The organism is Rhodoferax sp., assembly GCF_030646845.1.
Taxonomy (GTDB): Bacteria; Pseudomonadota; Gammaproteobacteria; order Burkholderiales; family Burkholderiaceae_C; genus Rhodoferax.
The window spans coordinates 56311-161261 of sequence record NZ_JAUSLE010000069.1; the positions used below are offsets into that span (position 1 = coordinate 56311).

Genomic DNA, 104951 nt, shown 5'->3' on the forward strand with positions numbered 1-104951 from the left:
AAGTGGCCTCGAAAAAAACGCCGGCGTTTTCTTTCTTGGTGGAGACATGGTCAGTCCTGGAACTGGCCCGACTCGGATCCGCCTGATACGGATCGGCGGCGTATGCCGCAGCCGACAACGCGCCCGGCAAACCACTCTCCATCGAATTTCGACCCGCCCGGGCCCCCAGGCGCAACCATGCGTTGCTCCATTGGCCCGTCGCCGCCAGGCTGTCGGAGCTGGATGCGAAATTCTGCCGGTGCCCGTCGCTGCGGCGATCATCGGCCGACACGTCCATCGAAAAGCCACCTGAGGCCAGCACCGCACTGGCGCGGAGGTCCTGCAGACCGTTGCTGCCGGCAGCACCATACAGCCGGGCGGAATTGACTCTTTGCGCGGCCGTTGCCGCTTTGGTCGTCACGACGATGACGCCCCCTGTCGCGCCTTCTCCGTACAACACAGCGCCGGTACCGCGCAAGACCTCAATCTTGTCCACCGACTCAATCGGAATGGAGGCCAGTCCGGCACTCGAAAGGTCTGCTTCGTTGAGACGCAAACCATCAACAATCACAAGCTGATTGCTGTTGGCCGTCACGCCAAAGCCGCGCAGATCCAGTGTGTAGTTATTGCCGCCCGAGGTATCCAGGCGTCCGGGAACACCCAGCAGCTTCATCACCGCCTCATTGACAGAGTTGACGCCCGAGGCCTGGATCTCGTCAGCGGAAATCACGCTGACGCCGAACGGCAGCGAGGCAGCCGGCTCCGCGAAACGGGTTGCCGTCACCACGACATCTTTGAGTTGGGTTTGGGCAAACGAAGGAAATGCAGCGGCCAAGGCCAGGGGAAGTACCGCGAGGCGTGCACAGCTAAGACTAGTTTTCATGGGTAAAAGTACTATCAACAAAAAGCCCTCACCGTCGTCCCCGACAGTGCATGAGCGTCACGGCTGCACGCAGGCGTGCAGCCACCTTGTTGGCCGGTATCCGGGCTGGTGGAACAACCTCCATCGCCTTCCCAAGCGCGTGTTCAAAACGCTCAGTGGCCGTGATGGAAGCGGAATCGCGGGGGATTCGTCCACTTACCGTTGCGGGGGCAGCGCAGGTTAGGTCAGCTGTTGCCAGCATCACCCTCCTGCTTCCCGTTGAACTGCGGCGTGTGAACCACACCGCGAGCACCAACCCGGCGATTTTACAGCCGTTCGCTTTCGCAAACCCTACAATGCGGGGCTATGTCGAACCAGTCCCAAATCGACCAAATTGCCGAGCGTGTCGAGCGTCTGCTCGTGCGCTATGAAGAGTTGCAGCGCACCAACGCATTGCTCAGCGCGCAGGTCGAATCCCTTTCCCAGGAACGCGATTCCCTCAAATCCCGGCTCGGTGCGGCGCGCGCACGGGTCGATGCGCTGCTGGAGCGCCTGCCTGACGCGACGGGCCGCAGCACGCATAAAGGCAATGTATGAAACAACTCGAAGTACAAATCATGGGGCAAAGCTATCTGCTGGGTTGCCCCGATGGCGGAGACTCCCGCCTGCTGGAAGCCGTCGAACGCGTGGACACCGCCATGTGCAAAATCCGGGATGGGGGCAAAGTCAGGGCACGTGACCGCATTGCCGTGCTGGCCGCGCTGAATCTGGCATTTGATCTGGCAGACCGTGGGACCACCGCACCGCAGGCACCCGCCCCAGCGCACTCCCGAAGCCTGCAGTCTGAGGCGGCAAATGACCAGCCGCCAGCAGACAACGACGTGCTGCTCACTTCCCTGCTGGAACGCCTGGATGTTGCCTTGGGCGAGGACGGCCGGCTGATCTAGCCAAGGCATTGGCCGGGCGCAAAACCAGGTAGTCAGCCCATGCGTTGATGCAAGTCAATGCACTACAGGGCCAGAGGCCCGAAGCTGTGATTTCACATCTTTGGGGGGATCGCCATGCCATGCAAAAAAACGACCTTTCTCCAGTGCACGGCATGGGCACTGGCTGTCGTTTTGACACACAGCGACGCCACCGCACAGACACTCCCTTATTCAAGACAGACTTTCTGGGAAGACACCCGGGCCGTCAAGTGGGAGACCGGCCTGCTGTTTGGTGGCGCCATCGTCTTTGGCTCAAAGAACTGGAATTGGGGCAGCAGCCACTCGTTCAGAACCACCTCCGAGGGATGGTTCGGACCCGACACCGAGTCGGGGGGCGCCGACAAACTGGGGCATGCCTTTTCCGCCTACCTGATCACCAATGGTCTTACCGAGCAGTTGCTGCGCCAGGGACGAAGTCCCGAACGCGGCGCGCTGACCGCCGTCGTCATCACCCAGGCGTTGATGCTTGGGGTGGAGATTCTTGACGGCTATTCGGTAGACCACGGCTGGTCCACGGAAGACGTCGTGATGAACATGCTGGGCTCGGGCACGGCGTACTGGCGTCAGGTGACGCCGGGCGTACGTGACAAACTGGATTTCCGGCTGGAATACACGCCAACAGGGTACAAGGGCGGCAACCCGATTTCGGACTACGCTGGTCACAAGTACGTGCTGGCGCTGAAACTCGCCGGCTTCAATGGGACGCGAGACACGCCGTTGCGTTACCTTGAGTTGCAGACAGGCTACTACACGCGCGGATTCAGCCGGGAGGAGCAGCTTGACGGCGTGGGCCGTAGCCGTCGCGGCTTCATAGGCATTGGGCTGAATCTGTCCGAGCTGCTGTTCGGTCAGCGCGCAAGCAACGAAAGTGGCGCGCTGCGCGGCGGGCGATTTTTTCTCGAGCACATTCAATTGCCCGCGACAGCGACTCGTTCAGAGTGGTGAAAAACTCACGTGGGAGTTTCCTCCCCGAGGCAAAGCGAGCCGCCAGCGCCTACAATCTCTTTTGTCTGCAGTGCTCGCCGGGCTTTATATTTCCTTGAACCAATGCTCTTAGAGCCCGGGCTTGGAACATTGCTGGTCAAGCGTGACCATCTCGCGTCAGATGGACCCAATGTCCAGTTGACCTCGCCCACCTGAACCCCGGTTCAGGATGCCGGTCCGGTGGCACTTGCAGACACCTAATTCCTTCTCCCCCGGCCGCTATGACCTTTGAACCCCTGCTGATCATTCAACTCGCCCTGCTGGGCCTGGGCACCGGCTTTCTGGCGGGTCTGCTGGGCATTGGCGGAGGCATGATCATGGTGCCCTTCATCACCATCATCTTGTCCGGCCGTGGCGTCGATCCGGACCTGGCGGTAAAGATGGCGATAGCCACCTCGATGGCCACCATCATCTTCACGTCAGTGTCCAGCGTGCGCGCCCACCACAAACGCGGCCTGGTGCGCTGGGATCTGGTCAAGGGCCTGGCGCCAGGCATCGTTCTTGGCGGCGCTCTGGCCAGCATGGGTGTTTTTGCCCTGCTCAAGGGCTCGTGGCTGGCCCTGTTTTTTGCGGCCTTCGTGAGTTTCTCTGCCACCCAGATGTTCCTGGACAAGAAGCCCGCCCCGACGCGGCAGGTGCCTGGTACGGGTGGCCTCATCGGCGCGGGTGGTGTGATCGGTTTTCTGTCCGGACTGGTGGGTGCCGGTGGCGGCTTTGTGAGCGTGCCTTTCATGACCTGGTGCAACGTTGCCATACACAACGCGGTGGCCACCTCTGCGGCGCTCGGCTTTCCCATTGCGCTGGCCAACGTGGTTGGCTACGTCATCAGTGGCCAGGGTTTGCAGCACTTGCCACCCTACTCCTTCGGCTACATCTGGCTGCCCGCACTGGCCGTGATAGCGACCTGCAGCGTGCTGACCGCACCGCTGGGCGCGCGGGCGGCGCACCTGCTTCCGGTCAAACAACTCAAGCGCGTGTTTGCCAGCATTCTGTACCTGTTGGCCGCCTACATGCTGTACAAAGGTATTGTCAGTGCGTGAAGCCGGGCACCTGCAACCTGAGCGGCCTGCCGGAGTCTCGCAAGGCGACTAGCCTCGAGGCAGCGTCTGCATCAGCAGTTCAAACTCGTCTGCAGGCAAGCCGGGTGAGCACAGATAACCCTGAAAAGATTCGCAATCCAACGCGGCCAGGTAGTCTTTTTGCGCGATGGTTTCCACACCCTCTGCGACTACTTTCAGTTTGAGGCCGCGTGCCATGCCAATGGTTGCACTCACAATCGCGCGATCGCTCTCGTCTTCAGGCAAGCCCATCACAAATGATCGATCGATCTTGAGTTTGGAGATGGGAAATTTCTTCAGGTACGCCAGGCTGGAATAGCCGGTTCCGAAGTCATCGATGGACATGACCACGCCGAGATCGGCCAACGCATGCAGACGCTCAAGTGCCTCGTTGGCGTCCCGGACCAGAATGGACTCGGTCAACTCCAATTCCAGAAGCTGCGCAGCCAGACCCGAGCCCCGGAGCACGGCTGCGACGATCTCGACAAAATCAGATTGCTGAAACTGCAGTGCTGACACGTTAATCGACACCGTCACGGGCGTCCCGCGGTTTTGCCAGACCACCGCTTGCCGCACAGCCTCCTGCAGCACCCAATTGCCAATCGTGATGATGAAACCCGACTCTTCAGCCAATGGAATGAACAGTGCTGGCGATACATTGCCGAGTTCAGAGTCAGACCAGCGAATCAAGGCTTCGGCACCGAGCAACTCTCCCGTGGCCAGCGAAATCTGGGGCTGGTAATGCAACCGGAACAAGCCCTGTTCCATGGCCTGGCGCATGGCGTGATCCATCTTCATGCGGGACAGCAAATCGACGTTCATCTGCGGTTGATAGAAGCGAAAACTTCCGCGCCCGCGCTCCTTGACCAGGTACATCGCGGCGTCAGCACATCTGATCAGCTCATCCAGAGACTTTCCATCTTCCGGATACAGCGCGATGCCGATGCTGCAGCCTACGGAAAAACTCATGTCGTCGATCTGGAATGGTCGCCCGATGACTTCAAGGACCCGGCGCGCCAGCACCTCGGCACAGTGAGCATCAATCTCCTGCAAAAAGATGACGAACTCGTCGCCGCCAAGACGGCACAAGGTATCGACTTCACGCAGACAACGCTTGATGCGCTCCGCCACTTCCACCAGAACCCGATCGCCGAACGTGCGGCCCATCGAATCGTTAATATTTTTGAAACGGTCCAGGTCAAGATAGAAAACACCAAACTCGCTGCCGTTTCTCTCCGCCAGACGCAAGGAATAAGCCACCCGCTGAGACAGCAGCAGCCGGTTCGGCAAACCGGTCAATACATCGCTGTAAGCCAGTTGTTCAATACGTTTCTGGGCCGCCAGTTCTTCCGTCAGGTCTTTGAAGAAACAGATGGTGTGCAAAACATCGCCCTGATCGTCGCGCAACAGGACCCAGGAAACCTGGACGGCACAGGCTGCGCGATTTTCTCTCTTGAGCCAGAGCTGGCCGCGCCAAAATCCGTCGTCAGTGAGCTTCTGCGCCAGACGGGAAATGAACTCGGGGTCCTGCGGATCCTGGAACAAATCGTTGGGTGAAGCCCCTGTCAATTGCGCCTGGGGGCTTTCCGTCAGGCGTTCACACACAGGATTGACAGCAAGGATGACAAAGCCAGGGTCCGTGATGAAAATGGCATCCAGACTCGATTCAAAAACCTTCGCCGCCAGACGAAGCCTGGACTCGGCATCCATGCTCTGCGTGATATCGCGAAAGGAAAACACCCGCCCAGTGGGTTGACCTCTGCTGTACAGCGGTCGTGTCACCCGCTCCAGCATGCGTCCGGTGATCAGGACCAAGACATCGGAGGTCTCGACCAGGGGACTCTGGGCAATCTCAAGAAGACGCTTTTCGTAAGGCCCTGAATCAACCACAAGGCTGGCGAGATGGGTGTACAACGCCCTGTCATTTCGTTTCAACAACAGGTCTTCAGGCACCTCCCAGAGCGCGGCGAAATGGCGGTTGTAGTTCCGGATGTCGCCGTTCAGGTCAGTGACCAGAATGCCATCGGCTGTTGACTCCAGGGTGGCCCGCAGTTCTGCCAGCAGCCTTTCAAGCTCGTCCTCGGCGTGGCGCTGCTGACGCAAATCCCGCAGGGCGACCACATACACCGCGCGATCAGGTTCAGGCCAAACCCGACTGACACGGCGTTCTACCGGCACGGCAATCCCATCGGCACCACGCAACAGGGTCTGCGAGTGAATGCCAGCGATCAGACCCGCGGCGATATCTTCCCAAAAGAACTGGTCTTCCGGCGTCGCGGTCAACTCGATGGCCGGCTTGCCGACCAGATCATCAGACGCAAGACCGAGCAAGTCACCCGCCGCGCGATTGACAGCAAGGATGCGAAGACTTACCGGATCAACCAGCCAGACGGCCTCCAGCAAGCCTTCGAGGAGAGGGCCCCACTCAGGGGACTTCACAGCGCTTCCTGTGCAACCGACGGATCAATCGCCCTCTCGAAAAAGTAACAGATCCGCTGTCGGGGCGACAGGTAGTCCATGGCCGCCCTGGGCAGACTGGCGGGTTTGACGCTGCGGCGAATACCAACCGCGGGCGCCTGTTCGAGATCGAGAATCAGAGCCTCATGTTTTGAAACACCCGGCTCATACACGACAAGCCGGGGCTTTAAGGGCCGCGAGGAGTTGACCGACACCACGATGGCAAATCTCTCATCCACCAGTTGCACGATCGAACCCGGCGGATACACCCCCATCATGCGAATAAAGGCGCTGAGCGCCACGCTGTCAAAACGCGTTTTCAATTGGGCAAAGATGAGCGACAAAGCTTCATGTGGCGTGATGGCGGCAGCTGGTCGGCCCGGATTGCACAGGTTCTCATACCGATTTACCAACGCCAATATTTTGGCGGACATTGACAGACTGTCGCCCCTGAGGCGCGCGGGGAAACCGCTACCGTCAATCAATTCATGATGCTGGCCGATGGCCTGCAACGCCCCGGCAGTCAACTCCATGCGCTGCCCCAGCCTGACACTCTGCCCAACATGTTCCTGGTATAGCTTGTACTCAGCCGACGAGAAGTTTTCTTCCAGCCAGCGAACCCGGTCGGGCAATTCAGTTTTACCAATGTCATGCAGGAACGCCGCCATCCCCAGATCGACCATGTCTGACTGCGCCAGACCCAGGGACTTCCCCAGTAGCAGGGAAATAATTGTCACATTCACCGGATGCATGGAGGCCTTGTCCCCCATGCCGTCAGACAGCAGCCGAATGGCCGATTCACCGTCTCCCAAGATCTCGGAGACAAACCTGTTGACCATTCCAACACACTGCTCCATGGCCAGGCGGGGTTTTGTGTTGACCTGCTCCACGGTCAGCTTGTACTGGCGAATGGCCTCACCAAACCGGCGCTCACAGATGGCCATGCCGCGCTCCTGCGCGCTCAACAAATCGCTTCTCTGCTTTCGACGGCGAAGCTCCTCGGCTGCCGCGTTGGCCCGCTCCAGGTCAGCCCCACCGTTCAGGTCACGGCCCGGCTCGGGTTCGCCCGCCCCGGCAGCGGACGATCCTGGCGCGAGGTCGCTCTTTGCCGGCACATAACGAACGCGATCAAGACCAAGTCCCCGAATAATCTCAATCTGTTTGTCGGATGAGATTTTGAAACTCCCCTTGGGAAAAGGGTGCGACATCCAGCCCAGTTCAAGCTCGATGAACATGCCGATTCGCAATTGGCTGAGATCAATAAGTTCGGAGAGAGATTCGTTCATACGTCTTTGAATGGAGAAGCCCAGCCTACCATGACCCCGATGGTATTTGCCGCAGGAACTCCCATGCAATTGCGTTCATATCAAGGTGACCCGGCCGTGCAATCGGGCAACAAGACGCCGTGACTCCAACCAAGCTGGGCGAACCGGAGTGTGTGCCTGGGCACAACCTTGCCTGTCGGCGAGGCGATGTCAACAGCGGGATTCACGATGGCGGTGCGGATGTCAGGCATTGGTCTTCAAGAATATCATCGCTATTTTCGCAGAGGTGCCCTATGGTGAACTTACATTACTGGCCCACGCCCAATGGCTGGAAAGTCTCCATCATGCTGGAGGAATGTGGCTTGCCGTACAGGCTGGTGCCGGTCAACATCGGCAAGGGAGAGCAGTTCACGCAAGAGTTCATGGCGATCAGTCCCAACAACCGGATGCCCGCCATCGTGGACGACGACCCTGCCGGCGGCGGCGAGCCGATTCCGGTATTTGAGAGCGGCGCCATTCTGATTTACCTCGCCGAGAAGACGGGCCTGTTCATGCCAGCCGATGTGCGCAATCGAAACCAGGTCCTGCAGTGGTTGATGTGGCAAATGGGAGGACTTGGTCCCATGGCCGGACAAAATGGTCACTTCCTGCTGTACGCCCCGGAGAAAATTCCCTACGCTATTGACCGATATGGCAGGGAAGTGAACCGGTTGTACGGGGTACTCAATGACCAGCTCGGGCGAACAGACGCGTTCGTGGCGGGACCCGAATACTCTATCGCCGATATGGCCATCTTTCCATGGATACGAACCCACAAAGCACAGAACGTGTCGCTCGACGACTTTCCTCACGTGCAACGTTGGTACAACGCACTGTTCCAGCGTCCCGCCCTCAAGCGCGGGCTGGATCTGGGCAAGGAACTGCGCGCTGGCACGATGACTGAAGAAGCCCGCAAGGCGCTTTTTGGCCAGACGGCACAAAGCGTGCGCGATGGTGATCACAGACTCACTTGAAAGCCATTGACCATGATTGAATTCTTCTTTGACTGCTCCAGTCCCTGGACCTATATCGCCTTTCACAACATCCAGCCAATCGCGGCCGGGTTGAATGAACCCATTCGCTGGCGACCCGTGCTGGTAGGCGGCATTTTCAATAGCGTGAACCCCAGCGTCTATGCGATGCGTGACAACCCGGTTCCCGCAAAAATGAGCTACATGCTCAAGGACCTGCAGGACTGGGCGAAAGACGCCGGCCTGAAGATCGTCATGCCACCCAAGGTGTTCCCGGTCAACAGCGTCAAGGCCATGCGTGGCTGCATCTGGCTGGAGTCACAAGACAAACTGCTGCCTTTTGCCACCGCTGTATTTGAGGCCTACTGGTCGCGCGAGGAAGACATTTCACAAGACGCGGTGCTGACAAGAATTTGCGAGCAGGTGGGCGTGGATGCAAGTGAATTTTTGACCGGCATTGCACAGCCCGGGATCAAGGACCAACTCAAGGCCAATACCGAAGAAGTCATCCGTCGTGGGGGGTTTGGTTCGCCGACGATATACCTTGGAGATGATATGTATTTTGGCAATGACCGGCTGCCTCTGGTGAAGGCCGCCATACTGCGAACGCGCGTTCCGCATTGATTGATTTTCCAATGGAAAAAAGCCTCAAGGAATCAATTTCCTTAAAGGCTTTTCTCTTTGGTTCTGGTCGGTGTGAAAGGATTCGAACCTTCGACCCCTTGCACCCCATGCAAGTGCGCTACCAGGCTGCGCCACACACCGATCTAGTCGATTATTATAACCCTTGGATACTCTGAATTCAGCGCCCTAGTGACAGGAGTTCACGAATTTCAAACAGTTCACGCCGCACCAACTCCAGGCGCTCTGAATCGCTGTCGGCCGTCGAGTCGAACTGGCTGTCTTTGAAGTCACTATCTCTAAAGTCAATCATCTCGGAATCGCTGAATTCAATGACCTCAACCCCATCGAGGAGCACCTCACCGTTGTGCTTTTTGTCGCGTTCGGCCTGCAGTATTTCCTGCATTTTGTTGCGGGCGCCGCTGATGGTGAATCCCTGGTCGTAGAGCAGGTCGCGGATTCGGCGGATCATCAGCACTTCATGATGCTGGTAGTAGCGGCGATTGCCGCGCCGCTTCATCGGGCGCAGTTGCGTGAATTCCTGCTCCCAATACCGTAGCACGTGAGGTTTGACGCCGCATAGATCGCCGACTTCACCGATGGTGAAATAGCGTTTTGCAGGTATGGCAGGGAGGGCTTTCTCCATTGAAATCAATGCTGTAGGAGAGAAAGCTTCAAGATTACTCTAAGTTGCCACCGTGTGTAAAGCCACGATTCACTCCTGAGCATCAAATAGCCCAAAGCCGGTACTAAAGCACCGAAACCGTGCGACCTTCGTCCTGAATTTGTTCCTTGAGTTTGTGGCTAGCATGAAAGGTCACTACCCGGCGAGCCTGAATAGGGATAGCTTCGCCGGTTCGAGGGTTACGCCCCGGTCGCGGTGCCTTGGTACGGATCTGGAAGTTGCCAAAGCCTGAGATCTTGACATCGTCCCCGTCGACCAGGCTGTCAGACACCAGGTCAAAGAACGCGTCAATCATGTCCTTGGATTCGCGTTTGTTGAGGCCAATTTGCTCAAACAGCAGTTCAGCCAGTTGGGCTTTGGTCAGCGCAGGGGTTTCCAGGCTTTCAACTGATATGTCCATTCAGTCCTCGTTTCTTGTTTGGGAGACCGTTACGCTTCAGGTACGCTGACGGGCACCCAGCGTGGCCACCAGCGCATTCACCACGGCTTGCACCGCCGTATCGATTTGCTCTTCGGTCAAGGTGGCGTCGTCGCTGTTGAGCGTCAGGCGCACCGCCATGCTCTTTTCATGGCTTGGCACGGCCACACCATCCGGGTCTTTCGCTGGTTTGGGACGATAGAGGTCAAACAGGTTGGCGTCGCGCAGCAGCCCGGCCGTGGGGGCAGCCCACACGGCAGACATCAAAGCCGCATGGGTGACCGACTCGCTCACCATCACGGCGATATCACGCTCAACGGCCTGATGCTTCGCGACGGTCTCGAATACGGGCACCTCGCGCCGCTGCACTGCGTCAAGCTCCAGCTCAAACATGACGGGCGCCTGCGCCAGGTCATAGGCCTGACGCCATCGGGGATGCAACTCCCCGACAAAACCAATCGACACGCCACCCAGCACGACGCTGGCACAGCGCCCTGGGTGCATGGCGGGATGCTCGGCGGGCGCAAAGACGGGCTTGCGTGGCGCCAGCAATGCCTCGACATCGCCTTTGATATCGAAGAAATCAGCGCCCTGCTCTTTGCGCCCCCACTGCAGCGCATCGGCACTACCGCATACCATGCCCGCAACGCGCATCGGCTGATGGAAGCCTTCAACGGTCGCGTCGGTATTTTTGACGGTGGCATCACGCAAGAACACGCGACCCAGTTCAAATACGCGCACGCGCTGGGCTTTGCGATCGAGGTTGAACTTCAACACCTGCAGCAGCGAGCCAAGCAAAGACGAGCGCATCACGCTCATCTGGCTTGCTATGGGGTTGAGCAGCTTGATAGGGTTGGGGTTGCCCGCAAGTTCGTGCTCCCAGCGCTCTTCAACAAAACTGAAGTTGATGGTCTCTTGATAACCTAGCGCAGCGATCACACGACGCACAGCGAAGGGACTGCGCTGCGCCTCGGGCCGGGTTTTGGCGGTGATGGGCGCCAGGGGCGGTGTCTGCGGCAGATTGTCATAACCCACCATGCGGGCCACCTCTTCGATGAGGTCTTCTTCAATCTGCAGGTCAAAGCGGTATGACGGCGGGGCCACGGTGAGGGTGCCATCGCCCTGTGTGACCGGCAACCCGAGCCGCGTCAGCGCGTCGACGCATCGCGCCTGCGTCAGAGACATGCCGATGACCTTGCTGGCACGCGCCACGCGCAGGGTGACTGCAGGGGCAGCAGGCATATTCACCTGCAGGTCGTTGATGGGGCCACATGCCGTGTTGGCCGTGCCACAAATGTCAATGATCAACTGTGTGATGCGTTCAATGTGCTCCACGGTCTGGCTCGGATCCACGCCACGCTCAAACCGGTGACCCGCATCGGTGGAGAAGTTGAAGCGCCGTGACCGGCCGGCGATGGCCTTGGGCCACCAGAAGGCAGCCTCCACATAGACGTGCAGCGTGTCATCCGAAACCGCCGTCGCGTCCCCGCCCATGATGCCCGCAAGGGACTCCACCTGGGCTTCGTCTGCAATCACACCAACCTTGTCGTCCACCGTGACGGTGTTGCCATTGAGCAGCTTGAGTTGTTCACCCGGCCTGCCCCAGCGCACCTCCAGGCCACCATGGATTTTGTCCAGATCAAAAATATGGGATGGGCGCCCAAGTTCGAACATCACGTAGTTGGAGATATCCACCAGCGCCGTGACACTGCGCTGGCCGCAGCGGGCCAGCCGGTCCACCATCCACTGCGGCGTGCTGGCCCGGGGGTTGACGTGGCGCACGATGCGGCCAGAGAAACGCCCGCACAGATCTGGCGCGCTGACCGTCACCGGCAATGCATCTGCGCTGCCGACGCTGACTGCGGGGAAGCTGGGAGCCTTCAAAGGTGCGCCGGTCAAGGCCGCCACTTCACGCGCCACGCCGAACACGCTCAGACAATGCGCCAGATTTGGCGTGAGCTTGAGGGTGAACAGCGTATCGTCCAGATTCAGGTGCTCGCGAATGCTTTGTCCCAGCGGCGCGTCAAGGCCAAGCTCCAGGAGGCCCCCATGGTCTTCCGACAGCTTCAGTTCGCGGGCCGAGCACAACATGCCTTGGCTCTCGACGCCACGCAGTTTTCCGACCTTGATCAAAAAAGGTTTTCCGTCATCGCCAGGCGGTAACTCGGCGCCGACCAAGGCAACCGGTACTTTGATGCCAACCCGGGCGTTGGGAGCGCCACACACGATATCGAGCAGAGCAGGGTCGCCCACATCCACCTTGCACACGCGCAGGCGATCCGCATTGGGGTGCTGCACCGCCTCCTTGATTTCACCGACAACGATTTTTGTGAAAGGCGGGGCCACGGGCTTGAGTTCTTCAACTTCAAGACCCGCCATCGTCAGCGTCTCAGCAAGTTGATCCGTAGACAGGGGTGGGTTACAGAATTCACGCAACCAGGATTCAGGGAATTGCATAGTCAGCTTTTCTAATCAGTTTGTTTTCATTGGAATTGCGACAGAAAGCGGATATCGCCGTCAAAAAACAAACGCAAGTCGTTCACCCCGTAGCGCAACATGGTGAGCCGGTCCGGCCCCATGCCAAAAGCAAAGCCGATGTATTTCTCGGGGTCCAGCCCCATGTTCCGAACCACGTTCGGATGCACCTGACCAGAGCCGGCCACTTCCAGCCAGCGGCCGGCCAGCGGGCCGCTCGGGAACTGGATGTCGATTTCGGCGCTCGGCTCGGTGAATGGGAAAAAGCTCGGACGGAACCGCAGCACAAGATCATCGTTCTCGAAGAACGTGCGACAGAAGTCAGTGAAGACGACCTTCAAGTCCTTGAAGCTCATGTTCTCGCCGATCCAGAGCCCCTCGCATTGGTGGAACATGGGCGAATGCGTGGCGTCGCTGTCGACCCGATAGGTGCGGCCAGGAACGATGACCCGGATCTCAGGCATGGCGCCACCGCTGTCAATCAATGCACGGTGCTTCTTGACGTGCTGCACCGCATGACGTACCTGCACCGGACTGGTGTGCGTGCGCAGCAGGTAGCCCCCTTCGACGTAGAAGGTGTCGTGCATCGAACGTGCAGGATGGTCCTCTGGCGTATTCAAGGCAGTGAAGTTGAACCAGTCGGCCTCGATCTCCGGGCCCTCGGCCACATCGAAACCCATTGAACCAAAAATGGCCTCGATACGCTCAAGCGTCAGTGAGACGGGGTGCAAACCGCCCTGCCCGCGCTGGCGGCCTGGCAGGGTGACGTCCAGGGCTTCTGCCTGAAGTTGCACCTGCAATTCGGCATCGGCGAGGGCTTGGCGACGACCATTCAAGGCCGCTTCAATGGCTTGCTTGGCGATATTGATGGCAGCACCGCGTGACTTCTTTTCATCAACGGGCAGGGCGGCCATGCCCTTCATCAACTCAGTGATGCGGCCAGATTTGCCGAGAAACATTGCTTTGGCGTTTTCCAGGGCGGCGGGTGTGCTGGCCTGCTCAAAGGCTGCCTTGGCGCTGTCAACGACGACGTTCAACTCGTTCATATATTCTCTTGTAGTTCCGACATAACCCGAGTACAGGTCAGTCCTCTCTGAAACTGCGTTTTCAATGAAAAAGGGCTAGCGCTTTTTCAAGCTCTAGCCCTTGTTTCTAGTGCATGGAACGCTATTCAAAGAATAGCGAGCTGCCGTGAACTCAAGCAGCCAGCTTGGCCTTCACCTGCTCCACGATGCCGGCAAATGCGGCCATGTCATGCACAGCGATGTCCGACAGCACTTTGCGGTCGATCTCGATGTTCGCTTTCTTCAGACCGTTGGCGAACTGGCTGTATGTCATGCCGCACTGGCGCGCAGCGGCATTGATACGGGCGATCCACAACTGACGGAAGACACGTTTTTTGGTACGACGGTCACGGTAGGCATATTGCCCAGCCTTCATTACCGCTTCTTTGGCGACGCGGTAAACATTACCGCGGCGACCGCGAAAACCTTTTGCAAGGGCTAAAACTTTTTTATGGCGGGCGCGAGCCGTTACACCACGTTTGACGCGAGGCATGTGATTACTCCTTGTTCGTCGTTAATTAAATACCACGGCCGGGCAACATCTGTGCCATGTGACCCATATTGGTCTCATGAACAGCTGCGGAACCGCGCAATTGGCGTTTATTTTTGGTGGTCTTCTTGGTCAGAATGTGACGTTTGAAGGCTTGACCGCGTTTGACGGTGCCACCTGGACGGACGCGGAAGCGTTTCTTCGCCGCGCTCTTGGTCTTCATTTTGGGCATATTCATGCTCCTTCTTCATTGTGCTCGTGAGGCGTCTGCAAACTATTTGCAGCCTTGTTGGCCCCGAGCCACTTTTAGTGGCGCTTGTTAGCTCGCCACTTGCGTGGTGAGTATTACCTCACCACTTCCCACCGTGCACCGGTTACGAAAACCAATGCACGACAAAAAATTTTTAAGATGCCACGGCAGGTGCCGCGTCTGCGGCCGGCTTCGCAGCAATCTTCTTCTTGCCAGGCGCGATCATCATGATCATCTGGCGCCCCTCGAGCTTGGGAAACTGCTCAATCACAATCAAATCACCCAACTCACTCCGAATGCGATTCAGCAAAGCCATCCCGATTTCCTGGTGCGTAATTTCTCGCCCCCGAAACCGCAGCGTGATCTTGCACTTGTCACCTTCAGCCAAGAAACGCTTGATGTTGCGCATCTTGATGTTGTAGTCGCCGTCATCAGTCCCTGGCCGGAACTTGATTTCCTTGATCTCGATAACCGTCTGCTTGGCCTTCGCTTCCGCCGCCTTCTTTTGCTCCTGGTACTTGAACTTGCCGTAATCCATCAAACGACAGACCGGCGGAACCGCCGTGGCAGAAATTTCAACCAGGTCAACATCCAACTCACCGGCCATACGCAGGGCCTCGGTGAGACTAACGACGCCAAGTGGCTCGTTCTCAACTCCAGAGAGTCGAACATCCGGAGCCATGATTTCCCGGTTCAGGCGGTGTTTGCGTTCTTCGCGGTGACGGCGGTCACGAAATTCAGTAGCGATGGCTTAATCCTTCACAAATTCTGCTACGAAAAACGTAGCTAAAACCACTGTGTACGCGCTAGCAAACTGCAATCCTGCTTGATATCAGCTTAGATAACAGACTTGTGAGTGATGTCGTCTGAAATTTTCTGCACGAATGCATCAAGGGACATCACACCAAGGTCTTGACCACCTCGGGCGCGCACTGCAACGGTACCTGCTGCCTTCTCTTTATCGCCCACGACAAGGATATAAGGCAGCTTCTGCATTGAATGCTCGCGTATTTTATACGTAATTTTCTCGTTGCGCAGATCGGTCACAACCCTAAGCTCTTGATTTGGCAATGATTTCTTCAATTTCTCGACGATTTCGCGACAATAATCCGCCTGTGCATCAGTGATATTCAGCACCGCAACTTGCACCGGGGCCAGCCAGGCGGGCAATGCGCCTGCGCTTTCTTCAATCAAAATCCCGATAAAACGCTCCAGACTGCCCACGATCGCACGATGCAGCATGACCGGGCGGTGGCGGGCGCCGTCTTCTCCTACATATTCGGCATCCAGCCGCTCGGGCATCGAGAAATCGACCTGGATCGTGCCACATTGCCAATGGCGGCCGATCGCATCTTTGAGTGTGTATTCGATCTTGGGGCCATAAAAAGCGCCCTCGCCCGGGGAAATTTCGTACTCGCATCCGGATGCGCGCAGGCTTTCAATCAATGCAGCTTCTGCCTTGTCCCATACTTCATCCGAGCCGATACGCTGCTCAGGACGGGTGGCGATCTTGTAGATGATGTTCTTGAAACCAAAGTCGGTATAGACCTTCTGCAACAGGGCGGTGTAATCGACGCACTCCTGAAGAATCTGATCTTCAGTACAAAAAATATGGCCATCATCCTGCGTGAAACCACGCACCCGCATGATGCCGTGCAGCCCGCCCGAAGGCTCATTGCGGTGGCACTGGCCAAACTCGCCGTAGCGTAGCGGCAGGTCACGGTAGCTCTTGATGCCCTGCTTGAAGATCAGGATGTGACCCGGACAATTCATCGGCTTGAGGGCGTATTCACGTTTTTCCGACTCGGTCGTGAACATGTTCTCGCGGTACTTGTCCCAATGGCCTGTCTTCTCCCACAGCGTCTTGTCGATGACTTGCGGGCCTTTGACCTCCTGGTAACCGTTATCGCGGTAGACCTGGCGCATGTACTGCTCAACCCCCTGCCAGAGCGTCCAGCCCTTGGGGTGCCAGAACACCAGTCCGGGCGCATGGTCGTCGATATGAAACAGGTCGAGTTCGCGCCCGAGTTTGCGGTGATCGCGCTTCTCGGCTTCTTCGAGCATCGTCAAGTGCTGCTGCAATTCGTCCTTCGTGGCCCAGGCCGTGCCGTAGATGCGCTGCAGCATTTCGTTGCGATGATCGCCGCGCCAATACGCTCCGGCAAGTTTCATCAGCTTGAAAAACTTGAGCTTGCCAGTGCTGGGCACATGCGGCCCGCGGCACAAGTCTTCGAACTTGCCTTCGCGGTAAAGCGAGACATCTTCGTTCGCAGGAATGCTGGCAATGATCTCGGCCTTGTAGTGCTCGCCCAAGCCTTTGAAATAAGCCACGGCCTCGTCGCGAGGCAGTACACGCCGTGTCACTGGCTCATCTTTGGCAGCCAATTCGACCATCTTCTTTTCGATGGCAATCAAGTCTTCAGGCGTAAAGGGACGCTTGTACGAAAAATCGTAGAAAAAGCCGTGCTCAATCACCGGGCCAATCGTCACCTGGGCGTCCGGGAACAATTCTTTGACGGCGTAAGCCAGCAAGTGGGCTGTCGAGTGCCGAATGACTTCCAGACCATCCGCATCCTTTGCCGTGATGATGGACAGAGGACTATCGGCCTCAATCAGGTAACTGGTGTCAACCACCTTGCCGTCAACCTTGCCTGCCAGCGCCGCCTTTGCCAGTCCCGTGCCAATGGAGGCCGCCACTTCGGCCACCGTCACTGGACCAGCGAAATCGCGTTTGGAGCCGTCAGGAAGTGTGATTTGAATCATGATGAAAAACCAGAAAATGGGGGGAGCAAAACAAAAAGCGCGGAATCTGCCGCGCTTTACTATTAATTCCATAGCTACCAGCGCACAAGGCGCGCGGGCTAGCGGTCTATAAGCTGCATAAACTTGGTCATTGTAGTTCGCGGTGTCATAACCAGAATGCCTTTCTCGCTCTTGTTATCTCAGTCGATCGCCGAGTTTAACAAAAAGGGCCTGTGCCACCCCTTACAGAATGGCACAGGCCCTCTTGTGATCAGCCTCGCGGCTTAGTGGAACTGCTCTTCTTCGGTGGAGCCGGTCAGCGCGGTCACGCTGGACTTGCCACCCTGAATCACGGTGGTCACTTCGTCGAAGTAACCGGTGCCCACTTCCTGCTGGTGCGACACGAAAGTGTAGCCACGGTCACGGGCTGCAAATTCAGGCTCTTGCACCTTCTCGACGTAGGCCGACATGCCGCGCTTGACGTAGTCTTGTGCCAAGTCGAACATGTTGTACCACATGGAGTGGATACCGGCCAAGGTGATGAACTGGTACTTGTAACCCATGGCACCGAGTTCGCGCTGGAACTTGGCGATGGTCGCGTCGTCCAGGTTTTTCTTCCAGTTGAAGGAAGGCGAGCAGTTGTAAGCCAACATCTTGCCAGGGTGTTTGGCGTGCACGGCGTCGGCAAACTTCTTGGCAAATTCGAGGTCAGGCGTACCGGTTTCGCACCACACTAGATCAGCATACTCAGCGTAAGCGACGGCGCGGGAGATGGCTTGGTCCATACCCTTCTTGGTCTTGTAGAAGCCTTCAGCGGTGCGCTCACCAGTCAGGAATGGCTTGTCGTTTTCGTCGTAGTCGCTGGTCAACAGATCAGCCGCTTCGGCATCGGTACGGGCGATCACCAACGTAGGCACGCCGCAAACGTCGGCAGCCATGCGGGCTGCAACCAGTTTCTGGATGGCTTCGGCAGTTGGCACCAACACTTTGCCGCCCATGTGGCCGCATTTCTTGACCGAAGCCAATTGGTCTTCCCAATGCACGCCAGCTGCGCCAGCCTTGATCATGGCCTTCATCAATTCAAACGCGTTCAACACGCCACCGAAACCGGCTTCTGCGTCGGCCACGATGGGCGCGAAGTTGTCGATGTAACCCTTGTCGCCAGCGTCAATGCCTTTGGAGTGCTGAATTTCATCGGCACGGCGGAAGGTGTTGTTGATGCGCTCCACCACGGTCGGCACCGAGTCCACTGGGTACAGGGACTGGTCGGGGTACATGGAAGCATAGGAATTATTGTCAGCAGCGACTTGCCAGCCGGACAGGTAGATGGCCTTGACGCCAGCTTTGACCTGCTGCATGGCTTGGCCACCGGTCAACGCGCCCAGGCAATTGACGTAGGGCTCGGTGTTCACCAGATTCCAGAGCTTTTCAGCGCCGCGGCGGGCCAGGGTGTGCTCAATGGGGAAGGAACCGCGCAGGCGCACGACGTCAGCAGCGCTGTAACCGCGTTTGATGCCTTTCCAGCGGGGGTTGGTGGCCCAGTCTTTTTCCAGGGCGGCGATTTGTTGCTCGCGGCTCAATTGTTCGGTGACAGTCTTCGGCATGAGATCACTCCTTAAGTTGATAAAACAGTCTGCACCGGTCGCTGTTCAAGATCGGTGTCGATGGGTTGATTCTAAGTCTTCTATAAGACTTATTTTAAATCTTATGTCTTATAGAAGACATAAATTAAATTAAATAAAATCAATGACTTACAGATTTCAGTTCGCAATGTGAAAACATATTTTTCACTTTGAGAAAAAATGCCGCGATGCAGCAATCAAATTTTTTACAAAATGAAATTTCGTTTCCGTCATGTGAAAAATGACCCCGTAGCTCTTCGGCAGAAGATCACATCTCAGACCGGACTGTCGATTCGTATCCAGGTGGTTTTGGTTTCGGTGTATTTGTCAAAAGCATGGAGCGACTTGTCGCGCCCGATGCCGCTCTGCCGGAAGCCACCAAATGGCACCGTGATGTCGTCTTCGTCATACTGATTGACATGTACCGTTCCGGCTCGCAAGGCGCGTGCAACACCGTGCGCCTTGTTGATGTCGCGCGTCCAAACGGCCGCCTGCAGCCCGTACACGCTTTGGTTGGACTGGCGGACCACATCGGAGGCGTCGGTAAACGAAAGCACAGAAAGAACCGGGCCAAAAATCTCTTCCCGTGCAATCGTCATGTCATTGCGTACGCCGTCAAAAATGGTGGGCTGAACGTAGTACCCCCCCGTCTCCTGCAGCGCTTGCTCACCGCCGGCCAGCAACCTGGCGCCTTCGCTCATGCCGCTCTCGATGTAGCGCAACACGGTGTTCATCTGCGTTTGATCGACGATCGCGCCCATGATGGTGGCCTTGTCCAGCGGATTGCCTGGCGCATAGGCGGGCACGAGCTTCAGCGCTTTCTCCAGGAATTGCTCCTTGATGCTCTCCTCCACAAAAAGCCGCGAGGGGGCGTTGCAGCTTTCTCCCTGGTTGAAGAAAATACTGCCCACGGCGGCCTCCACCGCTTTGTCCAGGTTCGGACAATCGGCAAAAACAATGTTGGGAGACTTGCCGCCGAGTTCGGTCCACGCTCGCTTGAGGTTGCTTTGTCCCGCCATCACGTGGATCTGCTTGCCCACCCGGGTGGAGCCGGTGAAAGCAATGCAGTCCACATCCATGTGCAGCGCCAAAGGCGAACCCGCCTCCGGGCCATAGCCTGTCACCACATTGAACACGCCGGGTGGAATACCCGCTTCCAGTGCCAGATCAGCCATGCGCAACGCAGTCAACGGTGATTTCTCGCTGGGCTTGAGCACCACCGAGTTGCCCGCGGCCAGGGCGGGCGCAATCTTCCACGATGCCATGATCATCGGGTAGTTCCACGGCACGATCACGCCCACCACACCGACAGGCCCGCGTGTGATGAGCGCCAGCGCCGTGCTGGCCGTCGGGGCGATTTCGTCATAAATCTTGTCCACCGCCTCTCCGTACCACCGGATGCAATTCGCCGCGCTGTTGACATCGACGGCGCGGGCGTACTTGACGGGCTTGCCCATGTCCAGCGTTTCGGTGAGCGCCAACTCGTCCCCATGGGCCAGCAACAAGTCAGCAAAACGGATCATGATGCGCTTGCGCTGCGCCGGAGCAAGGCCACACCAGCGTCGGTCTTCAAACGCGTCCCGTGCCGCAGCAACGGCAGCATTCACGTCGGCCTCGCCGCACCGCGCCACCGTCGTCAACAGGCGTCCATCCACGGGGGAAATGCAGTCAAAGGCCTCGCCGCTTACGGCGTGAACCCGCTTGCCATTGATGAGTGAGCGACCGTCAAACTGCAATTTTTGGGGGGCATCTTCGTTCTTCATTCATGGCTCCACTACAGACTCGAAAAACTTGACAAAATCAGGCGCCGGCGCTCCTGAACGCCGCCGACATCTCTTGCGCACGTCTGCGCTGCGCACGCGCGATCCAGACACTTGCAAAGACCACCACAATGCTGACAACAGCAACAGTCAGGGTCGCCACCGTGTTGACACTGGGACTCAGCCCCAGGCGGGCACGACTGAAAATAGTGATTGGCATGGTGGTGGAACCCGGCCCCGACAGGAAAGAAGAGAGCACCACATCGTCCAGCGACAAGGTGAATGTCAAAAGCCAGGCCGAACCGATGGCTTGCGAAATCACCGGCAGCGTCACCAGAAAGAACACTTGCCACGGGCGGCAGCCCAAGTCTTGTGCCGCCTCTTCCAGTTGGGGATTCATCTCCTGCAGCCGCGACTGCACCACCACAGTGGCATACGCCATGCCCAGCAAGGTATGGCCGAACCAGATCGTCATCAGGCCACGATCCGGGAAGCCAAAGGTGCGCTGGACCGACACCAGCATCAGCAGCAAGGACAAGCCGATGATCACCTCCGGCATGACGAGCGGCGAATTAACCATGCCGACGAAGAGCGTTCGGCCGGGAAAGCGCTTGAACCGGGTCAGGGCCAACGCGGCCAAGGTGCCGAGAACCACCGACGCACAGGCCGTCAGGAACGCAATCCCCAGCGACAGCTTGAAGCCGGCAATGATCTCGACGTCGTCGGCCAGAGCTTCATACCAGCGCAACGACCACCCTCCCCAACTCGTGACCATTGGACTGCTATTGAAGCTGAGCAGAATAAGCGTCAGGATAGGAAGATAGAGGAAAACAAAGACCGCACCCAGCCATATCCTCGACGTCACCCGACCGGCATTGACCTTCATGGGCGCCCTCCTGCTGAGTTTTCAGCCTGGTACTTGTTGAACAGGGCGAGCGGAACAATGATGAGCAAAACCATGACCACGGCCACCGTGGCGGCCATGGGCCAGTCGTTGTTGCTGAAAAACTCATCCCACAAGACACGGCCAATCATCAGGGTCTGCGGCCCCCCCAGCAATTCTGGAATCACGAACTCTCCCACACAGGGGATGAATACCAGCATCGAACCGGCCACAATCCCGCTCCTGGAAAGAGGGACCGTAATCCGCCAGAACGCCTGCCACGGCGTGGCACCGAGATCCTGCGCTGCCTCCAGCAATCGCAAGTCCATTTTGACGAGATTGGCATACAAAGGGAGAATCATGAATGGGAGATAGGTGTACACCATCCCCAGGACCAGAGAGAACGGTGTGTTCATCATCTTGACGGGCTCCGAAATCAGACCCAGCCAGATCGCCAAATTATTGAAAACGCCGTTGTCGGCCAACAGCATCTTCCATGCGTACACACGTAGCAGGAAAGATGTCCAGAACGGCAACATCACCAGCATGAGCAAGGCCGGGCGCCTGTCCGCCGGACTTCGTGCCATGAAGTAGGCGAAAGGATAAGCAATCAGAAGGCAAATCCCGGTGGTAATGCCCGCGAACTTCAGTGAGCTGAGGTAGGTTTCAAGGTAGAGGTCGTCCAGGGCAATATAAATGTAGTTACCGAGCTTGATGTTGATCTGGAGGACGCCATCGACCCAAACAAACAGGTCTTTGAACACCACGTTGTCCATTTCGGACACGCTGATCTTGAAGACAACCAGGAACGGCAACAAGAAGAAGACGAGAAGGAACACCAGCGGAATGCCAATTACGGCTTGTCGGCCCCACGCTCCCGTGAGCTTGTCGCGCAGAGAGGGCACTGGCGAAGCGGACGCGGTCATGGCGCTTTCACCTTGTCAAAACCACGACATCACTGCCGTACCACCACACATGCACATGATCGCCCCATGTGAGATGGGTGGCATCGTGCCTGGCATCATTGGTATGCGTCACATTGACGACGCTGGTGCCACCGTCAATCTGAACGTGATAGGTGGTGAGACTGCCCAGGTAGGCCAAGTCCTTGATGACCCCCTGCACCATGTTGAAGCCGACTTGTTCCGGTGACTCCTGCTCGTCACTGCGGGGAGGCCCCGGCTGAATGCTCATTTTTTCGGGGCGCACAGCGACATGTACCGACATGCCACTTGTCCCTGTGATGCCGTGGCTCACGTAATGCCGGCATTCGGGTGAGGTAATGATGACGTGATCAGGTTCATCCACATCAACCGTACCCTGGAACAAATTGACACTGCCGATAAAGTCAGCGACAAAGCGGCAGTTCGGTGTTTCATAGATCTCGGGCGGCTTCCCGATTTGCAGAATCTTGCCTTCACTCATCACGCCGATTCGCGTGGCCATCGTCATGGCCTCTTCCTGATCGTGCGTCACCATGACGCAGGTCACACCCACCTGCTCGATGATGTCCACCAATTCAAGCTGGGTTCTCTTGCGCAGCTTCGCGTCCAGCGCAGCGAGCGGTTCGTCAAGCAACAACAACTGAGGGCGCTTGGCCAGACTGCGCGCCAGTGCCACCCGCTGCTGCTGTCCACCCGAGAGCTGATGTGGCTTGCGTTTCGCATAGGGCTTCAGTTGTACCAGCGCCAGCATTTGTTCAACGCGCGCTTCAATTTCCGCCTTGGGCAGGTGATCCCGTCTCAAGCCGAACGCAATGTTGTCCCACACGCTGAGATGGGGGAACAGCGCATAGTTCTGGAACATCATGTTGACCGGGCGCTCGTACGGCGCGAGTCCGACAACATCCCGACCGGCCAACATGATCTGGCCACTCGTCGGCACCTCAAATCCCGCCAGCATGCGCAGCAGCGTGGACTTGCCACAGCCGGAGGAGCCCAGCAATGCAAAAATCTCACCCTGCTGGATGTCCAGGGAAACGTCGTCCACGGCAAACACATCATCGAATTTCTTGACGACGCGTTTGATCTGCAGAAACGGCGCTGCAACCTGCGGTCCATTGCCTTCTGTATGCATGTCCATCAACCTGTCTTCCAATGCAATGTCCAACTCATTACCCCGGCAAATGAATCAACCAAATTAAAAAAGCAGGAATGGTAACTCCCTGCGGCGGCCTCTACCCCTCCCCCGCTTGGCCGACAACTGCGCCGACGGGAGCCCGGTTGTCAGCAAGTCGCTGGTGCGCTGAGGCCTGGCCGCTGGGGATGGATGGCATCGGCCGCTCTTTTCAATAGTCCTTCCGGTCCGCGCACGACCCGGCAATCAGACATGGAGCAAAAGGTGCTCACGCTCCCAGGGTGAAATCACTTTCATGAACTCATCAAATTCAAGTTCCTTGATTTCGGAGTACACCGTGATGAACTCCTTGCCCAGCACCTCATGCAGGTCCGACTCGCGGCGCAGCCAGTCCAGCGCCTCGCCCAGACTGCGCGGAAGCGAATAGGGAGACAGATAGGCATCCCCCTTCATCTCAGCCTTCGGCTTGATCTTGTTCTTGAGGCCCAGATAGCCGCACGCCAGGGTCATGGCCAGTGCCACATAGGGATTGGCGTCGGCACCAATCACCCGGTTTTCCACACGCCGCGCCTCCGGCGATGAAATCGGCGAGCGGATACCGACAGTTCGGTTGTCATAGCCCCATTCAATGTTGATCGGGGCCGCCGTGTTGCGGGACAAACGACGGTAGCTGTTGACGTAGGGCGCCACCAGCACCATGGCCGCTGGAATGTACCGCTGCAAGCCGCCGATGTAGTGCATGAATGCATCAGACGGCGAACCATCGTCATTGCTGAAGATATTCTTGCCGGTCGCCATGTTCAGAATGCTCTGGTGCACGTGCATCGCGCTGCCGGGCTCCGACGCAATCGGCTTCGCCATGAACGTGGCGTACATGTCGTGACGCAGCGCAGCCTCACGCACCGTGCGCTTGAAAAAGAACACCTCGTCGGCCAGCCCCAGAGGTTCGGCATGGAAGAAGTTGATTTCCATCTGGCCCGCGCCGACCTCGTGAATCAGGGTGTCGACATTGAGCTCCATCTTGTCGCTGTAGTCGTAAATATCCTCAAACAGCGGATCAAACTCATTCACTGCGTCAATGCTGTAGGCCTGACGCGAGGTCTCCGCACGACCGCTGCGGCCGACGGGGGCACGCAACAAGGTGTTCGGGTCGGTGTTGCGCGCCGTCAGGTAGAACTCGAGTTCCGGCGCCACGATCGGCTGCAGGCCGTCGGCAGCAAACAGCTCACACACCCGGCGCAGCACAGACCGGGGCGCAAACGGAACGAGGTTGCCCTGATGGTCAAAACAGTCGTGAATCACCTGGGCCGTCGGATCGGTGGCCCAGGGCACGATGCGCACGGTGGACGGATCGGGGCGCAACTGCATGTCCTTGTCGGTGGGATCAATCACGTCGTAATAGGGCCCGCTCTCAGGAAACTCCCCCGTGACACCCATGGCCACCACGGCCTGCGGCAGGCGCATGCCGCGGTCTTCCGTGAACTTGCCCCGTGGCAAGATTTTCCCGCGTGCGACGCCGGTCAAATCGGGAACCAGGCACTCCACCTCAGTGACACGACGCTGATTGAGCCATTGTTCCAGATCGTTGAAGTTCATTGTCTTCTTGTCGTTCATCAAATGCTCCTGGCTGCGGTTGCCACAACATGATCACAATCTGGCCGCCACGTCGCGCTACGTGTCAGCCGACGCGCTGCGGGTTTCCCATCTGCCTCTCCATATCCTTTGCACCATTGTGCTCGTGCAATCAGTTTACTGTGAGCACCCGCGACGCCACGGTGGCCATCAGGCATGATGCGGGGCTTCGACAATTTCCCAAGGCATGCGACTGCCGTGGCTTCGCATCCCGACTTCATGCACAACCCACCCAACCGCCTTGCGGCCTATTTGCTTCTTGCGCTCAGCATGTCGCTGGTCGGAAGCTACGTTGCCCTGTCAAAGCCCCTGGTGGCGACCCTGCCGGTCTTTCTGCTGGCCTGGATGCGCTTTGGCATCGGTGGTCTCGCCATGCCGCACTGGCTGATCAAGCCCGCCGATGAACCACCGATGACCCCGGCGACCCGCCGACTGGTGTTTCTGGAGTCCCTGCTGGGAAATTTCCTGTTTTCCATCTGCATGCTGTACGGGGTGAGCATGACCAGCGCGATCTCGGCGGGTGTGATCATGGCGTCGATTCCGGCGGCGGTGGCCTTGATGAGCTGGTTCTTCCTGCGCGAGCGCATCGGCCTTCGGGTCTGGGCCGCGATCGCCTGCGCCGCGTTCGGCATCGGATTGTTTTCGCTATCAAAATCGGAGCTATCCGCGCAATACGGACAAGGGCTGGATGCCAATTTGACTTCGAAAAACGTGCTGATAGGCAGCCTGCTGGTTTTTGGCGCAGTACTGTGCGAAGCCGCGTATGCCGTGATCGGAAAGAAGCTGACGGGCGTGCTCACGCCCAAGCGGATCACTTCGCTGATCAATTTGTGGGGATTCATGTTGATGACGCCTCTGGGCCTCTACATGGCCGTCGACTTCGACTTCCGTGCGGTGACGGCCGGCACCTGGCTGCTGCTGGTCTTCTACGCGCTGGCGGCCAGCGTTTGGACCGTGTGGCTTTGGATGACGGGGCTGAAGACCGTGCCCGCAGCCAAGGCCGGGGTGTTCACCGTGATGCTGCCGATCTCCGCCGCGCTGGTCGGCGTGTTTGCCCTCGGCGAAACACTGCGTGGCGTGCAGCTGCTGGCTTTCGGCATCGCATTGCTGGGGGTCGTGCTGGCCACCCTGCCGGCCCGCACCCGCTCCACGCCAGCGAAGCTCAAATGAGACGGCTCGCGCCAATCACCATGCCGTCTTCATCCGCATAAAGCCAGTCGCCGGGACGAACCCAGACGCCCTGGACCTGGACCGCAAGTTCCTTCTGCCCTTCGTTGCGCTTCTCGGTTGGCAGCGGCATGCTCGCCAGGGCACGAATACCCACATCCAGCGCGGCGAGCTCGGCGACGTCGCGCACACAGCCGTCAATCACAACGCCGGCCCATCCGTTTTTGGCCGCAGCGGCGCCGAGATTGCCGCCCAGCAAGGCCCGGCGCAGCGACCCACCACCATCGATCACCAGCACTTTGCCCACTCGACCCGCAGGCGTGTCATCAAAGCCCGCCGAATCAACCGCCGCCTTGACCAGCGTGTTGTCCTCGAAGCACTTGACGGTCACGACAGGCCCACAGAATTTTCGCACCCCACCGAAGTCGCGAAACACGGGAGGCATGACCCGAAAGTCAGCCGAGGAGTCGTTTTTGTGCGCATCGCACAGGTCACATGTGGCAAATGAGGGAGGCATGGTCAGGTTCCTTGTGTAGACAAAATTGTAGAGCTTCAGATCGGACCCGCGCTACACCCGGATTGGTGAAATATCGTGTCGCGGCGCGGTGTTAATCGGGACATGTGCTTCACTGCATGAACACTTTGCTGCGCACACAGAAGGTCTCATTCAGTGTCCAGAGGGAGAAGGCGCTTAACTCGCCAATGAAAAAAACAACACGCCCCAATGAAATAAACGCATTTTCCCTATGAAACACACAAATTCTCCAGTAGCATCCGCTCTGCCAGTGAAGAAGCAGTTTTTCTCTGGTGATTAATCAACTTCTAGAAGGACAATAAATCATGGCAACTGCAAAGAAAGCTCCGGCAAAGAAAGCTGCACCCGCAAAAAAAGCAGCACCGGCTAAAAAGGCTGCGCCCGCAAAGGCAGCAGCACCCGCCAAGAAAGTAGCCGCCAAGGCACCGGCCAAAAAGGCAGCACCAGCTAAAAAAGCTGCGCCCGCCAAGAAAGCTGCTCCAGCGAAAAAAGTAGCTGCGAAAAAAGCGCCCGCCAAAAAGCGGACCGCCAATGCAGCGTTCATGAAAGCCTTGACGCCCAGCTCCGCGCTGGCGGCCATCGTCGGTGCGGGCCCACTGCCACGTACAGAGGTGGTGAAGCAACTGTGGACTTACATCAAAAAGAACAAGCTGCAAGACGCGGTCAACAAGCGCATGATCAATGCCGACGCCAAGCTGAAGGAAGTCTTCAACAAGGCACAGGTGTCCATGTTCGAGATGGCTGGCCTGATTGGCAAACACCTCAAGTAATCAGCGACTGCTGCATACTTGAAAGGCCGACGCAAGTCGGCCTTTTTTTTGTTTCATCACCAGCACCTGGGGGCCAGTACCACACGAGGGTTTATCCGAGGCAAATAGCTCGCCGTTCCGACCTCAAGCTCTACCGTGGCTTGCTAAAATTTGGTGCATTCCTGACTGTCAGGTCAGGATTTCCATGTCTTCAAAAGACACTTCGAGCTTCGTCCTTCACCTCAAACAATGCTGCGTTTTCTGTTGACCCGCTTCAGCCTGATCATTCCGACTTTTATCGGCATGACGCTGGTCGCATTCTTTTTGATTCGCATGGTGCCGGGTGACCCGATCGAAACCCTTGCGGGTGAACGCGGAATTGACGCTGCAAGACACGCCGCCTTGCTCAAGGAGTACGGACTAGACCAGCCCGTGCTGGTGCAATACGGCATTTACATCGGTCGCGTGCTGCAAGGTGACTTGGGGAAATCCATCATCACCCATGAGCCGGTGCTGACCGAGTTCATGGCGCTTTTTCCCGCGACCATTGAATTGGCACTCTGCGCGATTCTCTTTGCTCTTCTGCTTGGCATACCGGCCGGCATTCTTGCCGCGGTGAAACGAAATTCGGTGCTGGACCACGGCGTCATGGGGGTTTCGCTCACTGGCTATTCCATGCCCATCTTCTGGTGGGGACTGCTTCTGATTCTGTTTTTTTCCGTCCAGTTGGACTTGACGCCGGTCTCGGGGAGGATCGCCGTCAGGTATTTCATTGAACCTGTCACCGGTTTTTTGTTGATCGACACCCTGCTGGCAGGCGACAAAGGTGCCTTCTGGTCGGCCCTCACCCACCTTATCTTGCCTACCATTGTGCTGGGCACCAATCCGCTGGCCGTCATTGCACGCATGACGCGCTCGGCCATGCTCGAAGTGCTGGGCGAAGACTACATCCGTACCGCACGTGCCAAAGGCCTGGGGAACCTGCGGGTGGTCGCACTGCATGCCTTTCGCAACGCGCTTATCCCCGTGGTAACGGTCATCGGTTTGCAGGTCGGCGTGCTGTTTACAGGCGCCATACTCACCGAAACCATCTTCTCCTGGCCCGGCGTTGGCAAGTGGCTGATTGAGGCCATTGGCCGACGCGACTATCCCGTGTTGCAGGGCGGCATGCTGCTGCTGGGCGTCATCGTGATGACGGTCAATCTGCTGGTGGACGTGACGTACGGCATCATCAACCCGCGCATAAGGCACTAGCGGTGAATCCAGTTCTTCAAAATCCTGCCGCCGAACCGCCCCGCCCGCTGCGTGAGTTCTGGAGCTACTTCAGCGCCAACAAAGGCGCCGTCGCCGGCATGGTCATCGTGGCGTTGGTGCTGCTGATGGCCGCATTTGCACCCCTCATCGCGCCCTACGCACCGGACCTCACCGACCCATCCGTATTTCTGACCCCCCCTTTCTGGCAGTCTGGCGGATCCACCGCGCACTGGCTGGGCACAGACGCCATCGGTCGCGACATCCTCTCCCGCATCATTTTTGGTGCCCGTCTGTCGCTGGCGATTGGCCTGGCGGTCGTCGCCCTCTCCGTGGTTGTTGGCACCATTCTGGGATTGACCGCTGGCTATTTTCGCGGCCTCTTCGAGATTGCGGTCATGCGCCTGATGGACATCATCCTGACTCTGCCCAGCCTGCTGCTGGCCATTGTGATCGTGGCCATTCTGGGACCAGGCCTGATGAATGCCATGCTGGCGGTGGCCGTGGTGGTGCTTCCCCACTATGTCCGCATCACGCGCGCCGCAGTGATTTCAGAGATGTCGAAGGACTACGTTACCGCGGCCCGCATGAATGGTGCGGGCCACCTGCGCCTGATGTTCAATGAAGTATTGCCCAACTGCACGGCGCCGCTGATCGTGCAGGCCTCTCTTGGCATCTCAACAGCGATTCTGGATGCCGCTGCGCTGGGCTTTTTGGGACTGGGTGCCCAGCCCCCGTCACCTGAATGGGGCACCATGCTGGCAGACGCCCGCGAGTTCGTACTGCGGGCGTGGTGGGTAGTGACCTTCCCGGGGCTGGCGATTCTGATCACCGTCCTGGCTTTCAATTTGCTGGGTGATGGCCTGCGCGACGCCTTCGACCCCAAACTGAAGCGCTGAAAGACCCTTCTCATGGCCCTTCTTGAAATCGAGAACCTGTCGGTCGAGTTCCCCTCGAAGAACAGCGTGATGCACGCCGTGGATGGCGTCAGCCTGTCGCTGGAAGCCGGCGACGTACTGGGCATTGTGGGCGAGTCCGGCTCGGGCAAAAGCGTCACGATGATGGCGTTGATGGGCCTGGTCTCCTACCCCGGGCGGGTCACCGCCGACAAGCTGCGCTTTGACGGCCACGACCTGCTGGCCTTGTCTGCGAGTGAGCGCAGCAAGCTCACCGGCAAAGACGTGGCGATGATCTTCCAGGACCCCACCACCAGCCTGATCCCCTGTTTTACCGTGGGCTTCCAGCTGGCGGAAACGCTCAGGCTGCACTTGGGACTGGATGCCAGGGCCGCAAAGCATCGTTCCATCGAGTTGCTGGAGCAGGTGGGCATTCCGGCGCCCGAGAGCCGGCTCAAGGTCTACCCGCACCAGATGTCGGGCGGCATGAACCAACGCGTCATGATCGCCATGGCGATTGCCTGCAATCCCAAGCTGCTGATCGCCGACGAACCCACCACGGCACTGGATGTCACCATTCAGGCCCAAATTCTGGATTTGCTGCGCAGCCTGCAGAAAGAACGTGGCATGGCGCTGGTGCTGATCACCCACAACATGGGCGTCGTATCCGAGATGGCGCAGCGCGTCGCCGTGATGTACGCCGGCCAGATCATGGAAGAACGCAGCGCTCAGGACCTGTTTGCCAGGCCACAGCATCCCTATACGGAAGCACTCATGGCCGCCCTGCCCGAACGCAGCGAAGGTCTGACGCGCCTGGCCACCATTCCAGGCATGGTCCCCGGCCTGTATGACCGGCCCACCGGCTGCCTGTTCGCGCCGCGTTGTGCCTATGCCGTTGACAGCTGCCGTGCGCAACGCCCGCCGCTGCGGCCCTGGCAGGAGGGCATGGTGCGGTGCCTGTACCCCTTGGGTGAATCGCGCGGACAAGCCTCCTCCGGCCATCACAAGCCGCTGACAGAGACCATGCCATGAGTGCCGCAGACGCCAGAGATCCGGCGAGCGATACGCCGGTGATCGTCGCCAGGGATTTGAAGCAGGTCTACAAGATAGGTCGGGGTTTCTTTCACCCACCCGATCAGCTGCAGGCCGTTGGCGGCGTTTCGTTCACGCTGCACGCCGGAAAAACCCTGGCCGTGGTGGGCGAGTCTGGCTGCGGCAAGTCCACGCTGGCGCGCATGGTTTCCCTGATCGAAACACCGTCAGCGGGTGAGTTGCGGCTGAATGGCGTGGACGTGGTCCAGGCATCCCAGGTCGAACGCCACGCACTGCGTCGCACCGTGCAGATGGTGTTTCAAAATCCCTACGGCTCGCTCAACCCGCGCAAAAAGATCGGCGCCATTCTGGAGGCGCCGCTGGAGATCAATACCCCGCTGACGGCCCTCGATCGCGCGGAGCAGGCCCGGGCCATGCTGGCGCTGGTCGGTCTGCGCCCGGAACACTATGACCGCTACCCGCACATGTTTTCGGGCGGACAGCGCCAGCGCATAGCCATTGCGCGCGCGCTCATGCTCAAACCGTCCTTGATCGTGGCCGACGAACCGGTTTCGGCGCTGGATGTGTCCATTCAGGCGCAAGTGCTCAACCTGCTGGCTGATCTGCAGCAGGAGCTGGGCCTGGCCTATCTGTTTATTTCGCACGATCTGGGCGTCGTGCGCCATATTGCCCATGATGTGCTGGTGATGTACCTGGGGCACGCCGTTGAACAGGGCGAGAAAAAGACCATCTTCTCGCAGCCGCTCCACCCCTACACCCAGGCGCTGCTGGCCTCCACCCCCGGAATCACGGGCAGTGGCGCAGCACGACAGCGCATCGTTCTCAAAGGCGAGTTACCCTCGCCATTGAATCCGCCCAGCGGTTGTGTGTTTTCTACGCGTTGCCCCAATGTCGTCGCACGTTGTCATATTGAGCGTCCCATGCTGCGTGAGCTCGGCGGGCGACAGGTGGCCTGCCATGAAGCTGAACAATTTACCCAACCCGCTGCCCCGCAGCAATAACCCCAGAGGAGTCCACAAGATGATCCGATCAAAAACAAGCGTCAACCGAAAATTTACGGTCAAGCCAGGCGTACTGTGTGCCCTGGCACTGCCTGCCCTGCTGGCACTGGCGCCCGTCTCGGCCAAAACGCTGGTGTATTGTTCTGAAGGCAGCCCTGAGAATTTCGCGCCCAGCGTCAATACCACTGGCACCTCGTTCGATGCCAATGACCAGATCTACGACACCATCGTCAAATTCGAGCGTGGCGGCACTAAGGTGGTGCCGGGCCTGGCCGAGCGCTGGACGATTTCCAAAGACGGCAAGGAGTACACCTTTCATCTGCGCAAGGGCGTCAAGTGGCACGCCAACAAGAATTTCAAACCCTCGCGCGACTTCAACGCCGACGACTTCATTTTCTCCATCGAGCGTCAGTGGAAGCCGGCCGACCCCTACTTCAAGGTGACCAGCTCGAATCACTCGTATTTCAACGACATGGGCATGGACAAGTTGCTCCAGTCGGTTGACCGGGTGGACGACTACACGGTCAAAGTCACGCTGACCCAGGCCGAGGCCCCGTTCCTCTCCAACCTGGCCATGCAGTACGCGGGCATCCAGTCCAAAGAGTACGCCATTGCCATGCTGAAAGCGGGTACACCGGAGAAGATTGACCAGGAACCGTTGGGTACCGGCGCCTTCATGCTGGTGCAGTACCAGAAAGATGCGTTGATTCGCTACAAGGCATTCCCCCAATACTGGGCCGGCAAGGCCAAGATCGATGACCTGATTTTCGCGATCACGCCAGATGCGTCCGTGCGTTGGGCCAAGCTGCAAAAAGGCGAGTGCCATGTCATGCCCTACCCCAACCCGGCTGATTTGCCCGCCATCCGCAAGGACGCCAGCGTCGTGGTGCTGGAGCAACCCGGCCTGAACGTGGGCTACCTCGCCTACAACACCACCAAGAAGCCGTTTGACGATGTGCGCGTGCGCAAAGCGGTCAACATGGCGATCAACAAACAAGCCATTGTGGATGCCGTTTACCTGGGTACGGGTGTCGCCGCCAAGAACCCGATTCCGCCGACCCAGTGGTCTTACAACAATGCCGTCAAGGACGATCCGTTTGACCCGGCAGCGGCTAAAAAACTGCTGGCAGATGCGGGGCTGGCCAATGGCTTCACAACCGACCTGTGGGCCATGCCGGTACAGCGCCCCTACAACCCGAACGCCAAGCGCATTGCCGAGTTGATGCAGGCCGATCTGGCCAAGGTGGGCATCAAGGCAGAAATCAAGAGCTTTGAGTGGGGCGAATACCGCAAGCGCATGCAGGCGGGCGAACATCAGATGGGCATGCTGGGCTGGACCGGCGACAACGGCGATCCGGACAACTTCCTCAACACCCTGCTGGGCTGCAGCTCTGCCAAGACCAATGGCTCCAATGTCGCCAAGTTCTGCTACAAGCCGTTTGAAGATTTGATCAGCAAGGCAAAAACCGAATCAAATCAGGCGGAACGCGCCAAGCTGTATGAAAAAGCACAGCTGATCTTCAAAGAGCAAGCGCCCTGGTTCACCATTGCGCACGCGGTGCAACTCAAACCCGTGCGCAAGGAAGTGATCGACTTCAAGCTCAGCCCGTTTGGACGCCACAGCTTTTACGGCGTAGACATCAAAGAGTGAACGCAAGTTGAGTGAAACCAGAAGGCCGGTGCAAACCGGCCTTTTTTTTGCTACCTGCGGTTATCGTGATCGCGGCGTTCCCGATGGTCATCGTGGTCCTGCCTGCGGTTGTCACGATGGTCACGGCGATCGCGGCGGTCATCGCGCCAACCCGGATGCTCGTGCGCATAGCGTTCTCTCACCCATTGTTCCTGCACGAAATAAACGGGCTGTCCGCACGCGTTGTAGCGAGCGCAATGCTTGCCCCACTTCTTCTGGTGACCCGGGGGAACATAGAGGTAGATGGGTTCGCGCTGCACCAGCACGGGTGCGGGCGCGATGATCACCGGTTGCGGGTACACGAGCACGGGTGGTGGGTAGTTGCCGATATTGATGCGCCCATAGACCCCCGGTTGATTGATGCCAATCGAGACGCCCACGCTGGTTTGCGCAAACACGGAGCCTGTTGCACAGGCACAGGCGAACAAGGCGATCGCAGCGATTTTCTTCATCATGGTCTTTCAGAGTATGTCCACTTCGATAACGCTTGAGTGGCACGACATGCCGACCTTGAAGGCGTAACGATTTGTGAAAGGGTCAGGCCTATGCTCCCGGTGGGCTCAGGCCGCATCGCCCTTCACGCGGGCAGCACATGACATTCGCTACTCTTTTTGCTGCAACTGCTTCAAGGCGTTTTGCGTGATGGCGGACAAGGTGCCACGGGTGCTGATCACTTCCGGGTCCAGCATCACCTCAATCAGCGTGCCTTGCGGCCGGTCCAGCGCGGCGAGCAATTGGGCTTCGAACTCAGAAGTTTTGGTAATGCGCGCACCTGCGTAGCCGTAGGCAGACGCCAACGCTACGAAATCCGGGTTCTTGAGCTGGGTCCCGGTCACGTGCTGCGGATACTCGCGCTCCTGATGCATGCGGATGGTGCCAAACATGCCGTTGTTCAGCAGCACGATGATGGTTTTGGCGCCGTATTGCGTGGCCGTGGCCAGCTCTTGCCCGTTCATCAAGAAGTCGCCGTCACCGGCGATGGTGAAGGCCAGGCGCCCGGTGGAAATGGCCGCCGCAATGCCGGCGGGCACGCCATAGCCCATGGCACCGTTGGTCGGTGCCAGTTGCGTCTTGAACCCCTTGGCCAGCCCGTGGTGCCTGTAAAAGCGGTGCATCCAGCTGGCAAAGTTGCCCGCGCCATTGGTCAGCACGGCATCCGTCGGCAAATGTTTTTGTAGCGTCGCCACAATGGCGGGCATGTCGATGTCGCCCGGCAAGGGCTGCGGCTCGAGATTGGCCAGATAGTCCGCGTGACAAGCTTGTGTCCAGGCATCCCAGGCCACGGCCACCGGTGCATCAAGCACCTCCAGAGAGCGGGCCGCCGCATTCATGGTCGCGTTGATGGCCAGGTCGGCCTGGTAGACGCGGTTAAGCTCTTCCGCGCTGGCGTGTATGTGCACCAGTTTCTGCCTGGGCTTGGGGACGTCTAGCAGGGTATAGCCGGCGCTGGTCATTTCGCCCAGCCGTGGCCCGATGGCCAGAATCAGGTCACTGTTCTTGATGCGCGCCGCCAGCCGGGGATTGATGCCGATGCCCACGTCACCCGCATACAGCGGATGGTGGTTGTCAAACGTGTCCTGAAAGCGAAACGCGTTGCCGACCGGCAGCTTCCAGTTTTCAGCGAAGCGCTGCAAGGCCTGCGCTGCCTGTACCGTCCAGCCACCACCACCGGCAATGACAAAAGGCCGCTCTGCTTTTAATAGCATCTCCCGCAAGGTGCGCAAGGACCCGGGGTCACTCCAGGCCTCGACCGCGTCAACCCGTGGCAGGGCTTGCGGCAGCACACCCGTACCCGCGTGAGCCGCCACAACCTGTGTCAGCATGTCCTCCGGCAACACCAGCACCACCGGACCGGGGCGGCCGTTCATGGCGGTGGCAAAAGCACGCGCCACGTATTCGGGGATGCGGCGCGCATCATCGATGCGCTCCACCCGTTTCGCAAACCCTTTGGTACTGGGCCCGAAAAAGCTCAGGTAGTCGACTTCCTGAAACGCTTCGCGGTCACGGGTGTCACTGGCCACATCGCCCACAAACAGCACCATGGGCGTCGAGTCCTGAAATGCGGTGTGTACGCCAATGGACGCGTTGGTGGCGCCGGGTCCGCGCGTCACAAAACAGACACCGGGACGCCCGGTCAGTTTGCCGTGGGCCTCGGCCATGAAGGCCGCGCCGCCTTCCTGCCGATTGATGATGAAGCGGATCTGATCCCGATGAAGGTGGAAACCATCCAGCACGGCCAGATAACTTTCACCCGGTACGCCAAAAGCATGGGTGACGCCCTGGGCCACAAGGCATTCAACGAGAAGATGGCCCGCAATTCTTGTGCTCATTTTTCAAATATCTCGCACATCAAAACGTGTCCCAACCGTCATCCGGCGCTGCCGTGGGCGTGGCCTTGGTCGCCGGTGCGGGCGCGTTCAAAGCGGTTTGCCTCGCAGGTGGGCGGACCGCTGGCTTTTTCTGGTTCATCGCGACGGATGGAGCGGGCTTTCTGGCGGGGGCAAGCCGGGTGGTCGGTGCACGGCTCATCGGCAAACCATTTTGAGAACCTGGCAATGTGAACACCGCCACGACTTCCACCAGTTCCCCCGCCTGGGATTTGAGGCTGCTGGCCGCCGCCGCCATCTCTTCCACCAGCGCGGCATTTTGCTGCGTGGCCTGGTCCATATGGGTGACTGCTTCGCCCACCTGCGCCACGCCCAGGGCCTGTTCGCTGCTGGCCGAACTGATCTCGCCCATGATGTCAGTAACGCGGCGAATGCTGCTGACCACCTCGGCCATGGTGATGCCGGCCTGGTCCACCAGAGCGGTGCCCTGCTCAACCCGCTCCACGCTGGCATTGATCAGCGACTTGATCTCCCTGGCCGCCTCCGCCGAGCGCCCGGCCAGGCTGCGCACCTCCGTGGCCACCACGGCAAAGCCGCGGCCCTGTTCACCCGCGCGGGCCGCTTCCACTGCCGCATTCAGGGCCAGGATGTTGGTCTGGAAGGCAATGCCGTCAATCACGCTGATGATGTCCGATATCTTGCGGGAAGATTCGTTGATGCCTTTCATGGTGTCCACCACCTGCGACACCACCTCGCCACCCTTGACGGCCACAGTGCTGGCACCCATGGCGAGCTGGTTGGCCTGACGGGCGCTGTCGGCGTTTTGTTTCACCGTGGCACTGAGTTCCTCCATGGAGGCGGCGGTCTCCTCCAGGGCGCTGGCCTGGCTCTCGGTGCGGGCCGAAAGGTCGTTGTTGCCCTGGGCGATTTCGGCGCTGGCCGTCTCCACGCTCTGGGAGCCCTGACGCACACGGGTCACCATTTTGGTGAGGCTTTCCTGCATGGACTTGAGTTGTGCCATCAGACTCGTGGTGTCACCCTGCATCAGTTCAATGCGCATGCTCAGGTCGCCTGCACCAACCGTTTTGGCGACTTCGGCAGCTTCGGCCGGCTCGGCACCGAGTTGCCTGCGGATAGAGCGAATCAGCAGGAAGTTGTACAAGCCCGATGCCAACATGCCGACGACAAAGATGGCGATTGCGAGCGAACGTATCGTGGCGTCGCGCGCCTCGGCATCAGTGAACGCTTTTCTCGCCCCGTCAAGCTCGATCTGAATCAGCGAACGGATGCCCTTGTTAACCGGAACGTACAGGGGTTCGACTTTCTCCGCGACGAGGCGCTGGGCCCCGGCTATATCGTTGGCGCGCAAAGCCGCCACCGTCGGTTGAAGCCCTTCCTGGACAAACCGCCGGCGATCCTCTGCAAAGGCCTTGGCGAGTTTCTCTTCGTCCGCTGTCAGCTTGGTCGCCATCAAAGCGGTCCAGGTCTTGCTGATTGCCGCGATGTTGGCGTCCACCGTTGCCGCGCTGGCGGCGATGACCGCCGGGGTGGGGCTAGCCAGCGCAACGGCAATGGCCAGACGGTTTTCAAGAATCATGGCCTCGATCTCACCCGTCTGCCCGACGGGCACCGTGCGATCCTCGTAGACCGATCGCAAAGCAGTGCTGGAGGCATCCATGCCAAACAGGCCCAGGCCCGCAATGACGACCACCAGGGCCGACATCGTGCCCCCCAACAGCATCAAACGCGTAGAAATTTTCATTTGCTTTTCCAACTGAATAGTCAACTTGTCGAACCGCCAAAGGCAATGCGCAGAGCTCTTATCGGTGTCCATTTGAACACGTTGCGCCCCTTGCGGAACTGACAAAGCGGCTTGGCCGGCTGCAAGCCCTGGACAGCTCAGGCCCGCCCCGGCCGCCCGGAAGTACGCCGCCCAACCCCCAGCGCCGCCACGACGCTGAGCAGCAACACTGCCGCGGCACCGAACAGGGTCGCGCCGTACCAGCCGCGATCCATGAACACGCCAAACAGAATGGGGGAAATGGCAAAGCCGACGTCCAGCCCGGAATACACCATGCCGTACACACGGCCGGTGGCGCCCTTGGGCGTCGCCTTCTTGATCATCATGTCACGCGAAGGGCCGCCTATCCCGACGGCAAAACCGGTACCGGCCAGCACCACCATCGTGCCGATGGCACCAAAAATCCCGGTGCCACACAGCGCCAGCAAAACAGCCGCCGCCCCCATCGCGATGGCGACCACGCGATCACTGTTGGCGGTGCGTGCCGCAATAAAACCTCCCACGAACATGCCCACCGCGCCGCACAGCATGTAAGCGGTCAATGTCAGGGTGGCCGCTTCGAAACTCACGCCATGCATGGCTTTCAGAATCGAGACAGAAAAACTCTGCACCACCGCAAGCGTCATGGTGGACAGCAGGAAAAAGCCAAAACACCACCAGACCACAGGCAGCTTCATGAACGCCAGGTCGTGCTCCGTCTGGACATCTGCGTGGCGCCGCACCACCTGGGTCTTGAGTTTGTCGCGGTGCAGGATCAGCAACAACAAGATGCCAACATACATTGCCGCAGCCGCCAGATAGGCGGTGCGCCAGGAGTACAGGCTGCTGATCGTGGCAAAGAACAAAGGTGCGGCAGCCCAGCCCAGATTGCCCGTCAGACCATGGGCACTGAAGGCATGACCCAGGCGCGGGGCGGAGACGCGCTGGTTCAAAATAGTGAAGTCGACGGGGTGAAACGTCGCGTTGCCCAGGCCGGCGAGGGCCGCCACCGCCAGCAAGCCGCTATAGCCGTTCACCATGGACGCCGCGCTGCACGCCACCACAAAAATGCCCAGCGCCACAAACAGCAATGGCCGCGCACCCAGCCGGTCGACCACAAAACCTGCCGAAGCCTGCCCCAGCCCTGACACGACGAAAAACGTGGTCATCAGCAATCCCAACTCGGAGTAGCTCAAGCCGAACTCTTTCATGAACACCGGAAACATCAGCGGCAGCAGCAGATGGGCAAAGTGAGAACTGGCATGGGCCAGCCCCACCAGTCCGATGATGGTGGCATCCTGCTTGAGAGGCACCGTAAGGGGCAAGTGGTGTGCGGCGCTGATCATGGTGATATGGTAAATCACGCCATCCCGCCGTTTCACCGCCCAGATTGCAAGTGGAACGGGCCCGCCATTCGCGATGGACGCCCCTGCCGATCTCGGACGTAAAATGGCGGTGTAGCCCCCGTCAAATATGGACAGAGGGCTATTTTTTTAATAGCAAATCGCGGATGCGGCGGTGACGCCGCTGTGCAGGATTTCCGGCACAATCGACTGCTGACAACGCCTTTCGCCATTCAATCAGGATGACCCATGGATCTGGACCTCGCCATCGCCAAACACACCGAGTGGAAAGCCCGGTTGCTGGCCGCGATCACCAACAACGAAACGCTGGATACCGCCACCATTGCCAGAGACAATTGTTGCGATCTTGGGAAATGGCTGCATGGCGAAGCCCGGCATCAGTTCGGAACGCTGACCAGTCATGCGGACTGCGTGGCCAAACACGCAAAATTTCACATTGAGGCGTCCAAGGTGGCGGCAGCCATCAACACCCGGAAATACACCGACGCCCAAACCATGCTGGCGCCGGGAACGGCCTACAGCTATGCGTCCAGCGCGGTCCAGCTGGCCGTTTTGAACCTGAAAAAACAAGCCGGCCTGTGAACCACGCTCAGGGCATCACCGTGTGAGAGCGCTCAATGCCCCGACTGCCGTGCTGGCCGCGCTGGGCGCTGCGGTCCTGTTCGGTGCCAGCACCCCATTTGCCAAACAATTCGTGGGCGATATGCCGGCGCTCCTGCTGGCGGGCTTGTTGTACCTGGGCAGTGGTGTCGGGTTAACTGCCTTTCGCCTCATGCGCGACCGGGGCTGGCGCAACCCGGGACTGGCGCGCCTTGAGTGGCCCTGGCTGCTCGCCGCGGCCATCTGTGGAGGCATCGCCGGACCTGTCTTGCTGATGCTGGGCCTGGCACGCTCGAGCGCCGCGTCTGCGTCCCTGCTACTCAATTTCGAAGTTGTATTGACGGCGATGCTGGCCTGGATCGTATTCAAGGAAAACGCCAACCGGCGCGTTGTTACCGGTATGGTACTGGTCGTGCTGGGGGGACTTGTGTTGTCATGGCCCGGTGCGCCAACCGGCGAGGAGAACAGCTGGCTGGGAGCTGCGTTCATTGTGGGGGCATGCCTGTGCTGGGCGCTGGACAACAATTTGACGCGTCGTGTTTCCAATTCGGATGCCGTGTTTATTGCCGGATTGAAAGGACTGATCGCTGCCGCCGTGAACATCGGCCTGGCCATCTTCTGGGGCCAACCCATGCCGCCGTGGAGCGTCGCAGCTCCAGTCCTGTTGATCGGTTTTCTGGGCTATGGGGTCAGCCTCACCTTGTTCGTTGTCGCTCTGCGGGACTTGGGTGCGGCGCGCACCGGCGCTTACTTCGGCGCGGCGCCATTCATGGGTGTGGCCATCGCCATTGCCGTATTCGATGAAACCACGTCACCCCTGTTCTGGGGCGCGGGCTTGCTCATGGCCACGGGGCTCTGGTTGCACCTGACGGAGCGGCGCGTGCACACGCACCGGCATGACCATCCATAGGGAAGGAAGCCTGTCGTCCCCAAGCCCTCAGCCAGGGACGATTGTCTACTTCAAGCCCAGTGGATCGGTGGCCTTGCCGTCACCGATGAGTTGCCCCATCTTGAAGATGCCGCTCACCCGCAGGGCGGGTTGGCCATCGGCGCTCACCAGCCCCTGACCAAACAACATATTGCGCGTGGTGCGAAGCACATCGGCCTCACCCTGTATCCAGGCGCCCAGGGCAGCGGCACCCATGTAGTCGATCTGAAGACTGATGGTGGGCAAGAAGCGCCGCTCCATGTCGCTCTGATACATAGAGGCGCAGGGAATCAGCATGTCGGCAAAGGTCGCCAGCATGCCACCGTGGCAAATCTTCAGCGGGTTGGTATGCCGCTCTTCAACGCGAAACCCCAGCAGCAGGCGCTGCCCTGTCCACTTGCCGTACAGCGGTCCGTTATGCGAAATAAATGGGCCACCGATCTTGACGGGCCGGAACCCTTCGGGAATGTTGTCGGGAGCGTCCGCGGCAATATCGTCGAAACTGGAATTGAGTTGGGTGTGGTTCATAAGCTGCAGATTATCCAGGCCAACGAATTCGCCCGGTCAAAAGAACCACTACAAAGACGTTTGGCGGGCCATCGCTGGCCCGCCAGCCTCACATCAGAGACTTACTGCTCCGCGCGCCCAAAGCTGAACTGCCCTGGCGAGCGGATCGGATCCACATCGACCGGGATCACGTCTTTGGGCAGGAACTTGCCTTCGAGCAGCAACTTGGACAGCGGGTTTTCAATCCGCTGCTGGATCGCACGCTTCAGGGGCCGCGCGCCAAAGACCGGATCGAAGCCGACCTTGGCCAGCTCGGCCAGCGCCGCGGGTGACACCTCCAGTGTCAGATCCATCTTGGCCAAACGCGCTTGCAGCACCTGAATCTGGATGCCGGCAATTTCGGCAATGTGCGCGGCGTCAAGGGCGTGGAACACCACGGTCTCGTCGATGCGGTTCAAGAATTCTGGCCGGAAGTGGTTTTTCAACTCACCCGTCACCGCATCCTTGATGTCCTCACTGTCCTGGCCCACCATGGACTGGATCAACTGCGAACCGATGTTGCTGGTCATCACGATCACCGTGTTCTTGAAGTCCACGGTACGGCCCTGGCCATCGGTCAGGCGACCATCGTCCAGCACCTGCAGCAGCACGTTGAACACATCGGGGTGCGCTTTTTCCACCTCGTCGAGCAGCAACACGCTGTAGGGCTTGCGCCGCACGGCTTCAGTCAGATAACCGCCCTCCTCGTAGCCCACGTAGCCGGGGGGCGCACCAATGAGGCGGGCCACCGAATGTTTCTCCATGAACTCGCTCATGTCGATGCGAATCAGGTGGTCTTCCGAATCAAACAGAAAGCCCGCCAGCGCCTTGCACAGCTCGGTCTTGCCCACCCCCGTAGGGCCAAGGAACAGGAAAGAACCGGTTGGACGATTGGGATCGGACAGGCCGGAGCGCGAGCGGCGAATCGCGTTGGACACGGCCGCGATGGCTTCGTTCTGCCCCACCACACGCTGGTGCAGCTTGTCTTCCATCTGCAGCAACTTGTCGCGCTCGCCCTGCATCATCTTGCTCACGGGAATGCCGGTGGCGCGGCTCACCACCTCGGCGATTTCCTCGGCGCCAACCTGGGTGCGCAGCAACTGCGGACGGCCGCCGTCCTTGGCAGTCTTGGCTTTGCCTGCTTCCTGGTCTTGCGCCGCCTTGAGCTTCTTCTCCAGATCGGGCAACTGGCCGTATTGCAGCTCGGCCACTTTCGCCAGATCGCCCTTGCGGGTGAGTTCCTTGATCTGGAAATTGAGCTTGTCGATCTCCTCGCGCACCTGGGCACTGCCCTGGGCACTGGCTTTCTCGGACTTCCAGACCTCATCGAGATCGGCAATTTCCTTTTGCAGCTTGGCAATTTCTTCGTTGATGAGTTCATAGCGCTTTTGCGACGCCTCATCCTTCTCTTTCTTGACCGCTTCGCGCTCGATCTGCAACTGGATCAGACGACGGTCCAGCTTGTCCATGACCTCCGGCTTGGAATCCATTTCGATCTTGATCTTGGACGCGGCCTCGTCGATCAGGTCAATGGCTTTGTCTGGCAGGAAACGATCGGTGATGTAGCGGTGGCTGAGCTCGGCCGCAGCCACAATGGCCGGGTCCGTGATGTCCACGCCATGGTGCACCTCGTAACGTTCTTTCAGGCCGCGCAGGATGGCAATGGTGGCCTCCACGGTGGGCTCGCCCACCAGGATTTTCTGGAAGCGGCGCTCCAGTGCGGCATCTTTCTCGATGTATTTGCGGTACTCGTCCAGTGTGGTGGCGCCCACGCAGTGCAACTCGCCACGCGCCAGCGCCGGCTTGAGCATGTTGCCGGCGTCCATGGCGCCTTCGGCCTTGCCCGCGCCCACCATCGTGTGCAACTCATCAATGAACACAATGGTCTGGCCTTCGTCCTTGGCCAGGTCCTTCAGCACGTTCTTCAGGCGCTCTTCAAACTCGCCACGGAACTTGGCACCGGCCAAGAGCGAGGCCATGTCGAGCGACAAGACGCGCTTGCCCTTGAGGGAGTCCGGCACCTCGCCAGCGACGATGCGCTGGGCAAGGCCTTCGACAATCGCGGTCTTGCCGACACCGGGCTCACCAATCAGAACCGGGTTGTTTTTGGTACGGCGCTGCAGCACCTGGATGGCACGGCGAATTTCGTCATCGCGGCCAATCACCGGATCGAGCTTGCCCATGCGGGCGCGCTCGGTCAGGTCCACGCAATATTTCTTGAGCGATTCACGCTGGTCTTCTGCATCGGCGCTGTCCACGTTCTGGCCACCACGCACGGCGTCAATCGCGGTCTCAAGCGACTTGCGGGTCAGGCCATTTTCTTTGACGATTTTTCCGATGTCCTGTTTGCTGTCGGTCAACGCGAGCAGGAACAATTCGCCGGCGACAAACTGGTCGCCGCGCTTGATGGCTTCCTTCTCCGCTGCCTGCAGGAGTGAGACCATGTCACGGCCGACCTGCACCTGCTCATGACCCTGCACTTGCGGCAGCTTTTTCATGGCGGTCTCGGCCGCCGCCAGCAAGCCCGGCACATTCACGCCAGCCCGTTGCAGCAAGGCCTTCGGGCCGTCCTCCTGGCGCAGCATGGCGAGCAGCACGTGGGCAGGCTCGATGTACTGGTTGTCGTTGCCCAAGGCGAGCGTCTGGGCTTCGCCCAATGCTTCCTGAAATTTGGTAGTGAGTTTTTCGATTCGCATGTCAGTCCTTTGAATTCCCTCGCAGCTTGATGCTGATTGAGGATTTTCAAGGGTCTGACCCTGCCATTCGGTTGACATTAATCAAGGTAAGGACCCGGCGCCCTCCCCCAACCCGTCAAATGTTGCGAGCCTCGATACCCCATTTGGCCAGGGCTGCATCGTCCGAGACCCGCGCGTCAACCCAACGCGCACCCTCCGGCGTCTGTTCTTTCTTCCAGAACGGCGCCTGCGTTTTCAGGTAGTCCATCAGGAACTCGCAGGCCTGGAAACTCTCCCCGCGATGGGCCGAGGTTACCGCCACCAACACGATCTGGTCCAGCGGATGCAACACGCCAATCCGGTGAATGACGCGGGCGCCAAGAATGTCAAAGCGCTTGTGCGCCTCGTCGATCATGGCTTCGATGGCTTTCTCGGTCATGCCCGGGTAGTGCTCCAGCTCCATGCTGCTGATGCTGCCCGGGGTGCCAGCCGTCCGGTCACGAACAGTGCCGACAAAACTGCACACGGCCCCGACGCGCGCGTCGTGCGCCCGCAAGGCATTGATCTCGGCACTCACGTCAAAGTCGCCGGTCTGAATGCAGACGCGTGGGGTGGAAACCTGCAAATGAGCCATAGGTAGATTCCGTGTGGGTTTAGCCGCCCGTGACCGGTGGAAAAAAGGCCACTTCTGCCCCGTCAACCAGTGCCACGGACTCGTCGCTCATGTCCTTGTTGAGCGCCATGCGCACAGAACGGCCCCGCGCCAGGCTCTCGGCATGGGCGCCGCCTCGGGCAATCAGCTCGTCACGCAGGTCCGACAGGGTGGTTGCAGCAGAGTCGAGGGACTCGCCGGGCACACCAATGGCCTCGCGGATGGAGGCAAAATATTTCACTGTGACCTTCATCCCATGATCTCCGCAAAAGGAACAAACCGGACCAGGTCGCCAGGCGCAATCGTCTGACCCGGCGCGTTGTCCACCACACCATCACCCCAGACGGCCGAGGTCAACACCCCCGAACTCTGGTTGGAAAACAAATCGAGCCCTCCCGCCGCATTGCGCCGCACGCGCAGGAATTCACGGCGCTTATCGGCCCTGGCCCACGTGAAATGGGCAGGTAATGCTATTGATTTGGTAGCAACATCGGCAACACCCATCAGTGTCAGCAGGAACGGGCGTACCAGGACCAGAAAGGTAACAAAGCTCGACACTGGGTTGCCTGGCAGCCCGATGAAGTGGGCGTTCTGCACCCGCCCGTAGGCAAATGGCTTGCCGGGTTTGATGGCGATTTGCCACAGATCCAGCGAACCCAGCGACTGGACGGCAGGCTTGATGTGGTCTTCTTCGCCCACCGAGACGCCACCGCTGGTCAGAATCAGGTCGTGGTGCTGCGCCGCCCCCTGCAGGGCCTGCACCGTCGCATCCAGCCGGTCTGGCACGATACCCAGGTCGCTCACCTCACAGCCCAGGCGCAGCAGCAGCGCGCGCAAGAAAAACCGGTTGGAGTTGTAGATCGCGCCGGGCCTCATCTGCTCGGGTGCCACGGCACCGGGCATCACCAACTCGTCGCCGGTGGAGAACAAGGCGACCCGCGGGCGGCGCACCACCGGCAGCAGGTTCATGCCAATACTGGCCGCCAAGCCCAGTGAAGCCGGCGTCAGGCGCTCGCCCTTTGAGAGCACCACGGCGCCGCGCGTGACGTCCTCGCCGGCACGGCGAATCCATTGTCCCGGCGCTGGCATGGCCTTGATGCGCACGCCGCCGCCCTCCACCACCTCGCAGTCTTCCTGCATCACCACCGCATCCGCCCCCGCTGGAATTGGGGCGCCAGTGAAGATGCGGGCCACGCTCATGGGCGCCAGCGGAGCACCCGGCGAGCCGGCCGCAATCCGCTGCGTCACCGGAAGCAGCCCTTGCGCTGGCTGAACATTGAGCGCCTGCGACACATCCGCGCAGCGCACCGCGTAGCCATCCATGGAACTGTTGTCCTGCGGCGGCACGTGCAAGGCCGACACCACGTCTTGCGCCAGCACCCGGGCGTCGGCATCAAATGTCGAAACCGACTCCACACCCTTCAGCGCCGTGGCAAATCCCAGCAATTCAGCCAGGGCGTCATCCAGCGATTTCAGGGGAAGGCGTGGCGCATTCATGCGTAGGTCTCCAGGCAGTACTCAAAACGGGCTTCGTTGGCTGTCAGCCAGTTCACAACCGCATCGGCATCGTTGAGATCCAGCACGGGCCGCTGCGTGGCATGGGGCAGCTGTTCCGGCGAATCCGTGGCAATCGCCACGATGAAATCATCATCCATATAGCGGGCGGGTTTGTCCGCCTGCGCCCGCCACACCTCGATCTTGAGCAGATCCGACTCTTTGAAGCCTTCCACCAGCACCCAGTCGACGCCCTCGTACAGTTCGGCAATCAACTGGTGCACGGAAAGCTGCATCGGTTGCTCAAATTCGCGCATCAACGCCAGACGCCTGTCCGACGCCACCACCACCTCAAAAGCACCCGCCTCGCGGTGCCGGTAAGTGTCTTTTCCGACATGGTCAATGTCGAAGCGATGATGGGCGTGTTTCACGACCGACACGCGCAGGCCCATGAGCCGGAACGCTGGAATCAGACGCTCGACCAGCGTTGTCTTGCCGGAGCCGGAATAGCCGGCAAAGCCCACGACCTTCATGTGCAATGCTGCGCAATGTAGGCTTTGACGGCATCCACGTCGGCCGCCATACGCGTCACGCGCTTGGGCAGGGCCTCAATGCCTTCAAATTTTGCCGGACGGTCCGGCTCGCGCCCGAGGGCCTCCACAATGGTGGCCGCAAACTTGATGGGCAAAGCAGTCTCCAGCACGATCATCGGCACGCCTGGCTGCAGGTGCTCACGCGCCACCTTGACGGCGTCGGCGGTGTGGGTGTCGATCATCACGCCGAAGCGCTCAAAGGTATCGCGAATGGTGGCCAGGCGATTGGCATGGGTGCTCTTGCCGCTCAGGAAGCCATAGCGAGTGGCGGCTTCCTTGAATGCGGGATCGGCGCTCAGGTCGAAGCGGCCGTCCTTCCCCAGCGCATCACCGAACAAGGCCTTCACGCGCGCACCGTCACGCCCCAGCAGGTCAAAGACAAAGCGCTCGAAGTTACTGGCCTTGGAAATATCCATCGACGGGCTTGATGTCTCGTGCGTATCGGCGCTGCCGCGCACGCGGTAAACACCGGTGCGGAAAAACTCGTCCAGCACATCGTTCTCATTGGTGGCGACCACCAGCTTGTCGATCGGCAAGCCCATCATGCGTGCCACATGGCCGGCGCAGACGTTGCCGAAATTGCCCGATGGCACGGTGAAGCTGATCTTCTGGTCATTCGCCGTGGTCGCCTGGAAGTAGCCAGCGAAGTAATACACCACCTGCGCCATCAGGCGCGCCCAGTTGATGGAATTGACCGTGCCAATTCTGTACTGGCGTTTGAACTCCAGGTCATTGGACACAGCCTTGACCATGTCCTGGCAGTCGTCAAAGACACCGTCCACGGCGATGTTGTGAATGTTCGCGTCCATCAGGCTGAACATCTGCGCCTGCTGGAACGGGCTCATGCGGCCAAACGGGCTGGTCATGAAGACGCGTACGCCTTTTTTACCACGCATGGCGTATTCGGCCGCGCTGCCGGTGTCGCCGCTGGTCGCGCCCAGGATGTTGAGCTCTTCACCGCGCCGCGCCAACTCGTACTCAAACAGGTTGCCCAGCAACTGCATGGCCATGTCCTTGAAGGCCAGTGTGGGGCCGTTGGACAGGGCTTCGAGCCACAGGCTGTTTTCGAGCTTCTTCAGCGGCACGATTTCCTTCGTGCCAAAAACAGCCTCGGTGTAGGTCTTGTCGCAAATGGCCTTCAGGTCGACAGCGGGAATATCGTCGATGTACAGCGACAGCACCTCGAACGCCAGCGCGGCATAGCCCTGGTCTCGGTAGACACCGCGCCACTTCAACAGCGTGGCGTCGTCCACCTGCGGGTAGTGCTCCGGCAAATACAGGCCGCCATCGGGCGCCAGGCCTTCGAGCAGGATTTCGCAAAAGCGTTTGCGCTCAGTCGAGTCGCTGGATGCAGCGCGGGTGGAGAGGTACTTCATCAGGCCAGTTCTTCCTTGCGGATGCGGGTGATGGGCGCCAACACAGTGGGCAGGGCCTGCATCTGGGCCAGAGCAGCGTTCATCCTGGCTTCCACGCAGTCGTGCGTCAGAATGATCAGGTCGGTTTGCGTGGAGCCCTCACCGCCCACCTCGTCGGCTTCGCGCTGCAGCACCGCATCGATGCTGATGCCCGCCTCGGCCAGGATGCCGGTCACCTTGGCCAACACGCCGGTTTCATCCGCCACGCGCAAACGCAGGTAATAGCTGGTCACCACTTCGCTCATGGGCAGCACCGGCAAATCGCTCATCGCGTTGGGCTGAAATGCCAGGTGCGGGACCCGCTGCGCGGCGTCCGCCGTGTGCAGCCGGGTGATGTCCACCAGGTCGGCAATGACAGCGCTGGCGGTGGGCTCGGAGCCCGCACCCTTGCCGTAGTACAGGGTGGTGCCGACGGCGTCGCCCTGCACCATGACCGCGTTCATGGCGCCTTCCACATTGGCGATCAGGCGTTTGGTAGGCACCAGGCTCGGGTGCACCCGTAACTCGATGCCCGCTGAAGTGCCCTTGGTCGCGTCTGCCTCGCGACGCTTGGTAATCCCCAGCAATTTGATGCGATAGCCCAGTTGCTCGGCGTACTTGATGTCGGCAGCGCCGAGTTTGGTGATGCCTTCCACATAGGCCTTGTCGAACTGCACCGGAATGCCGAACGCAATGGCCGACATGATGGTGGCCTTGTGCGCGGCGTCCACGCCTTCGATGTCGAAGGTCGGGTCGGCTTCGGCGTAGCCCAGGCGTTGCGCTTCCTTGAGCACGACGTCGAAGTCCAGGCCCTTGTCGCGCATCTCGGACAGGATGAAATTGGTCGTGCCGTTGATGATGCCGGCAATCCACTGGATGCTGTTGGCCGTCAGGCCTTCGCGCAGCGCCTTGATGATCGGGATGCCGCCCGCCACCGCTGCTTCAAAGGCCACCATCACGCCCTTGGCAGACGCGGCCGCAAAGATCTCGGTACCGTGCACCGCCAGCAGCGCCTTGTTCGCCGTCACCACATGCTTGCCGGCCGCAATCGCTTCCAGCACCAGTGCCTTGGCAATGCCGTAGCCGCCGATCAACTCGATCACGATGTCAATGTCCGGGTTGGCGATCACCGCCCGGGCCTCATTCACCACCTGGACGCCCTCACCCACCAGGCCTTGCGCGCGCGCGACATCCAGATCCGCCACCATGGTGATCTCGATCCCGCGGCCGGCACGACGCTTGATTTCTTCCTGGTTGCGACGCAGCACGTTGAACGTGCCCGAGCCCACAACACCCATGCCCAGCAGGCCTACTTGAATCGGTTTCATAAAGTTTTATTAGTTAAATTGGCCTCTAGCCACCGCACTATATGCGCAGACAGCTATCAATTAGATAGCAATTCAGTTGCTGTACCGCTTGCGGTAGATTTCAAGGAACTTGGCGACACGGCCGATCGCTTCACGCAAGTCGTCCTCATGCGGCAAGAACACGATGCGGAAGTGGTCGGGCGTCGGCCAGTTGAAGCCGGTGCCCTGCACCAGCATCACCTTGGTTTCCTGCAGCAGTTCCAGAAAGAACTGCTGGTCGTCCTCGATCGGGTACATGGTCGGGTCCAGCCGTGGAAACATGTACAGCGCGGCCGTTGGCTTGACGCAGGTCACACCCGGGATCGCCGTGATCAACTCGTATGCCAGGTCGCGCTGGCGGCGCAGGCGCCCGCCCTCACCCACCAGGTCATTGATGCTCTGATACCCGCCCAGGGCGGTCTGGATGGCCCACTGGCCGGGGACGTTGGAACACAGACGCATGTTCGAGAGCATGTTCAACCCCTCGATGTAATCCTTGGCCGGCTTCTTGTCGCCCGACACCACCATCCAGCCGGCACGGTAGCCGCAGGAGCGGTAGCTCGTGGACAGCGAGTTGAAGGTGAGCGTCAGCACATCGTCGGAGAGACTGCCGATCGCCGTATGTTTGACCCCGTCATACAGCACCTTGTCGTACACCTCGTCGGCGAAGATCACCAGACCGTGCTCTCGTGCAATCAGCACAATGGCCTTGAGCAGTTCATCGGAATACAGGGCCCCCGTCGGGTTGTTGGGGTTGATGACCACAATGCCCTTGGTCCGTGGCGTGATCTTGGCGCGAATGTCGTTCAGGTCGGGCATCCAGCCGTTGGCCTCATCGCACAGGTAGTGCACCGGTGTGCCGCCCGACAGGCTGGCCGCCGCGGTCCACAGTGGATAGTCGGGTGAAGGCAGCAGCAACTCGTCGCCAGTGTCGAGCAACGCATTCGTCGCCATGACGATCAGTTCGCTGGCGCCGTTGCCCAGGTAGATGTCGTCCAGCGTCACGCCCTTGATGCCCTGCTCCTGCGTGTAGTGCATGACCGCCTTGCGCGCTGCAAAAATACCCTTGCTGTCGGAATAACCCGCGGAGTTGGGCAGGTTGCGGATCATGTCCTGCTGGATTTCCTCCGGCGCATCAAAGCCGAACACGGCCAGATTGCCGATGTTGAGCTTGATGATCTTGTGACCCTCTTCCTCCATCTGGCGGGCCGCGTCCATGATGGGGCCGCGAATGTCGTAGCAGACGTTGGCCAGCTTGGCTGATTTTCGAATGGTCTTCAAGGTCTCTCCAGTAGCGGGTGACGTGAGGCGAAACCTATAATTTGACCACATTTCCGTCCAATACCCCCAGTTATTGATGCACTGCAGCAACCAGACCCGACCTTTTTTCACATGAAGATCCAGCCCGACATCATCAGCGTCCAATCCATCAGGGGTTATGGCCCCGGCTGGATTGGCGTTGGCAACGAAAAAATTACCGCGAGCGTGGTGCTTGGATCGCGCGGCGAACGCTTCAACTGGGATTGCAGCCGATTCGAAGAGCTGACTGCGGAGCACTTTGCCCAACTGGCGGCCATGGGCACCGAACTGGTCATTTTTGGCAGCGGCAACCGTATTCGGTTTCCCCCGGCCGTCTGGATCAAACCTCTGATTGACAAACAGACCGGCATTGAAACCATGGATACCCAGGCGGCCTGCCGCACCTACAACATTCTTGCGGGCGAAGGGCGTCATGTTGCCGTTGCACTGATACTGGAAACACCTTCGGGATAACACTAGCGCCGACTCAACGGGCCGCAAGTAGTTTTCGGGGTAAAATCATCGGTTGTAGTCGGGGGCGCCGGAGAGCTGTCACAGGATAGTGCCCACGACTTGAGCGAATGACGCATCCTGTCACACGAGATTTAAGAACTATGGCGATTGTTGTCAATAAACCCATCCCTGAATTTGAATCTAATGCCACTGGTGGTATCAGGGTTTCGAACACCTCCCACCTCGGAAAAGTCGTCATCCTTTACTTCTACCCGAAGGACAACACCCCGGGCTGCACCACAGAGGCCATGCAGTTCCGCGACAAATACAAAGACTTTGTGAAGGCTGGCGCCACCGTGTTTGGCGTGTCGCGCGACAACATGAAATCCCACGACGAGTTCAAGACCAAGCTGGAACTCCCCTTTGAATTGATCGCCGACACCGAAGAAAAAATGTGCCACATGTTCGGCGTCGTCAAGAACAAGATCATGTACGGCAAGAAGGTCAAAGGCATTGAGCGCAGCACTTTCCTGATCGGCGCCGATGGCCTGCTCAAGGAAGAATGGCGCGGCCTCAAGGTGCCAGGCCATGTGGACGACGTATTGAAGGCCGTCAAGGCGCTGAAGAAAACTGCTGCGCTGGTCTGAGGATGGATGGAGAGCGTCCTCCATGGGGCGTTGATATCTTCAAAGTTTATGCATAATGGGTCATATGCCCTTCAAATGTGCAACCGCTCTCAAACAAAAAGCCGCCTTGGTCTCCAGGCGGTTTTTTGCTTTTAAAGCCCATATTCATTTAACTTTTTGCGAGCAAGCCTAACCCATGCCATTGCCAACCGCCCCTGTCAAACGCGCCGCGCTGCTGTCCGAGAAAGACTACGATGTGCCGGCCCGAGTTCAGCCCAAGTCACGCAGGCCTGAATCTTCGCTGACTGAGCATTCCGTTGCCGAAAGACCGCAAGCGCGGGAGACACCCGAGCCCACGGCCACCGGGGTACCTGCCGTCTCTTTTCTGGAAAAAGGGGCGCCGGAAACGCGTGCGAAGACGCCCCGGGCCGATGCCTCACTCCGGAAAAACCGTCCCGAAGCCAAGGCGCCGGCAGAGCCTCAAGCACCGGCTGAAGCCAGATCCAGGAGAGCAAAGCACACCGGGCCCGCCAAACTGTTTGTGCTGGACACCAACGTGCTCCTGCATGACCCCATGTGCCTGTTCCGCTTCGAGGAACATGACATCTTTCTTCCCATGATCGTTCTGGAAGAACTGGATGCCCACAAAAAAGGCATGACCGAAGTCGCCCGCAATGCACGACAAACCAGCCGGACGCTGGACGCCCTGGCTGCCCATCAAGGTGCAGACATCACCACCGGGTTGCCGCTGCACACTACGGGCCACCGGGAGGCACGCGGCAAATTGTTTTTCCAGACCCAGCTTCTGAACTACACGCTGCCCACCAGCCTGCCCCAAGGCAAGGCGGACAACCAGATTCTGGGAGTCGTGGATGCGCTGCGCCTGCAACATGCGCCACGGGAAGTCGTTCTGGTGTCCAAAGACATCAACATGCGCGTCAAATCGCGTGCGTTGGGTCTGGCCACCGACGATTACCAGAACGACAAAACGCTGGAAGACGGTGACTTGCTGTATGCCGGCTCCATCTCACTGCCCGCCGATTTTTGGACCACCCACGGCCAGGCAGTGGAGAGCTGGCAGCAGGGCGCGCACACCTTTTACCGCATTACCGGCCCCATCGTCCCCAGTCTTCTGATCAACCAGTTTGTCTATTTCGAGTCCCCCGGCGAGCCCAGCCTGTACGCCAGGGTCACGGAAATTCGTGGCAAGACGGCCGTCTTCAAAACCCTCAAGGACTTCACGCACCTCAAGAACGCGGTATGGGGCATCACCACGCGCAACCGTGAGCAAAACTTTGCCATGAACCTGCTGATGGACCCCGAGATTGACTTTGTCACCTTGACGGGGACGGCCGGTACCGGCAAAACCTTGATGGCGCTGGCGTCCGGTCTGACCCAGGTGCTGGACGATCGACGCTATACCGAAATCATCGTGACGCGCGCCACGGTCAGTGTCGGAGAGGACATCGGCTTTCTGCCCGGCACGGAAGAAGAAAAAATGGGCCCCTGGATGGGCGCACTGGATGACAACCTCGAGGTGCTGGGCAAGACAGACACCAGCGCCGGCGAATGGGGCCGCGCCGCCACCAGTGAACTCATCCGCAGTCGCATCAAGATCAAGAGCATGAACTTCATGCGCGGGCGCACCTTCCTGAACAAGTACGTCATCATCGACGAAGCGCAGAATCTGACGCCCAAGCAGATGAAAACCCTGATCACCCGTGCCGGTCCGGGCACCAAGATCATTTGCATGGGCAATCTGGCCCAGATTGACACGCCGTACCTGACCGAGGGCTCTTCCGGCCTGACCTTCGCCGTTGACAAATTCAAGGGCTGGCAGCACGGGGGACACATCACCCTGGCACGTGGCGAGCGGTCACGGCTGGCAGACTTTGCCAGCGAAGTCCTGTAGCTTTTTCTCGCTGACGCCACGCCTGCTCCCGTCCCCACAGGGTCTGGGGCAGACGGCGCATGCCGGCATTGAGCGCTATATATTAAATAGCTACTCAGGCAATAAAATCAAGGGCTGCAGGCCAATTCGACCTAAAAGTCCCCATTGCCTCCGGATGCCAGCGACTCGAATTTCGTGATGTGCCGCAGGAAGGCAAGCTTCACCACGCCTGTCGGGCCGTTACGCTGCTTGGCGATGATGACCTCTGCCACCCCAGGCTCCTTGCAGGCATCCTTGGTGTAGTACTCGTCGCGGTAGATGAACATGATGATGTCCGCATCCTGCTCAATAGCGCCAGACTCGCGCAAGTCGCTCATCATGGGGCGTTTGTCGGGGCGCTGCTCCACGCTGCGGTTGAGCTGGGACAAGGCAATCACCGGGCACTGCAACTCTTTGGCCAACATTTTCAGGCCGCGGGAGATCTCGCCCAGCTCGGTGGCACGGTTTTCACCATCGTTGCTGGACCCGCTCATCAGCTGCAAATAGTCCACCACAATCAGCCCGAGCTTGCCGCACTGACGCGACAGGCGTCTGGCGTTGGCACGCAGTTCGCTGGAGGTCAAACCGGCTGTTTCATCGATGTGCAAAGAAATGGTGCGCAGCTTTTCGATGGCTTCAGTCAAACGCGGCCATTCGTCGTCGGTCAGCTTGCCGGTGCGCAAGTGGCCCTGGTCAATACGCCCGATCGAACCCACAATACGCACTGCCAATTGCGCCGCGCCCATTTCCATTGAAAACACGGCGACTGGCAGACCTTCGTTCAGTGCCACATGCTCCGCAATATTGATGGCCAACGCCGTTTTTCCCATCGACGGACGAGCCGCCAGCACGATCAAATCACCCGCCTGAAAACCGGCCGTCATCCGGTCCAGGTCATAAAACCCGGTCGGCACGCCGGTCACATCATTGGGGTTGTCGGCCATCTCCTGAACCCGATCCAGCAGATCCACCACCAAGGTATCCATGGCCTGGAAACCCTGCTTCGTGCGGGCGCCCTCTTCACCGATGTTGAAGATTTTTTGCTCGGCCTCGTCCAGAATGGCAGCTACGGGCCGGCCTTTGGGATTGAAGGCGTTGGTGGATATTTCGTCACTGGCGCTCACCAGCTTGCGCAGGACCGAGCGTTCACGAACGATCTCCGCGTAGCGCCGGATATTGCCGGCGCTGGGCACATACTGGGCCAGTGAGTTGAGGTAGCTCAAGCCGCCGATTTCCTCGGCCTTGCCCTGACTTTGCAGTTGCTCAAACACCGTGATCACGTCGGCCGGCTTGGAGGCGTTGATCAGGGCACCGATGGCGCTGAACACCATGCGGTGTTCGTAACGGTAAAAGTCACCCTCCGCCAGCAAGTCACCCACACGGTCCCAGGCGCCGTTATCCAGCAACAGCCCGCCCAACACACTGGACTCTGCCTCGATGGAGTGCGGTGGTATGCGCAATTGCGCCACTTGCCGGTCTTGACCGTAGTCGTCACCCACAGCAGAAAGTACAGCAGACATTAAATTTCCTTTGAGCGTTCGATGCTACGCCAGCGCTGGTCCGGCGTCGAGTGAAATGCTGGGCACAAGTCTCTTATAAGCTGTGCACAAACTGTGGAAATCGCGGGACAAGCAGCGCCACCAATACAAAAGCCGCCGGGGCTTTGCAACCCCGACGGCTTCTAGCGGAACGCAGCTGTTTAAGCTGTTTCGCCGTATACCGAAACCGTGATATCCACAACCACGTCGGTGTGCAATGCCACGCTGACGGTGCTGTCGCCAACGACCTTGATCGGGCCATTCGGCATGCGAATTTGCGCCTTGGCCACTTTGTAGCCGTTCTTGGTCAGCTCTTCAGCGATGTCGGCGTTGGTCACAGAACCAAACAGACGACCATCCACACCGGCCTTTTGGGTCAGCTTGCAGGTGGTGCCCGCCAGCTTTTCACCCACAGCCTGCTGTTCAGCCAACTTGGCTGCAGCGGCTTTTTCGAGTTCAGCGCGCTTGGCTTCGAACTCCTGCTTTGCCGATGCCGTGGCGCGACGGGCGCGGCCAGAGGGAATCAGAAAGTTGCGGGCATAACCGTCTTTAACGCGAACGACTTCACCGAGATTGCCAAGGTTCACGACCTTGTCGAGCAGAATAATTTGCATGGTCGTTTTCCTTAGATCTTGTGCTGATCGCTGTACGGCAGCATCGCGAGAAAACGCGCGCGCTTGATAGCGGTGTTGAGCTGGCGCGGGAAAATGGCACGGGTGCCAGTCAGGCGAGCGGGGATGATCTTGCCGTTTTCGGCAATGAAATCGCGCAGCGTGTCGATGTCTTTGTAATCGATCTCTTCAACGCCAGTCACGGTAAAGCGGCAAAAGCGCTTGCGCTTGAACAGCAGATTCTGGGCTGGGCGCTTGGGGCGCTTGTCTTTGTTATTGAAACGTTTTGGTCCGGCCATGATGGACTCCTTAAATTTTTACGAATTCGTTAATCTTGCTGAAATTCTTGAATGTGAAACACGACGTGTTTGCCATTGCGGGGGGTCGCCAGAAAACCGTTGAACTTCCAGGCACTGCCGATGGCTTGCTTTGCAAGCCGCTCAGCCATTGCACCAAAAGCCACTGCTTTAATTGCTGCCTTGACCTGTCTTGTCTGCCCTGCTTCCTGAAGGTCTGACTCATGTTCGAGTCTCATGTTCAGTGCAGGCAATCCGGCTGGCGTGTAACGCAAGACATCAATCTCGGCGATACAGGCAGTCAGAACAAGCTGGTTGACAACGTGGTTCACGCTCCTCGCTGGCAAAAATGCCGTCAGGCCTGGTACTCAGCCTGTTGGGCCTTGCGGGCGTCTTCACGTTCGACTGTTTTCATCATCGAAGAAGGACCGGTGTCAGCCTTCTTCTTCAAAACTGTCAGGTGACGCAGCACGGCATCATTGAACTTGAACGCGTGTTCCAGTTCCGCCATCACAGCCTGATCGGCTTCGATGTTGACGCACAGATAGTGGGCTTTGGCGAGCTTGTTGATCATATAGATCAGCTGACGACGGCCCCAGTCTTCGACACGGTGCACTTTACCGCCGCCGGCCGTGATCATGCCCTTGTAACGTTCCAGCATGGCGGGAACCTGCTCGCTCTGATCCGGGTGGATCATGAGAATGATTTCGTAATGACGCATTGATACTCCTTATGGATGGCCCGAAGTTGGGCAGAAAAAGCCACCCTCAGCGTCTAATTGAGGTGTGGCAAGGCGAAGCCCAACATTATATGCCATGCATCGGTCGCATGCCTGAATCAGTTTTCCGAGACAACTTGCGGGCGGGACAGGAGACTGAACAGCACGATCACCGCCAGCCCCCCAAAGACGCCGAAGACACCGGCAGAAACAGGCTGTATGCCAAACCACAACCCCGTGCCACCCAGACCGAAGGCAGACCGGACAGGTACGGCATTGATCACCAGGTAGTAGATCGTCAATCCGAGGCCCGCGATCATGCCCGCGACGGCCGCCCTGTCGGTCGTCCTGGACCAGAATATCCCCAGCACCATCGCCGGCACAAATGCCGCCCCGGCCAGAGAAAACGAGGCTGATACCAGATAGAGGATGTCGGCTGGGCGTTGAGCAGCCACGTAGGCGGCGGCCAGGGCCACCACCAGCAACGCGAACTTCGACAACATCACCCTTCGAACCGCGCCAGCCTGGTCACTCTCGCCCCTGAAGAAGAAGTCATGCGCCAGCGCATTGCCAATCGTCAACAGCAGGCCATCCGCCGTGGAGAGGGCAGCAGCGAGTCCACCAGCGGCCACAAGACCGGAGACGACGTACGGCATGCCGCCGAGCTCAGGTGTCGCCAGCATCACGATGTCGGCCCCCAGCCTGAGTTCCGAGAACTGGAGGATGTGGTCCCCGTTCACGTCACTGACCGAGATCAATGTTGAATCCACCTTCGCCCACTGGGCAATCCATGCAGGCAGGGAGTCGAAATTCTGCCCCACCAGTTGACTCATGATCTCAAATTTGACAAGGACAGCCAAGGCAGGGGCCGACAAGTACAGCAGCGCGATGAAAAACAGCGACCAGGCCACCGACGTGCGCGCCTCAGCCACCGAGCGAGTCGTGTAGAAACGGGTCAGCAAATGGGGTAAGCCGGCCGTACCCACCATCAGGCAAAACATCAGGGCCAGAAAGTTGCGTCGCGACAAGTCAAACGCCTGTTGCTCATCCACGTTCCCTTTGGGGTCGCCGGCGAAGGGCTTGGTGTGGGGCGGCATGCCAGCCAGGGGTTTCGCCCGATCCAGGTTGTCCTGCATGGCGCGTGTCCAGCGCTCGCGGGCAGACACCCCGTCTTTGGGCAGTGCCACAAGCTCACGTCTGGCAGCGACAATGACCGACTCATCAGCCCGTTGATTGTTCAACGAACGAATTCTCTCCCTCAGCGCGCTGCGCTCACTCTCCAGTGATGCATCCACGTTGCGCAACTTCAACTCATAGTCCCGAGCACGCCGGGCATACTCATTGACCACCTGCAACTCCGCGGGCGAATTGGAGAGTCGCTGCTCCAGTTCACTGATTTTCTGCAATTGCTGACCGTAAACAAACGGCGCCAGGGGGTTGCCCAGCTGCTTGTACGCCAGCCATGAAACCGGAATCAGGAAAGCCAGAATCAAGACGACATACTGCGTCACCTGCGTCCAGGTCACGGCCCGCATGCCCCCCAGAAATGAACACACCAGAACACCACCGAGGCCCAGCAGAATGCCGACTTCAAATTGGACGCCTGTCAGACGTGAAGTGATCAACCCGACACCGTAGATCTGCGCTACTACATAGGTAAAGGAACACAGTACCGCTGCAAATGCCGCAATCAACCGTGGCCAGCGACTGCCGAAACGCAGGCCAAAATAGTCAGGAATGGTGTAGAGGCCCAGCCTCCTCAGATAGGGCGCCACCAGCAGCGCAACCAGACAGAAACCACCCGTCCAACCCAAAACATAAACCAGCCCGCCGGGCTGCGACTCACTGCCGGAAAAGCCCTGAAGGTATAGCCCGCCAGCCATGCTGATGAATGATGCCGCACTCATCCAGTCTGCGGCGGTCGCCATGCCGTTGTAGACGGCCGGGATGCTGCGTCCGGCAACGTAGTATTCCGAAGCATCCGAAGTGCGGCCATAAATGCCGATCACGGCGTACAAGACGAGCGTGGCGAACAGGAATATGCCGCCCACCCATGTCTTTTTAAGACCCCACCTCTCAGCCAGCGCCAGCGCCAGCAGAAACAGCAGCAAGGCCACGACGTAAACGGCAAATCTGCGATTCAATCGATGCTTGTAGGCGATATACGCAGCATCAACGGTGGAGACTTCGCCGTCCCGCCTGTTGGCAACCCAGGCAAACACGGCGACGATGGCAATAAAAACGAATACGCTACCTTGCGCCGCAAACCAGTAGCCCACCGGCCAGCTGCCGACAATCATCTGCAGGTCATGCGCGAAGAAAACGATGCCAAACGATGCTGCAAACCAAATTGCCAGAAGCCAGCCGTGCAAGCGAAGACCGCCTGAAATCGGCCTGAATTCTTCCCCCCCCACACCCACCGCTGGATTCAACATCGCTGGATCATGACAGCCTGTGGCGCCACAGGCCATAGGTGTTTTCTATTGTTTGGCCAGCCTCTGCCAGGTGGCAACCACAGAATCCGGATTCAGGGAAATCGATGAAATCCCTTCCTTTGCCAGCCACTCGGCGAAATCAGGGTGATCACTGGGACCCTGGCCACATATGCCGATGTATTTGCCCTGCGCCTTGCAGGCACTGATGGCCTGACTGATCAGCGCTGTGACGGCAGGGTCGCGCTCGTCAAAGTCGGCTGCCAGCAATTCCAGGCCGGAATCCCGGTCCAGCCCCAGGGTCAGCTGGGTCAGATCGTTGGAGCCAATCGAGAAGCCATCAAAGTACTGCAAGAACTCATTCGCCAGGATGGCGTTGCTGGGAATCTCGCACATCATGATGATCTTCAGACCGTTTTCACCGCGTTTCAGCCCATGAGCGGCCAGCAGTTCAGTCACTTTCTTGGCTTGCCCCAGCGTTCGCACAAAAGGCACCATCACCTGGACGTTGCTCAGTCCCATGTCCTCGCGCACACGTTTCAGCGCCTCGCACTCCATGGCGAAGGCCTCGCCAAAATCGGCACTGACGTATCGCGCGGCACCCCGGAAACCGAGCATCGGGTTCTCTTCCTCCGGCTCGTAACGGCTGCCGCCAATGAGTTTGCGGTATTCGTTGCTCTTGAAATCCGACAGACGCACGATGACGGGCTTGGGCCAGAAGGCCGCACCAATCGTGGCGACGCCCTCGGCCACCCGATCGACGTAGAACGCGCGCGGCGACGCATGGCCACGCGCGACCGATTCGACCGCTTTTTTCAGATCGGCATCGATATTGGGATAGTCGAGAATCGCCTTCGGATGCACGCCAATGTTGTTGTTGATGATGAACTCAAGGCGCGCCAAACCGACACCTTCATTGGGCAGTTGGCAGAAGTCAAACGCCAGCTGCGGATTGCCGACATTCATCATGATCTTGACGGCAATCTCGGGCATCTCGCCGCGCTGGACTTCGGTGACTTCGGTTTCCAGCAAACCGTCGTAGATAAAGCCGGTGTCACCCTCGGCACAACTGACTGTCACCAGCATGCCGTCCTTCAACACCTCGCTCGCATCGCCACAACCCACCACAGCCGGGATACCCAGTTCGCGCGCGATGATGGCGGCATGGCAGGTGCGCCCGCCACGGTTAGTGACAATGGCGGATGCCCGCTTCATCACCGGCTCCCAGTTGGGGTCGGTCATGTCGGTCACCAAAATGTCGCCGGGCTGCACCTTGTCCATCTCGCTGAGGTTGTGCACGATGCGAACCGGCCCGGTACCGATCTTCTGACCGATGGCCCGGCCTTCAACAATCACGGCACTCTTGCCCTTGAGCTTGTAACGGTATTCCGCCTTGCCCGCGGCCTGGCTCTTCACGGTTTCTGGACGGGCCTGCAGAATATAGAGTTCGCCGTCCAGGCCGTCCTTACCCCATTCAATGTCCATGGCCCTGCCATAGTGCGCCTCGATCACCATCGCATAGGCGGCCAATTTTTCGACATCGGCGTCGGTCAGGGAATAACGGTTGCGCAACTCGGTGGGCACGTCGGTGGTTTTGACCAGCTTGCCGCTGACGGCCTTCTCCTGCGGCGTTGTGAACTGCATCTGAATCAGCTTGGAGCCCAGACTGCGACGGATCACGGCACGCTTGCCGGCCTTGAGCATCGGCTTGTGCACGTAGAACTCGTCGGGATTCACCGCGCCCTGCACCACGGTCTCACCCAGTCCGTAGCTGGAGGTGATGAACACCACATCCTGAAAACCGGACTCGGTGTCGATGGTGAACATGACGCCGGCTGCCCCCAGGTCCGAGCGCACCATGCGCTGAATACCTGCGCTCAGGGCCACATGCTCGTGCGCAAAGCCTTTGTGCACGCGGTAGCTGATGGCGCGGTCGTTGTACAAGGAGGCAAACACTTCCTTGATTTTGTGAAGAATTTCGTCGATCCCGATCACGTTCAAAAAGGTTTCCTGCTGGCCTGCGAATGAGGCATCTGGCAGATCCTCTGCCGTGGCGGACGAGCGCACCGCAAATGAGACCTCCGGATTGCCCGAGCTCAGGGTGATGAATGCGGCACGAATAGCCTGCTCCAGATCGGCGGGAAAGGGCTGGGCCTCGACCATGGCGCGAATCTCGGCGCCAACCTGCGCCAGCGCCCTCACGTCTTCGGTGTCCAGGGCGCTCAGGCGGGCATTGATCCGGCCGCTCAAGTCCTCATAGGCCAGGAAATCGCGGAAAGCGTGTGCCGTCGTTGCGAAACCGGTGGGCACTTTGACCCCCGACGGCAAATTGGAAATCATTTCGCCGAGGCTGGCGTTTTTTCCGCCAACCGCCTCGACATCGGTCATTCTCAGGTTTTCAAACGGCACGACCAACGCGGTCGGATTGAAAAGTGCAGACATGGGACATAGCTCCAGAAGTTAAAAGCGGATCGAAGCACGACGCCAAGCGTTCTGGTGGCGCTGGTTATGCCCGTGCGCGCAGCCTGACTTTGTTGTTTTTGTTCTGGTCGGCCAGTGCGGCACACGGAAGAATTCGGTTAGATTGTCGCCATTGTAGGTCGCGAACCGGCTGACAATGCAGATCGTCCTTGCAGAATGCTGAAAGCCAACCGAGCCCTTACCCATCCCCCCATCATGTCCAACCGAACTGTATTTTTTATTTCCGATGGCACCGGCATCACCGCGGAAACCTTTGGAAATGCCATCCTGGCCCAGTTTGAAACCAAAGCGCGCCACGTGCGCCTGCCCTTCATTGACTCCGTGGACAAGGCCCACCAGGCCGTGCGCCAGATCAATCATGCAGGAATCGTGGACGGAAAGAGACCGATTGTGTTTACCACGCTGGTCAATATGGAGGTGCTCAAGGTCATCACCGACGGCTGCCAGGGCATGCTGCTGGACATGTTCGGCACCTTCGTGCATCCGCTTGAGACCGAGCTCCAGATCAAGTCCCACCATCGCGTTGGCCGCTTCAGCGACGCCAGCAAGAGCAAGGAATACCAGTCGCGCATTGAAGCCATCAACTTCTCGTTGGCCCATGACGATGGACAGTCCCACCGCGACCTGGAGCATTCCGATGTCATTCTGGTGGGTGTCAGCCGCAGCGGAAAGACGCCGACCTCGCTCTACCTGGCGATGCAATACGGGCTCAAGGCCTCCAACTACCCGCTGATTCCTGAGGACTTTGAACGCCGGCATTTGCCGCCAGCGCTGAAAGCGCACCAGCACAAACTGTTTGGCCTGACGATCCAGCCCGAACGCCTGAGCGAGATTCGCAACGAGCGCCGACCCAACTCGGTCTACGCGTCACTGGAAAACTGCCGAATGGAAGTGAATGAGGCCGAGGCCATGATGCGACGCGCCGGTATCCGCTGGCTGTCAACCACGACCAAATCGATCGAAGAGATCGCGACCACCATCCTGCAGGAAATCAGGCCGGAGCGGCTCGCTTATTGATCTGGATCCCGCGGCTCGCAGTCGAGCGGAGGATCTTATTGAGAATCATTGCTATTTGCATGGATTTTGCGTATACTGGCATTGGGCAGCCAGGATGATGGTCAATCATTACCGCAAGTCCGCGCCCCAATTCACACCACAACGCCCATGCTACCCAGGCCACTGAAGACGATCGCAACGCCCACAGTCTGCAATTCCGTCGATCAGATGGCGCCCCGCAGCAGCGCAACCGTCCTCGGCCTGGTTGAGCCAGCGGGTGCGGGCGGTGAATCGGGTGTCGTGCGCCGCTTGGCTGAGCTGGGTTTTTTGCCCGGTGAAATAGTCACCGTCCTGCGACGTGGACCAGGCGGGCGGGAACCCATCGCGGTGCAAATTGGAGAGACGGTTTTTGCACTCCGAAGCCTTGAAGCCTCCTGCATCCAGGTCCAGAGTTGCGTTGTGGCGGGACAGCCATGAACCCAATGACGCCCATGGCTGCGCGCCAGTCCTACGTTGCGTTGGTGGGCAATCCCAACTGCGGCAAGACTGCGCTGTTCAACCTGCTCACCGGGGCACGCCAGAAGGTCGCCAACTACGCCGGAGTCACGGTGGAACGCAAGCAAGGCCATGCCCAGCTGGCCGACGGAGGTACCATCTCCATCGTCGATTTGCCGGGCACCTACAGCTTGAACCCCACGACCGCCGACGAGTCGGTGACGCATGATGTGCTGATGGGGCTTCGTTCTGGAGAAACACCGCCCGACGCCATCGTGGCCGTGGTGGATGCCACCAATTTGCGCATGAACCTGCGACTGGTGCTGCAACTGCGCGCGCTGGGCCAGCCCATGGTGGTAGCCCTGAACATGATGGATGTGGCGCGAGCGCACGGTCTGCAAATCGACGTGACGAAGCTCAGCGCCGAACTCGGTCTGCCGGTGGTGGAGACCGTCGCCATCGACAACAGCCTGCTCGGCAAGGGCATGGCGCGCTGGACAGGTCACGCTGTAGAAAATGGCCGCGAAGCCCTGCTGGCAGCAGCCCAGCAGGCCCTGGCAACCCAGACTCGGAAAATTGAGCGCCCCGATCCCTCCCACCAGGTGCCGCTTGACCAGCTGCTGCTGCAACAGCAGGTCAACCGTATCCTCGCCGTGACGGTCCCCAAAGCGCCCCGCATCAAGCGCTTCAACGACCGCATCGATGCCGTGGTGATGCACCCGGTCTGGGGACTGGTGCTGCTGTCAGCTCTGTTGATGATGATTTTTCAGGCGGTGTTTTCATGGGCCAACGTGCCGATGGACGCCATCAAGGAGGTCGTGGCCGCAATCGGCGACTTCATCCGGACAAACATGCCGGAAGGGATGCTGCGAAGCCTGCTGGTAGACGGCGTGGTGGCGGGCCTGGGCGGGGTGGTGGTGTTCTTGCCGCAAATCCTGATCTTGTTCTTCTTCATCCTGCTGCTCGAGGATTCGGGTTATCTGCCGCGTGCTGCCTTTTTGCTGGACAACGTGATGGGCAAGGTGGGCCTGTCGGGTCGCGCCTTCATTCCTCTCTTGTCCAGCTTTGCCTGCGCCATTCCGGGCATCATGGCCACCCGCACCATCCCGAACTGGCGGGACCGACTGGCCACCATCATGATTGCGCCGTTGATGACCTGTTCGGCCCGGCTGCCTCTCTACGCCTTGTTGATCGGGGCCTTCATTCCAGCACGTGATGTCGGAATGTTCAATCTGCAGGGCCTGACCCTGTTTGGCCTGTACGCTGCCGGCATTCTGTCAGCCATGGCGGTGGCCTGGATCTTCAAGCGCACCTGGATGAAAAGCAGCTACCAGCCGCTGATGCTCGAATTGCCCCCCTATCGCACGCCCAATTTGCGCAACTTGCTGCTGGGGCTGTGGCAACGGGCCGCCATCTTTTTGCAGCGGGTCGGCACCATCATTTTTGCCGTGATGGTATTGCTGTGGTTCCTGTCCAGCTTCCCCGGCCCGCCGCCGGGGGCCACTGGGGCCGCCATTCAATACAGCTTTGCCGGCATGCTGGGCCACGCGCTGGAATATGTTTTCGCCCCGATTGGGTTCAACTGGCAGATTTCTCTCGCGCTGGTGCCGGGCATGGCGGCACGCGAAGTTGCCGTGGGCGCCTTGGCGACCGTTTACTCCTTGTCGTCCACGGGCGAGGAAACGGCCCAGGCACTCGGGCCCATCATTGCCCAGGGCTGGTCCATGGCCACGGCCTATTCGCTGCTGGCCTGGTACGTGTTTGCGCCGCAATGCATCTCCACGCTGGTCGTGGTCAGACGCGAAACCAACTCCTGGCGCTACCCGGCCTTGATGGCGGCCTACCTGTTTGCCCTGGCCTACCTGGCATCGTTCATCACGTTTCGCCTTGTGACGGCACTCACGCACAATTGACCACCATGAACGCGCACTTCCTGTTTGACGTTTTCCAGTTTCTGGTGGTTGCTGCACTGGTCGTGGGTTGCGGCGTGTACTGTCTGCTCACGCTCGCCCCCGACATTGTCAAACGACCGTTGAGACAGCTGTTGCTGCGCTTCCCGCTCCCGGCCTTTGTCACAGCAAGGCTGCGGCAACCCACAGCCACCGGCGCTTGTGGTTCGAGTTGCGGCGGCGCCTGCCCCTCCACTGCCGCCACCCCACAAGCAGTGAAGTGGCATCCCCGGAAGCCCTGACGGCCAGGGATCACAGCACGACCCAATGGTTGTCAACGGCCATGGCGTCGGGCCATTTCAGAAAACCTGGCGCAATCGCCGGATGCCAGCGCCCTACCCCTCGGGATGCACCCAGCAGAACACCCTGCGGCTGCTTCGCCGGTCCCCAAGGCGCCAGCGCCCCCACCTCCTGCAAGTTCGCCACCACCACCAGATCAGCAGGCGCTTCTGGAGACCACTGCAGAGCCATGTTGGTGCGTTGGCAACTCAACACAAACCCGCCCTGCGGCCCGGCGGCAATATCCCCGGCATAGCCACCGCCTGCGGGCAGCATCGTTGGTGTCAGCAGCTTGTCACCGTCCCACACCGCCAGCACCGGGGAACTTCTGCGCAGCATCAGGTCGTCATGTTCGTTTTGCAGAGCGATGCCCAGCAGGGGCCTGTGGTTCCCTGACTCACCGGCATCAGGTTGCGGATGACTCCAGGCCAGATGCCGCATCCCCAGCCGCTGGTCTTTCAAACGCCATTGACCCAGTCGCTCACCAGTGACAGGATCCAGTCGGACCAGCGACGAATCCATCAAGTGCAGATCACGTTTCTTGTCCGCTTCGGCTCGAAGGATGCCGCCGTTGGCCACCATCAGCGCGCCAGTCGCATCCACCAGCAACTGGTGTGGCTCCACACCGTGCGTGCGCCACTGCGCGACCTTGCGCAGGCTGCGCCGCTCGCGCACACCGACCCAGCCCTGACCAGACAGGGGGTTGGTCTCGGCGGTGTAAAGCCACTCGCCGTCGGGACTGGCGCAGACATGACCGTCCAGTGTGCGCCCCTCGGCCTCGCTGTCCATTCGGTGCCATTGCACAACCTGACCCTGCGCATCGCAGCGCAGCAGCCACTGCCCCGGACGGCTGGCCACGGCGACAAAGCCACCGCCCGGCTCGGCCAAAAGGCCGTGGGCCCGGGTCGGCACCGGCACTGCGGACCTCACTTCAACAAGCCCGGCAGACCAATCGATCTGCAACAGGCCGACGAAATTACCCGGCACGCCGGCGCGGCTGCGCCAGGCAGCGGCCAGTGTGAGTGACTGAGGTGGCGCTGCGGGAATAGCCACTGGCTCATCCGGCGAGGCCTGTGATTTGGCAGGGGTCGACAACTGCGCTGCAGCAACGCCAGGCATCAGGGATGCAGCAAACGCCACCGAGGCGCCTTCCAGGAAACAACGTTTTTTCATCATGCAAGTTAAAAAATTAAAACACGATTGTAACTAATAACGATTCGCATTTATAATTAATCTGCATCACCAATTAAGCCAGCCACACCGCGCACTCGTTTGGCGTTTGCGGATTCAGCCAGCCAGCCACTCCCTGAACCTGACCACTACCATGTCCAAACGCTCAAAAATACAGCAAAAAAAGGCTCTAGCCCACGTGTCTATTGCACAGCCAGCTATTAAACTAATAGCAAAATCATCTCCCCTGCTTCCCTTGGGGGCCATGTTGCTGGCGGGCTCGATGAACGCCATGGCACAGCAAACCACCGCCGACCCGGACAAGACCCTCAAACCCGTCGTGGTCAAGGAAAAAGCCGAAGCACCCGAGGGCAAGGATGCCCTGCGCGCGACCACCACCACGATTGGCAAGGGCAAACAGCAACTGCGCGACATTCCCCAGTCGGTGACCGTTGTGACTGAAAAGCTGATTGACGACCGCAACCTGGACACCGTCAAAGAGGCGTTGAAGAACACCAGCGGCATCTCCTTCCTGGCGGCAGAAGGCGGCGAGGAAGACATTCGGCTGCGCGGCTTCTCCCTGCAAGCCACGGGCGACGTCTTCATTGACGGCATGCGCGATCCGGCGTTTTACGAGCGCGACACCTTCAACCTGGATCGGCTGGAAGTACTGCGCGGCTCCGCCTCGATGCTGTTTGGCCGCGGCTCCACCGGCGGCGCGGTGAATCAGGTCAGCAAACAGCCCCGCACCATGGACGAAAACGAAATCTCGATCACGGCGGGCAGTCACAACTACCTCCGCGCCACGGGTGACTTCAACATCCAGACAGGCGAAAACGCCGCGCTGCGCATCAACGCGATGGCAACCAGGGCCGACAACAATGGCGCTGGCAGCAGCCTGGACAAAAAAGGCATCGCCGCCACCTACCGCTTTGGCATTGGAACAAGGGACGAGTTCTCTGTAGGCCTTTACGACCTGCAAAACAACAACGGCATGAACTACGGCATGCCGTGGATCCGGCCCACCGCCGCATCCCCGGTATCAGACACAACGCTCATCGACAAACTCGATCCCAGCGCCTACTTTGGCATGGCCAGCGACTACAACGGCGGCAGCGCCCAGCACGTCACCGCCAGCCATACCCACCGCTTTCAGGATGACAGCGAACTGAAAACGTCCGTCCGTAAAGGAAGCTATGAGCGCGACCAGCGCGCTGGCACGGTGCGTCTGGCCAGCGGCACCAACCTGGCCAACTTCTCCGGCGCCACAGTGTTGAATCGCGGCACCCAATTGAAGATCCAGGACATGGACACGCTGTATCTGCAAAGCGACTACAGCGCCAAGTTCAAGGCACTGGGCCTGCAGCACGAACTGCTGGCCGGTGCAGACTTTGCCGATGAAAAGCGCCAGGTGTACGCGGCCCGCACCGCAGCCCAAGGCGGCGTCAACCTGACCAAGCCCAGCACGACCGCGGGCACGCCGGATGACGGCGCGTCCATCAATGAATCGTCCCGCGTGCTGCGCCAGACCAATCAGTTCGACTCCACCGGCTACGGCCTGTACGTGCAAGACCTGGTGCAGGTGGCGCCGCACTGGAAACTGCTGGCAGGCCTGCGCTATGACAACCTGACGGGCGACTACAGCACTTTCGCCATTCCCAACAACGCGGCGGGCCCCGTCACCACCACCAGCTATTTGATGAAGGTGTCCGAGATCAGCAAACGGGTGGGCGTGCTGTACCAGCCCAATGAGTTGCAGTCCTACCATTTCTCGGCTGCCACCTCCTTCAACACCTCGGGTGAAGCGTATTCACTCAGCGCCAACAACCAGGATATTCCACCAGAGCAAAGCATCAACCTGGAGCTGGGCGCCAAGCTCGATTCGGCCGACAAACGCTTCACCACCCGTCTGGCGCTGTTCCGCTCGACCAAGCTGCATGAACGCAACACCGACCCGCTGGTCAATCTGGTGACTCTCTCGGGCAAGCGCCATGTGGCAGGCTTTGAAGTGGATGTGGCGGGCAAGCTCACACCGCAATGGGAGATCTATGGCTCCTACATGTGGATACCCGAGGCCAACATCGACATTGGCGTGGCCGGCTCGGAGGGCCAGGGCACGCGCCCCTCGCTCACCCCGGAGCACAGCGGCACGGTGTGGAATACCTACCAGCTCACCTCGCAGTGGCGCGTAGGCCTGGGTGTGAACTTCCGCGGTGAGCAGACACCGATTCGCAACCCCGGCTGGACGGTAGACAGCTACGTGACCGCCGACCTGATGGCGGAGTACAGGATCAATGACCGGTTCACGCTCAAAGGCAATGTGAGCAACATCACCAACAAGCTGTACGCGGATGCGCTCTACACCGGCCACTACATTCCGGGGGCTGGCCGTACCGTGCAACTGACCCTCAACGCCAAGTTCTAAACCCTTCAAGCCAACGCCATGCTGCTCCACATTCCCGACATCCTGACTGCTGATGAAGTGCGCCACGCCCAGAACCTCCTGGCCAGCGCACCCCGGGGCGATGGACGGCCGGGCGCGGGCGTGCAGGCGGCCCAGGTCAAGAACAACGAGCAGCTGCCGCATGATTGCGACGCTGCCCGTGACATACGCGCCATGGTCCTGCGGGGGCTGGACGCCAATCCGCTCTTCTTTTCGGCGGCCTTGCCCAAACGGGTGTTTCCGCCGCGACTGAACCGCTACGGCGGAGACAGCAATTACTACGGCAACCATATTGATGGCTCCGTGCGGTACTTGCCAGGTACCGGCCAGCGCGTTCGCACCGATGTGTCGTGCACGGTGTTTCTGTCCGACCCAACCGACTACGAGGGTGGCGAACTGTGTATTTCAGACACTTACGGCGAACAAGCCGTCAAGTTGCCGGCCGGTCACATGGTGCTGTACCCCGGCACCAGCCTGCACCAGGTCAAACCCGTGACGCGCGGCCACCGCCTGGCCTGCTTTTTCTGGATTGAGAGCATGGTGCGCAGCGACGAGCAGCGTCGCCTGCTGTATGAACTGGACATGAACCTGCTGCGCCTGCGTGAGCGCCATGGTGAAACCGCCGAGACCACCGGGCTGACCGGCACCTATCACAACCTGCTGCGCATGTGGGCCGACACCTGACAATGCATTGCCGACCTGCGCGCACAGCCAGCAGAAGCGACACAAAATCAAACCCAATTGTTGCAAATGCGATTCATTCTCATTTATAATAAATACCATTCACAATCAATCGATGCATATGGAATTCGTCGCAACACTTGGCGCCAGCCTGGCCTTGGTCATTTGCTCGGCGTGCTGGATTTTTCGCAAGTAGCCACGTCCTGATGCGAGGCTGTAAGCTTCTAAACTATGGTTTTATCTGAACGCCCCCACAATTTTCCCGGCATGAACCGAAACGTCATCATCGCCCTCAGCGTGGTCGTTTTTCACATCGCCGCGTTATGGGCTCTGCAAACGGGTTTGCTGCGCCGCGCCGTCGAACTGGTAGTGCCGGCAGAAATCCTGAGCGAGTTCATTGAGCCCCCCGCGCCCAAAGTCGCGCCCCCACCGCCGGCGCCCCCGGTAGCCGTCAGACAGCCAGTCGCCAAAGCGCCGGTTCCGGTCCGGACCGTTGCCCCCCAGCCCATCGCCATTGCCGACCCGACGCCCTCACCCAATGCGCCGGCCGGCGTCACGGCACCGCAGCCGAGCCTCCCCGCAATTGCCACGCCCGTCGCCGCGGCGCCGCCCGCGCCTGCCCGGGTGGAGTTGCCATCAAGCGACGCCGACTACCTGCAAAACCCCAAGCCACCCTACCCGGCCTTGAGCAAACGGCTGGGCGAACAGGGCAAGGTCGTGGTGCGTGTGCTGATCGGCGTGGACGGCACGGCGCAAAAAGCAGAAATCCAACAGTCCAGCGGTTTTGACCGGCTGGATCAATCCGCGCTGGCCACGGTGATGCGCTGGCGTTACGTGCCGGGCAAGCGCGCGGGCATACCTGAAGCGATGTGGTTCAACGTGCCCATCAGCTTCGTTCTTGAATAGTTCATTTATCTTTTCTCTGGAGTTCTTTATGGAATCACAACTCGGCCTGGTCAATGTCTGGACCCAGGGTGACTGGGTCACGAAAACCGTGGCTTTGGTATTGCTCACCATGTCGCTGGCTTCCTGGATGGTCATCGTCCTCAAGGCCCTGGACATCCTGAAATACAAAAAACTCGCCGGACGGGCCGAGGACTTCTGGCACAGCGAAGACTTTGCCGCTGGCCTGGCCCGACTCGGAGGCGACGACAGCAGCCCGTTTCGTCAGCTGGCGCTGGCCGGGCGTGAGGCCACGGCCCATCACCGCAATACCAAGGTGCAGCTGCACGACACCCTGGACGCCAGCGACTGGATCACGCGCAGTCTGCGCAACTCGATCGACGACAGCACGGCGCGCCTGCAGTCGGGCCTGGCCGTATTGGCGTCGGTCGGCTCAACCGCCCCGTTCGTGGGCTTGTTCGGTACGGTCTGGGGCATTTATCACGCGCTGCTGGGCATTGGCGCAGCAGGACAAGCGACCATCGACAAGGTGGCCGGCCCCATTGGCGAGGCGCTCATCATGACCGCCCTGGGCCTGGCCGTGGCGATTCCGGCCGTCCTGGGCTACAACGCGCTGGTGCGGGGCAATAAATCCATCCTGACCAAACTCAACCGCTTCGCCCACGATCTGCACGCCTACTTTGTCACCGGTGCCCGCGTCGGCAGCGGTGACGGCAAAGTCGTGCCGATGAAGAAGGCTTAAGGGGACCATCATGGCTTTCGGAACACAGGACGAACCCGATGAGGTGATGAACGAGATCAACATGACGCCCCTGGTGGATGTCATGCTGGTGCTGCTCATCATCTTCATCATCACCGTGCCGGTCATGAAGCACGCGGTCAACGTGGACTTGCCGCGCGCCACCAATCAGGCGCAGGAGGTCAAGCCGCAGACCATCCGCCTCAGTGTGGACGCGCAAGGCAGCTACTACTGGAACGAGGCGCGCGTGGACGACGCCAGCCTGCCCGCCCTGCTGGAGGCCGAAGCGGCGAAGAACCCGCAACCCGATCTGCACATCCGGGGCGACAAGGACGTGCGCTACGAGCGCGTGGCACAAGCCATGGCGGCTGCGCAGCGCGCCGGCATCAAAAAGATCGGCTTCATCACCGAACCGAAGAACTGATTTCAGGCCTGATGATGCAATCCCGCGCCCCGGCTCCAGAACCCGCCTCCCATCTGGCTGGCACCCCAGCCGGCCAGTCTCCCGCAGCACGGCCCGTCGCCGTTCACAGTACCGACCTGTTCAAGGGCCAGAAGTCTGTCGCGATTGAGCACAACGGTTGCGTCTACCGGCTGCAGACAACCAAGCTGGGCAAGCTGATTTTGACGAAATAGGGCCTGAGCCCTCGTCCAATATTGGTATATTGCTATCTTATTTATAGCAATTTACTTATCACCCTCTCGATGCTTGCGGCACAGTCCGCAAGCCCTTGTCGCTTACCGGGATTGGGTTCTGACTGGCCTGAACGATCTGTCGGAAGAACCACAAGACCTCCCGATTTCCGAAACCGAGAAAGCAACAGGCCAGTTCAATAGCTTTTTCCTATAAATAGTTTTAATTTATTGAACGACCATTTGCATAGTCACTCGCTATAATTTGTGCAACGCAGCAATCAAACGCTTCACGTTATTTTTTCTTCAACCTCAAAGGAGTTTTCTCATGTCCCTTATCAACACCGAAGTCGTACCTTTCAAGAACGAAGCCTTCCACAACGGCAAGTTCGTGACCGTGACCAACGAAACCCTCAAAGGCAAGTGGAATGTGTTCATTTTCATGCCCGCCGCGTTCACCTTCAACTGCCCGACCGAAGTGGAAGACGCTGCTGACAACTACGCCGAGTTCCAGAAAGCCGGTGCCGAGGTCTACATCGTGACGACCGACACCCACTTCTCGCACAAGGTGTGGCACGAGACTTCCCCCGCTGTGGGCAAGGCCAGGTTCCCGCTGATCGGTGACCCCACCCACAAGCTGACCCGCGCGTTTGACGTGCACATCGAAGAAGAAGGCCTGGCGCTGCGCGGTACCTTCATCATCAACCCCGATGGCGTGATCAAGACCATGGAAGTCCATTCCAACGAAATCGCCCGCGACGTCAAGGAAACCCTGCGCAAGCTCAAGGCTGCCCAGTACACCGCCGCCCACCCCGGCGAGGTGTGCCCGGCCAAGTGGAACGAAGGCGCCAAGACGCTGACGCCCTCGCTGGATCTGGTTGGCAAGATCTAAGCCTTCCTGCACAGACGGCAGAGCGCTCTGAGCGCTCACCAAGCCGGACAGCGTCAGGGCGCCCAGCGCCTTGCCGTCCGGCTTTTTTATAAGCAAAAACAGCCTCTAGCCCTTGCGGTATATGCGCAAGCAGCTATCAAATCAGTAGTAATAGGAAACCATCATGCTCGACGACACTCTTAAAACCCAGCTTGCAGCCTATCTGGAACGCGTGGCATTGCCGATCGAGATGGTGGCGTCCTTGGGCGACGACGACAACTCCGCGCAAATGCGCGATTTGCTGCAGACCATCCAGGGCTTGCGCAGTGACAAGATCACCTTGCGTACCGATGGCCAGGATGCGCGCAAGCCATCGTTCACCCTGCAGCGTGCCGGCACTGCCACTTGTCTGCGCTTCGCGGGGCTGCCCCTGGGCCACGAATTCACCTCCCTGGTGCTGGCCTTGCTGTGGACGGGCGGCCATCCACCCAAGGTCGAACAGGATGTGATTGATCAGATCAAGGGACTGGACGGCGACTTCAATTTTGAGGTCTACATGTCCCTGACCTGCCACAACTGTCCCGATGTGGTGCAGGCCTTGAGCCTGATGGCGATCCTGAACCCGAAGGTCAAGACCACCGTGATTGAAGGCGGCGCCTTCCAGGACGAGGTCAAGGCCCGCGAGATCATGGCCGTGCCCATGGTCTTTCTCAATGGCCAGGTTTTCGGTTCCGGCCGCATGACGGTGGAAGAAATCGTGGCCAAGCTGGACACCAACGCTGCGGCCAAGGATGCTGCCAAGCTCTCGGCCAAAGATCCCTACGATGTGCTGATCATCGGCGGCGGCCCTGCTGGCGCAGCCGCGGCCGTGTACGCCGCCCGCAAGGGTATTCGCACGGGGGTGGCGGCCGAGCGCTTTGGCGGTCAGGTGAACGACACGCTGGCGATTGAAAACTACATCTCGGTGCTGGAAACCGATGGCCCCAAGTTCACAGCCGGGCTGGAAGCCCAGGTCAGGCACTACGGCGTGGAGATCATGAACCTGCAGCGGGCCGACAAGCTCATCCCCGCCAGCGAGCCGGGTGGCCTGATTGAGGTGCAACTGGCCAACGGCGGCTCGCTCAAGTCCAAAACGGTCATCCTGTCCACCGGCGCGCGCTGGCGCAATGTGAATGTCCCGGGTGAAGACCAGTACCGCAACAAGGGCGTGGCCTACTGCCCGCACTGTGACGGCCCCTTGTTCAAGGGCAAGCGCGTCTCGGTGATTGGCGGCGGCAACTCGGGCGTGGAGGCGGCAATCGATCTGGCCGGCATCGTGGCCCACGTGACGCTGGTGGAATTTGCCGACCAGTTGAAGGCCGATGCAGTGCTGGTGAACAAGCTCAAGAGCCTGTCCAACGTCACCATCCACACCAATGCGCAAACCACCGAGATCACCGGCGACGGCCAGAAGGTGAATGGCCTGAGCTACAAGGACCGCGCCACGGACGAGGTGCACCACGTGGCACTCGAAGGAGTGTTCGTGCAAATTGGCCTGGTGCCCAACACCGAGTGGCTCAAGGGAACACTGGAGTTGAGCAAACACGGCGAAATTGTGGTGGACGCCAAAGGCCACACCAACCTGCCCGGCGTGTTCGCCGCCGGTGACGCCACCACCGTGCCTTACAAGCAGATCGTGATTGCGGCTGGTGACGGTGCCAAAGCAGCGCTGAGCGCGTTTGACTACCTGATTCGCACACCGATACTGGAAGCAGCCTGAGCGTCGGGTGGGTGGGGTTGATTGCGAGGCTACTGCCGGTTGCGTTCAGGCGCAGTCGGCAAGCGCCACAACCAGGCCCCCACCACCACGCAGCAAGCCATGGGCATCCATCGCACAGGGGTGGGCAATGTCCACCACGTGATGCCGGAGCTCAGGATCATCATGACAGTGGCAAACTGCTTGGCCCGCAGGGGCACGGCGCGGTTGGTTCGCCAATCGCGCACCATGGGACCAAAGCGGGGATGGGTCAGCAACCACCGCTCGTAGCGCGCACTGCCACGGGAAAAGCAATACGCCGCCAGCAAAACAAACGGTGTGGTCGGCAACACGGGCAACACCATGCCGATGACACCGGTGCTCAAGGACATTGCGCCGCAGAGCAACCAGATCCAGCGCTGACGCGACACGATTGTTGCGGCTTGTCGCACGGCGCCCTGATCAGTGGCAGTCTGGCAAATTGTCAGAGGCCAATCGCCGCAATACCCGCCTTGGCGATCTGGGCATCTTCGGTGGACTTCACGCCACTGACGCCGACGGCGCCCAGGCACTGGCCATCCTTCATGACCGGGACACCGCCTTCCAGCAGGCCCTTGATGTCAGGTGCGCTCAGAAACGAGGTGCGCCCGCCGTTGATGACATCTTCATACACTTTGCTTTCGCGCCGGCCCAGCGCGGCCGTATGCGCCTTGGCGGGCGCAATGTGGGCAGAAATCGGGGCGGCGCCGTCCAGACGCTGCAACCACAGCAGATGACCGCCGTCGTCGACGATGGCGATGGTCACCGCCCAATTGTTTTTCAATGCTTCAGCCTCGGCGGCAGCCGCGATGGCTTTGACATCCGACAATTCCAGCACAGGTTTGTTTTTCATGGGGTAAGCCCTCGTTTTGAACAGGAATCGAGCATAACGGCAGTCGGGCTCAGGTTTGCGGCGATTGCGGTTGAAATTATCCTTACAAAAAGTAGGCACCCGGGGGGAATGGTTTTCGCGCAAGCCCTTGATACGTCCTAGAATCCACCCCATCTGCACCTTGCAGACATTGAAGGAGTTTGACTATGACTGACAACGTTCAATCAATTGACCGCGGCTATGGCTATGTTGCCTCCGCCGAGCAACGCAACAAAGTGTTGCGCAATACCTATTGGCTGCTGGCTTTGAGCCTGGTGCCGACTGTTCTGGGTGCTTGGCTTGGTGTCGCGACCGGCATCACCCAGTCTCTGGGCGGTGGCTTGGGGCTGATTGTGTTTTTGGGCGGTGCTTTCGGCTTCATGTATGCCATAGAGAAGACCAAGAACTCAGCGGCTGGCGTGCCAGTATTGCTGGGATTCACGTTCTTCATGGGCTTGATGCTGTCGCGCATGATTGCCATGGTGCTGGGCTTCAAGAACGGCCCGGATCTGATCATGACCGCCTTTGGTGGCACAGCTGGCGTGTTTTTTGTGATGGCCAGTCTGTCCAGCGTCATCAAACGTGACCTCTCCGGCATGGGCAAGTGGTTGTTTGTCGGCGCCATGGCGGTGATGATCGGCGGCATCATCAATGTGTTTGTCGGATCGACGGCTGCCATGATGGCGATCTCGGTCGCGGTGATCGGGATTTTCAGCGCCTACATGCTGTACGACCTGAAACGCATTGTGGACGGCGGTGAAACCAACTACATCAGTGCCACGCTGGCGTTGTACCTGGACATCATCAATGTGTTCCAGGCCTTGCTGGCCCTGCTGGGCCTCGCTGGCGGCGAACGCGACTAATCTGCTTTGCGCCGATTGAAAAAAGACCCTTCGGGGTCTTTTTTCTTTGCTTATCCCAAGCTCACGGTACTCAATCCGGTGCAGAACTTGCCGATATAGACGATATCGACACCATCCATCCGCCAATCCCATGACCCTGCGCCTGCTGATCACCGCTGTCGCCCTGCTGCTGGCAGGCTGCGAAATCCCCGGCATGGGGCCTGACCCGAGAATCGCCCAGCGCGAGGCCGAGGCCAAGGCCATTGGCGGCGCCTGCCGGCATGGGCTGCGCAGCATTGAGGACTGCTACAGCCTCAATGACGGCGCATCGAAAGCCGACATGTTCACGGGCTGGAAAGAGATGGACCAGTACATGCGTGAAAACAAGATTGAGGGCGTTCGCGCCACGGTGGCCACGGCCGCGGCGGAAGAAGAGATCGTAGAAGACCCGAAGCCGAAGACCGAGGCCAAGGAGAAATCACCTGAAAGCAAGCCCAGAAGTGTCGTCAAGGCGGGCGCCAAATCGACCGACAAGCCTTCAACAACGACGCACTGAAGTCAACCCTCGAGGTTCACGCCCGTTGCGCGTTCACATCTCCAGGTCAAACACCGCCATGCTCTCCACGTGGGCCGTATGGGGAAACATGTTCACCACGCCCGCAGCGGAGCATCGATACCCCGCCTGATGCACCAGCAAATCAGCGTCTCGCGCCAGCGTCGCCGGGTTGCAGCTCACATAGACAATCCGTTTCGGCTGTGACCAGGCCTCGGCACCAGCCGTTGGAGGATTGGCTACCGGATCCAGCTTTTGCTGGTGCAGGGCCACTAGGGCCTGGACCAGGGCAAACGCCCCGTCTCGCGGGGGATCCACCAGCCATTTGTCTGCCACCCCGTCTGCAATCAGCATAGCCGGAGTCATTTCGAACAGGTTTCTTGCTACAAACTTTGTAGCGCATAGCGCTTGTTCGACGGGGGCTAGCGCCTGATTTATCTTGAAGTTCTCGCGCGATCGCGCCACCAGGGTATCGCTGCCCTCCACGCCCAGGACCTCCCGCGCCTGGGTTGCGATGGGCAAGGTGAAATTGCCCAAGCCACAGAACCAGTCGATTACCCGTTCGCTTTTTTGTGCATTCAACAGCCGCAACGAACGGGACACCAGAACCCGGTTGATGTGCGGGTTGACCTGTGTGAAGTCGGTCGGCCTGAAAGGCATATGGATGCCGAACGCTGGCAGGTCGTAACTCAACTCCTCGCCGCCTTCAACCAGCAGATGCACCGTCTCTGGCCCCTTGGGCTGCAGCCACCATTGCACGCCGGCATGATGGTCGGCAAAGGCACGCAGCTTGTCCAGGTCACCCAGGCTCAGAGGCTCCATGTGGCGCAACACCAGCGCGATCACCGTGTCACCGCACGCCAATTCGATCTGTGGACAGGTGTCGATCGCATCCATCGACGTGATCAGCGCACGCAGTGGCAGCAACAAGGCGCTCACCTGGGGCGGCAGCACGGGGCACTCCTTCATGTCGGCCACATAGCCGCTCTTGCGTTCATGAAAGCCGACCAGCACCGCGCCCTTCTTGCGCACGTGACGCACCGACAGCCGTGCCCGGTAGCGGTAGCCCCAGGCTGGGCCTTCTATTGGCCGCAAAATATTGTCGGCCTTGACCTTGCCCAGATGCCACAGGTTGTCCTCCAGCACCCGCTGCTTGACGGCAACCTGCGCCGCCACATGCAGATGCTGCATCTTGCAGCCACCACAAGCGCCTTCATGCAGACCAAAATGAGGGCAACCGGGGCGGACGCGTTGCGAGGACTCCCGGTGCACCTCAGTCACGATGCCCTGCTCCCAGTTGTTCTTCTTGCGGTGCACAGTGGCACTCACCACTTCAAACGGCAGCGCGCCTTTGATAAAGACCACCTTGCCATCAGCCCTGTGTGCAACACCTTGCGCTTCCATGTCTAGCGACTCGACCAAAAGCCAGTCGGGGTGCATATTCTCGGTAGTTTCAATTTCGTCAGTCATACCTCAATTGTCGGTGACGACGAGGCGGAGGCCGCACCACCGGCGGGCCCCTGAATCTTTGAATCAAGAAAATTGTTTTGATTTGCAGCAACAATTACTGATATAAACCAGTTTCACAACCAAATTGGCTGCCCCTGACCCCGGCTCCAGTGCGTTGAGGCCCTGAACACGCCTCGTTAACCAGTCTGTGAGCGCCCAATGGGCACCGCAGACACCATAACGAATAGTCCCCAACCAGGACTAACAAGACCGTGTTCAAGCTGCCTGTAATTTCCAGTCTCCAGATTTCCGATTTGTCGCCAAGGCGCAACTCCGGCCTGTGCATGCCCTTGGCGACCAGCCTGGCGGCATGGGTCAAAGGAGCCCAGCCATGAGAACCAATCTTCCCGTCACGCAGCACGAATACCAGTTCCCCGGCAGTGAGACCCTGCTGTCCACCACGGATACCGCCAGTCACATTTCCTACGCCAACGCGGCCTTCATCCGCACCAGTGGCTACAGCACTGACGAACTGATGGACCAGCCGCACAACCTGGTGCGCCACCCGGACATGCCGGTCGAGGCATTTGCCGACATGTGGCGCAGCCTCAAGGAGGGCCAGTCCTGGACGGCGCTGGTCAAGAACCGCCGCAAGGACGGTGACCACTACTGGGTGCGCGCCAACGCCGCGCCAATGCGTCGCAACGGCCAGGTGGTGGGTTATCTGTCGGTGCGTACCAAGCCCGCACGCGCCGAAGTCGACGCGACCGATGCGCTGTACCGTCGTTTCAAGGAAGGACGCGCCTCCGGCATTGCGTTTCATCGCGGCCTGATCGTTCGCACCGGCGTGATGCGCTGGGCCAGTGCGCTACAGCTATTGCCCGCAGCCTGGCGCGTGCGCCTGCCATTGCTGGGCGCAGGCGTCGCCATGGGTGCGACCCTGGCGGCGTCCGGCCTGGCTGGTGCAAGCCTGGCGGCGGTGGGCGCGGTGGTGGCGGTCAGCCTGCTGCTGGCTGATCTTTTCATCGAGGCGCAGGTAACCTCGCCCTTAAAGAAGATCCTGGGCGTGGCGCAGCAGGTGGCCAGCGGTGAGGCGGGCGAGGATCTGAACTTCAACCGCTGCGACGAAATCGGGCTGATTGCCCGCGCCATCAACCAGGCTGGGCTGAATCTGCAGTCCCTGGTGTCTGACGTCTATGAGCAGGTGTCCGGGGTTCGGGTGGCCAGCCAGCAGATTGCAGCGGCCAACAATGACTTGTCAAGCCGGACCGAACAGACAGCGTCCAGCCTGGAACAGACGGCGGCAGCCATGGAGCAGCAGACCGCCACCGTACGCCAGAACGCCGACACGGCGCAGCAGGCCAGCCAGCTGGCCAATGCCGCCACTGAAATCGCCACCAAGGGCGGTGAGGCCGTGGCCAACGTGGTGTCCACCATGGCCTTGATCTCGGGGTCGAGCCGCAAGATAGCCGACATCATCAGCGTGATTGACGGCATTGCCTTCCAGACCAACATTCTGGCGCTCAACGCCGCTGTGGAAGCGGCCCGGGCCGGTGAGCAGGGGCGCGGTTTTGCCGTGGTGGCCAGCGAGGTGCGCAGTCTCGCCGGGCGCTCGGCGGCAGCGGCCAAGGAAATCAAGGGGCTGATTGATGACTCGGTAGAAAAGGTCGAAGGCGGTTCGCGCCTGGTGGCCGATGCCGGCCAGACCATGACCGAAGTGGTGAGTCAGGTCAAACGCGTCAATGATTTGATTGCCGAGATCACGGCCGCCTCCAAGGAGCAGACCATTGGCATCTCGCAGGTGGGCCAGGCGGTGGCGCAGCTCGACGAGATGACGCAGCAAAACGCCGCCATGGTGGAGCAGAGCAGCGCCGCTGCCAACAGCATGAGCGACCAGGCCCAGCGCCTGGTCGAGGCAGTGAAGGTGTTTTCGGTTTAGGAGACCGTCACTGTCGCCTCCTCCACACCCGCAGCAAGAACATAGAATTCACACAGATGCAGCAGGAGCACTCTCACCCTTATCAAAACGCCATCGGCTGGACCTTGCTGGTGCTGGCGGTGCCACTGCTGTGGTGGGTGTCGCACCCGGTCCGGCAGATCGTGATCGAGCCGATGACGTTTGTGTTCTGGCACAGCGTGATCGAACTGTTCGCGGTGGTGGTGGCGATGCTGGTCTTTGTCACCGGCTACCGCGCCATTTTGTCGGCGCGCAAGGGAGCGGTGGTGTTGCTGGGCGTGGCATTTTTCGGCGTGGGCCTGCTCGACTTCCTGCACACCATGAGTTATGCCGGCATGCCCGATGCCGTGACCGCCAACAGCCCCCAGAAATCCATTTTCTTCTGGCTGGCTGCGCGCATATTGGCTGCCACAGCCTTGCTGGTGTACGCCATGCTGCCCACGGTGCCGGAGATCACAAAGCAGAAAAAACGTCTCGCCCTGGCCTTGATGCTTGCGGTGGTCGGCCTCCTGGGTTATGTCGGGCTGTACCGGCAGGACGACATGCCTGCGCTTTTCATTCAGGGGACCGGCCTGACGCCCCTGAAGATCGGGCTGGAGTGGCTGATCGTGACGCTGAACCTCGCGACGATCACGGTGCTATGGCATCGCCGCGAGCAGTTGGCACATGAATGTCTCATGGCCCTGGGCTTTGCAGCGGCCCTGTCGGCCGTCTCAGAACTTTTTTTCACCATGCTGGGGGTGATTGACAAAGATGGTGCCAATGCGCTTGGCCACCTTTACAAGGTAGCCGCCTATCTGTATTTGTTTCATGCCACCTTCAATGAGGCCCTGCGTCGCCCGCTGGAGCGGCTCGAAGTGCAGTCCCTGCGGGAAAGCGTGACGCTGAACGCGGCGCCCGATGGCGTTTTGTGGGTTGACGATACCGGGCGCATCTTGATGGCCAACCCCGCCACGGAAACACTGACAGGCTACTCAGCGGCCGAGCTGTTGGGGCAAAACGTGGACATCTTCCTACCCGAGCACTTGCGGGCGCGCCACGCGCAATCGATGCGGGGCTATTTCATGGCGCCGCAGTCCCGCGCCATGGGCTTGATGGATCTGAAACTGCTGCGTCGCGATGGCCGGCTGCTGCCGGTGGACATCTCTCTGGGGCACTGGGACGACGAGGGCACGCCCCACGCCATTGCCTATGTCCGCGACCTGACCGAACGCAAGAAATTTGAAGAGGCGCTGCGGCACCAGGCGACCCACGATGAACTCACCGGCCTGCCCAACCGCTGGTTGTTTCGTCTGCACCTTGGCCAGGCTTTGGCGCGCGCCGGGCGTACCGGTCAGCGTGTGGCGGTGCTGTTTCTCGATCTGGATTATTTCAAAACGGTGAACGACAGTTTTGGCCACGCCACCGGTGACGCCCTGCTGGTACAGGTAGGCAGCCGTATCAGCAGTGCCTTGCGCGAAAACGACACGCTGGCACGCCTGGGCGGGGATGAGTTCGCCATTTTGCTGTCCGACCTGGCGGACGTGGATGAAGCGGTGAATGTGGCCGCCAAGCTCCTCACGTCGCTGCAGGCCTCCTACCGGCTTCAGAACCAGGATGTGTATTCAAGCGGCAGTCTGGGTCTGGCGTTTTACCCGGATGATGCGCAGGACAGCGACACCCTGCTGCGCTATGCGGACATGGCCATGTACCAGGCCAAACAATCCGGGCGCGGCGCCTATGCCTGCTATTCAATGGACATGGACCGCCGCGTACACGAAGACATGCGGCTGCATACGGGGTTGAAAGAAGCCCTGGCCCAGGGGATTTTGGAGTTGCACTATCAGCCGCAGGTGGACGTGGAGAGTGGGGCCATCGTGGGCGCGGAGGCCCTGTTGCGCTGGCGCGACCCCGAACTGGGCGACGTGTCACCGGCACGGTTCATTCCGGTGGCCGAGGCCACAGGTTTGATCTTGCCCTTGTCGGACTGGGTGCTGGACACGGCGTGCCAGCAAATTGCGGCCTGGACTCAGGCTGGAACGCCGCTGCGGGTGGCAGTCAATTTTTCGGCGCAGCAATTTCGCCAGCGCGACCTGCCTGATATGGTGCGCGCAGCGCTGGAGCGCACCGGTGCGCAGGCCGAATGGCTGGACATTGAAATCACTGAATCGGTCGCCATGACCCAGCCCGAGCAGGCGGGCGAACAACTCCATGCCCTGGTGGCACTGGGTTGCCGCGTGGTGCTGGATGACTTTGGTACCGGCTATTCATCCCTCGCCTATCTCAAGGCCCTGCCGGTGAGCAAGCTCAAAATCGACAAGAGCTTCATGGACGGCATCCCCGACGACGCCGGCGATGCCACCATTTCCCGAGCGATCATTGCCCTCGCTCACAGCTTGGGGATGACACTGGTCGCCGAGGGCGTGGAAACCGATGATCAGCTGGCGTTCTTGCGCCAGTATGGTTGTGAGGTTTACCAAGGCTGGCTGTTTGCCAAAGCCATGAAGGCGAGGGATCTGACCGCTTTGATGCTCAAGTCCAGGCCTTCAGATACTGATCCCAATGCGCCTCAGTGGGCGCCAGATTTCCCAGTGTGTCTTTGACCAGTGCAATCTCCTGCTCGTACTCGTTCTCCAGCAGGCCGCCCCGCATTTTCTGGAATCTGCAATACAGCAGGTAAGTGTTCATGACGTCGGTTTCGCAGTAACGACTGATTTCGTCCAGCTTGCCCTCCAGGTACGCCGGGTAGACGGCCGAGCCGTCCATCCCCAGCTTGCCGGGGAATCCGCAGAGCCTGGCCATGGCGTCCATCGGCGCGTTGTTTTTTGGCTGGTACCTCGCCAGCAGATCCATCAGATCAAGATGCCGCATGTGGTAACGACTGATGTAGTTGTTCCATTTGTACTCGCGGTCATCCTCACCCATGTCCCAATATTTGTCAGCCACCACGCCGTGCTGCAGCCCGCGGTAGTGCAGCACGGGCAAGTCAAACCCACCGCCGTTCCAGCTCACCAGTTGCGGCGCATGTTTTTCCAGCGTATTGAAAAATGTCTGGATCACCTTGCCCTCGCTGTGACCGTCCTTGTCCACGAACGAATGAACACGCAAGCCTTCGGCGTTGCGAAATACCGCGCTGATCACCACAACGCGTTGCAGATGCAAGGGCATGAAGTCGCTTTGCCCTTTCGCCTTGCGCTCTTCCAGCCAGGCGCCATAGATGTCGGCGTCACTCACCTCGGGCGAATCACCCCGCAAGACCCGCAAACCCGCCACATCAGGAATGGTCTCGATGTCGAAGACAAGAACCGGCCAGCTCATCGATTGCACCTCAAAGCAGAGCTTCCCGTGTGATGCCGCGTCGCGCCAGGTACCGCTTGAGCTTGACCAGCGCCTCGTTCTGGACCTGTCGCACGCGCTCACGGGTCAGACCCAGCCGCGTACTGAGCACGTCAAGCGTCTCGGGTTCACGGTCATGCAAACCAAACCGCCCTTCCAGAATTTCTTTTTCGCGTTCCGACAGGGTGCCAATCCATTCCTCCAGCAGGCGCTCCACCTCGTGCGCTTGCGTCACACCGGAAGGATCGACGGTGAGTTCATCAATCAGTGAATCCGACAGCGTCTGAGTTTCATCCGAGCGGTCCATGGCAGCGTCCAGCGACTTGGGCGTCTCAGCCAGGGCCAGCAAGTCGGCCACGCCGGCCGTGTCGCGACCCAACAAGGCGGCAATGTCTTCCACCCGAATGCCATCGGGTCGCCGCGCCACAAAGCCGGCATCGTTCTCCAGAGCCCGTCGCGCACGCAGCACCTGCTGCAGTTCCCTGACCACGTTCACGGGGAGACGCACCGCTCGTCCCTGGTATATCAAGGCACGCTCCACGGATTGGCGAATCCACCAGGTGGCATAGGTGGAGAAACGAAACCCGCGCTCGGGTTCAAACTTGTCGATGGCATGCATGAGACCGAGGTTGCCCTCCTCGATCAGGTCCGACAAGGGCACGCCGCGCCCCAGATACGCCTTGGCGATACTCACGACCAGGCGCAGATTGTGTTCAATCATGCTTTGGCGCGCAGCGAAGTCGCCAGCCCGCGCCCTGGTGGCGTACTCGAACTCTTCTTCTGCGGTGAACAGTGCGGTGCGGCGGACGTTGCGCAGATAGGCGGTCAGCACGTCACTCGACTCGCCTGCGACCTCCGCCGACAACGCAATCTCTGAAGACGCTTGATCCGCTACAAAATCAATAGCTACCGGCGCAATATCGACGGGGGCTGGAGGCAGATTCTCCAGATAATCTGGCACGCCGCGTGTCTGGTGTCTGGCCGCTACGCCATTGCCATTCACCGGACGTTTTTTCACGGCATGTTCCCATCACCTGGCTGGCAGGTACTTCGCTGGATCGACCGGCTTGCCTTGTCGGCGCACTTCGAAATGGAGCTTGACGCGATCTGCATCGCTGCTGCCCATCTCTGCAATCTTCTGCCCTTTGCGGACCGACTGATCCTCTTTGATCAACAGGGTCTGATTGTGCGCGTAGGCCGTCAGGTACGTGTTGTTGTGCTTCAGGATGATCAGGTTGCCGTAGCCGCGCAGACCCGCCCCGACATAGACTACTCGGCCATCCGCTGCTGCCACCACAGGGTCTCCCGCCGTGCCCGCAATATCCAGGCCCTTGTTCTTGACCTCGTCAAACCCGGCCAGCACGGGGCCGTTGGTCGGCCATATCCAGGCAATCTCATCTTCACCCGTCGCGGCGGCGGGCGCAGGCGCCGAACTCGCCGGTGTCGGCGCTGCTGCTGCCGGCTTCTCCGCGCTGGCAGCCGGGGCCGGCACGCTTGCGACCGATGTGGCGCTGGCCTGGGTCACGGGCTTCGCCACCACACCGCTGGCGGTCACAGTCGCCGTAGGCGGCACCACGCGCAGTACTTGCCCCACTTCCAGACGATTGGGGTTCTCCAGGTTGCTCCAGCGTGCGATGTCCTTGGCAGCCTGCCCGTGATCCAGCCCGATTCGAATCAGCGTGTCACCCGGCTTCACCGTGTAATAGCCAGGCTTGCCGGCATTCTCAAATCCCGGTGGCTGCTTGACCGCCTGTGTCGACGGGTCCATTACTGCGGATCTGCCCGCGCCAGTGCCCCGGTCTTCCACCGGCGCGCGATTAAGCGCCCTGGAGCCACACCCGCCCAGCAACGCGCCAACCACCACCAATGCCAGAACCGAGCCCAGCCGACCACTTAAACCATACATAAGACATCCCTTCATGCGACCCCCGATTTTAAAGGGACAAAGTGAACCGCCTCAAGAACAGTCTGGCGCACACCCTGGGCGGTCTTGTCGATCACCAGAAGCGCCTGCTGTCGCGCCGAGGCGGAACCCGCGGACACAGGTGCCACCAGTCGCCCACCAACTGCCAGTTGATCGACCCAGGCCTGGGGCACCGCTTCACCACCGGCAGCAGCAATGATGGCCGCATAGGGTGCGCCCCTGGCGTAGCCGACCATGCCGTCCCCAAACAGAAGATGCAGATTGGGCAGACGCAAGTGCCGCAGATTGTCGCGGGCCTTGTCGTGCAGGCCGCGAAGGCGTTCGATGCTGTAGACCTCGTCCGCCAGCAAACTCAGTACGGCCGCCTGATAGCCGCATCCCGTCCCTATTTCCAGTACGCGTCCCAGTCTGCCGGAAGCACCATTGCGCAGGAGTTCAGCCATGCGCGCCACCACACCGGGCTTGGAAATGGTCTGACCCAAGCCAATCGGCAGGCTCGTGTCCTCATACGCCTGATTGACCAGGGCACTGTCCACAAAGCGGTGACGCTCAATGGACCCCATGGCAAACAGCACCTGAGCATCACCGACACCTTGTCCGGCAAGCATGCGCACCATGTTCATGCGCACCGCATTGGAATCCTGGCCGCCCCCGTGGGACTGCACTCTGACTGGTGGCCTGGCTGTCGGACCCGGCGCCGGATGCGCATGCCCCGGCGCTCGATTGCCCTTGGGTTTGCCACCCGAAAAATCAAGTCGGGCGGGAAAAGGTGGGCGTTCTTTCATGGGTGCGTCATGTCTGTGCAGTCGGATGCGGGGTCGGGTGGGCAGGACCCGCCATCCTGGCAGCGGTCTGGGCCCAGTAGCCAAGGCGATCATGGTCGGTCAAATCGACCTTCAGTGGCGTCATCGAGATGTGGCCATGCGTGGTGGCATGGAAGTCAGTACCCTCGGCCTCGTCCAGGATGGGTCCTGCAGCGCCGATCCAGTACATGGTGTCGCCCCGCGGACTGACCTGGGTAATGACGGCCTCGGCGGCGTGACGACGGCCGAGCCGGCACAACTTCACATGACCGATCTCGCCAAAAGGCAAATTCGGAATGTTGACGTTGAGCAGCCACGGGCTGCTGCCAATCAGATTTTGACTTTCCATCTGCAAGACCAGATCGCGCGCCTTGAGAGCAGCCGACTCCAGATGCCCCCAATTTTTCTCAACCTGGGAAAATGCAATCGCAGGTACGCCGAACAGATACCCCTCCATCGCGGCGCCGACGGTGCCGGAATAGATGGTGTCGTCACCCATATTGGCGCCATTGTTGATGCCCGAGACCACCAGGTCCGGCCGGTATCCCAGCAATCCGGTGAGCGCAATATGGACGCAGTCAGCGGGTGTGCCATTGATGTAGCGAAAACCATTGCTCGCGCGGTTGACATACAGCGGGGAATGCAGGGTCAAGGCGTTCGATTTGGCGCTGTTGTTGTGTTCCGGTGCAATCACCTCCACATCGGCCACGTCCTTCAGAGCCTCAAACAGCGCCACGATGCCAGGCGCCTGGTAGCCGTCGTCATTGGAAATAAGAATCTTCATGTTCAAGCAGAGTTGAGCTGAATTGTAGGTGGCCGACCAGTCTCGCCGGCAGGGTCACGCGTGAGACATTTTCCAGAGCGGCTAACCTCTATGATTCGCGCAACTTCTTTGGAGAACTCCCCATGCATGCCTGGCTTTGTGAAAACCCCGTGGGCGTAGATGCCCTGACCTGGAAAGAAATGTCCACCCCGCAGCCCAAGGCCGGCGAGGTGCTGATTGAGATCAAGGCTGCCAGCCTGAATTTCCCGGACCTGCTGATCGTGCAGAACAAATACCAGATGAAACCACCGCTGCCATTTGTGCCGGGCTCCGAATATGCGGGCGTCGTGCAGGCGGTAGGCGAAGGCGTTACCCACCTGAAAGTCGGCCAGCATGTGGCCTGCCTGTCTGGAACTGGCGGCTTTGGCACCCACACTCTGGCGCCCGCGGCACTGTGCATGCCACTGCCCCCGGGTTTCCCTTTCGTCGATGCCGCCGCCTTCATCATGATCTACGCCACCTCGTACCACGCGCTGGTGGACCGTGCCCAATTAAAGGCCGGTGAAACCGTCCTGGTTCTGGGCGCCGCGGGCGGCGTGGGAACTTCGGCCATTCAGATTGCCAAAGCCATGGGGGCCACGGTCATTGCAGCGGCTTCGACCGATGAAAAATGCGCCTTGTGCAAGTCAATCGGGGCCGACGCCACCATCAACTACACCACAGAGAATCTGCGCGAGGCCGTGAAGACACTGACCGGCGGCAAAGGCCCCGACGTCATTTATGACCCGGTGGGCGGCGATTTTGCCGAACCGGCTTTCCGGTCCATTGCCTGGCGCGGTCGCTACCTGGTGGTTGGCTTTGCGTCAGGGCCCATCCCGGCCCTGCCCTTCAACCTCGCGCTGCTCAAAGGCGCGTCCATTGTGGGCGTCTTTTGGGGCGATTTCGCCAAACGCGAACCCAAAGCCAATGCAGCCATGATGATGGAATTGGCCCAGTGGTACGGACAGGGCAAGATCAAGCCTGTGATTGACCGCACGATGCCAATGGCGGACCTCAAGGCCGCCTTTGCGCACATGGGCTCCCGGGCCGTCAAAGGCAAACTGGTGATGGTGAACTGACTGGACTGACGTCAGATCTTCAGACAAAAAAATGCCCACTTGATGTGGGCATTTTTTATGATTTGGGGTGGCTGATGGGGCTCGAACCCACGACAACAGGAATCACAATCCTGGACTCTACCAACTGAGCTACAGCCACCGTAGATTTTTATTATAACCGCAGTCGTTTACTTCGCAGCGCTCATTGGCAAATCAGTTGACGTCCGCACGGGTGGTGCCGCGATGATTTTGGCCTTGAAACGCTCTTTGAGGAGGCCGTAGTAAGCCTGATTTTCGGCCGCCGTCCACCACTGGGCAAATTGGGCACGGTCCTGCTTGGCCGCCGCCTCAGTGGGTGCCGGGCGCGGCACAATCTTGTTGACCCGCACCACAGCAAATCCTTGGGCACCCAAATCAACACCGACAAAAGCAGGCAAGGCTGACGCATCAACGCGCAGCGCTGCGCCCAAAACCTGCGGCGGAACATTTTGCGACTGGTCGCGCGACACGACCACCGGCACCGGCATGGCGGCAGAGGCGGGTGCCGCCTTCCAGGCAGCCAGCTTTTCCGTGCCCTCTTTCTTCGCCATTTCGGCAGCGCGGACAGCAACGAGACGGTCACGCACGACGCTGCGCACGTCGGCAAAGGGCACGGTTCGAGACGGCGTGTATTGCGTGATCCGCCCTGCGGTCAACTGGTTGGGTGCTGTTTCAACCGCTTCGGTATTGCGCTTTTTTTCCACCGCATCAGGCCCGAAGATGGCTGCCAGGAATTTTGCATTGGCCAGCACGCCTGTGGTGCCGGGAGCCGGTTTACGCATCACATTGGAAGCCGTCCTGAGCTCGAGCTTGAGCTTGTCGGCAATCGGCTTGAGGCTGTCAGACTGTTCATAAACGCCATTGGTGAACGCCTCAGCAGTCTCGGCAAACTTGGTGCTGGCTTGTTGTGTCTTCAGGTCAGCCTCGATGCTTGAGCGCAACTCTTCAAAGCTGCGTTGCTTGGGCATTTTGATATCTGTCAGCTTGATGATGTGGTAGCCGAAATCAGATTCCACAACATCGCTGATATCGCCTTTCTTCATGGCAAAGGCGGCGTCTTCAAATGGCTTGACCATGGCCCCCCGCGCGAAGAAGTCCAGATCACCTCCGTTAGCAGCGGACCCGGTGTCCTGCGAGTTCTTTTTGGCGACATCCGCGAAGCTGTCGGGCGATTTGCGCACTGCCTGCAACAACTCGTCGGCACGCGCCTTCGCCTTCTGGCGATCGGCGGCCGGGGCATCCTTGGCGGCATTGATCAGGATGTGGCTCGCTCGCCGCTCCTCATTGCCACTGAGGCGGGCTGCGTTCTGCTCATAATACGATTTGAGGTCGGAGTCATTGATGGAGATGCTCTTCTTGACCGAATCCAGGTCCAGGACCACATACTCGATGCTGGCCTGCTCGGGCGCCTGGAACAACGCCTGGTTGGCCTGGTAGAAGGCCTCCAACTCGGCATCGGTCGGATTGACTTTTGAAGCGAAATCCGTCGTCGAAAAACTGGCGATCTGCACTTCGCGTCTTTCAAAAAACGCATTCAATGACACGTCGGCGACGCCCGCCGCAGCGAAGCCGGTAGCGGTCACACCGGTTTCCACCTGGCGAACGGACAGGTCGTGGCGCACACGGGCTTCAAACCCTTCGGGAGTCACACCCTGGCTGGCAGCCAGTTGGCGATAGCGCTCCATATCCAGCTTGCCATCCGGCAGGCGCAGAGACGCAATGGTGGGATTCTCCTGCAAGTCACGCGCGAGCCGTGCATCGCTGGTCGTCAGTTTGAACTTGTCCGCGGCTTGCGCCAAGACGCGCTCACGAACCAGTCGCTCCAGCGTGGCATAGCGGGCCTCTGGTGAATCCAGTAGCTTGACATCCAGGTTGGGCATGGATGCACGCAGACGATCTGACTCTGATTTGTGCGCCGCATCCCATTCACCTTGGGTAATGTCATGGCCGCCCACGCTGGCGACAGCCTCGCCACCATCACGGGAGCGGTTATAGCCATCAATACCGAACAGCACAAATGACGGGATGATCAGCAAAAACATCACGAACATCATGATCTTCGTGTGCTTGCGGACAAAATCAAACATGCGCTAACTCTCCAATAAGAAAACAAAAAAGGCGAACACAATGTTCGCCTTTACTTGGGTGGGTGGTGGGTGATGACGGGCTCGAACCGCCGACCTACGCCGTGTAAAGGCGCCGCTCTACCAACTGAGCTAATCACCCCACCTGAACCAGCTATCAGTTCAAAGCATCCTTCAACGCTTTGCCCGGACGGAATTTTGGCACCTTGGCCGCCTTGATTTTAATCGCAGCGCCGGTACGGGGATTGCGGCCCACGCGTGCAGCACGTTTGCCGACCGCAAATGTCCCAAAACCCACCAGCGAAACGGAGCCACCTTTTTTTAGTGTTGCCTTGACAGCGCCAATGGTGGACTCCAGTGCCCGGGTAGCCGCCGCCTTGGAAATGTCTGCGTGTATCGCAATGTGCTCAATCAGTTCGGTTTTATTCACAAAGAACCCCTAATATGGAAACAGAGTTAGTCGAATTGTCTCTTCAGAAAATCTTGCAGATGCCCTGCCGCATGTGATTAAAGCCACGGACTCTTACCGTGTCAACACGACATGCAGCATTACAACAGTGCGGACGCGAATTCTAGTCGGTTTTCTCAGGGAAGCCGGCGCACTGCAGGCTGTTTTCGCCGCCAAGCCAACAAATAACAGTCTCAGCAAAACCGGGAGCGATCAAAGCGCGCTGGCAATGGCAAGTCCGACATCCTTTGTGAGGCCCGTTCCACCCAAATCCGGCGTGCGTGGCGCACCGCTTTGGGGATCCAGCACTTTTTCAATCGCTGCCAACACCGCATCATGCGCTTGTCTGTGCCCCAGAAAATCCAGCATCATGGCGCCGCACCAGATCTGGCCAATAGGGTTGGCAATGCCTTTGCCGGCAATGTCCGGCGCAGAACCGTGTACTGGCTCAAACAGCGAAGGGAACTTGCGCTCCGGATTCAGATTGGCGCTGGGCGCAATGCCAATGGTGCCGGTGCAGGCCGGCCCCAAATCACTCAGGATGTCGCCAAAGAGGTTGCTCGCCACGACCACGTCAAAGAAATCGGGCCGCTGCACAAAGTGTGCAGTCAGGATGTCGATGTGAAATTTATCGAGCGTGATGCCCGGGTAGCCCTTGGCCATTTCTGCCACACGTTCGTCCCAGTACGGCATCGTGATGGCAATGCCGTTGGATTTGGTAGCACTGGTCAGATGCTTTTTGGGACGCGACTGGGCCAACTCAAATGCGAACTTCAAGACACGATCCACACCAATGCGGGACATCACTGTTTCCTGCATCACGATTTCACGCTCGGTGCCGGGGAACATGCGCCCGCCAATGCTGGAGTACTCACCTTCCGTGTTTTCGCGCACGATGTACATGTCGATTTCACCAGGCTCGCGCCGGCTGCCGTCACGGCGTACCACCGGCGCAATGATGCCCGGCATCAGGCGCGCGGGGCGCAGGTTCACATACTGATCGAAGTCGCGCCGAAACAGCAACAGCGACCCCCAGAGCGACACGTGATCCAAAATCTTATCGGGCCAGCCAACGGCGCCAAAATAGATGGCGTCGTGACCGCCAATCTGATCCTTCCAGTTGTCGGGCAACATCTTGCCGTGCTTCTCGAAGTAATCCCAACTGGAGAAATCAAAGTGATCGAACTGCAGATCGATGCCAAACTTGACAGCCGCTGCTTCCATCACCCGGATGCCCTCGGGCATCACTTCCTTGCCAATGCCGTCACCCGCGATGACGGCAATTCTTTTTTTGCTCATGGATGGCTCCTCTTGAATCAGTAGTCAGAAATATATCCGGCGGTCATGCCCTGCCAACGCTATGCCGACCGGGGCTGGCGAACCACCAATGCGACACCTACCGCCGTGAGCACAGTGCCTGCAATGGTGACGGCCGTGATCGGCTCGGCGAACAACAACCACGCCAACACCGCAGTGGAAGGCGGCACAAGATACATCAGACTGGTCACGGAAGCTGCGGCGCCGCGCTGAATCAACAAATAAAGCAGTGAACTGCCTCCCAGCGTCAGGGCCAATACAGACCAGGCCAAAGCGCCTGCGAGCTCGCCATTCCAGTTCATCACCTCCACCTCCAGCAGGGCCAGTGGCAGCGTCACCAAAAAGGCCGCGCCAAGCTGAACCACATTGGCAGTGCGCACATCGCAAGGTGCGACAAAACGCTTTTGATAGAGCGTCCCAATGGTGATACTGAACAACGCTCCGACGGCAAGAGACAGATTCAGCCAGTCGGCCTCGCCCCCTTGCCCGAACTTGCGCGACACCACCAGCACCAGCCCGATGAAACCCAAGCCTAGCCCGGCCCATTGCCGTGCGGCAATTCTTCCGCCGCTGGCCGACAGCCAGACCGCGGTCAACACGGGTTGCAGACCGACAATCAGCGCCGACAGTCCGGACCCCATGCCCGCCTTCACGGCCGCCCAGACACCGCCCAGATAACCCGCGTGCATGAAGATGCCGGTCAAGGCAAGATGTGCCCACTGGCTGCGGCTGGCAGGCCATTTGACACGCGCCAACATGATCCATGGCAGGAAACATGCCATGGATAACATGTAGCGCACGACCAGGAACTTCATGGGAGGTGCGTGGGGCATGCCGTACCGGGCCACAATGAAACCAGTGCTCCAGATCAGCACAAACACCGCAGGCATGGCCCTGAGAAAGGCGCGGTCCTCGCGCGTTGTCACTTCACCCGCGCCCGGATTTCAGGCAGGGCCTTCTGCAGGTAATACACCATGGACCAGACCGTCATCACGGCAGCAATCCAGATCAGCCAGACACCCCACAAATGGGTGTCAATGATGCCGAGCAACATGCCGTCAAACAGCAGGAAAGGAATTGCCACCATTTGCACGACCGTCTTGAGCTTGCCGATCATGTGCACAGCGACACTCTTGGAGGCACCGATCTGAGCCATCCACTCACGCAGGGCAGAAATCGCAATTTCCCGACCAATGATGATGAGCGCGACAAAAACATCGGCCCGACCGAGATGGACCAGAACCAGCACGCAGGCACATACCAGAAACTTGTCGGCCACCGGGTCCAGAAACGCGCCAAAGGACGATACCTGATTGAGCTTTCGCGCAAGATAACCATCCAGCCAGTCAGTGGCCGCAAACACCACAAACATGACGGTTGCCGCCAGATTGCGGGTGGCGGGATCAATGGGTAAATAAAACACACCGACGATCAAGGGAATCGCGGCGATGCGCGTCCAGGTCATGATGGTCGGAATGGTAAAGAACATGATGCGATTGTGGCACGGCTTGACGACGTTTCGGCTGGCCCTGATCAGTGCAGGACGCGGTAGATTTCTTCGGCCAGCTCCCGCGAGATTCCCTCCACGGTGGCAATGTCTTCAACACCCGCCAGAGCCACACCCCGGACGCCACCAAAGCGCTGCAGCAATTTGGCGCGCCGCTTCGGCCCAATGCCCGGGATTTCCTCCAGCTTGCCGCCGTCCACGCGGACCTTGGCCCGTTGCGCCCGCATCCCCGTGATGGCAAAACGGTGCGCCTCATCGCGAATCTGGGCCACCAGCATCAGGGCCGCCGAGTCTTTGCCCAGATAGACTTTCTCACGGCCATCGGCAAATACGAGTTCCTCCAGACCGACCTTGCGTCCTTCGCCTTTCTCAACCCCCACGATCAGCGACAGGTCCAGGCCCAATTGCTCGAACACCTCGCGGGCCATGGACACCTGCCCTTTGCCACCATCCACCAGCACAAGATCAGGCAGCCTGCCGGTTCCGGCTGGGATCTGCCCCGTCCTTTGCGCTTCCTGCAGGGACTCGGCGAGTTTGCCGTAGCGACGCAACAGCACCTGGCGCATGGCCGCGTAGTCGTCACCCGGTGTAATGCCATCGATGCGATATCGGCGGTACTCGGTGTTCTGCATCTTGTGGTGATGAAACACCACACACGAAGCCTGGGTCGCCTCACCGGCCGTGTGTGAAATATCGAAACACTCGACACGAAGCTCATCCAGATTGTCCAGCGCCAGGTCCAGCGCGTCGGCAAGGGCCCGGGTTCGCGCCTGCTGGGAACCCTCTTCGGCCAGCAAACGAGCCAGTTGCAAGCCCGCGTTGGTTTGTGCCATTTCCAGCCACTGGCGTCGCTGTTCCCGCGGCTGGTGCACTGCAGTCACCTTGACCCCGGACTGGATCGACAGGGCCTTGATCAGGTTCTTGTTCACCGGCTCACTGACAACCAGCGAAGGGGGAACCGGCACATTCAGGTAATGCTGGGCCACAAAGGCCTCCAGCACCTGGGCCTCAACAGACGGAGCCGGTGCCGCTCCTTCGTCATCGCCGCTGTAGACCCCTGCCGCATCTTCCACGTGCACCGGGAAATACGGGCGATCGCCAAGGTGGCGCCCACCGCGCACCATGGCCAGATTCACACAGGCACGACCGCCCTGCACTTTCACGGCCAGAATATCCACATCGCGGTCCGACACGTTGTCGACCGATTGCTGGTGCAATACATTGGAGAGTGCTGCGATCTGGTTGCGCAGTTCGGCCGCTTGCTCGTACTCCATGCGTTCAGCATGGGCCATCATCCGGCCTTCCAGCACATCCATCACCTGCCGCGCATCGCCACGCAAAAACCGCTCCGCGTTGGCGACATCCTGCGCATAATCCTGCGCCGAAATATGCCCCACGCACGGTGCAGAACAACGCTTGATCTGGTACAGCAGACAGGGGCGCGTGCGATTGTTAAACACCGGGTCTTCACAGGTTCGCAGGCGAAACACCTTTTGCATCAGCAGGATGGCTTCCTTCACTGCCCACGCACTGGGATAAGGCCCGAAATAGCGATGCTTCTTTTCAACTGCGCCCCGGTAGTAGGACACCCGGGGGAAACTCGTACCCAGGTTTGATGAAGCACTGGCACCGGTTATCTTCAGATAGGGGTAGCTCTTGTCATCGCGAAACAGGATGTTGTACTTCGGGTTGAGCGTCTTGATGAGGTTGTTTTCCAGTAGCAGCGCTTCTGCTTCCGAACGCACCACGGTGGTCTCCATGCGCGCGATCTTGCTCACCATGTGTCCGATGCGCGTGCCACCATGGTCTCGCTGGAAATAGCTGGACACCCGTTTCTTCAGGTTGATGGCCTTGCCCACATACAGAACCGCACCCTCCGCATCAAAGTAGCGGTACACGCCCGGCAGTGCGGGCAGGCTCGCCACATCGCTCACTAACTGCTCGGGGTGCCTGGACGGGGCAGGCTGAGCGGGCGCCACGGAAGGCTCCGGCGGGTTGGAATCAGGCAAAACTGGCATAGGTGCGTATTGTGGACAATCTCTGGCGTGAAAACAGGAAACCTCTGGGACATCTTCTGCAAGGTCATCGACAACTACGGTGATATCGGCGTGTGCTGGCGGCTGGCCGTCGGACTGGCCGCGCGCGGCGAGCGGGTCCGTTTGTGGGTAGACGATGCCAGCGCCCTGCGCTGGATGGCCCCCGAGGGCGCGCAGGGTGTTGAGGTTCGACCGTGGACGCAACCGATCCAGACCGATGGGCTGACAGTGGGCGATATCCTGGTGGAGGCCTTTGGTTGCGAAGTTGCTCCTGAATTCATAGCATCTTACGCATATAACAAGAGGGCTACAGGCCAAAATGCCGTGTGGATCAACCTGGAGTACCTCAGCGCCGAGGGGTTTGTGGAACGTAGCCACGGCCTGCCCTCACCGGTGATGTCGGGGCCGGGCATCGGGCTGATCAAACACTTCTTCTACCCGGGCTTCACGACCGGGACTGGGGGGCTGCTGCGGGAGACGGATCTGACAGAACGCCAGGCCCGGTTTGACCGCGCAGCCTGGCTGCAGCAACTCGACATTGGATTCCAGGGCGAACGCCTGATCTCACTGTTTTGCTACGAACCGCCAGCGCTGGGCGCGTTGCTAGACCAATTGGCCGCCGACACCCAAGCGACCCGGTTACTGGTCACCGCAGGCCGTGCAACCGCTGCTGTCAAGGCAGGCATTAAGGACAAATACCGTTCCCGGCCCTCGTGGAACCAGCGCCAAGCGCTATCATTTTCATATCTGCCAACACTCACGCAACGCGATTTTGATCACCTGCTGTGGTCCTGTGACCTGAATTTTGTGCGGGGGGAAGATTCGCTGGTACGCGCGTTGTGGGCTGGCAAACCTTTTGTCTGGCAGATCTACCCGCAGCATGACGACGCCCACCACAGCAAGCTTGAAGCCTTTCTGAACGTGCTGCATGCCCCGCCCTCACTGCGCACTTTCCATCACGCCTGGAATGGTGTGAGTCAGGCGGCCTTGCCCGCGCTTGCGCCCTCCCAATGGCAAGAAACGGTCTCCGCGATACGAACGCTGCAGCTGCAGCGAGATGATCTTGTGACCCAGATCATGCGTTTCGCACTAAAAACCATTAAAATCTAAGACTTTGCGAAAATTGACCGGATTTGCATCCAGTCCATGCCGCCCTCGCCGTTAGACAAGCGGCCTACCTTCACACAATCGCTATGAAAACCGCTCAAGAAATTCGCGCCGGCAACGTCATCATGCACGGCAAAGACCCCATGGTCGTCCTCAAGACAGAATACAGCCGCGGCGGCCGCAACTCTGCCACCGTGCGCATGAAGCTCAAAAGCTTGATCGCCAACTTCGGTACCGAGGTCGTGTTCAAGGCCGACGACAAGATCGACCAGGTCATTCTGGACAAGAAAGAGTGCACCTATTCTTACTTCGCGGACCCCATGTATGTCTGCATGGACGCCGACTACAACCAGTACGAAGTCGAAGCTGAAAACATGGGCGATTCGTTGAACTACCTCGAAGATGGCATGGCTGTTGAAGTGGTGTTCTATGACGGCAAGGCCATCTCGGTTGAACTGCCCACCAGCGTGGTGCGCGAAATCACCTGGACCGAGCCCGCCGTCAAAGGCGACACCTCCGGCAAGGTGCTTAAACCCGCCAAAATTTCAACCGGGTTTGAAATTGGCGTGCCAATTTTTGTAGCGCAGGGCGACAAGGTCGAAATCGACACCCGCACCGGCGAATACAGAAAACGCGTCTGATCCCGCATCACCCCAATAAAAATGGCTTCTCAGGAAGCCTTTTTTATTGGGGTTTTCACGGCGTTCATCAAGCACCTTGAATCGTCCCGAACTACAAAACCGGTGTAGGCTACTGCCATGAGCAATGACACTGATGAACGGCTGGCGCCCGACGCGCTGGAAGGAAAGAATCTGAGCCCGTCCAACCTTGCACTGCGCCGGGTTGCGATCGACACTTACCGTGAAAATGTAGCCTACCTGCACCGGGATTGCGCTGTTTACCGGGCAGAGGGTTTTCAGGCCTTGTCGAAAGTCGAGGTTCGCGCCAACGGACGGCGCATTCTCGCCACCTTGAACGTGGTCGATGACCAGAACATCGTGGGTTGCGATGAACTCGGTCTTTCGGAAGACGCCTTCTTGCAGTTGGATATACAGAACGGGCATCCCGCCTCGGTGTCTCAGGCCGAACCGCCGGAATCCATCGGTGCACTTCGTCGAAAAATCGGCGGCGAGCGGCTGGGTCGGGAGGATTTTGGCGGCATCATTCGCGACATCGCCGAGTTGCGTTATTCGAAAATTGAATTGACTGCCTTTGTGGTGGCAACGAATCGGGATGAGCTGGACCGGGAAGAGGTTTATTTCCTGACCGAGGCCATGGTGGCCAGCGGACGAACCCTGGACTGGCACGAACGCCTGGTGGTTGACAAACACTGTATAGGCGGTATTCCCGGCAACCGAACCTCGATGCTGGTGGTGCCGATTGTGGCGGCGCATGGCTTGCTTTGCCCCAAAACGTCCTCACGCGCCATCACCTCCCCCGCAGGTACGGCCGACACCATGGAAGTACTGGCCAATGTGGAGCTTCCCTTCGAGCAGTTGGCTGACATCGTGCGCGACCACCGCGGCTGCTTGGCTTGGGGCGGTACGGCCAATCTGTCACCCGCGGACGATGTGCTGATTTCAGTGGAGCGCCCCCTCGCGGTCGACGCTCCGGGACAGATGGTGGCGTCCATTCTCTCGAAGAAAATTGCAGCGGGATCAACCCATCTGGTGCTCGACATCCCCATCGGCCCCACCGCCAAAGTGCGCTCGATGCCGGAAGCGCAACGCCTGCGCAGACTGTTTGAGTATGTGGCTGGACGCATGCATCTGTCGCTGGATGTGGTCATCACGGATGGTCGCCAACCGGTTGGCAATGGCGTTGGCCCAGTGCTCGAAGCCCGCGATGTGATGCGAGTGCTGGAAAACGACCCGCGCGCGCCCAACGACTTGCGGCAGAAGTCTTTGCGACTCGCAGGCCGCTTGATTGAATGCAGCCCGGATGTGCGCGGTGGTGACGGATTCGCCATTGCACGGGACATTCTCGACTCAGGCCGCGCGCTGGCCAAAATGAATTCCATCATGGCAGCGCAAGGTCAGAAACCGTTCGACCACAACAATCCCCAACTTGGCGCGTTGATGTTCGATATTCGCGCGACCGAGTCAGGTGTGGTAACCGGCATCGACAACCTGCAGGTGGCGCGCATCGCCCGTTTGGCCGGTGCCCCCAAGGTCATCGGTGCAGGCGTTGACCTGTTCCGCAAACTGGGTGCCGCGGTGGTGGCCGGGGACGTCCTGTATCGTGTTCACGCCGGCTTTCAGAGCGACCTCGAATTTGCGCGCCAGGCCTGCGGAAAATCGACCGGGTACACGATTGGTCGCACCCAAGACGTGCCTCATGTGTTCGTGGAATTCTGATGAAATCAAACCCGCTGTTGAAACCGGTCTTGCTTTTTTTTGAGGATGAGCATGAGAGCGCTACACGGATAGCTCGTGCCAGCAGCATGGAGCTCGCGACGATCGAACGCCACCGTTTTCCTGACGGCGAAATCAAGCTGCGCCTCCCGGACACCTTGCCGGACCGCGTGGTCATTCTGCGAACGCTGAATGATCCCAATGAGAAATTGGTCGAACTGCTGCTGGCGGCCAACACCGCACGCGACCTTGGCGCCAGGCATTTGACGCTGGTGGCTCCTTATCTCGCCTACATGCGCCAGGATATTGCTTTTCATCCAGGCGAGGCGATCAGCCAGCGTATCGTGGGGCAGTTTCTGGCAGGCCTCTTTGACGCCGTGATCACTGTTGACCCCCATTTGCACCGGGTCGCCACGCTGCAGGAAGCGCTACCGGTCGCCAACGCCATTGCGCTGAGCGGTGCGCCCCTGCTGGCTGACCTGATAGCCGCGCGCCGACAGCGACCTTTGTTGGTGGGGCCCGACGAGGAATCGGCTCAATGGATCGCGCTGGCGGCCTCACGCCATGACTTTGACTACGCCGTGTGCCGCAAGGTGCGCAACGGAGATCGGGCCGTAGAAATTGCATTGCCCGATCGAACGGTGACAGGCCGTCAAGTCGTTCTGCTGGATGATGTCGCAAGCACCGGCCATACCGTCGCCCGCGCCGCGCATTTGCTGCTGGACGCAGGCGCGGCTTCGGTTGATGTCGCTGTGACTCACGCACTTTTTGCGGGCGACGCCTTGCAGGTCATGCTGGACGCAGGCGTCGGCGAAGTGTGGAGTACCGACTGCATCGCCCATTCAAGCAACGCGGTCAGCATGGCCACAACCCTCGCCGGCGCGTTGGCCCGGATACAGGCCACAGCGTAGACATCAGTGGCGCTTGGGGATCTGGCGAGCAACCACCCGTTGCGCCTTGCCACTGCGCCCCTTCGGAACAACCTGCCCCAGCTCCGCAATCACGCGGATTGGCACTGCGCCTTGCGCGGCTGCAAAATCCTGAAGTACCGCACGGCAGCGCGTCACGACGCTCGCGGCCTGAGGTCCATGCATTTCAAGCCGCAATACCAGCGTGTGATCGTCGCGCTGGCGCAAATGGAAATCAAACACCCCGGCCTCGTCTTCAAGCACCGTGGTCAGCGCAAGCGGCAGCAATGTGACCGGGTGCCCGTTGGACCCTGCCATCACCAGAGGATCATCACGGCGTCCCTGTACCTCGATGACCGGCAGTGAGGATCCGCATTCACAACGTTCATGATGGACAGTTATCTGGTCACCCAGGTCATAGCGGATCAGCGGCTGGACGTGATTGGCCAGGTTGGTCAGCAGCGTTGAATACGAAGGCTGGCCTGCTGGCATCGGCAGTCCCCGTTCATCGACCGGCTCAAGAATCACCCAGTCCGTATTGGCGTGCATCCTCCCGAAACTGCACTCCCATCCGATCGACATGAATTCCGAGGCACCATAGCTGTTGCGTACGGAACATCCCAGCGCCTGCTCCACTCGTCGCCGTACGGCCACGCTCAAGGTTTCCCCCCCGGTCCAGACTTCCTTCGGAAGAAAATGTAGCGCCCCGCCACAGGCAGCATCCGCCAGCACCGCAGCAAATGTCGGATAAGTGGCAATCACCGTTGGCGCGAAAGCATTCAGCTTGTCAACCAGGGCGCTCATGGAATCCAGAATGGAGAAGCAGCGCACGTTTTGGGCCATCCACGGGTTGAGCTGGCGCATCCGCTGCATGCTCACAAAACTGGCGAAGTGGCCACTGGTCGCACCAACAAAGGCAATACGCTCGGCCATCAGCAGGGGATCAAACCAGCGTTGCAGGGCGCGTGGCGTGCTACGCCGCAGCGCCTCCAGCGCATCGTAGACCGCCATGGCCTGCGCATCCTGTACAAACACGCCGGATTGATTGCTGGTACCGGAACTCTCCCAAATCAGATATTTGTCCAGATAGCTGTCCCCGATGCGCTGGGGATCGGCAACGAAGGTCCTCAATTCCGCTAGTTTGAGTTGCGGGTCGGTCACCCAATCATCAAAGCGGGCCATGAGTTCGTTTTTGCTCACCTTGGGCAGGGCACCCAGTGTCAGGTCCCTGAGCGCCTTTCCTTTCAGGCGCTCGCGGTAAAGCGGTGAGCCCCTTACCGCAACGTCGAGCAATCTGGTGAGTCGGACCTGCTGGCGTGCAGCAAGGGCACCCGCGGTGGCCCGCCCGGCGGCCAGGACGTCCAGCGCTACGGCACTCAATCGCAATGGATCAAACACAGCAATCATCGGCGAACTACACTCATGCGCAGCCCAACAGCCTGGCCCGCCGCTTGCGCCATCAGGTCAATTGCTGGCTTTGTCGAAATCGTCATGCCGCCATTCTCATGCAGCCAATGCTAGGCCTGCCACGGTTCCCGGCACTTGAGGTTGATCAACTCAATTGAGACCCAGTGATCAAACAAAGCGGCGACGTCCACGGCGCGACGGTGCACTTGCCTTTGAAATGGACCGCTGTATTGTGATTTTTCTCAAGAGACAAAACACGAATCGGAGTACCATCCAATCGGGTTATAAACAACATGGAGTGCTATCATGGTCGAAATGACAACAGTTCATAAAGATAAATTGATGAGCGATTTGCGGGTCGTTATCGCCGATGCTGAAGAGTTGCTTCGCATGACCGCCGATGAGGCTGGCGAAGGCGCAGCCGACATACGCAGCCGGGTACAGGCCAGGTTGAATCAGGCTAAGGCTGATCTGGTGCACTTGCAGGAAGCGGCCGTTGCCAAGGCTAGGGCTGCCGGTCACGCAACCGATGAATTCGTCCATGAGAATCCCTGGAAATCCATAGGCATCGCGGCAGGTATTGGACTGGTAGTCGGCCTGCTGGTCGGCCGCCGGTAGTTCTGCACAACTCATGAGCGATCCTGTTCAAGAGCGCGGCCTGCTCGCCTCATTGCGCCGCTTGCTGTCCACTGCACTGGAGATCGCTCAAGTACGGCTGGAGCTCTTGGGCACCGAAATCGAACTTGAGAAGCGACGTCTCTTTGATGGGCTGCTCTGGGGCGCCGTTGCCCTGCTGGTCCTCGGCCTCGGTCTCGCACTTCTGTGCGGCTTTGTCGTCCTGCTTTTTTGGGATGGCTATCGCGTCGCAGCGGCGGGTGTAATGGCGCTTGTATTTCTTGTTGCGAGCGGGCTGCTGATGCGTGAAGCCCGGCGACGCCTGCACAGCCCGACCGGTTTGATCAGTACCAGCGTCTCTGAGTTAAAACGGGATTTGGTGGGACTCAAGGCATCAGGTCAGCATGAACAACAATGAACTTGTCTTGCGTCAGCAACGTCTGCTGGCACGCAGTGCGGAATTACGCCTCAGCTTGACCAGTCAGGGGCAGGTATTCAAGACACCTCTGGCTCTGGTGGACCAGGCACATGCTGTACTGCAATGGCTGTACCGCAACCCCCAATGGCCGCTCGGCGCATTGGTGGCTCTGGTTGTCCTTCGACCCCGGCGTGCCATCCTTTGGGGTGGTCGTCTCTGGTGGTCATGGAAGATGCTGCGCCGTGCACAAAAATGGATAGCAGCCGTACCGCGGCAGCAGCGGCTACCGTAAAACCGCCAACTGTCGGGTCGGCTCTTTCCCCCTTCAGCCGCCGCAACATCCTCGGATCTACCGGGTAGTGCAGCGGGCGACGAGGTGGTGTAGCGCCTACCGTGTCTGATTTGCTGAGGCCGGCGCATTTGATGTGTCATATTTTTCGAACACAATGGCATTTATGGAAAAAGATCACCTCCTTACCGAGCGCCGCCTGGCCGATGCCTGGGCAGAGTTGCAGAGCCACTCGGACCAGGGCAACGCACTGGAGGCGGATGCCTACCGCCTGGCTTTTGCCGACCCTGAGTTCTTGTTGAGGCGCGAAACACGGGGCATACGATTTCAGCTCGAAATGCTCAAACCCGATCTTGATCAGGCGGAACAAGGCATCGAAAACACGATTGTTGTTTTTGGCAGTGCCCGTTTTCCGTCACCCGAGGATGCCCAAATATTTCTGCAGCAAGCGCAATTGAGTGGCGATGCCAGCGCTCTTGCGGTCGCCCAGCGGCAGGTACGGAACGCGCAGTTCTACGACCAGGCGCGCCTGTTTGCCCGGCTTGTTGCAGGCCACAGTGCGCACCGACGACCCGAGGAACGCCTGTTCATTGCTACAGGCGGCGGCCCGGGAATCATGGAAGCCGCCAACCGGGGCGCGCACGAGATGGGCGCCCTGAGCGTCGGCCTGAACATTGCCCTGCCGCACGAACAGTACCCCAACCCCTACATCACACCCAACCTGAGCTTCAAGTTTCACTACTTTGCGCTGCGCAAAATGCACTTCATGATGCGCGCGAAAGCACTGGTGGCTTTCCCCGGTGGATTTGGCACACTGGATGAGTTGTTTGAAGTCATCACCTTGGTGCAGACCAAAAAAGCCAAGCCGGTACCAATTGTTCTGTTTGGCACCGATTACTGGAAGCGTCTTTTCAATACGGATGCCATGTTGGAGGAAGGCGTCATATCACCACAAGACTTGGACCTTTTCACCTATGTGGACGACCCCGCGGCAGCATGGGACGTTATTCGAACGTTTTACAGCCTCTGACTTTCAGCCACCGGGCCGAGGCGCACATTGGACTGGAAACGGTGCAAAAACGTGGCGAATATTCAGGGCAGCAATATGACCCGTCCTGCTATAGGTTGACACCTGTAGTTGCAGGATTCGCCGGCTGACGAACTTCAGCCAGAGACGCCCGATGAACCTCATCGGGCGTTTTCAATTGTAGGGAGAAGTGAGGCCGCTCCATGTTGTAGATGGCCACGGACTCATCGACCATTCGCCTGGCCTGCGCAAGGTCAGTGGGGCGTTGCAACAGTAATTCGTTCTTGAGAATGCCGTTGATACGTTCGGCCAAGGCATTCTGATAACAGTCATAGCCATCGGTCATTGAGCACGTCAGCCCGTGCGTTCGGTGAATCCTCTGGTAGTCATCCGAGCAATACTGGATACCTCTGTCCGAATGGTGGATCAACCGCTGGCGGCTTTGACGATGCCTGAGCGCCATCTTCAAGGCCTGGCTGACCTGCTGCGTGCGCAGACTGTCATGGACGTGATAACCAACGATCTTGCGGGAGTACACATCTGTCACCAAACTCAGGTAAACAAACCTGTCGTGGGTGGGCAAGTAGGTGATGTCGGCAACCCAGACTTGTTCCGCTGCGTGCGGCTGAACTTGCTCGTGCCCAGCCTTGAGTAGATTGGGGTGGTGACGAAACCGATGGTGGCTGTCAGTGGTCTTGTGGTACGCCGCCTGGGAGGCACCAGCATGTGTGACTGGCGCAAGATATCGAACAGCGCATCACGCCCGACCTTCAATCCCGCGCTCTCAAGCGAACCCGAGAGCATATGGTGTAACTTGCGTGTCCCAAGGCGTGGCTGACGAAGCCGCTTGGCGCGAACCAGCTCCATCACCCGTTCGTTGCACTGTCGCCTCTTGTCCTGGCGGCTCAATCCTTGGTAATACGCCTGTCGGCTTATGCCCATATGGCGGCAAGCCCTGCAAACGCTCAAGCCTTTGACGAGCTTTTGCGCGAGGACTTGCCCAAAGTGGTTGACGACAATTACCTTGGCCGGTTGACGACAACTATGTTGGCCGGTTAGAGGCCTACACCGGGCGGGTCCGGGAGGCGGGGCTACCGTTGGACCTTCGAACAGATATCGAAGGTAAACGGCATGCCCGGCAAGA

General features: G+C 59.4%; 97 protein-coding genes, 3 tRNA genes, 1 other RNA gene, 1 pseudogene and 1 riboswitch (1 of these 103 running past the window's edge). Of the genes and pseudogenes, 44 read left to right on the forward strand and 58 right to left on the reverse strand.

Going from position 1 to position 104951, the window contains the following annotated elements:
* On the reverse strand, positions 1 to 862 hold the beginning of the coding sequence (locus tag Q7T10_RS17350; protein WP_304750639.1) for a TonB-dependent receptor. The gene continues 1097 nt to the left of window position 1, outside the view; the window shows 862 of its 1959 coding nt (coding positions 1-862); its start codon is at positions 860 to 862; the stop codon falls past the left edge of the window.
* A 73-nt stretch (positions 863 to 935) separates the two neighbouring features.
* Positions 936 to 1173, reverse strand: a riboswitch (cobalamin riboswitch).
* Between the two features lie 34 nt (positions 1174 to 1207).
* On the opposite strand from Q7T10_RS17350, the gene Q7T10_RS17355 reads away from it, so the two are divergent.
* From Q7T10_RS17355 to Q7T10_RS17375, 5 genes are all read left to right on the forward strand, one after another.
* Complete coding sequence (locus Q7T10_RS17355) at positions 1208 to 1438, forward strand: DUF904 domain-containing protein (RefSeq protein WP_304750641.1); 231 nt, start codon at positions 1208 to 1210, stop codon at positions 1436 to 1438.
* The gene (locus Q7T10_RS17360; protein WP_304750643.1) at positions 1435 to 1788 is read left to right on the forward strand and encodes a cell division protein ZapA; all 354 of its coding nucleotides are present in this window, start codon (positions 1435 to 1437) and stop codon (positions 1786 to 1788) included. Before Q7T10_RS17355 ends, Q7T10_RS17360 begins: the two co-directional genes overlap by 4 nt.
* 114 nt (positions 1789 to 1902) lie before the next feature.
* Positions 1903 to 2772 carry a DUF2279 domain-containing protein gene (locus Q7T10_RS17365; RefSeq protein WP_304750645.1) on the forward strand — a complete coding sequence of 290 codons (870 nt, stop codon included), beginning with the start codon at positions 1903 to 1905 and terminating at the stop codon, positions 2770 to 2772.
* A gap of 59 nt (positions 2773 to 2831) precedes the next feature.
* Positions 2832 to 3011, forward strand: a non-coding RNA gene (gene ssrS / locus Q7T10_RS17370) — 6S RNA.
* 21 nt (positions 3012 to 3032) lie between these two features.
* On the forward strand, positions 3033 to 3851 hold the full coding sequence (locus Q7T10_RS17375; protein ID WP_304750647.1) for a sulfite exporter TauE/SafE family protein: 819 nt from the start codon (positions 3033 to 3035) through the stop codon (positions 3849 to 3851).
* A gap of 48 nt (positions 3852 to 3899) precedes the next feature.
* Here Q7T10_RS17375 and Q7T10_RS17380 read toward each other — a convergent pair whose 3' ends face one another.
* Entirely contained in the window at positions 3900 to 6308 is a 2409-nt protein-coding gene (locus Q7T10_RS17380; RefSeq protein WP_304750649.1) for an EAL domain-containing protein, read from the reverse strand.
* Positions 6305 to 7612: an HD-GYP domain-containing protein gene (locus Q7T10_RS17385; RefSeq protein WP_304750651.1), complete on the reverse strand. Its 1308-nt coding sequence runs from the start codon at positions 7610 to 7612 to the stop codon at positions 6305 to 6307. Before Q7T10_RS17385 ends, Q7T10_RS17380 begins: the two co-directional genes overlap by 4 nt.
* Positions 7613 to 7884: 272 nt before the next feature.
* On the opposite strand from Q7T10_RS17385, the gene Q7T10_RS17390 reads away from it, so the two are divergent.
* Entirely contained in the window at positions 7885 to 8604 is a 720-nt protein-coding gene (locus tag Q7T10_RS17390; protein ID WP_304750653.1) for a glutathione binding-like protein, read from the forward strand.
* Between the two features lie 12 nt (positions 8605 to 8616).
* A complete protein-coding gene (locus Q7T10_RS17395; RefSeq protein WP_304750655.1) occupies positions 8617 to 9225 on the forward strand; it encodes a 2-hydroxychromene-2-carboxylate isomerase in 609 nt (202 codons plus the stop codon).
* A gap of 64 nt (positions 9226 to 9289) precedes the next feature.
* Here the strand turns inward: Q7T10_RS17395 and Q7T10_RS17400 are convergent.
* From Q7T10_RS17400 to Q7T10_RS17470, 15 genes are all read right to left on the reverse strand, one after another.
* Positions 9290 to 9366, reverse strand: a tRNA-Pro gene (locus Q7T10_RS17400).
* Positions 9367 to 9403: 37 nt separating this feature from the next.
* A complete protein-coding gene (locus Q7T10_RS17405) occupies positions 9404 to 9868 on the reverse strand; it encodes a MerR family transcriptional regulator (protein ID WP_304750657.1) in 465 nt (154 codons plus the stop codon).
* Positions 9869 to 9971: 103 nt separating this feature from the next.
* The gene (locus Q7T10_RS17410) at positions 9972 to 10307 is read right to left on the reverse strand and encodes an integration host factor subunit alpha (RefSeq protein ID WP_304750659.1); all 336 of its coding nucleotides are present in this window, start codon (positions 10305 to 10307) and stop codon (positions 9972 to 9974) included.
* 36 nt (positions 10308 to 10343) lie between these two features.
* Positions 10344 to 12782: a phenylalanine--tRNA ligase subunit beta gene (pheT, locus tag Q7T10_RS17415; protein WP_304750661.1), complete on the reverse strand. Its 2439-nt coding sequence runs from the start codon at positions 12780 to 12782 to the stop codon at positions 10344 to 10346.
* Between the two features lie 26 nt (positions 12783 to 12808).
* A complete protein-coding gene (locus tag Q7T10_RS17420) occupies positions 12809 to 13846 on the reverse strand; it encodes a phenylalanine--tRNA ligase subunit alpha (RefSeq protein ID WP_304750663.1) in 1038 nt (345 codons plus the stop codon).
* Positions 13847 to 13997: 151 nt separating this feature from the next.
* The gene (gene rplT / locus Q7T10_RS17425) at positions 13998 to 14357 is read right to left on the reverse strand and encodes a 50S ribosomal protein L20 (protein ID WP_114968774.1); all 360 of its coding nucleotides are present in this window, start codon (positions 14355 to 14357) and stop codon (positions 13998 to 14000) included.
* A gap of 25 nt (positions 14358 to 14382) precedes the next feature.
* Positions 14383 to 14586 carry a 50S ribosomal protein L35 gene (gene rpmI / locus Q7T10_RS17430; protein WP_304750666.1) on the reverse strand — a complete coding sequence of 68 codons (204 nt, stop codon included), beginning with the start codon at positions 14584 to 14586 and terminating at the stop codon, positions 14383 to 14385.
* Between the two features lie 172 nt (positions 14587 to 14758).
* Entirely contained in the window at positions 14759 to 15352 is a 594-nt protein-coding gene (gene infC, locus Q7T10_RS17435; RefSeq protein ID WP_304750823.1) for a translation initiation factor IF-3, read from the reverse strand.
* Between the two features lie 89 nt (positions 15353 to 15441).
* On the reverse strand, positions 15442 to 17367 hold the full coding sequence (thrS, locus tag Q7T10_RS17440; RefSeq protein ID WP_304750668.1) for a threonine--tRNA ligase: 1926 nt from the start codon (positions 17365 to 17367) through the stop codon (positions 15442 to 15444).
* Positions 17368 to 17630: 263 nt separating this feature from the next.
* Positions 17631 to 18950 carry an isocitrate lyase gene (aceA, locus tag Q7T10_RS17445; protein WP_304750670.1) on the reverse strand — a complete coding sequence of 440 codons (1320 nt, stop codon included), beginning with the start codon at positions 18948 to 18950 and terminating at the stop codon, positions 17631 to 17633.
* A gap of 293 nt (positions 18951 to 19243) precedes the next feature.
* On the reverse strand, positions 19244 to 20731 hold the full coding sequence (locus Q7T10_RS17450; RefSeq protein WP_304750672.1) for an aldehyde dehydrogenase: 1488 nt from the start codon (positions 20729 to 20731) through the stop codon (positions 19244 to 19246).
* A 37-nt stretch (positions 20732 to 20768) separates the two neighbouring features.
* The gene (locus tag Q7T10_RS17455) at positions 20769 to 21614 is read right to left on the reverse strand and encodes an ABC transporter permease (protein ID WP_304750674.1); all 846 of its coding nucleotides are present in this window, start codon (positions 21612 to 21614) and stop codon (positions 20769 to 20771) included.
* Positions 21611 to 22537 (reverse strand): ABC transporter permease, encoded by a 927-nt coding sequence (locus tag Q7T10_RS17460; RefSeq protein ID WP_304750676.1) that lies wholly within the window; start codon positions 22535 to 22537, stop codon positions 21611 to 21613. The genes Q7T10_RS17455 and Q7T10_RS17460 overlap by 4 nt, the downstream gene beginning before the upstream one ends.
* Before the next feature lie 7 nt (positions 22538 to 22544).
* A complete protein-coding gene (locus Q7T10_RS17465; RefSeq protein WP_370653790.1) occupies positions 22545 to 23687 on the reverse strand; it encodes an ABC transporter ATP-binding protein in 1143 nt (380 codons plus the stop codon).
* A gap of 246 nt (positions 23688 to 23933) precedes the next feature.
* Complete coding sequence (locus tag Q7T10_RS17470) at positions 23934 to 25301, reverse strand: glutamine synthetase family protein (RefSeq protein WP_304750680.1); 1368 nt, start codon at positions 25299 to 25301, stop codon at positions 23934 to 23936.
* 237 nt (positions 25302 to 25538) lie between these two features.
* On the opposite strand from Q7T10_RS17470, the gene Q7T10_RS17475 reads away from it, so the two are divergent.
* Positions 25539 to 26489 (forward strand): DMT family transporter, encoded by a 951-nt coding sequence (locus Q7T10_RS17475; protein ID WP_304750825.1) that lies wholly within the window; start codon positions 25539 to 25541, stop codon positions 26487 to 26489.
* Here Q7T10_RS17475 and rraA read toward each other — a convergent pair.
* Positions 26482 to 27003 (reverse strand): ribonuclease E activity regulator RraA, encoded by a 522-nt coding sequence (gene rraA / locus Q7T10_RS17480; RefSeq protein ID WP_304750682.1) that lies wholly within the window; start codon positions 27001 to 27003, stop codon positions 26482 to 26484. The two genes, Q7T10_RS17475 and rraA, sit on opposite strands and share 8 nt — an antisense overlap.
* Positions 27004 to 27326: 323 nt before the next feature.
* Between rraA and Q7T10_RS17485 the strand changes: the two genes are divergently transcribed.
* The 6 genes from Q7T10_RS17485 (at position 27327) to Q7T10_RS17510 (ending at position 33622) form a co-directional block, all read left to right on the forward strand.
* Entirely contained in the window at positions 27327 to 27791 is a 465-nt protein-coding gene (locus tag Q7T10_RS17485; protein ID WP_304750684.1) for an SWIB/MDM2 domain-containing protein, read from the forward strand.
* A gap of 228 nt (positions 27792 to 28019) precedes the next feature.
* On the forward strand, positions 28020 to 29024 hold the full coding sequence (locus Q7T10_RS17490; RefSeq protein WP_304750686.1) for an ABC transporter permease subunit: 1005 nt from the start codon (positions 28020 to 28022) through the stop codon (positions 29022 to 29024).
* 2 nt (positions 29025 to 29026) lie between these two features.
* Positions 29027 to 29920 carry an ABC transporter permease subunit gene (locus Q7T10_RS17495; RefSeq protein WP_304750688.1) on the forward strand — a complete coding sequence of 298 codons (894 nt, stop codon included), beginning with the start codon at positions 29027 to 29029 and terminating at the stop codon, positions 29918 to 29920.
* Between the two features lie 12 nt (positions 29921 to 29932).
* Complete coding sequence (locus tag Q7T10_RS17500) at positions 29933 to 30949, forward strand: ABC transporter ATP-binding protein (RefSeq protein ID WP_304750690.1); 1017 nt, start codon at positions 29933 to 29935, stop codon at positions 30947 to 30949.
* Positions 30946 to 31971, forward strand: a complete 1026-nt coding sequence (locus tag Q7T10_RS17505; protein WP_304750692.1) for a peptide ABC transporter ATP-binding protein — start codon at positions 30946 to 30948, stop codon at positions 31969 to 31971. Before Q7T10_RS17500 ends, Q7T10_RS17505 begins: the two co-directional genes overlap by 4 nt.
* A 19-nt stretch (positions 31972 to 31990) precedes the next feature.
* Positions 31991 to 33622 (forward strand): ABC transporter substrate-binding protein, encoded by a 1632-nt coding sequence (locus tag Q7T10_RS17510; RefSeq protein ID WP_304750694.1) that lies wholly within the window; start codon positions 31991 to 31993, stop codon positions 33620 to 33622.
* A 50-nt stretch (positions 33623 to 33672) separates the two neighbouring features.
* Here Q7T10_RS17510 and Q7T10_RS17515 read toward each other — a convergent pair whose 3' ends face one another.
* The 4 genes from Q7T10_RS17515 to Q7T10_RS17530 all read right to left on the reverse strand — a co-directional run bounded on the left by Q7T10_RS17515 (position 33673) and on the right by Q7T10_RS17530 (position 39114).
* Positions 33673 to 34113 (reverse strand): hypothetical protein, encoded by a 441-nt coding sequence (locus tag Q7T10_RS17515; protein WP_304750695.1) that lies wholly within the window; start codon positions 34111 to 34113, stop codon positions 33673 to 33675.
* 150 nt (positions 34114 to 34263) lie between these two features.
* Positions 34264 to 35991 carry a thiamine pyrophosphate-binding protein gene (locus Q7T10_RS17520; protein WP_304750697.1) on the reverse strand — a complete coding sequence of 576 codons (1728 nt, stop codon included), beginning with the start codon at positions 35989 to 35991 and terminating at the stop codon, positions 34264 to 34266.
* Positions 35992 to 36010: 19 nt separating this feature from the next.
* Positions 36011 to 37750 (reverse strand): methyl-accepting chemotaxis protein, encoded by a 1740-nt coding sequence (locus Q7T10_RS17525; RefSeq protein ID WP_304750699.1) that lies wholly within the window; start codon positions 37748 to 37750, stop codon positions 36011 to 36013.
* Positions 37751 to 37887: 137 nt separating this feature from the next.
* On the reverse strand, positions 37888 to 39114 hold the full coding sequence (locus Q7T10_RS17530) for an MFS transporter (protein WP_304750701.1): 1227 nt from the start codon (positions 39112 to 39114) through the stop codon (positions 37888 to 37890).
* A gap of 246 nt (positions 39115 to 39360) precedes the next feature.
* Between Q7T10_RS17530 and Q7T10_RS17535 the strand changes: the two genes are divergently transcribed.
* Complete coding sequence (locus Q7T10_RS17535) at positions 39361 to 39714, forward strand: CZB domain-containing protein (protein ID WP_304750703.1); 354 nt, start codon at positions 39361 to 39363, stop codon at positions 39712 to 39714.
* Between the two features lie 22 nt (positions 39715 to 39736).
* Positions 39737 to 40642, forward strand: a complete 906-nt coding sequence (locus tag Q7T10_RS17540) for a DMT family transporter (protein ID WP_304750705.1) — start codon at positions 39737 to 39739, stop codon at positions 40640 to 40642.
* 45 nt (positions 40643 to 40687) lie between these two features.
* On the opposite strand, the gene Q7T10_RS17545 is transcribed toward Q7T10_RS17540, so the two are convergent.
* From Q7T10_RS17545 to Q7T10_RS17585, 9 genes are all read right to left on the reverse strand, one after another.
* Entirely contained in the window at positions 40688 to 41188 is a 501-nt protein-coding gene (locus Q7T10_RS17545) for a PaaI family thioesterase (protein WP_304750707.1), read from the reverse strand.
* Between the two features lie 101 nt (positions 41189 to 41289).
* The gene (gene clpB / locus Q7T10_RS17550; RefSeq protein WP_304750709.1) at positions 41290 to 43902 is read right to left on the reverse strand and encodes an ATP-dependent chaperone ClpB; all 2613 of its coding nucleotides are present in this window, start codon (positions 43900 to 43902) and stop codon (positions 41290 to 41292) included.
* 115 nt (positions 43903 to 44017) lie between these two features.
* On the reverse strand, positions 44018 to 44515 hold the full coding sequence (locus tag Q7T10_RS17555) for a molybdenum cofactor biosynthesis protein MoaE (RefSeq protein ID WP_304750711.1): 498 nt from the start codon (positions 44513 to 44515) through the stop codon (positions 44018 to 44020).
* Between the two features lie 19 nt (positions 44516 to 44534).
* On the reverse strand, positions 44535 to 44786 hold the full coding sequence (moaD, locus tag Q7T10_RS17560; protein ID WP_304750713.1) for a molybdopterin converting factor subunit 1: 252 nt from the start codon (positions 44784 to 44786) through the stop codon (positions 44535 to 44537).
* A complete protein-coding gene (gene glp, locus Q7T10_RS17565) occupies positions 44783 to 46030 on the reverse strand; it encodes a gephyrin-like molybdotransferase Glp (protein WP_304750715.1) in 1248 nt (415 codons plus the stop codon). Before glp ends, moaD begins: the two co-directional genes overlap by 4 nt.
* Positions 46027 to 46560, reverse strand: a complete 534-nt coding sequence (gene mobB, locus Q7T10_RS17570) for a molybdopterin-guanine dinucleotide biosynthesis protein B (protein ID WP_304750717.1) — start codon at positions 46558 to 46560, stop codon at positions 46027 to 46029. Before mobB ends, glp begins: the two co-directional genes overlap by 4 nt.
* Positions 46557 to 47996, reverse strand: a complete 1440-nt coding sequence (gene thrC, locus Q7T10_RS17575; RefSeq protein WP_304750719.1) for a threonine synthase — start codon at positions 47994 to 47996, stop codon at positions 46557 to 46559. The genes mobB and thrC overlap by 4 nt, the downstream gene beginning before the upstream one ends.
* Entirely contained in the window at positions 47996 to 49342 is a 1347-nt protein-coding gene (locus Q7T10_RS17580; RefSeq protein ID WP_304750720.1) for a homoserine dehydrogenase, read from the reverse strand. The genes thrC and Q7T10_RS17580 overlap by 1 nt, the downstream gene beginning before the upstream one ends.
* Positions 49343 to 49414: 72 nt before the next feature.
* Positions 49415 to 50641, reverse strand: coding sequence for a pyridoxal phosphate-dependent aminotransferase (locus Q7T10_RS17585; protein ID WP_304750722.1), 1227 nt, complete (start codon positions 50639 to 50641; stop codon positions 49415 to 49417).
* Positions 50642 to 50752: 111 nt separating this feature from the next.
* On the opposite strand from Q7T10_RS17585, the gene Q7T10_RS17590 reads away from it, so the two are divergent.
* From Q7T10_RS17590 to Q7T10_RS17600, 3 genes are all read left to right on the forward strand, one after another.
* Positions 50753 to 51133 carry an Mth938-like domain-containing protein gene (locus Q7T10_RS17590; RefSeq protein WP_304750724.1) on the forward strand — a complete coding sequence of 127 codons (381 nt, stop codon included), beginning with the start codon at positions 50753 to 50755 and terminating at the stop codon, positions 51131 to 51133.
* Between the two features lie 140 nt (positions 51134 to 51273).
* Positions 51274 to 51759, forward strand: a complete 486-nt coding sequence (locus tag Q7T10_RS17595) for a peroxiredoxin (RefSeq protein WP_304750726.1) — start codon at positions 51274 to 51276, stop codon at positions 51757 to 51759.
* Positions 51760 to 51934: 175 nt separating this feature from the next.
* Positions 51935 to 53650: a PhoH family protein gene (locus tag Q7T10_RS17600; protein ID WP_304750728.1), complete on the forward strand. Its 1716-nt coding sequence runs from the start codon at positions 51935 to 51937 to the stop codon at positions 53648 to 53650.
* A gap of 131 nt (positions 53651 to 53781) precedes the next feature.
* Here Q7T10_RS17600 and dnaB read toward each other — a convergent pair whose 3' ends face one another.
* From dnaB to ppsA, 7 genes are all read right to left on the reverse strand, one after another.
* On the reverse strand, positions 53782 to 55188 hold the full coding sequence (gene dnaB, locus Q7T10_RS17605; RefSeq protein ID WP_304750730.1) for a replicative DNA helicase: 1407 nt from the start codon (positions 55186 to 55188) through the stop codon (positions 53782 to 53784).
* Positions 55189 to 55367: 179 nt separating this feature from the next.
* Entirely contained in the window at positions 55368 to 55820 is a 453-nt protein-coding gene (gene rplI / locus Q7T10_RS17610; protein ID WP_304750732.1) for a 50S ribosomal protein L9, read from the reverse strand.
* A gap of 11 nt (positions 55821 to 55831) precedes the next feature.
* Positions 55832 to 56116 (reverse strand): 30S ribosomal protein S18, encoded by a 285-nt coding sequence (gene rpsR / locus Q7T10_RS17615; protein ID WP_304750734.1) that lies wholly within the window; start codon positions 56114 to 56116, stop codon positions 55832 to 55834.
* A 29-nt stretch (positions 56117 to 56145) separates the two neighbouring features.
* Positions 56146 to 56445, reverse strand: coding sequence for a primosomal replication protein N (priB, locus tag Q7T10_RS17620; protein ID WP_304750738.1), 300 nt, complete (start codon positions 56443 to 56445; stop codon positions 56146 to 56148).
* Between the two features lie 23 nt (positions 56446 to 56468).
* A complete protein-coding gene (rpsF, locus tag Q7T10_RS17625; protein ID WP_304750741.1) occupies positions 56469 to 56834 on the reverse strand; it encodes a 30S ribosomal protein S6 in 366 nt (121 codons plus the stop codon).
* A 116-nt stretch (positions 56835 to 56950) separates the two neighbouring features.
* Complete coding sequence (locus Q7T10_RS17630; protein ID WP_304750743.1) at positions 56951 to 59266, reverse strand: VC_2705 family sodium/solute symporter; 2316 nt, start codon at positions 59264 to 59266, stop codon at positions 56951 to 56953.
* A gap of 45 nt (positions 59267 to 59311) precedes the next feature.
* Entirely contained in the window at positions 59312 to 61705 is a 2394-nt protein-coding gene (gene ppsA / locus Q7T10_RS17635) for a phosphoenolpyruvate synthase (RefSeq protein ID WP_304750745.1), read from the reverse strand.
* Positions 61706 to 61939: 234 nt separating this feature from the next.
* Between ppsA and Q7T10_RS17640 the strand changes: the two genes are divergently transcribed.
* The 4 genes from Q7T10_RS17640 to Q7T10_RS17655 all read left to right on the forward strand — a co-directional run bounded on the left by Q7T10_RS17640 (position 61940) and on the right by Q7T10_RS17655 (position 65426).
* Positions 61940 to 62761 carry a pyruvate, water dikinase regulatory protein gene (locus Q7T10_RS17640; protein WP_304750747.1) on the forward strand — a complete coding sequence of 274 codons (822 nt, stop codon included), beginning with the start codon at positions 61940 to 61942 and terminating at the stop codon, positions 62759 to 62761.
* Positions 62762 to 62968: 207 nt separating this feature from the next.
* The gene (locus tag Q7T10_RS17645; RefSeq protein WP_304750749.1) at positions 62969 to 63217 is read left to right on the forward strand and encodes a FeoA family protein; all 249 of its coding nucleotides are present in this window, start codon (positions 62969 to 62971) and stop codon (positions 63215 to 63217) included.
* Positions 63214 to 65148, forward strand: coding sequence for a ferrous iron transport protein B (gene feoB, locus Q7T10_RS17650; RefSeq protein ID WP_304750751.1), 1935 nt, complete (start codon positions 63214 to 63216; stop codon positions 65146 to 65148). The genes Q7T10_RS17645 and feoB overlap by 4 nt, the downstream gene beginning before the upstream one ends.
* 5 nt (positions 65149 to 65153) lie before the next feature.
* A complete protein-coding gene (locus Q7T10_RS17655) occupies positions 65154 to 65426 on the forward strand; it encodes a hypothetical protein (RefSeq protein WP_304750753.1) in 273 nt (90 codons plus the stop codon).
* 10 nt (positions 65427 to 65436) lie between these two features.
* Here the strand turns inward: Q7T10_RS17655 and Q7T10_RS17660 are convergent, their stop codons facing one another.
* Entirely contained in the window at positions 65437 to 66636 is a 1200-nt protein-coding gene (locus tag Q7T10_RS17660; RefSeq protein WP_304750755.1) for a DUF1513 domain-containing protein, read from the reverse strand.
* Positions 66637 to 66898: 262 nt separating this feature from the next.
* On the opposite strand from Q7T10_RS17660, the gene Q7T10_RS17665 reads away from it, so the two are divergent.
* The 8 genes from Q7T10_RS17665 to ahpF all read left to right on the forward strand — a co-directional run bounded on the left by Q7T10_RS17665 (position 66899) and on the right by ahpF (position 74662).
* A complete protein-coding gene (locus Q7T10_RS17665; RefSeq protein ID WP_304750827.1) occupies positions 66899 to 69058 on the forward strand; it encodes a TonB-dependent siderophore receptor in 2160 nt (719 codons plus the stop codon).
* An 18-nt stretch (positions 69059 to 69076) separates the two neighbouring features.
* Positions 69077 to 69760: a Fe2+-dependent dioxygenase gene (locus Q7T10_RS17670; protein WP_304750757.1), complete on the forward strand. Its 684-nt coding sequence runs from the start codon at positions 69077 to 69079 to the stop codon at positions 69758 to 69760.
* A gap of 264 nt (positions 69761 to 70024) precedes the next feature.
* Entirely contained in the window at positions 70025 to 70663 is a 639-nt protein-coding gene (locus Q7T10_RS17675) for an energy transducer TonB (RefSeq protein WP_304750759.1), read from the forward strand.
* Between the two features lie 28 nt (positions 70664 to 70691).
* Positions 70692 to 71402, forward strand: coding sequence for a MotA/TolQ/ExbB proton channel family protein (locus Q7T10_RS17680; RefSeq protein WP_304750761.1), 711 nt, complete (start codon positions 70692 to 70694; stop codon positions 71400 to 71402).
* A 10-nt stretch (positions 71403 to 71412) separates the two neighbouring features.
* The gene (locus Q7T10_RS17685; RefSeq protein WP_304750763.1) at positions 71413 to 71823 is read left to right on the forward strand and encodes a biopolymer transporter ExbD; all 411 of its coding nucleotides are present in this window, start codon (positions 71413 to 71415) and stop codon (positions 71821 to 71823) included.
* Between the two features lie 14 nt (positions 71824 to 71837).
* Complete coding sequence (gene hemP, locus Q7T10_RS17690; RefSeq protein WP_304750764.1) at positions 71838 to 72035, forward strand: hemin uptake protein HemP; 198 nt, start codon at positions 71838 to 71840, stop codon at positions 72033 to 72035.
* Between the two features lie 325 nt (positions 72036 to 72360).
* Complete coding sequence (gene ahpC, locus Q7T10_RS17695) at positions 72361 to 72924, forward strand: alkyl hydroperoxide reductase subunit C (RefSeq protein ID WP_304750766.1); 564 nt, start codon at positions 72361 to 72363, stop codon at positions 72922 to 72924.
* Positions 72925 to 73087: 163 nt separating this feature from the next.
* Positions 73088 to 74662: an alkyl hydroperoxide reductase subunit F gene (gene ahpF / locus Q7T10_RS17700; protein WP_304750768.1), complete on the forward strand. Its 1575-nt coding sequence runs from the start codon at positions 73088 to 73090 to the stop codon at positions 74660 to 74662.
* Between the two features lie 29 nt (positions 74663 to 74691).
* On the opposite strand, the gene Q7T10_RS17705 is transcribed toward ahpF, so the two are convergent.
* The gene (locus Q7T10_RS17705; RefSeq protein WP_370653788.1) at positions 74692 to 75090 is read right to left on the reverse strand and encodes a YbaN family protein; all 399 of its coding nucleotides are present in this window, start codon (positions 75088 to 75090) and stop codon (positions 74692 to 74694) included.
* A gap of 32 nt (positions 75091 to 75122) precedes the next feature.
* Entirely contained in the window at positions 75123 to 75530 is a 408-nt protein-coding gene (locus tag Q7T10_RS17710; protein WP_304750769.1) for a heme-binding protein, read from the reverse strand.
* A 185-nt stretch (positions 75531 to 75715) separates the two neighbouring features.
* On the opposite strand from Q7T10_RS17710, the gene Q7T10_RS17715 reads away from it, so the two are divergent.
* Together Q7T10_RS17715 and Q7T10_RS17720 are read left to right on the forward strand one after the other, a co-directional pair.
* Positions 75716 to 76411, forward strand: coding sequence for a Bax inhibitor-1/YccA family protein (locus Q7T10_RS17715; RefSeq protein ID WP_304750771.1), 696 nt, complete (start codon positions 75716 to 75718; stop codon positions 76409 to 76411).
* Between the two features lie 130 nt (positions 76412 to 76541).
* On the forward strand, positions 76542 to 76946 hold the full coding sequence (locus Q7T10_RS17720; protein WP_304750773.1) for a hypothetical protein: 405 nt from the start codon (positions 76542 to 76544) through the stop codon (positions 76944 to 76946).
* A gap of 33 nt (positions 76947 to 76979) precedes the next feature.
* On the opposite strand, the gene rlmD is transcribed toward Q7T10_RS17720, so the two are convergent.
* Positions 76980 to 78413, reverse strand: coding sequence for a 23S rRNA (uracil(1939)-C(5))-methyltransferase RlmD (rlmD, locus tag Q7T10_RS17725; RefSeq protein ID WP_304750775.1), 1434 nt, complete (start codon positions 78411 to 78413; stop codon positions 76980 to 76982).
* 370 nt (positions 78414 to 78783) lie between these two features.
* On the opposite strand from rlmD, the gene Q7T10_RS17730 reads away from it, so the two are divergent.
* Both Q7T10_RS17730 and Q7T10_RS17735 read left to right on the forward strand, forming a co-directional pair.
* On the forward strand, positions 78784 to 80331 hold the full coding sequence (locus Q7T10_RS17730; protein WP_304750777.1) for a PAS domain-containing methyl-accepting chemotaxis protein: 1548 nt from the start codon (positions 78784 to 78786) through the stop codon (positions 80329 to 80331).
* 56 nt (positions 80332 to 80387) lie between these two features.
* Positions 80388 to 82931: an EAL domain-containing protein gene (locus Q7T10_RS17735; protein ID WP_304750779.1), complete on the forward strand. Its 2544-nt coding sequence runs from the start codon at positions 80388 to 80390 to the stop codon at positions 82929 to 82931.
* Here Q7T10_RS17735 and Q7T10_RS17740 read toward each other — a convergent pair.
* Genes Q7T10_RS17740 through surE form a run of 5 tightly spaced genes read right to left on the reverse strand, consistent with a single transcriptional unit; the run spans position 82861 to position 87175 of the window.
* Positions 82861 to 83646, reverse strand: a complete 786-nt coding sequence (locus Q7T10_RS17740; RefSeq protein WP_304750781.1) for a 3'-5' exonuclease — start codon at positions 83644 to 83646, stop codon at positions 82861 to 82863. The genes Q7T10_RS17735 and Q7T10_RS17740 overlap by 71 nt on opposite strands.
* 10 nt (positions 83647 to 83656) lie before the next feature.
* Positions 83657 to 84682: a sigma-70 family RNA polymerase sigma factor gene (locus Q7T10_RS17745; RefSeq protein ID WP_370653789.1), complete on the reverse strand. Its 1026-nt coding sequence runs from the start codon at positions 84680 to 84682 to the stop codon at positions 83657 to 83659.
* Positions 84683 to 84694: 12 nt separating this feature from the next.
* Positions 84695 to 85570, reverse strand: a complete 876-nt coding sequence (locus Q7T10_RS17750) for a peptidoglycan DD-metalloendopeptidase family protein (RefSeq protein ID WP_304750783.1) — start codon at positions 85568 to 85570, stop codon at positions 84695 to 84697.
* An 11-nt stretch (positions 85571 to 85581) separates the two neighbouring features.
* The gene (locus Q7T10_RS17755) at positions 85582 to 86373 is read right to left on the reverse strand and encodes a protein-L-isoaspartate(D-aspartate) O-methyltransferase (RefSeq protein ID WP_304750785.1); all 792 of its coding nucleotides are present in this window, start codon (positions 86371 to 86373) and stop codon (positions 85582 to 85584) included.
* 7 nt (positions 86374 to 86380) lie between these two features.
* Complete coding sequence (gene surE / locus Q7T10_RS17760; protein WP_304750787.1) at positions 86381 to 87175, reverse strand: 5'/3'-nucleotidase SurE; 795 nt, start codon at positions 87173 to 87175, stop codon at positions 86381 to 86383.
* 122 nt (positions 87176 to 87297) lie between these two features.
* On the opposite strand from surE, the gene Q7T10_RS17765 reads away from it, so the two are divergent.
* The gene (locus tag Q7T10_RS17765; RefSeq protein ID WP_304750789.1) at positions 87298 to 88272 is read left to right on the forward strand and encodes an NADPH:quinone oxidoreductase family protein; all 975 of its coding nucleotides are present in this window, start codon (positions 87298 to 87300) and stop codon (positions 88270 to 88272) included.
* A 63-nt stretch (positions 88273 to 88335) separates the two neighbouring features.
* Here the strand turns inward: Q7T10_RS17765 and Q7T10_RS17770 are convergent.
* The 8 genes from Q7T10_RS17770 to uvrC form a co-directional block, all read right to left on the reverse strand.
* Positions 88336 to 88411, reverse strand: a tRNA-His gene (locus tag Q7T10_RS17770).
* 28 nt (positions 88412 to 88439) lie between these two features.
* Entirely contained in the window at positions 88440 to 90377 is a 1938-nt protein-coding gene (locus tag Q7T10_RS17775; RefSeq protein WP_304750791.1) for a SurA N-terminal domain-containing protein, read from the reverse strand.
* Between the two features lie 63 nt (positions 90378 to 90440).
* Positions 90441 to 90516 (reverse strand) — tRNA-Val (locus Q7T10_RS17780).
* Positions 90517 to 90531: 15 nt separating this feature from the next.
* Positions 90532 to 90804, reverse strand: coding sequence for an HU family DNA-binding protein (locus Q7T10_RS17785; protein ID WP_304750793.1), 273 nt, complete (start codon positions 90802 to 90804; stop codon positions 90532 to 90534).
* Between the two features lie 231 nt (positions 90805 to 91035).
* A complete protein-coding gene (locus tag Q7T10_RS17790; RefSeq protein ID WP_304750795.1) occupies positions 91036 to 92121 on the reverse strand; it encodes a tartrate dehydrogenase in 1086 nt (361 codons plus the stop codon).
* 59 nt (positions 92122 to 92180) lie between these two features.
* Complete coding sequence (locus Q7T10_RS17795) at positions 92181 to 93029, reverse strand: DMT family transporter (protein ID WP_304750832.1); 849 nt, start codon at positions 93027 to 93029, stop codon at positions 92181 to 92183.
* A 32-nt stretch (positions 93030 to 93061) separates the two neighbouring features.
* A complete protein-coding gene (pgsA, locus tag Q7T10_RS17800) occupies positions 93062 to 93628 on the reverse strand; it encodes a CDP-diacylglycerol--glycerol-3-phosphate 3-phosphatidyltransferase (protein WP_304750797.1) in 567 nt (188 codons plus the stop codon).
* Positions 93629 to 93672: 44 nt separating this feature from the next.
* Positions 93673 to 95664, reverse strand: coding sequence for an excinuclease ABC subunit UvrC (gene uvrC, locus Q7T10_RS17805; protein WP_304750799.1), 1992 nt, complete (start codon positions 95662 to 95664; stop codon positions 93673 to 93675).
* A gap of 27 nt (positions 95665 to 95691) precedes the next feature.
* On the opposite strand from uvrC, the gene earP reads away from it, so the two are divergent.
* The 4 genes from earP to Q7T10_RS17825 all read left to right on the forward strand — a co-directional run bounded on the left by earP (position 95692) and on the right by Q7T10_RS17825 (position 100054).
* Positions 95692 to 96792, forward strand: a complete 1101-nt coding sequence (gene earP, locus Q7T10_RS17810) for an elongation factor P maturation arginine rhamnosyltransferase EarP (protein ID WP_304750801.1) — start codon at positions 95692 to 95694, stop codon at positions 96790 to 96792.
* Positions 96793 to 96875: 83 nt separating this feature from the next.
* Positions 96876 to 97430 (forward strand): elongation factor P, encoded by a 555-nt coding sequence (gene efp / locus Q7T10_RS17815; protein WP_304750803.1) that lies wholly within the window; start codon positions 96876 to 96878, stop codon positions 97428 to 97430.
* Positions 97431 to 97547: 117 nt separating this feature from the next.
* The gene (locus Q7T10_RS17820) at positions 97548 to 99146 is read left to right on the forward strand and encodes a thymidine phosphorylase family protein (protein WP_304750805.1); all 1599 of its coding nucleotides are present in this window, start codon (positions 97548 to 97550) and stop codon (positions 99144 to 99146) included.
* Positions 99146 to 100054 (forward strand): ribose-phosphate pyrophosphokinase, encoded by a 909-nt coding sequence (locus Q7T10_RS17825; protein WP_304750807.1) that lies wholly within the window; start codon positions 99146 to 99148, stop codon positions 100052 to 100054. Before Q7T10_RS17820 ends, Q7T10_RS17825 begins: the two co-directional genes overlap by 1 nt.
* Positions 100055 to 100057: 3 nt before the next feature.
* Here the strand turns inward: Q7T10_RS17825 and Q7T10_RS17830 are convergent, their stop codons facing one another.
* Positions 100058 to 101458: a phenylacetate--CoA ligase family protein gene (locus Q7T10_RS17830; RefSeq protein ID WP_304750809.1), complete on the reverse strand. Its 1401-nt coding sequence runs from the start codon at positions 101456 to 101458 to the stop codon at positions 100058 to 100060.
* A 306-nt stretch (positions 101459 to 101764) separates the two neighbouring features.
* Between Q7T10_RS17830 and Q7T10_RS17835 the strand changes: the two genes are divergently transcribed.
* From Q7T10_RS17835 to Q7T10_RS17850, 4 genes are all read left to right on the forward strand, one after another.
* A complete protein-coding gene (locus Q7T10_RS17835; protein ID WP_304750811.1) occupies positions 101765 to 102076 on the forward strand; it encodes a YqjD family protein in 312 nt (103 codons plus the stop codon).
* Positions 102077 to 102089: 13 nt separating this feature from the next.
* On the forward strand, positions 102090 to 102491 hold the full coding sequence (locus tag Q7T10_RS17840; RefSeq protein ID WP_304750813.1) for a phage holin family protein: 402 nt from the start codon (positions 102090 to 102092) through the stop codon (positions 102489 to 102491).
* Positions 102478 to 102783 carry a YqjK-like family protein gene (locus tag Q7T10_RS17845; protein WP_304750815.1) on the forward strand — a complete coding sequence of 102 codons (306 nt, stop codon included), beginning with the start codon at positions 102478 to 102480 and terminating at the stop codon, positions 102781 to 102783. Before Q7T10_RS17840 ends, Q7T10_RS17845 begins: the two co-directional genes overlap by 14 nt.
* A gap of 163 nt (positions 102784 to 102946) precedes the next feature.
* Positions 102947 to 103810, forward strand: a complete 864-nt coding sequence (locus tag Q7T10_RS17850) for a TIGR00730 family Rossman fold protein (RefSeq protein WP_304750817.1) — start codon at positions 102947 to 102949, stop codon at positions 103808 to 103810.
* A gap of 88 nt (positions 103811 to 103898) precedes the next feature.
* Here Q7T10_RS17850 and Q7T10_RS17855 read toward each other — a convergent pair.
* Positions 103899 to 104827 (reverse strand): annotated as a pseudogene (locus Q7T10_RS17855) (IS3 family transposase); the annotation flags it as partial.
* Positions 104828 to 104951: the final 124 nt, after the last annotated feature.

Excerpts from the sequence above, each read along its gene's own strand:
- Q7T10_RS17355 (WP_304750641.1), top strand. The coding sequence starts at position 1,208 with ATGTCGAACCAGTCCCAAATCGACCAAATTGCCGAGCGTGTCGAGCGT.
- Q7T10_RS17360 (WP_304750643.1), top strand. The coding sequence starts at position 1,435 with ATGAAACAACTCGAAGTACAAATCATGGGGCAAAGCTATCTGCTGGGT.
- Q7T10_RS17365 (WP_304750645.1), top strand. The coding sequence starts at position 1,903 with ATGCCATGCAAAAAAACGACCTTTCTCCAGTGCACGGCATGGGCACTG.
- Q7T10_RS17375 (WP_304750647.1), top strand. The coding sequence starts at position 3,033 with ATGACCTTTGAACCCCTGCTGATCATTCAACTCGCCCTGCTGGGCCTG.
- Q7T10_RS17385 (WP_304750651.1), bottom strand. The coding sequence starts at position 7,612 with ATGAACGAATCTCTCTCCGAACTTATTGATCTCAGCCAATTGCGAATC.
- Q7T10_RS17390 (WP_304750653.1), top strand. The coding sequence starts at position 7,885 with ATGGTGAACTTACATTACTGGCCCACGCCCAATGGCTGGAAAGTCTCC.
- Q7T10_RS17395 (WP_304750655.1), top strand. The coding sequence starts at position 8,617 with ATGATTGAATTCTTCTTTGACTGCTCCAGTCCCTGGACCTATATCGCC.
- Q7T10_RS17405 (WP_304750657.1), bottom strand. The coding sequence starts at position 9,868 with ATGGAGAAAGCCCTCCCTGCCATACCTGCAAAACGCTATTTCACCATC.
- Q7T10_RS17410 (WP_304750659.1), bottom strand. The coding sequence starts at position 10,307 with ATGGACATATCAGTTGAAAGCCTGGAAACCCCTGCGCTGACCAAAGCC.
- pheT (WP_304750661.1), bottom strand. The coding sequence starts at position 12,782 with ATGCAATTCCCTGAATCCTGGTTGCGTGAATTCTGTAACCCACCCCTG.
- Q7T10_RS17420 (WP_304750663.1), bottom strand. The coding sequence starts at position 13,846 with ATGAACGAGTTGAACGTCGTCGTTGACAGCGCCAAGGCAGCCTTTGAG.
- rplT (WP_114968774.1), bottom strand. The coding sequence starts at position 14,357 with ATGCCTCGCGTCAAACGTGGTGTAACGGCTCGCGCCCGCCATAAAAAA.
- rpmI (WP_304750666.1), bottom strand. The coding sequence starts at position 14,586 with ATGCCCAAAATGAAGACCAAGAGCGCGGCGAAGAAACGCTTCCGCGTC.
- thrS (WP_304750668.1), bottom strand. The coding sequence starts at position 17,367 with ATGATTCAAATCACACTTCCTGACGGCTCCAAACGCGATTTCGCTGGT.
- aceA (WP_304750670.1), bottom strand. The coding sequence starts at position 18,950 with ATGCCGAAGACTGTCACCGAACAATTGAGCCGCGAGCAACAAATCGCC.
- Q7T10_RS17450 (WP_304750672.1), bottom strand. The coding sequence starts at position 20,731 with ATGAAGAACGAAGATGCCCCCCAAAAATTGCAGTTTGACGGTCGCTCA.
- Q7T10_RS17455 (WP_304750674.1), bottom strand. The coding sequence starts at position 21,614 with ATGAAGGTCAATGCCGGTCGGGTGACGTCGAGGATATGGCTGGGTGCG.
- Q7T10_RS17460 (WP_304750676.1), bottom strand. The coding sequence starts at position 22,537 with ATGACCGCGTCCGCTTCGCCAGTGCCCTCTCTGCGCGACAAGCTCACG.
- Q7T10_RS17465 (WP_370653790.1), bottom strand. The coding sequence starts at position 23,687 with ATGCATACAGAAGGCAATGGACCGCAGGTTGCAGCGCCGTTTCTGCAG.
- Q7T10_RS17470 (WP_304750680.1), bottom strand. The coding sequence starts at position 25,301 with ATGAACGACAAGAAGACAATGAACTTCAACGATCTGGAACAATGGCTC.
- Q7T10_RS17475 (WP_304750825.1), top strand. The coding sequence starts at position 25,539 with ATGCACAACCCACCCAACCGCCTTGCGGCCTATTTGCTTCTTGCGCTC.
- rraA (WP_304750682.1), bottom strand. The coding sequence starts at position 27,003 with ATGCCTCCCTCATTTGCCACATGTGACCTGTGCGATGCGCACAAAAAC.
- Q7T10_RS17485 (WP_304750684.1), top strand. The coding sequence starts at position 27,327 with ATGGCAACTGCAAAGAAAGCTCCGGCAAAGAAAGCTGCACCCGCAAAA.
- Q7T10_RS17490 (WP_304750686.1), top strand. The coding sequence starts at position 28,020 with ATGCTGCGTTTTCTGTTGACCCGCTTCAGCCTGATCATTCCGACTTTT.
- Q7T10_RS17500 (WP_304750690.1), top strand. The coding sequence starts at position 29,933 with ATGGCCCTTCTTGAAATCGAGAACCTGTCGGTCGAGTTCCCCTCGAAG.
- Q7T10_RS17505 (WP_304750692.1), top strand. The coding sequence starts at position 30,946 with ATGAGTGCCGCAGACGCCAGAGATCCGGCGAGCGATACGCCGGTGATC.
- Q7T10_RS17510 (WP_304750694.1), top strand. The coding sequence starts at position 31,991 with ATGATCCGATCAAAAACAAGCGTCAACCGAAAATTTACGGTCAAGCCA.
- Q7T10_RS17515 (WP_304750695.1), bottom strand. The coding sequence starts at position 34,113 with ATGAAGAAAATCGCTGCGATCGCCTTGTTCGCCTGTGCCTGTGCAACA.
- Q7T10_RS17520 (WP_304750697.1), bottom strand. The coding sequence starts at position 35,991 with ATGAGCACAAGAATTGCGGGCCATCTTCTCGTTGAATGCCTTGTGGCC.
- Q7T10_RS17525 (WP_304750699.1), bottom strand. The coding sequence starts at position 37,750 with ATGAAAATTTCTACGCGTTTGATGCTGTTGGGGGGCACGATGTCGGCC.
- Q7T10_RS17530 (WP_304750701.1), bottom strand. The coding sequence starts at position 39,114 with ATGATCAGCGCCGCACACCACTTGCCCCTTACGGTGCCTCTCAAGCAG.
- Q7T10_RS17535 (WP_304750703.1), top strand. The coding sequence starts at position 39,361 with ATGGATCTGGACCTCGCCATCGCCAAACACACCGAGTGGAAAGCCCGG.
- Q7T10_RS17545 (WP_304750707.1), bottom strand. The coding sequence starts at position 41,188 with ATGAACCACACCCAACTCAATTCCAGTTTCGACGATATTGCCGCGGAC.
- clpB (WP_304750709.1), bottom strand. The coding sequence starts at position 43,902 with ATGCGAATCGAAAAACTCACTACCAAATTTCAGGAAGCATTGGGCGAA.
- Q7T10_RS17555 (WP_304750711.1), bottom strand. The coding sequence starts at position 44,515 with ATGGCTCATTTGCAGGTTTCCACCCCACGCGTCTGCATTCAGACCGGC.
- moaD (WP_304750713.1), bottom strand. The coding sequence starts at position 44,786 with ATGAAGGTCACAGTGAAATATTTTGCCTCCATCCGCGAGGCCATTGGT.
- glp (WP_304750715.1), bottom strand. The coding sequence starts at position 46,030 with ATGAATGCGCCACGCCTTCCCCTGAAATCGCTGGATGACGCCCTGGCT.
- mobB (WP_304750717.1), bottom strand. The coding sequence starts at position 46,560 with ATGAAGGTCGTGGGCTTTGCCGGCTATTCCGGCTCCGGCAAGACAACG.
- thrC (WP_304750719.1), bottom strand. The coding sequence starts at position 47,996 with ATGAAGTACCTCTCCACCCGCGCTGCATCCAGCGACTCGACTGAGCGC.
- Q7T10_RS17580 (WP_304750720.1), bottom strand. The coding sequence starts at position 49,342 with ATGAAACCGATTCAAGTAGGCCTGCTGGGCATGGGTGTTGTGGGCTCG.
- Q7T10_RS17590 (WP_304750724.1), top strand. The coding sequence starts at position 50,753 with ATGAAGATCCAGCCCGACATCATCAGCGTCCAATCCATCAGGGGTTAT.
- Q7T10_RS17595 (WP_304750726.1), top strand. The coding sequence starts at position 51,274 with ATGGCGATTGTTGTCAATAAACCCATCCCTGAATTTGAATCTAATGCC.
- Q7T10_RS17600 (WP_304750728.1), top strand. The coding sequence starts at position 51,935 with ATGCCATTGCCAACCGCCCCTGTCAAACGCGCCGCGCTGCTGTCCGAG.
- dnaB (WP_304750730.1), bottom strand. The coding sequence starts at position 55,188 with ATGTCTGCTGTACTTTCTGCTGTGGGTGACGACTACGGTCAAGACCGG.
- rplI (WP_304750732.1), bottom strand. The coding sequence starts at position 55,820 with ATGCAAATTATTCTGCTCGACAAGGTCGTGAACCTTGGCAATCTCGGT.
- rpsR (WP_304750734.1), bottom strand. The coding sequence starts at position 56,116 with ATGGCCGGACCAAAACGTTTCAATAACAAAGACAAGCGCCCCAAGCGC.
- rpsF (WP_304750741.1), bottom strand. The coding sequence starts at position 56,834 with ATGCGTCATTACGAAATCATTCTCATGATCCACCCGGATCAGAGCGAG.
- Q7T10_RS17630 (WP_304750743.1), bottom strand. The coding sequence starts at position 59,266 with ATGTTGAATCCAGCGGTGGGTGTGGGGGGGGAAGAATTCAGGCCGATT.
- ppsA (WP_304750745.1), bottom strand. The coding sequence starts at position 61,705 with ATGTCTGCACTTTTCAATCCGACCGCGTTGGTCGTGCCGTTTGAAAAC.
- Q7T10_RS17640 (WP_304750747.1), top strand. The coding sequence starts at position 61,940 with ATGTCCAACCGAACTGTATTTTTTATTTCCGATGGCACCGGCATCACC.
- Q7T10_RS17645 (WP_304750749.1), top strand. The coding sequence starts at position 62,969 with ATGGCGCCCCGCAGCAGCGCAACCGTCCTCGGCCTGGTTGAGCCAGCG.
- feoB (WP_304750751.1), top strand. The coding sequence starts at position 63,214 with ATGAACCCAATGACGCCCATGGCTGCGCGCCAGTCCTACGTTGCGTTG.
- Q7T10_RS17655 (WP_304750753.1), top strand. The coding sequence starts at position 65,154 with ATGAACGCGCACTTCCTGTTTGACGTTTTCCAGTTTCTGGTGGTTGCT.
- Q7T10_RS17660 (WP_304750755.1), bottom strand. The coding sequence starts at position 66,636 with ATGAAAAAACGTTGTTTCCTGGAAGGCGCCTCGGTGGCGTTTGCTGCA.
- Q7T10_RS17665 (WP_304750827.1), top strand. The coding sequence starts at position 66,899 with ATGTTGCTGGCGGGCTCGATGAACGCCATGGCACAGCAAACCACCGCC.
- Q7T10_RS17670 (WP_304750757.1), top strand. The coding sequence starts at position 69,077 with ATGCTGCTCCACATTCCCGACATCCTGACTGCTGATGAAGTGCGCCAC.
- Q7T10_RS17675 (WP_304750759.1), top strand. The coding sequence starts at position 70,025 with ATGAACCGAAACGTCATCATCGCCCTCAGCGTGGTCGTTTTTCACATC.
- Q7T10_RS17680 (WP_304750761.1), top strand. The coding sequence starts at position 70,692 with ATGGAATCACAACTCGGCCTGGTCAATGTCTGGACCCAGGGTGACTGG.
- Q7T10_RS17685 (WP_304750763.1), top strand. The coding sequence starts at position 71,413 with ATGGCTTTCGGAACACAGGACGAACCCGATGAGGTGATGAACGAGATC.
- hemP (WP_304750764.1), top strand. The coding sequence starts at position 71,838 with ATGCAATCCCGCGCCCCGGCTCCAGAACCCGCCTCCCATCTGGCTGGC.
- ahpC (WP_304750766.1), top strand. The coding sequence starts at position 72,361 with ATGTCCCTTATCAACACCGAAGTCGTACCTTTCAAGAACGAAGCCTTC.
- ahpF (WP_304750768.1), top strand. The coding sequence starts at position 73,088 with ATGCTCGACGACACTCTTAAAACCCAGCTTGCAGCCTATCTGGAACGC.
- Q7T10_RS17710 (WP_304750769.1), bottom strand. The coding sequence starts at position 75,530 with ATGAAAAACAAACCTGTGCTGGAATTGTCGGATGTCAAAGCCATCGCG.
- Q7T10_RS17715 (WP_304750771.1), top strand. The coding sequence starts at position 75,716 with ATGACTGACAACGTTCAATCAATTGACCGCGGCTATGGCTATGTTGCC.
- Q7T10_RS17720 (WP_304750773.1), top strand. The coding sequence starts at position 76,542 with ATGACCCTGCGCCTGCTGATCACCGCTGTCGCCCTGCTGCTGGCAGGC.
- rlmD (WP_304750775.1), bottom strand. The coding sequence starts at position 78,413 with ATGACTGACGAAATTGAAACTACCGAGAATATGCACCCCGACTGGCTT.
- Q7T10_RS17730 (WP_304750777.1), top strand. The coding sequence starts at position 78,784 with ATGAGAACCAATCTTCCCGTCACGCAGCACGAATACCAGTTCCCCGGC.
- Q7T10_RS17735 (WP_304750779.1), top strand. The coding sequence starts at position 80,388 with ATGCAGCAGGAGCACTCTCACCCTTATCAAAACGCCATCGGCTGGACC.
- Q7T10_RS17740 (WP_304750781.1), bottom strand. The coding sequence starts at position 83,646 with ATGAGCTGGCCGGTTCTTGTCTTCGACATCGAGACCATTCCTGATGTG.
- Q7T10_RS17750 (WP_304750783.1), bottom strand. The coding sequence starts at position 85,570 with ATGTATGGTTTAAGTGGTCGGCTGGGCTCGGTTCTGGCATTGGTGGTG.
- Q7T10_RS17755 (WP_304750785.1), bottom strand. The coding sequence starts at position 86,373 with ATGAAAGAACGCCCACCTTTTCCCGCCCGACTTGATTTTTCGGGTGGC.
- surE (WP_304750787.1), bottom strand. The coding sequence starts at position 87,175 with ATGAAGATTCTTATTTCCAATGACGACGGCTACCAGGCGCCTGGCATC.
- Q7T10_RS17765 (WP_304750789.1), top strand. The coding sequence starts at position 87,298 with ATGCATGCCTGGCTTTGTGAAAACCCCGTGGGCGTAGATGCCCTGACC.
- Q7T10_RS17775 (WP_304750791.1), bottom strand. The coding sequence starts at position 90,377 with ATGTTTGATTTTGTCCGCAAGCACACGAAGATCATGATGTTCGTGATG.
- Q7T10_RS17790 (WP_304750795.1), bottom strand. The coding sequence starts at position 92,121 with ATGAGCAAAAAAAGAATTGCCGTCATCGCGGGTGACGGCATTGGCAAG.
- Q7T10_RS17795 (WP_304750832.1), bottom strand. The coding sequence starts at position 93,029 with ATGCCTGCGGTGTTTGTGCTGATCTGGAGCACTGGTTTCATTGTGGCC.
- pgsA (WP_304750797.1), bottom strand. The coding sequence starts at position 93,628 with ATGTTCTTTACCATTCCGACCATCATGACCTGGACGCGCATCGCCGCG.
- uvrC (WP_304750799.1), bottom strand. The coding sequence starts at position 95,664 with ATGCCAGTTTTGCCTGATTCCAACCCGCCGGAGCCTTCCGTGGCGCCC.
- efp (WP_304750803.1), top strand. The coding sequence starts at position 96,876 with ATGAAAACCGCTCAAGAAATTCGCGCCGGCAACGTCATCATGCACGGC.
- Q7T10_RS17820 (WP_304750805.1), top strand. The coding sequence starts at position 97,548 with ATGAGCAATGACACTGATGAACGGCTGGCGCCCGACGCGCTGGAAGGA.
- Q7T10_RS17825 (WP_304750807.1), top strand. The coding sequence starts at position 99,146 with ATGAAATCAAACCCGCTGTTGAAACCGGTCTTGCTTTTTTTTGAGGAT.
- Q7T10_RS17830 (WP_304750809.1), bottom strand. The coding sequence starts at position 101,458 with ATGATTGCTGTGTTTGATCCATTGCGATTGAGTGCCGTAGCGCTGGAC.
- Q7T10_RS17835 (WP_304750811.1), top strand. The coding sequence starts at position 101,765 with ATGGTCGAAATGACAACAGTTCATAAAGATAAATTGATGAGCGATTTG.
- Q7T10_RS17840 (WP_304750813.1), top strand. The coding sequence starts at position 102,090 with ATGAGCGATCCTGTTCAAGAGCGCGGCCTGCTCGCCTCATTGCGCCGC.
- Q7T10_RS17845 (WP_304750815.1), top strand. The coding sequence starts at position 102,478 with ATGAACAACAATGAACTTGTCTTGCGTCAGCAACGTCTGCTGGCACGC.
- Q7T10_RS17850 (WP_304750817.1), top strand. The coding sequence starts at position 102,947 with ATGGAAAAAGATCACCTCCTTACCGAGCGCCGCCTGGCCGATGCCTGG.